Source organism: Streptomyces sp. BK239 (genome assembly GCF_004217285.1).
GTDB lineage: Bacteria > Actinomycetota > Actinomycetes > Streptomycetales > Streptomycetaceae > Streptomyces.
This window is the reverse complement of the sequence record NZ_SHKS01000003.1, coordinates 383459-496648: the sequence shown is the minus strand read 5'-3', so window position 1 is coordinate 496648 and position 113190 is coordinate 383459. Positions and strand designations below refer to the sequence as shown.

At 72.1% G+C, this 113190-nt stretch carries 98 protein-coding genes, 1 tRNA gene and 1 pseudogene (2 of these 100 only partly in view); 48 read left to right on the top strand and 52 right to left on the bottom strand.

From position 1 onward, the window contains the following. The 6 genes in view from EV567_RS12235 to EV567_RS12210 are tightly spaced (at most 55 nt apart) and all read left to right on the top strand, a layout consistent with a single transcriptional unit that may run on beyond the window. Positions 1–337, top strand: the 3' end of a protein-coding gene (locus EV567_RS12235; protein ID WP_130439103.1) for a DUF881 domain-containing protein. Its footprint begins 452 nt before the window's first position; 337 of the gene's 789 nt are visible here — the last part of the coding sequence; its start codon lies beyond the left edge, outside the window; its stop codon occupies positions 335–337. 55 nt (positions 338–392) lie between these two features. Continuing rightward, positions 393–1148, top strand: a complete 756-nt coding sequence (locus EV567_RS12230; RefSeq protein ID WP_130439101.1) for a class E sortase — start codon at positions 393–395, stop codon at positions 1146–1148. 16 nt (positions 1149–1164) lie between these two features. Then, the gene (locus EV567_RS12225; RefSeq protein WP_207228764.1) at positions 1165–1362 is read left to right on the top strand and encodes a hypothetical protein; all 198 of its coding nucleotides are present in this window, start codon (positions 1165–1167) and stop codon (positions 1360–1362) included. After that, on the top strand, positions 1359–1997 hold the full coding sequence (locus tag EV567_RS12220) for an aminodeoxychorismate/anthranilate synthase component II (RefSeq protein WP_130439097.1): 639 nt from the start codon (positions 1359–1361) through the stop codon (positions 1995–1997). Before EV567_RS12225 ends, EV567_RS12220 begins: the two co-directional genes overlap by 4 nt. Next, entirely contained in the window at positions 1916–3055 is a 1140-nt protein-coding gene (locus tag EV567_RS12215) for a class E sortase (protein WP_130439095.1), read from the top strand. The genes EV567_RS12220 and EV567_RS12215 overlap by 82 nt, the downstream gene beginning before the upstream one ends. 6 nt (positions 3056–3061) lie before the next feature. Further along, on the top strand, positions 3062–3823 hold the full coding sequence (locus tag EV567_RS12210; RefSeq protein ID WP_407071584.1) for a class E sortase: 762 nt from the start codon (positions 3062–3064) through the stop codon (positions 3821–3823). Between the two features lie 103 nt (positions 3824–3926). Here the strand turns inward: EV567_RS12210 and pknB are convergent, their stop codons facing one another. The 6 genes from pknB to EV567_RS12175 form a co-directional block, all read right to left on the bottom strand. After that, positions 3927–5930: a Stk1 family PASTA domain-containing Ser/Thr kinase gene (gene pknB, locus EV567_RS12205; RefSeq protein ID WP_130439093.1), complete on the bottom strand. Its 2004-nt coding sequence runs from the start codon at positions 5928–5930 to the stop codon at positions 3927–3929. Positions 5931–6099: 169 nt separating this feature from the next. Next, complete coding sequence (locus tag EV567_RS12195) at positions 6100–7572, bottom strand: penicillin-binding protein 2 (protein ID WP_130439091.1); 1473 nt, start codon at positions 7570–7572, stop codon at positions 6100–6102. Further along, positions 7569–9017, bottom strand: coding sequence for an FtsW/RodA/SpoVE family cell cycle protein (locus EV567_RS12190; RefSeq protein ID WP_130439089.1), 1449 nt, complete (start codon positions 9015–9017; stop codon positions 7569–7571). Before EV567_RS12190 ends, EV567_RS12195 begins: the two co-directional genes overlap by 4 nt. 27 nt (positions 9018–9044) lie before the next feature. Then, positions 9045–10562 (bottom strand): Stp1/IreP family PP2C-type Ser/Thr phosphatase, encoded by a 1518-nt coding sequence (locus EV567_RS12185; protein ID WP_165430360.1) that lies wholly within the window; start codon positions 10560–10562, stop codon positions 9045–9047. 140 nt (positions 10563–10702) lie between these two features. Continuing rightward, on the bottom strand, positions 10703–11221 hold the full coding sequence (locus EV567_RS12180) for an FHA domain-containing protein (protein ID WP_130439085.1): 519 nt from the start codon (positions 11219–11221) through the stop codon (positions 10703–10705). A 10-nt stretch (positions 11222–11231) separates the two neighbouring features. Then, complete coding sequence (locus EV567_RS12175; RefSeq protein WP_130439083.1) at positions 11232–12095, bottom strand: DUF3662 and FHA domain-containing protein; 864 nt, start codon at positions 12093–12095, stop codon at positions 11232–11234. A gap of 488 nt (positions 12096–12583) precedes the next feature. Here EV567_RS12175 and EV567_RS12170 point away from each other — a divergent pair. The 4 genes from EV567_RS12170 to EV567_RS12155 all read left to right on the top strand — a co-directional run bounded on the left by EV567_RS12170 (position 12584) and on the right by EV567_RS12155 (position 15680). Continuing rightward, positions 12584–12667: transfer RNA gene (locus tag EV567_RS12170), tRNA-Leu, on the top strand. A 196-nt stretch (positions 12668–12863) separates the two neighbouring features. Then, positions 12864–14342, top strand: coding sequence for a DUF2252 domain-containing protein (locus EV567_RS12165; RefSeq protein ID WP_130439081.1), 1479 nt, complete (start codon positions 12864–12866; stop codon positions 14340–14342). Between the two features lie 99 nt (positions 14343–14441). Further along, a complete protein-coding gene (locus EV567_RS12160; protein WP_407071583.1) occupies positions 14442–15272 on the top strand; it encodes a hypothetical protein in 831 nt (276 codons plus the stop codon). A gap of 78 nt (positions 15273–15350) precedes the next feature. Next, positions 15351–15680, top strand: coding sequence for a rhodanese-like domain-containing protein (locus EV567_RS12155; RefSeq protein ID WP_130439574.1), 330 nt, complete (start codon positions 15351–15353; stop codon positions 15678–15680). A 43-nt stretch (positions 15681–15723) separates the two neighbouring features. Here the strand turns inward: EV567_RS12155 and EV567_RS12150 are convergent, their stop codons facing one another. From EV567_RS12150 to paaA, 6 genes are all read right to left on the bottom strand, one after another. Continuing rightward, the gene (locus EV567_RS12150) at positions 15724–16860 is read right to left on the bottom strand and encodes an acyl-CoA dehydrogenase family protein (protein ID WP_130439077.1); all 1137 of its coding nucleotides are present in this window, start codon (positions 16858–16860) and stop codon (positions 15724–15726) included. Positions 16861–16965: 105 nt separating this feature from the next. Further along, the gene (locus tag EV567_RS12145) at positions 16966–18033 is read right to left on the bottom strand and encodes a 2Fe-2S iron-sulfur cluster-binding protein (protein WP_130439075.1); all 1068 of its coding nucleotides are present in this window, start codon (positions 18031–18033) and stop codon (positions 16966–16968) included. Then, positions 18033–18569 carry a 1,2-phenylacetyl-CoA epoxidase subunit PaaD gene (paaD, locus tag EV567_RS12140; RefSeq protein WP_130439073.1) on the bottom strand — a complete coding sequence of 179 codons (537 nt, stop codon included), beginning with the start codon at positions 18567–18569 and terminating at the stop codon, positions 18033–18035. The genes EV567_RS12145 and paaD overlap by 1 nt, the downstream gene beginning before the upstream one ends. Beyond that, complete coding sequence (gene paaC / locus EV567_RS12135) at positions 18563–19303, bottom strand: 1,2-phenylacetyl-CoA epoxidase subunit PaaC (RefSeq protein WP_130439071.1); 741 nt, start codon at positions 19301–19303, stop codon at positions 18563–18565. Before paaC ends, paaD begins: the two co-directional genes overlap by 7 nt. After that, entirely contained in the window at positions 19300–19587 is a 288-nt protein-coding gene (gene paaB, locus EV567_RS12130; RefSeq protein ID WP_130439069.1) for a 1,2-phenylacetyl-CoA epoxidase subunit PaaB, read from the bottom strand. Before paaB ends, paaC begins: the two co-directional genes overlap by 4 nt. Continuing rightward, positions 19584–20612 carry a 1,2-phenylacetyl-CoA epoxidase subunit PaaA gene (gene paaA, locus EV567_RS12125; RefSeq protein ID WP_130439067.1) on the bottom strand — a complete coding sequence of 343 codons (1029 nt, stop codon included), beginning with the start codon at positions 20610–20612 and terminating at the stop codon, positions 19584–19586. Before paaA ends, paaB begins: the two co-directional genes overlap by 4 nt. A gap of 387 nt (positions 20613–20999) precedes the next feature. Between paaA and EV567_RS12120 the strand changes: the two genes are divergently transcribed. Genes EV567_RS12120 through EV567_RS12110 form a run of 3 tightly spaced genes read left to right on the top strand, consistent with a single transcriptional unit; the run spans position 21000 to position 23955 of the window. Beyond that, a complete protein-coding gene (locus EV567_RS12120) occupies positions 21000–21977 on the top strand; it encodes a DUF5819 family protein (protein ID WP_130439572.1) in 978 nt (325 codons plus the stop codon). Next, positions 21974–23191 (top strand): HTTM domain-containing protein, encoded by a 1218-nt coding sequence (locus EV567_RS12115; protein WP_130439065.1) that lies wholly within the window; start codon positions 21974–21976, stop codon positions 23189–23191. Before EV567_RS12120 ends, EV567_RS12115 begins: the two co-directional genes overlap by 4 nt. Further along, positions 23188–23955, top strand: coding sequence for an RNA methyltransferase (locus EV567_RS12110; RefSeq protein WP_130439063.1), 768 nt, complete (start codon positions 23188–23190; stop codon positions 23953–23955). Before EV567_RS12115 ends, EV567_RS12110 begins: the two co-directional genes overlap by 4 nt. A 23-nt stretch (positions 23956–23978) precedes the next feature. On the opposite strand, the gene paaN is transcribed toward EV567_RS12110, so the two are convergent. Beyond that, complete coding sequence (gene paaN, locus EV567_RS12105; RefSeq protein WP_130439061.1) at positions 23979–25685, bottom strand: phenylacetic acid degradation protein PaaN; 1707 nt, start codon at positions 25683–25685, stop codon at positions 23979–23981. Positions 25686–25855: 170 nt separating this feature from the next. Between paaN and EV567_RS12100 the strand changes: the two genes are divergently transcribed. Then, on the top strand, positions 25856–27370 hold the full coding sequence (locus EV567_RS12100; protein ID WP_130439059.1) for a 3-hydroxyacyl-CoA dehydrogenase: 1515 nt from the start codon (positions 25856–25858) through the stop codon (positions 27368–27370). Continuing rightward, on the top strand, positions 27367–27972 hold the full coding sequence (locus EV567_RS12095; protein ID WP_130439057.1) for a TetR/AcrR family transcriptional regulator: 606 nt from the start codon (positions 27367–27369) through the stop codon (positions 27970–27972). The genes EV567_RS12100 and EV567_RS12095 overlap by 4 nt, the downstream gene beginning before the upstream one ends. A gap of 358 nt (positions 27973–28330) precedes the next feature. Here the strand turns inward: EV567_RS12095 and EV567_RS12090 are convergent, their stop codons facing one another. Beyond that, positions 28331–28897 (bottom strand): Lrp/AsnC family transcriptional regulator, encoded by a 567-nt coding sequence (locus EV567_RS12090; protein WP_207228747.1) that lies wholly within the window; start codon positions 28895–28897, stop codon positions 28331–28333. A 174-nt stretch (positions 28898–29071) separates the two neighbouring features. Here EV567_RS12090 and pdhA (EV567_RS12085) point away from each other — a divergent pair, with 174 nt between their 5' ends. Genes pdhA (EV567_RS12085) through EV567_RS12065 form a run of 5 tightly spaced genes read left to right on the top strand, consistent with a single transcriptional unit; the run spans position 29072 to position 35062 of the window. Next, complete coding sequence (gene pdhA / locus EV567_RS12085; protein ID WP_130439055.1) at positions 29072–30205, top strand: pyruvate dehydrogenase (acetyl-transferring) E1 component subunit alpha; 1134 nt, start codon at positions 29072–29074, stop codon at positions 30203–30205. Continuing rightward, positions 30205–31209 (top strand): alpha-ketoacid dehydrogenase subunit beta, encoded by a 1005-nt coding sequence (locus EV567_RS12080; RefSeq protein ID WP_130439053.1) that lies wholly within the window; start codon positions 30205–30207, stop codon positions 31207–31209. Before pdhA (EV567_RS12085) ends, EV567_RS12080 begins: the two co-directional genes overlap by 1 nt. After that, complete coding sequence (locus EV567_RS12075; RefSeq protein WP_130439051.1) at positions 31209–32576, top strand: dihydrolipoamide acetyltransferase family protein; 1368 nt, start codon at positions 31209–31211, stop codon at positions 32574–32576. Before EV567_RS12080 ends, EV567_RS12075 begins: the two co-directional genes overlap by 1 nt. 57 nt (positions 32577–32633) lie before the next feature. Next, on the top strand, positions 32634–33629 hold the full coding sequence (locus tag EV567_RS12070) for an NTP transferase domain-containing protein (protein WP_242620772.1): 996 nt from the start codon (positions 32634–32636) through the stop codon (positions 33627–33629). Then, positions 33626–35062 (top strand): molybdopterin molybdotransferase MoeA, encoded by a 1437-nt coding sequence (locus EV567_RS12065; protein WP_130439049.1) that lies wholly within the window; start codon positions 33626–33628, stop codon positions 35060–35062. Before EV567_RS12070 ends, EV567_RS12065 begins: the two co-directional genes overlap by 4 nt. A gap of 142 nt (positions 35063–35204) precedes the next feature. On the opposite strand, the gene EV567_RS12060 is transcribed toward EV567_RS12065, so the two are convergent. Further along, positions 35205–36203, bottom strand: a complete 999-nt coding sequence (locus EV567_RS12060) for a potassium channel family protein (RefSeq protein WP_130439566.1) — start codon at positions 36201–36203, stop codon at positions 35205–35207. 235 nt (positions 36204–36438) lie between these two features. Between EV567_RS12060 and EV567_RS12055 the strand changes: the two are divergent. Next, positions 36439–37098 (top strand): annotated as a pseudogene (locus tag EV567_RS12055) (potassium channel family protein); the annotation flags it as partial. 32 nt (positions 37099–37130) lie between these two features. Continuing rightward, positions 37131–38114, top strand: a complete 984-nt coding sequence (locus tag EV567_RS12050) for an NAD(P)H-quinone oxidoreductase (protein WP_130439045.1) — start codon at positions 37131–37133, stop codon at positions 38112–38114. A gap of 34 nt (positions 38115–38148) precedes the next feature. Here the strand turns inward: EV567_RS12050 and EV567_RS12045 are convergent, their stop codons facing one another. Next, a complete protein-coding gene (locus EV567_RS12045) occupies positions 38149–38649 on the bottom strand; it encodes a hypothetical protein (RefSeq protein ID WP_130439043.1) in 501 nt (166 codons plus the stop codon). Between the two features lie 175 nt (positions 38650–38824). Here EV567_RS12045 and EV567_RS12040 point away from each other — a divergent pair, with 175 nt between their 5' ends. Beyond that, a complete protein-coding gene (locus EV567_RS12040; protein ID WP_130439041.1) occupies positions 38825–39373 on the top strand; it encodes a bacterial proteasome activator family protein in 549 nt (182 codons plus the stop codon). 104 nt (positions 39374–39477) lie between these two features. On the opposite strand, the gene EV567_RS12035 is transcribed toward EV567_RS12040, so the two are convergent. After that, a complete protein-coding gene (locus EV567_RS12035; protein WP_130439039.1) occupies positions 39478–41130 on the bottom strand; it encodes a protein kinase domain-containing protein in 1653 nt (550 codons plus the stop codon). Positions 41131–41474: 344 nt separating this feature from the next. Between EV567_RS12035 and EV567_RS12030 the strand changes: the two genes are divergently transcribed. From EV567_RS12030 to EV567_RS12015, 4 genes are all read left to right on the top strand, one after another. Then, on the top strand, positions 41475–43076 hold the full coding sequence (locus tag EV567_RS12030; protein ID WP_130439037.1) for a protein kinase domain-containing protein: 1602 nt from the start codon (positions 41475–41477) through the stop codon (positions 43074–43076). 611 nt (positions 43077–43687) lie between these two features. Next, positions 43688–44959: a pyruvate dehydrogenase (acetyl-transferring) E1 component subunit alpha gene (gene pdhA / locus EV567_RS12025; RefSeq protein ID WP_130439035.1), complete on the top strand. Its 1272-nt coding sequence runs from the start codon at positions 43688–43690 to the stop codon at positions 44957–44959. 1 nt (position 44960) lies between these two features. Then, positions 44961–45938 carry an alpha-ketoacid dehydrogenase subunit beta gene (locus tag EV567_RS12020; RefSeq protein WP_130439033.1) on the top strand — a complete coding sequence of 326 codons (978 nt, stop codon included), beginning with the start codon at positions 44961–44963 and terminating at the stop codon, positions 45936–45938. Between the two features lie 10 nt (positions 45939–45948). After that, positions 45949–47376, top strand: a complete 1428-nt coding sequence (locus EV567_RS12015; protein ID WP_130439031.1) for a dihydrolipoamide acetyltransferase family protein — start codon at positions 45949–45951, stop codon at positions 47374–47376. 77 nt (positions 47377–47453) lie between these two features. Here EV567_RS12015 and EV567_RS12010 read toward each other — a convergent pair whose 3' ends face one another. The 3 genes from EV567_RS12010 to EV567_RS12000 form a co-directional block, all read right to left on the bottom strand. After that, positions 47454–48560: a Bro-N domain-containing protein gene (locus tag EV567_RS12010; protein WP_130439029.1), complete on the bottom strand. Its 1107-nt coding sequence runs from the start codon at positions 48558–48560 to the stop codon at positions 47454–47456. A 146-nt stretch (positions 48561–48706) separates the two neighbouring features. Continuing rightward, positions 48707–50065, bottom strand: coding sequence for a nitrate/nitrite transporter (locus EV567_RS12005; protein ID WP_242620771.1), 1359 nt, complete (start codon positions 50063–50065; stop codon positions 48707–48709). Next, positions 50062–50724, bottom strand: a complete 663-nt coding sequence (locus EV567_RS12000; protein WP_130439027.1) for a GntR family transcriptional regulator — start codon at positions 50722–50724, stop codon at positions 50062–50064. The genes EV567_RS12005 and EV567_RS12000 overlap by 4 nt, the downstream gene beginning before the upstream one ends. Positions 50725–50924: 200 nt before the next feature. Between EV567_RS12000 and EV567_RS11995 the strand changes: the two genes are divergently transcribed. Continuing rightward, positions 50925–51827, top strand: a complete 903-nt coding sequence (locus tag EV567_RS11995; protein WP_207228745.1) for a D-alanyl-D-alanine carboxypeptidase family protein — start codon at positions 50925–50927, stop codon at positions 51825–51827. A gap of 111 nt (positions 51828–51938) precedes the next feature. On the opposite strand, the gene EV567_RS11990 is transcribed toward EV567_RS11995, so the two are convergent. After that, positions 51939–52763 (bottom strand): maleylpyruvate isomerase family mycothiol-dependent enzyme, encoded by an 825-nt coding sequence (locus EV567_RS11990; RefSeq protein ID WP_130439025.1) that lies wholly within the window; start codon positions 52761–52763, stop codon positions 51939–51941. Positions 52764–52992: 229 nt separating this feature from the next. Here EV567_RS11990 and EV567_RS11985 point away from each other — a divergent pair, with 229 nt between their 5' ends. Further along, positions 52993–53790: a carbon-nitrogen family hydrolase gene (locus tag EV567_RS11985; RefSeq protein ID WP_130439023.1), complete on the top strand. Its 798-nt coding sequence runs from the start codon at positions 52993–52995 to the stop codon at positions 53788–53790. A 50-nt stretch (positions 53791–53840) separates the two neighbouring features. Here EV567_RS11985 and EV567_RS11980 read toward each other — a convergent pair whose 3' ends face one another. The 4 genes from EV567_RS11980 to EV567_RS11965 all read right to left on the bottom strand — a co-directional run bounded on the left by EV567_RS11980 (position 53841) and on the right by EV567_RS11965 (position 58052). After that, complete coding sequence (locus tag EV567_RS11980) at positions 53841–54335, bottom strand: LURP-one-related/scramblase family protein (protein WP_130439021.1); 495 nt, start codon at positions 54333–54335, stop codon at positions 53841–53843. Between the two features lie 94 nt (positions 54336–54429). Beyond that, positions 54430–54675 (bottom strand): DUF6458 family protein, encoded by a 246-nt coding sequence (locus EV567_RS11975; RefSeq protein ID WP_130439019.1) that lies wholly within the window; start codon positions 54673–54675, stop codon positions 54430–54432. A 114-nt stretch (positions 54676–54789) separates the two neighbouring features. Then, the gene (locus EV567_RS11970) at positions 54790–56082 is read right to left on the bottom strand and encodes a M18 family aminopeptidase (protein WP_130439017.1); all 1293 of its coding nucleotides are present in this window, start codon (positions 56080–56082) and stop codon (positions 54790–54792) included. 143 nt (positions 56083–56225) lie between these two features. Then, positions 56226–58052 carry an acyl-CoA dehydrogenase gene (locus EV567_RS11965; RefSeq protein ID WP_130439015.1) on the bottom strand — a complete coding sequence of 609 codons (1827 nt, stop codon included), beginning with the start codon at positions 58050–58052 and terminating at the stop codon, positions 56226–56228. A gap of 196 nt (positions 58053–58248) precedes the next feature. On the opposite strand from EV567_RS11965, the gene EV567_RS11960 reads away from it, so the two are divergent. After that, positions 58249–58722 carry an SseB family protein gene (locus EV567_RS11960; protein WP_130439013.1) on the top strand — a complete coding sequence of 158 codons (474 nt, stop codon included), beginning with the start codon at positions 58249–58251 and terminating at the stop codon, positions 58720–58722. 143 nt (positions 58723–58865) lie between these two features. Next, positions 58866–59837: a pirin family protein gene (locus EV567_RS11955; RefSeq protein ID WP_130439010.1), complete on the top strand. Its 972-nt coding sequence runs from the start codon at positions 58866–58868 to the stop codon at positions 59835–59837. Positions 59838–59927: 90 nt separating this feature from the next. Here the strand turns inward: EV567_RS11955 and EV567_RS11950 are convergent, their stop codons facing one another. Further along, entirely contained in the window at positions 59928–60881 is a 954-nt protein-coding gene (locus EV567_RS11950) for a Bro-N domain-containing protein (protein ID WP_130439008.1), read from the bottom strand. A gap of 174 nt (positions 60882–61055) precedes the next feature. Between EV567_RS11950 and EV567_RS11945 the strand changes: the two genes are divergently transcribed. Beyond that, positions 61056–62129 carry an AI-2E family transporter gene (locus tag EV567_RS11945; protein ID WP_130439006.1) on the top strand — a complete coding sequence of 358 codons (1074 nt, stop codon included), beginning with the start codon at positions 61056–61058 and terminating at the stop codon, positions 62127–62129. On the opposite strand, the gene EV567_RS11940 is transcribed toward EV567_RS11945, so the two are convergent. After that, positions 62072–64234 carry a SpoIIE family protein phosphatase gene (locus tag EV567_RS11940; RefSeq protein ID WP_130439004.1) on the bottom strand — a complete coding sequence of 721 codons (2163 nt, stop codon included), beginning with the start codon at positions 64232–64234 and terminating at the stop codon, positions 62072–62074. The two genes, EV567_RS11945 and EV567_RS11940, sit on opposite strands and share 58 nt — an antisense overlap. Positions 64235–64416: 182 nt before the next feature. On the opposite strand from EV567_RS11940, the gene aspS reads away from it, so the two are divergent. The 3 genes from aspS (at position 64417) to EV567_RS11925 (ending at position 68376) form a co-directional block, all read left to right on the top strand. Further along, on the top strand, positions 64417–66180 hold the full coding sequence (gene aspS, locus EV567_RS11935) for an aspartate--tRNA ligase (RefSeq protein WP_130439002.1): 1764 nt from the start codon (positions 64417–64419) through the stop codon (positions 66178–66180). A 205-nt stretch (positions 66181–66385) separates the two neighbouring features. Continuing rightward, entirely contained in the window at positions 66386–66763 is a 378-nt protein-coding gene (locus EV567_RS11930) for a hypothetical protein (RefSeq protein WP_130439000.1), read from the top strand. A 272-nt stretch (positions 66764–67035) separates the two neighbouring features. Further along, positions 67036–68376, top strand: a complete 1341-nt coding sequence (locus EV567_RS11925) for a polysaccharide lyase family 1 protein (protein WP_130438998.1) — start codon at positions 67036–67038, stop codon at positions 68374–68376. A gap of 78 nt (positions 68377–68454) precedes the next feature. Here EV567_RS11925 and metG (EV567_RS11920) read toward each other — a convergent pair whose 3' ends face one another. The 3 genes from metG (EV567_RS11920) to EV567_RS11910 all read right to left on the bottom strand — a co-directional run bounded on the left by metG (EV567_RS11920) (position 68455) and on the right by EV567_RS11910 (position 73707). Then, positions 68455–70050, bottom strand: a complete 1596-nt coding sequence (gene metG, locus EV567_RS11920; protein WP_130438996.1) for a methionine--tRNA ligase — start codon at positions 70048–70050, stop codon at positions 68455–68457. Continuing rightward, positions 70047–71777 (bottom strand): methionine--tRNA ligase, encoded by a 1731-nt coding sequence (gene metG / locus EV567_RS11915; protein ID WP_130438994.1) that lies wholly within the window; start codon positions 71775–71777, stop codon positions 70047–70049. The genes metG (EV567_RS11920) and metG (EV567_RS11915) overlap by 4 nt, the downstream gene beginning before the upstream one ends. A 151-nt stretch (positions 71778–71928) precedes the next feature. After that, entirely contained in the window at positions 71929–73707 is a 1779-nt protein-coding gene (locus EV567_RS11910; RefSeq protein ID WP_130438992.1) for a VWA domain-containing protein, read from the bottom strand. Between the two features lie 253 nt (positions 73708–73960). On the opposite strand from EV567_RS11910, the gene EV567_RS11905 reads away from it, so the two are divergent. Further along, a complete protein-coding gene (locus EV567_RS11905) occupies positions 73961–76048 on the top strand; it encodes a PhoX family phosphatase (RefSeq protein WP_130438990.1) in 2088 nt (695 codons plus the stop codon). A gap of 50 nt (positions 76049–76098) precedes the next feature. Here the strand turns inward: EV567_RS11905 and EV567_RS11900 are convergent, their stop codons facing one another. Both EV567_RS11900 and EV567_RS11895 read right to left on the bottom strand, forming a co-directional pair. Beyond that, positions 76099–77058, bottom strand: a complete 960-nt coding sequence (locus tag EV567_RS11900) for a hypothetical protein (protein WP_242620770.1) — start codon at positions 77056–77058, stop codon at positions 76099–76101. Positions 77059–77428: 370 nt separating this feature from the next. Further along, the gene (locus EV567_RS11895) at positions 77429–77890 is read right to left on the bottom strand and encodes a hypothetical protein (RefSeq protein WP_407071582.1); all 462 of its coding nucleotides are present in this window, start codon (positions 77888–77890) and stop codon (positions 77429–77431) included. A gap of 113 nt (positions 77891–78003) precedes the next feature. Between EV567_RS11895 and EV567_RS11890 the strand changes: the two genes are divergently transcribed. Together EV567_RS11890 and EV567_RS11885 are read left to right on the top strand one after the other, a co-directional pair. Next, positions 78004–79176: a PP2C family protein-serine/threonine phosphatase gene (locus tag EV567_RS11890; RefSeq protein ID WP_207228744.1), complete on the top strand. Its 1173-nt coding sequence runs from the start codon at positions 78004–78006 to the stop codon at positions 79174–79176. 150 nt (positions 79177–79326) lie between these two features. Further along, positions 79327–80586: a hypothetical protein gene (locus EV567_RS11885; protein WP_130438988.1), complete on the top strand. Its 1260-nt coding sequence runs from the start codon at positions 79327–79329 to the stop codon at positions 80584–80586. Positions 80587–80596: 10 nt separating this feature from the next. Here the strand turns inward: EV567_RS11885 and EV567_RS11880 are convergent, their stop codons facing one another. Further along, the gene (locus tag EV567_RS11880) at positions 80597–80785 is read right to left on the bottom strand and encodes a hypothetical protein (RefSeq protein WP_130438986.1); all 189 of its coding nucleotides are present in this window, start codon (positions 80783–80785) and stop codon (positions 80597–80599) included. Positions 80786–80964: 179 nt separating this feature from the next. On the opposite strand from EV567_RS11880, the gene EV567_RS11875 reads away from it, so the two are divergent. Further along, positions 80965–82308 carry a helix-turn-helix transcriptional regulator gene (locus EV567_RS11875; protein WP_130438984.1) on the top strand — a complete coding sequence of 448 codons (1344 nt, stop codon included), beginning with the start codon at positions 80965–80967 and terminating at the stop codon, positions 82306–82308. Between the two features lie 119 nt (positions 82309–82427). Continuing rightward, a complete protein-coding gene (locus tag EV567_RS11870) occupies positions 82428–83144 on the top strand; it encodes a GAF and ANTAR domain-containing protein (RefSeq protein WP_242620769.1) in 717 nt (238 codons plus the stop codon). 105 nt (positions 83145–83249) lie between these two features. Here EV567_RS11870 and EV567_RS11865 read toward each other — a convergent pair whose 3' ends face one another. Further along, on the bottom strand, positions 83250–84020 hold the full coding sequence (locus EV567_RS11865) for a hypothetical protein (protein WP_130438980.1): 771 nt from the start codon (positions 84018–84020) through the stop codon (positions 83250–83252). Between the two features lie 220 nt (positions 84021–84240). On the opposite strand from EV567_RS11865, the gene EV567_RS11860 reads away from it, so the two are divergent. Next, positions 84241–85203, top strand: coding sequence for a nucleoside hydrolase (locus tag EV567_RS11860; RefSeq protein WP_130438978.1), 963 nt, complete (start codon positions 84241–84243; stop codon positions 85201–85203). A gap of 170 nt (positions 85204–85373) precedes the next feature. Here EV567_RS11860 and EV567_RS11855 read toward each other — a convergent pair whose 3' ends face one another. Continuing rightward, positions 85374–86354, bottom strand: coding sequence for an LAETG motif-containing sortase-dependent surface protein (locus EV567_RS11855; protein ID WP_130438976.1), 981 nt, complete (start codon positions 86352–86354; stop codon positions 85374–85376). Between the two features lie 258 nt (positions 86355–86612). On the opposite strand from EV567_RS11855, the gene EV567_RS11850 reads away from it, so the two are divergent. After that, the gene (locus EV567_RS11850; protein WP_130438974.1) at positions 86613–88280 is read left to right on the top strand and encodes a glycoside hydrolase family 13 protein; all 1668 of its coding nucleotides are present in this window, start codon (positions 86613–86615) and stop codon (positions 88278–88280) included. Between the two features lie 13 nt (positions 88281–88293). Here the strand turns inward: EV567_RS11850 and EV567_RS11845 are convergent, their stop codons facing one another. From EV567_RS11845 to EV567_RS11835, 3 genes are all read right to left on the bottom strand, one after another. Next, positions 88294–89055: a DUF4142 domain-containing protein gene (locus EV567_RS11845; RefSeq protein WP_207228743.1), complete on the bottom strand. Its 762-nt coding sequence runs from the start codon at positions 89053–89055 to the stop codon at positions 88294–88296. Positions 89056–89232: 177 nt separating this feature from the next. Next, positions 89233–89574: a hypothetical protein gene (locus EV567_RS11840; RefSeq protein WP_130438970.1), complete on the bottom strand. Its 342-nt coding sequence runs from the start codon at positions 89572–89574 to the stop codon at positions 89233–89235. Continuing rightward, positions 89558–90115 (bottom strand): hypothetical protein, encoded by a 558-nt coding sequence (locus tag EV567_RS11835; RefSeq protein ID WP_242620768.1) that lies wholly within the window; start codon positions 90113–90115, stop codon positions 89558–89560. Before EV567_RS11835 ends, EV567_RS11840 begins: the two co-directional genes overlap by 17 nt. Positions 90116–90313: 198 nt before the next feature. Between EV567_RS11835 and EV567_RS11830 the strand changes: the two genes are divergently transcribed. Beyond that, positions 90314–90835, top strand: coding sequence for a hypothetical protein (locus EV567_RS11830; protein ID WP_130438968.1), 522 nt, complete (start codon positions 90314–90316; stop codon positions 90833–90835). 31 nt (positions 90836–90866) lie between these two features. Here EV567_RS11830 and EV567_RS11825 read toward each other — a convergent pair whose 3' ends face one another. The 4 genes from EV567_RS11825 to EV567_RS11810 form a co-directional block, all read right to left on the bottom strand. Then, entirely contained in the window at positions 90867–91055 is a 189-nt protein-coding gene (locus EV567_RS11825) for a hypothetical protein (RefSeq protein WP_130438966.1), read from the bottom strand. 116 nt (positions 91056–91171) lie between these two features. After that, positions 91172–91969 (bottom strand): M23 family metallopeptidase, encoded by a 798-nt coding sequence (locus EV567_RS11820; RefSeq protein ID WP_130438965.1) that lies wholly within the window; start codon positions 91967–91969, stop codon positions 91172–91174. Between the two features lie 133 nt (positions 91970–92102). Beyond that, a complete protein-coding gene (locus tag EV567_RS11815) occupies positions 92103–93083 on the bottom strand; it encodes a glycoside hydrolase family 26 protein (protein WP_242620767.1) in 981 nt (326 codons plus the stop codon). Positions 93084–93180: 97 nt separating this feature from the next. Beyond that, positions 93181–93687, bottom strand: a complete 507-nt coding sequence (locus tag EV567_RS11810) for a GNAT family N-acetyltransferase (protein WP_130438961.1) — start codon at positions 93685–93687, stop codon at positions 93181–93183. Between the two features lie 88 nt (positions 93688–93775). On the opposite strand from EV567_RS11810, the gene EV567_RS11805 reads away from it, so the two are divergent. From EV567_RS11805 to EV567_RS11785, 5 genes are all read left to right on the top strand, one after another. Beyond that, positions 93776–94627 (top strand): hypothetical protein, encoded by an 852-nt coding sequence (locus EV567_RS11805; RefSeq protein ID WP_130438959.1) that lies wholly within the window; start codon positions 93776–93778, stop codon positions 94625–94627. Positions 94628–94791: 164 nt separating this feature from the next. Next, the gene (locus EV567_RS11800) at positions 94792–96885 is read left to right on the top strand and encodes a TerD family protein (protein WP_207228756.1); all 2094 of its coding nucleotides are present in this window, start codon (positions 94792–94794) and stop codon (positions 96883–96885) included. Between the two features lie 85 nt (positions 96886–96970). Continuing rightward, complete coding sequence (locus EV567_RS11795) at positions 96971–97630, top strand: flavin reductase family protein (protein WP_130438955.1); 660 nt, start codon at positions 96971–96973, stop codon at positions 97628–97630. Between the two features lie 159 nt (positions 97631–97789). Then, entirely contained in the window at positions 97790–99499 is a 1710-nt protein-coding gene (locus EV567_RS11790; RefSeq protein ID WP_130438953.1) for a lysyl oxidase family protein, read from the top strand. A 257-nt stretch (positions 99500–99756) separates the two neighbouring features. Further along, complete coding sequence (locus tag EV567_RS11785; RefSeq protein WP_130438951.1) at positions 99757–101154, top strand: LCP family protein; 1398 nt, start codon at positions 99757–99759, stop codon at positions 101152–101154. A gap of 300 nt (positions 101155–101454) precedes the next feature. Here EV567_RS11785 and EV567_RS11780 read toward each other — a convergent pair whose 3' ends face one another. The 10 genes from EV567_RS11780 to EV567_RS11740 form a co-directional block, all read right to left on the bottom strand. Then, positions 101455–102909, bottom strand: a complete 1455-nt coding sequence (locus tag EV567_RS11780; protein WP_130438949.1) for an NADase-type glycan-binding domain-containing protein — start codon at positions 102907–102909, stop codon at positions 101455–101457. After that, positions 102906–103472, bottom strand: a complete 567-nt coding sequence (locus tag EV567_RS11775) for a phage tail protein (protein WP_130438947.1) — start codon at positions 103470–103472, stop codon at positions 102906–102908. The genes EV567_RS11780 and EV567_RS11775 overlap by 4 nt, the downstream gene beginning before the upstream one ends. Then, positions 103469–105427: a putative baseplate assembly protein gene (locus EV567_RS11770; RefSeq protein WP_130438945.1), complete on the bottom strand. Its 1959-nt coding sequence runs from the start codon at positions 105425–105427 to the stop codon at positions 103469–103471. The genes EV567_RS11775 and EV567_RS11770 overlap by 4 nt, the downstream gene beginning before the upstream one ends. After that, on the bottom strand, positions 105427–105870 hold the full coding sequence (locus EV567_RS11765) for a GPW/gp25 family protein (RefSeq protein WP_130438943.1): 444 nt from the start codon (positions 105868–105870) through the stop codon (positions 105427–105429). Before EV567_RS11765 ends, EV567_RS11770 begins: the two co-directional genes overlap by 1 nt. 43 nt (positions 105871–105913) lie before the next feature. Continuing rightward, the gene (locus EV567_RS11760) at positions 105914–107818 is read right to left on the bottom strand and encodes a VgrG-related protein (RefSeq protein WP_130438941.1); all 1905 of its coding nucleotides are present in this window, start codon (positions 107816–107818) and stop codon (positions 105914–105916) included. Beyond that, positions 107818–108543, bottom strand: a complete 726-nt coding sequence (locus EV567_RS11755) for a tail protein X (RefSeq protein WP_130438939.1) — start codon at positions 108541–108543, stop codon at positions 107818–107820. The genes EV567_RS11760 and EV567_RS11755 overlap by 1 nt, the downstream gene beginning before the upstream one ends. 17 nt (positions 108544–108560) lie before the next feature. Further along, positions 108561–108986, bottom strand: coding sequence for a phage tail protein (locus tag EV567_RS11750; RefSeq protein WP_130438937.1), 426 nt, complete (start codon positions 108984–108986; stop codon positions 108561–108563). Between the two features lie 48 nt (positions 108987–109034). Next, positions 109035–109628 carry an extensin gene (locus EV567_RS27825; RefSeq protein ID WP_165430359.1) on the bottom strand — a complete coding sequence of 198 codons (594 nt, stop codon included), beginning with the start codon at positions 109626–109628 and terminating at the stop codon, positions 109035–109037. Between the two features lie 3120 nt (positions 109629–112748). Beyond that, entirely contained in the window at positions 112749–112901 is a 153-nt protein-coding gene (locus EV567_RS27820; protein ID WP_165430358.1) for a DUF6760 family protein, read from the bottom strand. After that, positions 112898–113190, bottom strand: partial view of a hypothetical protein gene (locus EV567_RS11740; protein ID WP_130438935.1) — the 3' portion only. The gene runs 232 nt beyond the window's last position; 293 of the gene's 525 nt are visible here — the last part of the coding sequence; the start codon falls outside the window, past its right edge; the stop codon is at positions 112898–112900. Before EV567_RS11740 ends, EV567_RS27820 begins: the two co-directional genes overlap by 4 nt.

The window sequence follows — 113190 nt, the reverse complement described above, 5'->3', positions numbered from 1 at the left end:
CCAGCAGGACCTCCAGGCCGTGGTGAACGCCCTCTGGAAGGGCGGCGCCCAGGGCATCAAGGTCATGGACCAGCGGCTGATCTCCACCAGCGCGGTGCGCTGCGTGGGCAACACTCTGATCCTCCAGGGCCGCGTCTACTCCCCGCCGTACAAGATCCAGGCCGTCGGGGACCCCGACAAGCTCCAGCAGGCGCTCGCGGACTCCCCGACCATCCAGAACTACATGGTGTACGTCAACGTCTACGGCCTCGGCTGGAAAGTCACCGAGGACGGACCGGTGACTCTGCCCGGCTACTCGGGCACAGTGGACCTGCACTACGCGAAGCCAGTGGAGTAGCCGGAACGCCGCAGGGGCCGGGCCGGCCGGAGCAGCCGTCCTACGGGAGCCGCCGGTGCGCGTGATAGTCCGGACCGTCAGCGAACTGTGCGTCACCGTCGGCGCCGTGATCCTCCTCTTCGTCGTCTACGTGGTCTTCTGGACGGGCGTGAAGGCCGACCGGGTCATGGACGGGCAGATCGAGGAACTCCGGGACCAGTGGGCCCACCAGCAGCCGACGGCTCCGTCCGGCGCCGGCGCGGATCCGTCCGGCACGGACGCCGCCCCGGCAGTCACCGTGACTCCGCATGCCCCTGCGAACTCCCGTGCCACCGCTGCCCCCGCGCAGCCTGCCCACTACCGGGCCGGCAAGGCTTTCGCGATCATGTACATCCCGCGGCTTGGTTTCACGTGGAACAAGCCGGTGCTCGAAGGCACCACGACGAGCACCCTGAAGAAAGGGCTGGGCCACTACGCGGGCACCGCGGGGCTCGGGCAGCCGGGGAACTTCTCCGTCGCGGGCCACCGCCGCACCTACGGCGACCCCTTCAAGGACTTTCCCGAGCTCAGACGGGGGGACGCGGTCGTCCTGACCGACGGCGCGACGTGGTTCACGTACCGGATCGACCGGGGGCCCTACAAAACCGTTCCGACGGACGTCGAGGTGATCGACCCTGTGCCACGTAAGTCCGGGTATACGCGCCCCGGACGCTATCTGACGTTGACGACGTGCGACCCCGAGTGGGGGCACAGTCACCGGCTGATCGCCTGGGCGCACCTCGACTCCACACAGCCCGTGGAGGCAGGCGAACCCGAGGCTCTGCGCCGCTAGTCTGGTGAGGTACGGCGTGAGTCTGGTGCCGTGGTGCGACGGAAGGGACGGCATGTACGGCTGGATCTGGCGGCATCTGCCGGGAAACGCGTTGATCAGGGCGCTGATCTCGATCGTGCTGATTCTGGCCGTCGTCTACGTCCTCTTCCAGTACGTCTTTCCGTGGGCCGAACCGCTGCTTCCCTTCAACGATGTGACGGTGGACAACCAGTGAGCGCGCGCATCCTCGTCGTGGACAACTACGACAGCTTCGTCTTCAACCTGGTCCAGTACCTGTACCAGCTGGGCGCGCAGTGCGAGGTCCTGCGCAACGACGAGGTGTCGACGGCACACGCCCAGGACGGCTTCGACGGCGTCCTGCTCTCCCCGGGCCCCGGCGCCCCGGAACAGGCCGGCGTCTGCGTCGACATGGTGCGCCACTGTGCGACGACCGGCGTGCCCGTCTTCGGCGTCTGCCTGGGCATGCAGTCGATGCAGGTGGCGTACGGCGGGGTGGTGGACCGCGCGCCCGAGCTGCTGCACGGCAAGACCTCGCTGGTCGAGCACAACGGCAAGGGCGTCTTCGCGGGCCTGCCGACGCCGTTCACGGCGACCCGCTACCACTCCCTGGCGGCCGAGCCGGCGACCGTGCCGGCCGAGCTGGAGGTCACCGCCCGTACGCGGGACGGGATCGTCATGGGCCTGCGCCACCGTGAACTGCCCGTCGAGGGCGTCCAGTTCCACCCCGAGTCGGTGCTGACCGAGCACGGGCACCGGATGCTGGCCAACTGGCTGGTGGAGTGCGGGGACCAGGGCGCGGTGACGAGGTCGGCGGGGCTCGCCCCGGTGGTGGGCAGGGCCACGGCGTGACCGCGCTGCGCCCCGAGCGCGAGGAGCTGTACGGGAGCGGATCGCCGTACGTGCCTCCCCTGGACGATGAGACGGTGGCGCTGCGCATCCCGCGGCCGTCCGACCCCGGGTTCGGTGGCGACTTCTCGTCCGCGTCTGCGGGCCCGACGGCCGCTCCGCCCCCCGGAACCCCGGCGGGTGGCCGCGCGGCCCGCAGAAAGGCCGCCAAGGCCCGCCACGGCCGCCACGGCGGCGCTGCGGCACCGGTCGCAACGGCTGAACCGGCGGGGCGGGACGGAGAAGGCAAGGGAGCCCGGGACGGGGCCCGGCACGGCGCGCGTCAGGAGACCCGGCCGGAGCGGCCGCTGTCCCGGGTGGAGGCCCGCCGTCAGGCACGGGCGCGCAAGCCCGGCGCCGCCGTGCTCGCCAGCCGGGCCATCGGCGAGGTGTTCATCACCGGCGGCGTGCTCATGCTGCTGTTCGTCACCTACCAGCTGTGGTGGACGAACGTGCGCGCGCACGCACAGGCGGACCGGGCGGCGAGCAGCCTCCAGGACGAATGGGCGAACGGCAAGCGCAACCCGGGGGCCTTCTCGCCGGGACAGGGCTTCGCCATCCTGCACATCCCCAGGCTGGACGTCGTGGTGCCGATCGCCGAGGGCATCAGCAACAAGAAGGTGCTCGACAAGGGCATGGTCGGCCACTACGGCGAGGACGCCCTGAAGACGGCCATGCCGGACGCCAAGACCGGCAACTTCGGGCTCGCGGGCCACCGCAACACCCACGGCGAACCCTTCCGCTACATCAACAGGCTGCAGCCGGGCGACGCGATCGTCGTCGAGACGCAGAACGACTACTTCGTCTACAAGATGACGTCGTCGCTGCCGGTGACCCCGCCGAGCAACGTGAGCGTCCTCGAACCCGTCCCGCCGGACTCCGGATTCACCGGCCCGGGACGCTACATCACCCTCACGACATGCACGCCGGAGTTCACCAGCAAGTACCGGCTGATCGTCTGGGGCAAGATGGTCGAGGAACGGCCGCGCAGCAAGGGCAAGCCGGATGCGCTCATCCAGTAAGGGCAGATGAACGTGGCAGCGACCACCGAGGACACCGGGCACGAAGAGCACACCGGCGCGACCGCGTCACCGCGCGCGCCTCGGCGTCGTGGTCGTGGCCGGACCGCCCTGGCGGTCAGCGTCTTCGGCGAACTCCTCATCACGGCCGGGCTGGTGCTCGGCCTTTTCGTCGTCTACTCGCTGTGGTGGACGAACGTCCTCGCCGACCGCAAGGCGGACCGGCAGGGCGACAAGGTCCGCGACACCTGGGCCCGCCCGGACACCGGCCCGGGCGCCCTCGACACCGGTGAGGGCATCGGCTTCCTGCACGTGCCGGCCATGAACAACGGCGAGGTGCTGGTCGAGAAGGGCACCTCCTCGAAGATCCTCAACGACGGGGTGGCCGGCTACTACACCGACCCCGTCAAGGCCGCGCTCCCGATGACCGGCAAGAACGGCAACTTCTCCCTGGCCGCCCACCGCGACGGCCACGGCGCCAAGTTCCACAACATCGACAAGCTCGACGTGGGCGACCCGATCGTCTTCGAGACGCGGGACAACTGGTACGTCTACAAGGTGTACGGCGTGCTCCCCGAGACGTCGAAGTACAACGTCGAGGTCCTCGGCGCGGTCCCCGAGGAGTCGGGGAAGAAGAAGGCCGGCAAGTACATCACCCTGACGACCTGCACGCCGGTCTACACGAGCCGCTACCGGTACGTGGTGTGGGGCGAGCTGGAACGGGTCGAGAAGGTCGACGCGGACCGCACGCCGCCCGCGGAACTGCGCTGACCGGAGGAACTCCGTAGGAAGGCGCCGGGGACGTGACGCAGGGCCCTGCCGGAGGTGATCCGGCAGGGCCCTGCGTCATGTCGCGGCGGACGGCGGACGGCTGCTAGCCGTTGTTGCCGCCGAAGAAGGAGATCCCGCCGTTGTCCCCGTTGCCGTTGTCGCCGTTCCCACCGCCGCCGCCGCCGTTGCCGCCGATGGTGAACAGGTTGACCGCGGTGCCCTTGTTGACGGTGGTTCCCGCGCCGGGGTCGGTGCCGACGACGATCGCGTTGTCGTCGTTGGCCCCGTTGACGTTGCCGACGCTCAGCCCGAGGTCCTCCAGGGCCTTCCTGGCGTCCTTCACCTTCTGGTTCTGCAGGTTGGGCACCTGGACCTGGGTGCTCTTGCCGACCTGGATCTGGACCGTCGATCCCTTGGACAGCTTGGAGTTGGCCTGCGGGTCGGTCTGGATGACCTTGCCGACCTGGTTGGGGTCCTGGGTGTCGACCTCGACGCAGTTGCCGACCAGGTTGTTCTGCTGCATCTGCGACTTGGCGGCGTCACAGGACGCGCCGAGCACGTCGGGAACCGTCGCCTTGTCCTCCGCCTTGGCGATGGTGAGGGTGATCTTGGTGCCCTTCTCCACCTCGGTGCCGAGGTCCGGGTCCTGCCTGAGGACCTTGCCGGGCTCCTCCGTGGAGATCTCTTCCTTGGTCTTGACGTCGAACTGGTACTTGTCGTCTTCCAGCTCCGCCTTGGCCTCGTCCAGGGTCTTGCCGAGGACACTCGGCACGGCCACCTTCGGGGCGCCGGTGGAGACCACCACGTTCACCGTGTCGCCCTTGTTGACGTTCGCGCCGGCCGCGGGGTTCTGCTCGCAGACGCTGCCCTTGGGCTGGTTCTCGCAGGGTTTCTCGGTGGTCGTCAGCTTCAGCTCGACGTTCTTCGCCATCGTCTGGGACTGCGTCAGGGTCTGGCCGACGAAGTTCGGGGTCTTGAACGGCTGGTCCCCGGCGCCGTCGCCGTCGACCACCCACTTGCCGATCAGGACCGCGCCGACCAGCACCAGCGCCGCCGCGACGACCAGCAGGATCGTCGAGGCGTTGGACTTCTTCTGCTGCCGACGCCGGGCGGGACGGTCGTCGTAGCCGAAGCCGCCGTCGTCCGGGTTCATCGGGGGCAGCATCGAGGTGGCGCCGGCGTCCGCGGAGCGCATGGCCGTGGTGGCCTGGTCGTCCGGGTAGCCGCCGTAGCCGACCGAGCCCATCGCCGCCGTCGCCGCGACCGGCTGGCCGTCGAGGCAGGCCTCGATGTCGGCGCGCATCTCGTCGGCGGACTGGTAGCGGTAGTTCGGGTCCTTGACCAGGGCCTTCAGGACGATGGCGTCCATCTCGGCCGTGATCTCGGGATCGAAGACGCTGGGCGCCTGCGGCTCTTCGCGAACGTGCTGGTACGCCACGGCCACCGGGGAGTCGCCCACGAACGGCGGGCGGACCGTCAGCAGCTCGTAGAGCAGACAACCCGTCGAGTACAGGTCCGAGCGGGCGTCGACCTGCTCGCCCTTGGCCTGCTCAGGGGAGAGGTACTGGGCTGTGCCGATCACGGCCGCGGTCTGCGTCATCGTCATGCCGGAGTCGCCCATGGCGCGGGCGATGCCGAAGTCCATCACCTTGACCTGGCCGTTGCGCGTCAGCATGACGTTCGCCGGCTTGATGTCGCGGTGCACGATGCCGCTGCGGTGGGCGTACTCCAGGCCCTGGAGGATGCCGATGGTCATCTCCATGGCGCGCTCCGGCAGCAGCTTGCGGCCGGAGTGGAGCAGCTCACGGAGCGTGGAGCCGTCGACGTACTCCATGACGATGTACGGGATCGACACGTTGTCGATGTAGTCCTCGCCCGTGTCGTAGACCGCCACGATCGCGGGATGGTTGAGCGAGGCGGCCGACTGGGCCTCCCGGCGGAACCGGGCCTGGAAGGAAGGGTCGCGCGCGAGGTCGGCGCGCAGCGTCTTCACCGCCACGGTGCGGCCCAGGCGCGTGTCATGCGCGAGGTATACCTCGGCCATGCCACCACGGCCGAGCACGTGGCTCAGCTCGTACCGGCCGCCGAGGCGACGCGGCTCTTCCATAGCTACCTACCAGCCCTCTCCGTCGGTCCCGACCGGCACACGTGTGCGGTCGAAGGCTGCCGTCCGGGCATACCGTACCCGGACGGCGGTGCGTGACCTGGCCAAGCCCGTCACCCGATACAGGACCGGTATCGCAACGTGCACCGATGCGTAGGCGACGTGATCGGGGTCACTTCTTGCTGTCGATGACCGCCTTCATCACGTCCCTGGCGATCGGACCGGCCAGACCGCCGCCGCTGATGTCGTCACGGTTGGCGGAACCGTCCTCGACGACCACCGCCACCGCGACCGGCGCGCTGCCGTCGGGAAGCTTCGCATAGGAGATGAACCACGCGTACGGCTTCTCGCTGTTGTTGAGGCCGTGCTGGGCCGTGCCGGTCTTGCCGCCGACCTTCACCCCGGGGATCTTCGCCTTGCCGCCGGTGCCCTGCGGGTCGTTGACGACCGTCTCCATCATGTCGCGGAGCTTCTGCGCGGTCTCCGGGGACACGGCCTGGGAGAGCTGCTCGGGCTGGGTCGTCGTGAGGGTGTCCAGGTCCGGCGCCTTGAGCTGGTCGACCATGTACGGCTTCATCAGCTTGCCGTCGTTGGCGACCGCGGAGGCGACCATGGCCATCTGCAGCGGGGTGGCGCGGTTGGAGGCCTGGCCGATGCCGTCCAGGGCGTTCTGCGGCTGGTTGTCCTCGGGGTACACGCTCTGGGCGGCGCGGACCGGGGTGTCCAGCTCCTTGTTGTTGTAGCCGAACTTGGCCGCCTGCTCGATCATCTTCTCGTTGCCGACCTCGTGGGCCATCTTCGCGAAGACGGTGTTGCAGGACACCATGAGCGCGTAGCGCAGGTTGGCGTTCTCGCACTCGCCGTGCTCGTTGGTGAGCGGCGTGGACGTCTGCGGGAGCTTGTAGGGGTCCGGGGCGTCGGTCGGGTCGTCGATGCCCTTGACCACGCCGTTCTCCAGCGCTGCGGCCGCGGTGACCACCTTGAAGGTGGAGCCCGGCGGGTACGTCTCGCGCAGCGCCCGGTTGAGCGTCGGGTCGTCGGGGTTCTTCGACTTCTGGACCGCGGCCCAGGCCTCCGCGTCGGCCTTGGACGTCCCGGCGAACTTCGACGGGTCGTACGACGGCGTGGAGACCAGCGCGAGGATCTTGCCGGTGGACGGCTCGATCGCGGCGACGGCGCCCTTCTTGCTGCCCAGGCCCTCGAAGGCGGCCTTCTGCGCGGCGCCGCTGAGGGTGGTGACGATGCTGCCGCCCGCCTTCTCCTTGCCCGTGAGCATGTCGAGCGTGTTGCGGAAGAAGAGACGGTCGTCGGTGCCGGTCAGGAAGTCGTCCTCGAGCTTCTCCAGCTGGTTGGCGCCGAAAGCCTGCGAGGAGAACCCGGTCACCGGCGCCCACATGGGGCCGTTCGTCCAGGTGCGCTTGTACTTGTAGTCGCCGCTGGTGGTCTCGACCGAGCCGGTGATGGCCTTGCCGTCCACGATGATGTCGCCGCGCGGGGTGGCGTAGCGCTCGATGTTGACCCGGCGGTTCTCGGTGTCGTCGGCGAGGGAGTCGGCCTTGACGTACTGCAGGTAGTTGACGCGGATGAGCAGGGTCAGGACCAGCAGTCCGCAGAAAACCGCGATCCGGCGCAGGGGCTTGTTCATGACGGGCGGACCACCTGGGTCATCTCGGCGTCGGGGTTGGAGGTGGGGGCCGGGGCCGGTCGGCGCGCGGTGTCGCTGATCCTGATCAGGATGCCGATCAGCGCCCAGTTGGCGATGACGGAGGATCCGCCGTACGCCAGGAACGGCATCGTCATACCGGTGAGCGGGATGAGGCCCATGACACCGCCGGCGACGACGAACACCTGGAGGGCGAAGGCGCCGGAGAGGCCGATGGCGAGCAGCTTGCCGAACGGGTCGCGGGCGGCGAGGGCGGTGCGCACGCCGCGTTCCACGATCAGGCCGTACAGCAGCAGCAGCGCCATGACGCCGGCCAGGCCCAGCTCCTCGCCGAAGGTGGCGAGGATGAAGTCGGAGTTGGCGGCGAAGCGGATCAGCTCGGAGTGGCCCTGGCCCCAGCCGGTGCCGAGGGTGCCGCCGGAGCCGAACGCCCACAGCGCCTGCATGGCCTGCTCGGAGTGGACGACACCGTCCTGAACGGCGGCGCGGCTGAGCTCGTACTCGTGCATCGGGTCGAGCCAGGCCTGCACACGGGTCTGGATGTGCGACTCGAAGCTCGCCACGCCGACCGCGCCGACCGCGGACATCAGCAGACCGAAGACGATCCAGCTGGTCCGCTCGGTGGCGACGTACAGCATGATCACGAACATGCCGAAGAAGAGCAGCGAGGTGCCGAGGTCGGTCTCGAAGACCAGGATCAGGATGGAGATCGCCCAGACCACGATGATCGGGCCGAGGTCGCGGCCGCGCGGCAGGTACAGGCCGAGGAAGCGGCGGCTGGCCAGGGCGAGCGCGTCGCGTTTGACCATGAGGTAGCCGGCGAAGAACACCGCGAGGGCGATCTTCGCGAACTCACCGGGCTGGATGGTGAAGCTGCCGATCTGGATCCAGATCTTGGCGCCGTAGACGTTCAGGCCGAGGCCCGGGACCAGCGGGAGCAGCAGCAGGACCAGCGCGACGACCATGGAGATGTAGGTGTAGCGCTGGAGGACCCGGTGGTCCTTGAGGAAGATGATGACGGCGAGGAACAGGGCGATGCCGAGCGCCGTGTACATCAGCTGCCGTGGCGCGGCGCCACCGGCCTGCTTGATCTGCTGGAGCAGTTTCGACTGGTCCAGCCGCCAGATGGCGACCAGCCCGAGCCCGTTCAGCAGGGTCGCCAGGGGCAGCAGCAGCGGGTCGGCGTACGGGGCGAACCTGCGCACCACGAGGTGGGCGACTCCGGCCAGCAGGCCGAGGCCCAGGCCGTAGGCGAGCAGCCCGGACGGGACCTGCTCGTTGATCGCGAGTCCCACGTTGGCGTAGGCGAACACCGGGATGACGACGGCGAACACCAGCAGCGCGAGCTCGGTGTTGCGCCGGCTCGGGGTGCCGATGGAGCCGATCGTGGACGTGTGGTGCGTCGGCGAGTTGGTTGTACTGCTCATGGTGTGACGGGGCCTCTCACGGCTTGCCTACTGCTTACCGCACAGCGAGACGACCTTCTGCTCTTCCTCCGAGAGGCTGGGGCCGGGGCTGGGAGTGGCGGTCGCGGATGCGGACGGGGACGCGGACACCGAAGGGCTCGGTGTCGCCTTGGACGTGAGGGAGGAGGGAGTGGTTCCCTTGGCCTCGCCCGTCTTGGCGCTGCTACGGGCGGCGGGCGAGGCCGCCTGCTTCTTGCACGCGGCGGCCTGGACGGCCAGTTCGTCGATCTTCTTGCTGGCCGTGGACAGGTTGCCCTCGGCGATCGTGGCCTCGACCAGCTTGCGCTGGTACTCGGGGAGGTACTTGAGTTCGATCTCGGGGTGGTCCTTCTCGACCTTCGAGAGCGAGACCCACGCGAGGTCCTGGCTGATGCCCCGGTACAGAGCGACGTGCTCGCCCTTGGCGCCGACGTAGTACTGCGTCTGCGTCCAGCGCCAGCCGCCGTACAGCCCGCCGCCGATGACGGCGAGGGCGAGGCCGCCGTACAGGGATCTCTTCAGCCACCGGCGGCTCTTGCGGGGCTTGACGAAGTCGTCGTCGGTGTAGTCGCCGAAGCCGTCGGTGGGGATGAAGCCGGTGATGTCGTTGCCGGAGCCGGGCGGGCCGAACTCGCCGCCGCCCTGCCCCTGGCCGCGGCTGTGGCGGCCCTGACGGCCGAGGCCGGAGGCGCGGCCGGCCGGGGTCTGCATGATGCCGTTGTCGTGCAGCTGGTTCTGGTTCTCGGCGACCGCGCCGACCACGACCGGGGTGTCCGACAGATGTCCGGCCAAGGTGTCGCCGGTGTCCAGGTCGAGGACGTCGGCCACGATGACGGTGATGTTGTCGGGGCCGCCGCCGCGCAGCGCGAGCTGGATCAGCTCCTGCACGGTCTCCTGCGGTCCCTGGTAGCTGGCGAGGGTGTCCTCGAGCGTCTGGTGGGAGACGACGCCGGACAGGCCGTCGGAGCAGATCAGATAACGGTCGCCGGCCCGGACCTCGCGGATCGACAGGTCGGGCTCGACGTGCTCGCCGCTGCCCAGCGCGCGCATCAGCAGGGAGCGCTGCGGGTGGGTGGTGGCCTCTTCCTCGGTGATCCGGCCCTCGTCGACCAAGCGCTGCACCCAGGTGTGGTCCTGGGTGATCTGGGTCAGCAGACCGTCGCGCAGCAGGTACGCGCGCGAGTCGCCGACGTGCACCAGGCCGAGCCGCTGACCGGTCCACAGCAGGGCGGTCAGCGTCGTGCCCATGCCTTCGAGCTGGGGGTCCTCGTCGACCAGGGAGCGCAGCTGGTCGTTGGCGCGCTGGACGGCCGTGCCGAGCGAGGTGAGGACGTCGGAGCCCGGGACGTCGTCGTCGAGGGCGACGATGGTGGAGATGGCCTCGGAGGAGGCGACCTCGCCGGCGGCGGCGCCGCCCATGCCGTCGGCGATGGCGAGCAGGCGCGGACCGGCGTAACCGGAGTCCTCGTTGCCCTCCCGGATCATCCCCTTGTGCGATCCGGCGGCGAAGCGCAGTGACAGACTCATGCCCACCTCGCCCGTCGGCCCCGGGTACAGCCGGTCGTGTCGAGCCACACTGCCCACCCTCCGGTCGGGAGCTCGCCGGGGCCCGGGGTGCCGGCCGCCGCCGCGTGCTCGCTCCGCTCGCGCTCACTCATGATGTAGCACTACTTCCGCAGCTCGATGACGGTCTTGCCGATACGGATCGGCGCGCCCAGCGGGATCGGTGTGGGAGTCGTCAGCCGCGTCCGGTCGAGGTACGTGCCGTTGGTGGAGCCGAGGTCCTCGACGATCCACTGGCCGTCGCGGTCCGGGTAGATCCTGGCATGGCGGCTGGAGGCGTAGTCGTCGTCCAGCACGATGGTGCTGTCGTGGGCGCGCCCCAGCGTGATGGTCTGGCCCTGGAGCGCGACGGTCGTGCCGGTGAGGGTGCCCTCGGACACGACGAGCTTTGTCGGGGCGTTACGGCCCCGGCGGCCGCCGGAGGCGGGCTGCTGGCGCTGCTGCGGGGGCGCCTGGCGCTGGGCGGCCTGCTGCTGCGGGCGTGCGGCCTCCCGGCGCGAGCCGCGCTGGGTGACACGCGTACCGAACAGGTCGCTGCGGATGACCTGCACGGCCACGATCACGAACAGCCACAGTACGGCCAGGAAACCCAGCCGCATGACCGTGAGGGTCAGCTCTGACATTGCCCCCGCTTCACCCTTCGGCTTGCCGGTAAATGATGGTGGTGCTGCCCACGACGATCCGCGAGCCGTCGCGGAGCGTAGCGCGGGTGGTGTGCTGCCCGTCCACCACGATGCCGTTGGTGGATCCGAGATCCTGGATCGTCGAGGGCGTTCCGGTCCGGATCTCGCAGTGCCGGCGGGAGACGCCGGGGTCGTCGATCCGCACGTCGGCCTCGGTGCTGCGGCCCAGCACGAGCGTCGAGCCGGAGATCTGGTGGCGGGTGCCGTTGATCTCGATCCAGTGGCGGGTGCGCGAGCCGGGCGCCGGGGCGCCGGCCGGGCCGCCGCCGGACCGCTGGCCGCCCGCGGCGGGCGGGTAGCCGTAGCCGCCGGGACGGCCGCCGGGCGGCGGTGAGGACGGCATGGGGGGAGCGGCGGAAGCGCCTGCGGGCGGATAGCCGTAGCCGCCGGGGCGCTGCCGGCCGGCGGCGGGCGCGCTCTCGGGCGCCTGCTGGCTGCTGGAGGAGGCGAGCGTACGGCTGCGCACCCGGTACAGGCCGGTGTCGAGGTCGTCCGCCTTCTCCAGGTTGACCTTGATCGGCCCCATGAAGGTGTAGCGCTGCTGCTTGGCGTAGTCGCGCACCATGCCTGCGAGTTCGTCGCCGAGCTGACCGGAGTAGGGGCTGAGCCGCTCGAAGTCCGGCGTGCTCAGCTCCACGATGAAGTCGTTGGGTACGACGGTGCGGTCGCGGTTCCAGATCGTCGCGTTGTTGTCGCACTCCCGCTGGAGCGCTCCCGCGATCTCCACGGGCTGGACCTCGGACTTGAACACCTTGGCGAAGGTGCCGTTGACCAGACCCTCGAGGCGCTGCTCGAACTTCTTCAGGACTCCCATGGGGCACCTCCTCCGTCGCTGGTACTGCTGTCCCGCGCCCTGCTGCTTACCTGGTACTGCTTACTGATCGTATCCACGCGCCGGTGAATCGGCTGGTTCCCCCTGTCGGCCCCGCCGACAGGTGTCGACGGGGGCCTCGGCACCCGCCTCGGCGTCGGTGGCGCCTCGGCTTCCGCTTCGGCTCCTCGCCTCGGCTTCCGCGTCCGCTTTCGCGTCGGCTTCCGCCCAGGATCGTAGAGGCGGCTGAGGACCAGTGTCCCGCACCCGGCTGTGGACCTCGCCCTTCTCCTGGGGAGACGGTCGCCATAGGTACGAGGTTGATACGTGAACCGGTCGTCGCCGAGACGTAGGGAGGGTGCCGCGCGCTTTCCTGCGGTGTCCCCTGCCCGGGAACAAGGGATGTGAACGCACCCTTCCCACCGTGCTAATGTTCTGCATGTCGGAAGGCGGCGGGCCGAAAAGCCCACAAGCCCGAGGACACACCCAATGCGCGGGTGGCGGAATAGGCAGACGCGCTGGATTCAGGTTCCAGTGCCCGCAAGGGCGTGGGGGTTCAACTCCCCCCTCGCGCACAGCTGGAAGCCCCGCAGGTCTCGGACCTGCGGGGCTTTCGCATGTCCGGGACCGGCCGGAAGGCGTGAGGTATCTCACGGGTGAGCGTCGTCAGCGCGTTCGCGAAGTTGTCCACAGGGTCTGACGGGTTTCGGCCAGCGGCTGTACGGTCGGCACGAGTTGATGTTCGGTGCGGGTGCGGGGGAGGCGGTCGTGATGACCGAGGCCGGGGTCGGCGCTGCCGCGGGTGCGGCTGCGGGCGCGGGAGTTGTGGGCGGGGGCGGTGCGGGCGCGGCGGGTTCCGTCGGCGGTGGCCGGCTTCCCCGGGTGCGCGGGTTCGCGCAGTGGCCCTCTGCCGGGTCGCCCAAGGCCGAGGGCAAGGCACTTCGGGAGCGGGTGGCGCGCGCCGCGCACGCGGGACTGGACGCCGACTCCTCCCGGCCGAGCGCGGTGGAGGCGGTCGAGGAGTCCAGCCGGGGCCGTCTGCCCGAGCTGACGCCTATAAGGGTGGGCAGGATGGCGGCCACGCCCTTCGCGTTCCTGCGCGGCTCGGCCGGCCTCATGGCCCACGACCTCGCCCGTACCCCCATGACCGGCGTCCGCGCCCAGATCTGCGGTGACGCCCACGCGGCCAACTTCGGCCTGTACGGCGACGCCCGCGGCGATCTCGTCATCGACCTGAACGACTTCGACGAGACGGTTCAGGGCCCCTGGGAGTGGGACCTCAAGCGGCTCGCTGCCTCCCTGGTGCTCGCGGGCCGGGAGGCCGGCGCCGACGAGGACACCTGCCGCAAGGCCGCCCATGACGCCGCGGGCGCCTACCGCCGCACGATGCGTCTGCTGGCCAAGCTGCCCGCGCTGGACGCGTGGAACGCCATCGCCGACGAGGAGTTGGTCTCCCACGCCGACGCCCATGACCTGCTGGGCACCCTGGAGCGGGTGTCCGAGAAGGCGCGGGCCAACACCAGCGGGCGGTTCGCGGCGAAGTCGACCGAGCCGACCGCGGAAGGCGGGTACCGCTTCGTCGACGCCCCGCCGGTGCTGCGGCGCGTGCCGGACCGTGAGGCGGCCGCGGTGGCGGCCTCCCTGGAGGCGTATCTGACCACCGTGCCGGAGGACCGCCATCCGCTGCTGGCCCGGCACGCGGTGCACGACGTCGCCTTCCGCATCGTCGGCACGGGCAGCGTGGGCACGCGGTCCTACGTCGTGCTGCTGCTGGACCACCGCGGCGAGCCGCTGGTCCTCCAGGTGAAGGAGGCGCGGGCCTCCGCCCTGGTCCCGCATCTGCTGACCGCCGGCTTCGACGTGCCGGACGTCGACCACGAGGGGCGCCGGGTGGTCCTCGGCCAGAAGCGCATGCAGGTCGTCAGCGACGTTCTGCTGGGCTGGACGACGGTCGAGGGGCGGCCGTTCCAGGTGCGCCAGTTCCGCAACCGCAAGGGCAGCGTCGATCCCGCCGCCCTCTCGGCGGACCAGGTCGACGACTACGGCCGGATGACGGGCGCGCTCCTGGCCCGCGCCCACTCCCACAGCGCCGACCCGCGCCTGCTCGCCGGCTACTGCGGCAAGAACGAGGAACTCGACGAGGCCATCGCGACGTTCGCCGTCGCCTACGCCGACCGCACGGAAGCCGATCACGCGGACCTGGTGCGGGCGATCAGGGAGGGACGGATCGCGGCGGAGACCGGGGTGTGAGGCGGAGGGGAGCGGCCTTCGCCGGCGTGGAGGCGTCGGGGCGCCCGGGAGGCGTCGGGGTGTCCCGCAGGCGCCGGTGCGGGTGGGCCTGGGCTTTCCGTGGGGGGCTCCCGCTTGGCCTACGCTGGTCTGGTGACGACCCCCGAAGCTGAGCAGGCGCGGCCCGAGGAGCGGCTGGAGCAGGCCGTGCGGGCCGCTGAGCAGGCGTTGATCGAGTTCGAGATCGCGGTGGAGACCTTCCGCGTCGAGGTCGAGAACTTCTCGCGGCTCCACCACCAAAGACTCGGTCCCATGTACGCCAGGCTCGACGAGCTGGAGGCGCAGATAGCCGAGGCGAGGGCGGAACGCAGCGGCGATCCCGAGGACCGGCGCAAGGCGGCCGAGGCGAGGGCCCGGGTGCTGCCGATGCCCGGCGTCGAGGAGCTGTTCCACGGCTGGATGGACGGACAGGGGCTGTTCGACGAGGCCGCCGCGATGCTCACGGACCAGTCGGTGCGGCCCCCGGAGCGGGTGCGCCCCAGCGACGAGGCCCGCAAGCTCTACCGTGAGCTGGCCCGCAAGGCGCACCCCGACCTGGCGCAGGAGGACGCGGAGCGGGCGCGGCGCGAGGAGTTCATCACCCGCGTCAACGCCGCCTACGCCCGCGGTGACGAGAGCCTGCTGCGTGAGCTGGCCGCGGAGTGGGCGGCCGGGCCGGTGCCGCCGGAGCGGCGTCCGAGCCCGAGCGAGGAGCTGTACGCCCGCCTCGAATGGCTCGCGGAGCGCAAGGAGATGCTGGCGTTGGTCGCGCGCGAGCTGGAGGACAGCGCGATCGGCTCGATGCTGCGTCTGGCCCCGGAGGACCCCGACCGCCTGCTCGACGAGATCGCCGACCAGCTGCTGGCCGAGGTCGAGAAGAGGGAGGCCGAGCTGGCGGGGCTCGCCGGGTAGCGCCGTGCGGTGGAGCCAGGCGGGGCTGCTCGCCTGGCGGCGTCCGGTAGCGTCGGGGCCATGAGTTTCGGAGCTGGTGTGCCCACGGTCGAGGTCGGCGACGTCAAGGACGGCGACTTCCTGCTGGACGTCCGTGAGGACGACGAGTGGAAGGCGGGCCACGCCGAGGGGGCGCTGCACATCCCCATCAGCGAGTTCGTCGCCCGGTACGGCGAGCTGACCGAGGCGGCTCCCCAGGACGGGCGGGTCCATGTGATCTGCCGCTCCGGTGGCCGGTCGGCCCAGGTCACCATGTACCTCGTGCAGCAGGGCATCGACGCCGTGAACGTCGACGGCGGCATGCAGCACTGGGCCGCCGCCGGTCGCCCGGTCGTCACCGACGAGGACCAACCGGGCTTCGTCCTCTGACGGGAGCCGTTCTTCCCGTCGTCTTCACCGTCACCGGCGGTGTTCAGCCGAGGGGGTGGGCGGCCAGCAGGTCGCCCAGGGTCTCCTCGTGGGCCGCGGCCGGGCCGAGGGACAGCTCCAGGTGCTTGGCCCAGGCGTGGTAGCGGTGCAGCGGGTAGTCGACGTCCGCGCCGAAGCCGCCGTGCAGATGCTGCGCGGTCTGCACCACGCGCCGTACGCCCTCCGAGGCCCAGATCTTGGCCACGGCGATGTCGCCGGCGGCGGGCAGCGCTCCGGACGCGCCCGAGGTGAGCCGCCAGGCGGCCTGCCACAGGGTGACCTCCATCGCGCGCAGGTCGATGTAACGGTCGGCCGCCTGTACGGCGACCGCTTGGAACGTGGCGATCGGGTGCCCGAATTGCTCCCTTTTGGCCGCGTAGTCGCTCGTCATCGCCAGTACGCGTTCGCCCAGTCCGAGCGCCAGCGCGCAGGTCCCGGTGGTCAGCAGGGCGCGCAGTTCCTCCCAGGCGCCGTCGGCGGTGATGACGTGCCGGGCGGGGATCCGGGCGGAGTCGAGGCGCAGTTCCCCGAGCCGTTCGCCCGTGGTGGAGATCTGCTCGGCGAGCGCGCTGCCCTCCTGTCCGCGGGGGACCAGGGCGAGAACGCTGCGGTCGTCGCCGGTACGCGCGGGGACGAGCACGAAGTCGGCGTCGTAGGCCCACGCCACCGCCGTCTGCACTCCGTCCAGCACCCAGGCGTCCCCGTCCTGTCGTGCGGTGACGGCGAGTTCGGCCGCGTCATGGCCGGTGCGGCCGTGTGCGGCGACGGTCAGGACGACCTCGCCGCGGACGGCACCGGCGAGCAGCTCGGCCTGTGCCTCGGCGGTGCCGTGGGCCTGTACGGCCGCCGCGGCCGCGCTGCTCTCCAGGAGCGGCACCCGCGCCAGTGACTTCGCCGACTCGCGCAGCACCAGGCACAGGGCGACGGCGTCCAAGCCGGCCCCGCCGTACTCCTCGTCGAGCAGCAGGCCGAGCAGGTCCGTGCCGGCGAGCCTCTCCCAGAGCACGCGGTCGAAGTGATCGGCGACGGCTCCGCCCCTGGTGAGCGCGGGGCTGGTGACGCCGTCGGGCGCGACGTCGGCGAAGACTCCCCGCGCGGCCTCGGCCGCCGCCTGCTGCTCCTCGGTGAAGGTGAAGTCCACGGCCTGTCCTCCCGACGGGTCAGCTGATCTGACGGAGCGTCAAGATAGAACAGGTTCTAGAAGAAGGGAACGGGTCTCCCGCCGTCGGCCCGGCTTCACCCTCGCTCAGCGGTCGAAGTCGACCTCCACCGCCTCGGTCAGCGGATGCGACTGGCACGCCAGGACGTAGCCGGCCTCCGTCTCCTCCGGCTCCAGCGCGAAGTTGCGGTTCATACGGACCTCGCCCGACACCAGGAAGGCCCGGCAGGTGCCGCACACCCCGCCCTTGCAGGCGTAGGGGGCGTCGGGCCGGTTGCGCAGGACCGTCTCCAGCAGCGACTCCCCTTCCCGCACGGGCCAGCTGCCGCCGCGGCCGTCGAGGCGGGCGGTCACGGTGCTGTGCGCGGGAGCGCCCGCCGTCGCGCCGGGCGCCGCCGCCGTGACGTCGACGTGGAAGATCTCCTCGTGGATGCGGGAGCGGGGGACGCCGATCCCCCGCAGCGCCTGTTCCGCGCCCTGGACCAGTCCGAAGGGCCCGCACAGGAACCATCCGGCCACGTCCGCCACGGGCAGCAGTGACGGCAGCAGACGCGCCAGCCGCTCCCGGTCGAGCCGCCCGGACGGCAGCCCGGCCTGCTGCTCCTCCCGGGAGAGGACGGTGACCAGCTGCAACCGCTCCGGGTACCGGTCCTTCAGATCTGCGACCTCGTCCAGGAACATCGTGGAGGCGGCCGTCCGGTCGCTGCGGATCAGGCAGAACCGGGCGGCGGGCTCGCGCGCGAGCAGGGTGGAGACGATCGACAGCACCGGGGTGATGCCACTGCCGCCGACGACGGCCGCGTACAGGCCGGGCGCGGGGTCGAGGGTGAACCGGCCCGCCGGCGTCATCACCTCCAGTTCGTCGCCGACGGTGATCTCCTTGAGCGCGTACGTCGAGAAGGCGCCGCCGTCGACCAGTCGCACCCCCACCCGCAGGGTGTGCGGGCCGTCGCCGCCTGGGTCGGGCGCGGGGGAGCAGATCGAGTACGTCCGCCGGACCTCGGTCCCGTCGGCCCGGCGCCGCAGGGCGAGATGCTGGCCCGGCGCGTGCCGGTACTCCGCGCGCAGTTCGGCGGGGACCGCGAAGGTGAGGGCGACGGAGTCGTCGGTGAGCCGGTCCACCGCGGCCACGGGGAGCGGGTGGAAGCGGGCCATCACAACTCCTTGAAGTGGTCGAAGGGTTCACGGCAGGCGAGGCACCGGCGCAGCGCCTTGCAGGCGGTGGAGGAGAAGCGGCTGAGCAGTTCGGTGTCGGCGCAGCCGCAGTGCGGGCAGCGCACCGGGTCGTCGGCCGGGGCTGCCCCGCTGGTCGTCCGGGTCGGGCCGAGGGACAGTGCGACCGGCTCCGCCGTCGTCCGGGTGCGTGGGGGCGCGATGCCGAACTCCCTGAGTTTGCGGCGGCCTTCGGCGGAGATGTCGTCCGTGGACCAGGCGGGCGTGAGCACCGTGCGCACGGTGACCTCGCGCACGCCGTGCTCGCGCAGCACCCGCTCGATGTCCTCGGACATCGCCTCCACGGCCGGGCAGCCGGTGTAGGTCGGGGTCAACTCGACCTCTACGGCGTCCGCGTCGCGTACGTGCACCGCGCGCACCACACCGAGCTCCTGGAGGGTGAGGACGGGCAGTTCGGGGTCGGGCACCGATCCGGCGACGGCGAGGAGTTCCGCTTCCAGCGCCGTGAGCGTCACCATGACGCCCCCGGGTGGCTGCGGTGCAGGTGCTGCATCTCGGCGAGCATCCGCCCGAAGGACTCGGTGTGCACACCCTGGCGGCCCGCGCCGGCGCTCCACGCTCCGGTGCGCGCGCCCTCGGGCAGGGCGAGCCCCGCCCGGCGCAGAACGTCCCCGACCGATTCCAGCCAGGCCGCTTCCAGAGCCGTCCGGTCGGCGTCGACGCCGTCCACCGGCTGGAACAGCTCTCCGGTGAACCGCCATAGCGCCGCGCACGCCCGCCGCATCCGCTCATGGCTCAGCTCGGTGCCGTCACCGAGCCGCAGCGTCCACTGCTCGGCGTGGTCGCGGTGGTAGGCGACCTCCTTGACGGCCTTCGCGGCGAGCCCGGCGAACGGACCACCCGCGGTGGCCAGTTGGGCGTACAGCAGGTGCTGATAGGTGGAGAAGTACAGCTGGCGGGCGATGGTGTGGGCGAAGTCGCCGTTGGGCTGTTCCACCAACTGCAGGTTGCGGAAGGCGCGTTCCTCGCGCAGGTAGGCGAGGTCGTCCTCGTCGCCGGCCATCGACAGCAGGACGCGAGCCTGGCCCAGCAGGTCGAGCGCGATGTTGGCGAGGGCCACCTCCTCCTCCAGCACGGGCGCGTGGCCCATCCACTCTCCCAGGCGGTGGGAGAGCACCAGGGCGTCGTCGCCCAGGGCGAGGGCCGCCGGCGTGACCGAGCCCTGTGTCCGAGTCTTCCCGGTCGCGGTCACAGGTGCTTCACCCCTTCCGGGATCTCGTAGAACGTCGGGTGCCGGTACGGCTTGTCGGCGGCCGGCTCGAAGAACGGGTCCTTCTCGTCCGGTGAGGAGGCGGTGATCGCGGTGGACGGCACCACCCAGATGGAGACGCCCTCACCGCGCCGGGTGTACAGGTCGCGGGCGTTGCGCAGGGCGAACTCCGCGTCGGGCGCGTGCAGGCTGCCGGCGTGGGTGTGGGAGAGGCCGCGCCGGGAGCGCACGAAGACCTCCCAGAGGGGCCAGTCGGTGTTCGTCATGCCTGCTCCACTCCCGCTCCGCGGCCGGTGGCCCCGCCGCTGTGCCTGGCCGCGTGTGCCGCGGCCGCCTCCCGTACCCAGGCGCCCTCGTCGTGGGCCCGCTTTCGCTGGTCGATCCGCTGTTCGTTGCACGGGCCGTTGCCCTTGAGGACCTCCTTGAACTCCGTCCAGTCGATCGGGCCGAAGTCGTGGTGTCCCCGCTCCTCGTTCCACTTCAGGTCCGGGTCGGGGAGCGTGAGCCCCAGGGACTCCGCCTGCGGGACGCAGATGTCGACGAAGCGCTGGCGCAGTTCGTCGTTGGAGTGCCGCTTGATCTTCCAGGCCATCGACTGCGCGGAGTGCGCCGACTCGTCGTCGGGCGGGCCGAACATCATCAGCGAGGGCCACCACCAGCGGTCGACCGCGTCCTGCGCCATCGCGTGCTGCTCCGGCGTTCCGCGGCTGAGGGCGAGCAGCAGCTCGTAGCCCTGGCGCTGGTGGAAGGACTCCTCCTTGCAGATACGGACCATCGCGCGCGCGTACGGGCCGTAGGAGCAGCGGCACAGGGGCACCTGGTTGGTGATCGCGGCGCCGTCGACGAGCCAGCCGATCGCGCCCACGTCGGCCCAGGTCAGCGTGGGGTAGTTGAAGATCGAGGAGTACTTCTGGCGGCCGGTGTGCAGCTTGTCGAGCAGTTCGTCCCTGCCGACGCCCAAGGTCTCGGCCGCGCTGTACAGATACAGCCCGTGCCCCGCCTCGTCCTGGACCTTCGCCATCAGGATGGCCTTGCGGCGCAGTGAGGGCGCGCGCGTGATCCAGTTCGCCTCCGGCTGCATGCCGATGATCTCGGAATGGGCGTGCTGGGCGATCTGGCGGACCAGCGTGGCGCGGTAGGCGTCGGGCATCCAGTCGCGCGGCTCGATCCGCTCGTCCGCGGACACGGCGGCGTCGAAGACGCGCTGATAGGCGTCCTCGTCGACCGCGCCGTCCTGGGCGCCGTGCTGTGTGCGGGCCGGCTGGTGCGCGGCTGCGGCTGCTGTCGCCATGCGGTCCCCCTCGACCTTGGGCTCTGCCCGAGCCTCTCCCGACCGATCGTTCGGTCCGTGCGATTCCATGGTGGGACGGCCGTCGTAAGGTGTCAACCGCTGTGGAAAACTCGCCGGCCGGCCTGTGGACAACCGGCGAGGGCGCCGATGACGGCCGCTTGCGGCGCTCTCCGCCGTGCCGGCCGGGACAGGGGGAGGGCTGCGCGGCCCCCGAGGGCTGAGTACCGTTCGTGCGACGACTGTGCGACGGGCGTGCGAAGGCCGTCCAGATGTACACGGCCGGGACGCGGAACGCCCCGGCGGCGCGTACCGGCGGCCGGCCGGGGCACGGCAGGGCGGTCGGAAGACGGACGGATGAAGACGGACGGATCCGGGGAACGGGGCGGAATGGACGCGTACGACGGAGGCACCGACGCCCCGCGGGAGGCGGAGGCGTCCCGGGGGCCGGGCACCGGTCCGCCGCCCGGCGAGGGGCCGCGGGCGACGGGCTCCGTGCCCCGCCCGCGCGCCGAGGCCTCCGGCGGCGGCCCGGCCCCGGACAGCGAGCCCACGGACCGGACCGACTCCCCCGAGCCCGTGGCGGGCGGCCCGGGCGCGGACTCGCCCGTCCCCGCCCCCTCCACTGTTCCTGCGGACGCCGCCGCACAACCCGCCGCCCGTGCCGAACCTGACGGCGTCCCCGTCGGGCCCGGTCCTGCCGCGGCGGCCCCCGGTCCGCGCGCCGGCGTCGCGGCTCTGTCGACCGGCTACCGGATAGCCGCCGCCCTGGCGGTCGCCGTCGTGGCGGTCGCCGTCTGCGTCCACGTCGGCATGGTGTTCCTGCACGTCGCACCCGCCAACACGGTCACCAAGACGCACGGCGAGGCGGTCGACGACTGGGTCTACCCGGAGTTCGAGCAGAACTGGAAGCTGTTCGCCCCGAACCCGCTCCAGCAGAACATCGCCGTCCAGGTCCGCGCCGACATACGCACCGCGGGCGGTGAGAGGCGGACCACCGGCTGGTACGACCTGTCCGCCCAGGACGGCCGCGACATAGACGGCAACCTGCTGCCGAGTCACACCCAGCAGAACGAACTGCGCCGGGCCTGGGACTTCTACACCGGTTCGCATGACGCCGAGAACCGTTCGGTGAGCACGCGCAGCGCGCTGTCGGAGTCCTACCTGCGCCGCATCGTCGTCCTGCGCATGGACCGCGGCGGCGCGGCCGGAGAGGGCGGCGTCGTCGAGCGCGTCCAGGTCCGCTCCAGGACCACCGACGTGCGGGCGCCCGGCTGGAGTGACGAGAAGACGTCGTCGGGCGCGGCGTACCGTGTCCTGCCCTGGTGGCCGGTGACGGCCGCCGACACCGCGGGAGGCGCGCAGTGAACCGGTTCACCCAAGCGGCGTCCGCCGCCCTCGCGCGCGTGACCGGAGCGGCGCTCGGTCCCTACCAGAGCGCGGTGGTCCGGATCGGCTTCAGTCTCACCTGGCTGCTGTTCCTGCTGCGCGAGCTTCCCCACCGCGGGGAGCTCTACGGCCCCGACGGCCCCTGGAGCTGGCAGCTGGCCCGGCGGCTGATCGACGAGAACGGCGCGTTCACGGCGCTGATGTGGTCGGACGGACGGCTCTGGTTCGAGACCGTGTACGCGCTGGCGGTGCTGGCGAGCGTGCTGCTGCTGCTCGGCTGGCGCACCCGCACGGCCTCCGTGCTCTTCATGATCGGCGTGCTTTCGCTGCAGAACCGCAGCATCTTCATGGGCGACGGCGGCGACAACGTCCTGCACCTGATGTCGATCTACCTCGTGTTCACGCGCTGCGCCCAGGTGTGGTCCCTGGACGCCCGCCGGGCGCGGCGCACGGAGGCGGCACACGCGCGTGGGGAGCGGGTCACCGACCGGATCGGGCCCGCCCTGTGGGGCGTGCTCGGGTTCGCGCTGGTCGCCGTGACCGCGGCGGGCCGTCTCGACGGCGATCCGACCGTGCCGGTGATCCTCTGGGCGGTGTGGATCGCGCAGGGCTTGTGGTGGGCCGTGGGGCGTCTGGGGAAGACCTCCCAGCCCCGGATCCTGCTGGACGTCGTCGCCGACGTCCTGCACAACGGCGCCCTGTTCGTGATCATGGCGGAGGCCTGTCTGATCTACGCGACCGCCGGCTGGTACAAGATCCAGGGCTCGCGCTGGCAGGACGGCACCGCCGTCTACTACCCGCTGCACCTGGACTACTTCTCGCCCTGGCCGGCGCTCGCGGACCTGCTGTCCGCCAGCGGCACCATGGTGATGCTCGTGACCTACGGGACGGTCGTCGTACAGGTCGCCTTCCCGTTCACGCTGTTCAACCGGCGCGTGAAGAACGTGCTGCTCGCGGTGATGATGACCGAGCACGCGGTGATCGCCGTCGTCCTGGGGCTGCCGTTCTTCTCCCTTGCGATGATCGCGGCGGACGCGGTCTTCCTGTCGACGCCGTTCCTGCGCCGGCTCGGCGGCTGGGCGGCACGCGTGCGTGAGGCGATGACCTCGCGCGGCGGGGTCTCGGTGCCCGCTCAGCGGGGCCCGAGCACGGCCGAGGAGGCCGAAGAACGCCGCGTAGGCTTCACGGCATGACCGACCCCGATCCTCTCGGCGGCCTGCTCGGCCGGTGGCGGCGGCTCGCCGAAACCGGCGTGCTGCTCGACGGCTTCCACGCCCTCAAGCACGCCGTGCGCTTCGGGGCCGACGTCACGGCGGCGGTCGCCGTCGACCGTCGGGCGGCGCTCGCCCTGGCCGACGAACTCGCCCCCGACGTCCGGGGGACCCTGGACGCGCTCCTCACCGAGGTGCCCGAGGCGGCGTACGCCGCGCTGGTGCCGCGCCGGCATCCCACCGCCGTGGCCGCGCTGGCCGTACGTCCCGCGCGGGAGGCGAACCTGCGCGCGCTGGCCCGGGAGCCGCGCACCGCGCCCGTCGTGGTCCTCGACGAGCCGCGCAACCTGGGCAACGCGGGAGCGGTGATCCGGCTGGCCGCCGGCTTCGGGGCGACCGGGGTGGTCACCACCGGCACGCTCGACCCCTGGCATCCGACCGTCGTGCGCGGCGGCGCGGGGCTGCACTTCGCGACCGCCGTGGAACGGCTGAGCGTCGAGGAGCTGCCGCCCGGGCCGGTGTTCGCGCTGGACCCGGAGGGCGAGGACGTCCGGGGCGTCAAGCTCCCGGACGACGCCGTGCTCGCCTTCGGCTCGGAGCGCAGCGGGCTGTCCGGCGCGCTGCGCGCGCGTGCCGACCATCTCCTCGCGCTTCCCATGCGGCCCCAGGTCTCCAGCTACAACCTCGCGACCAGCGTGGCCATGACGCTGTATCACTGGAGCGCGGGGCCGCACGGCACCGCTTGAGGGAGGGCTCCCTCAGGGGCTGCTCAGGCCTCCCTGCGCACCTCGACGATCCGGAAGCGGTTGGCCACGAAGGCCCCGTCGCACAGTGCGGCGTTGGCCGCCGGGTTGCCGCCCGAGCCGTGGAAGTCGGAGAACGCGGCCGTCTGGTTGACGTAGACCCCGCCGGTGAGGTTCAGGGACAGCTGGGCTGCCTCCTCCAGGCAGACCTCCTGGATGCCCTGCTCGACCTCCTCGTCGGTGGTGTACGCGCCGACCGTCATCGCGCCCTTCTCGCGGACGGTGCGCCGCAGCAGGTCCAGGGCGTCAGCGGCGGAGTCGACGGCGACGGCGAAGGAGACCGGCCCGAAGCACTCGCTCAGGTAGGCGGGCTCGTCGTCCGCGCCCTCCCAGAACTTGCGCGCGCCGTCCAGCTTGACGATCACGGGGGTGCGCACGACAGCGTCGGGGAACTCCGGGTTGGCGACCTCGCGGGAGGCGAGCGCCACCTCACCCAGGCTCGCCGCGGCCTCCAGGCGGGCCTTGACGTCGGGGTTGACGATGGCGCCCAGCAGGGCGTTGGCCCGGGCGTCGTCGCCCAGGAGTCCGTCGACCGCGCGCGCGAGGTCGGCGACGACCTCGTCGAAGGTCTTGTGGCCCTGGTCGGTGCGGATGCCGTCCCGCGGGATCAGCAGGTTCTGCGGGGTGGTGCACATCTGGCCGCTGTACAGGGACAGCGAGAACGCCAGGTTGGCGAGCATGCCCTTGTAGTCGCCGGTCGACTCCACGAGGACGGTGTTGACGCCGGCCTTCTCCGTGTAGACCTCCGCCTGGCGGGCGTTGGCCTCGAGCCAGTCGCCGAAGGAGGTCGATCCGGTGTAGTCGATGATCCTGATCTCGGGCCGCGTGGCCAGCGTCTTCGCGATGCCCTCGCCGGGCCGCTCGGCGGCGAGCGCGACCAGGTCGGCGGCGAAGCCCGCCTCGGCGAGCACCTCGCGCGCGACGCCCACGGTCAGCGCCAGCGGCAGCACCGCGCGCGGGTGCGGCTTGACCAGGACCGCGTTGCCGGTGGCCAGGGAGGCGAACAGGCCCGGGTAGCCGTTCCACGTGGGGAAGGTGTTGCAGCCGATCATCAGCGCGATGCCGCGCGGGACCGGGGTGAACTGCTTGGTGAGGGCGAGCGGTTCCCGCTTGCCCTGGGGCTTCGTCCACTCCGCGGTGTCCGGCGTGCGGACCTGCTCCACGTACGCGTACGCCACGGCCTCCAGGCCGCGGTCCTGCGCGTGGGGGCCGCCCGCCTGGAACGCCATCATGAACGCCTGGCCGGAGGTGTGCATGACCGCGTGGGCGAACTCGTGGGTGCGGTCGCTGATCCGCTTGAGGATCTCCAGGCAGACCGCCGCGCGGATCTCCGCTCCCGCGTCCCGCCAGGCGCGCTGTCCGGCCTTCATGGCGGGCAGCAGCACGTCGATGTCCGCGTGCGGGTACGTCACGCCCAGCTCCACGCCGTACGGGGAGACCTCGCCGCCGACCCAGTCGTCCGTGCCGGGCTGGCCGAGGTCGAGGCGGGTGCCCAGGAGGGCGTCGAAGGCCGCCTTGCCGGCCGCCGCGTCCAGACTGCCGTTCTCCCCGTAGGCCTTGGGGTGCTCCGGGTGCGGCGACCAGTACGCGCGGGTGCGGATCGCTTCCAGGGCCTGGTCGAGGGTGGGCCGGTGCTTGGCGATCAGATCGTGTGCGGTGAGTTCGGCGGCCATGGGGGACCAACTCCTCGTCGTGAGAGCTCGTCGTCGAGCTCAGGACCTGGACGGAAACCCTGCGAAGCAGGGACAGGAACGGACGGTCAGAGTTAGAGTAACCGAACGATCGGTCGGGACAAGGGGGTCCGCCGCATCTGTGGACAACGCCGTGCGGGAGGATCGCGCACATGACAGCACTCGACCTCAGCAGCCCCGTGGCCGTCGTCGGCACGGGCACCATGGGTCAGGGCATCGCCCAGGTCGCGCTGGTCGCGGGCCATCCCGTACGGCTGTACGACGCCCTCCCCGGTCGGGCCCGGGAGGCCGCCGGCGCGATCTGCGCCCGGCTGGACCGGCTCGTCGAGAAGGACCGGCTCACCGCCGCCGACCGGGACGCCGCCCGCGCCCGCCTCACGCCCGTGGACGACCTGGCCCAGCTCGCTGACTGCGCCCTGGTCGTCGAGGCCGTCCTGGAGCGCCTGGACGTCAAGCAGGAGCTGTTCCGCGCGCTGGAGGACGTCGTCGGCGACGACTGCCTGCTCGCCACCAACACCTCGTCCCTGTCGGTGACGGCCGTCGGCGGCGCCCTGCGCAATCCGGGCCGCCTCGTGGGCCTGCACTTCTTCAACCCCGCGCCGCTGCTGCCGCTGGTCGAGGTCGTCTCCGGCTTCGCCACCGACGTCACGTCCGCCACACGCGCGTACGAGACGGCCCGCGCCTGGGGCAAGACACCCGTCGCCTGCGCCGACACCCCCGGCTTCATCGTCAACCGCATCGCGCGGCCCTACTACGCCGAGGCGTTCGCGGTCTACGAGGCGCAGGGCGCCGACCCGGCCACCATCGACGCCGTCCTGCGCGAGTCCGGCGGCTTCAAGATGGGCGCGTTCGAGCTGACCGACCTGATCGGCCAGGACGTCAACGAGTCCGTCACGCACTCCGTCTGGCAATCCTTCTTCCAGGACGCGCGGTTCACCCCCTCGCTCGCCCAGCGCCGGCTCGTCGAGTCAGGCCGCCTCGGCCGCAAGACCGGCCAGGGCTGGTACGACCACCGCGACGGCGCCGAGCGCCCCGAGCCGCACACCGCGGAGAAGCACCGGCCGCCCGCCTACGTCGTCGCCGAGGGGGATCTGGGGCCCGCCTCGGAGCTGCTGGGGATGATCCGCGAGGCGGGCATCCAGGTCCGCGAGGAGGAAGAGGACCACGGCACCCGGCTGGTCCTGCCCAGCGACGGCGCGCTGGCGCTCGCCGACGGGCAGACGTCCGTGGAGTTCCGCGACGTCGTCTACTTCGACCTGGCCCTGGACTACCGCAAGGCCACCCGGATCGCCCTGTCCGCGTCCCAGGACACCTCGCCGCAGGCCCTGTCCGAGGCGATCGGCCTGTTCCAGGCGCTCGGCAAGGACGTCAGCGTCATCGGCGACGTCCCCGGCATGATCGTCGCCCGCACGGTCGCGCGGATCGTCGACCTCGCGCACGACGCCGTCGCCAAGGGCGTGGCCACCGAGGAGGACATCGACACCGCGATGCGCCTCGGCGTGAACTACCCGCTCGGCCCCTTCGAGTGGAGCCGCAGGCTCGGCCGGGTCTGGGCGCACGACCTGCTGGAGGAGCTGCACCTGCGCGAGCCCTCCGGCCGCTACGCGCCGTCCCTCGCGCTGTACCGCCACGGACACGCCGCCGACACGCGGAGGGGAAGCTCATGACCACGGTCAAACGCGACACGTACACCCCGGAGACCCTGCTGTCGGTCGCCGTGCAGGTCTTCAACGAGCGCGGCTACGACGGCACCTCCATGGAGCACCTGTCCCGGGCGGCCGGCATCTCCAAGTCGTCGATCTACCACCACGTCGCCGGCAAGGAGGAGCTGCTGCGCCGCGCGGTGAGCCGGGCGCTGGACGGCCTGTTCTCGATCCTCGACGAGGAGCACGCGCGCGTGGGGCGCGCCGCCGGGCGCCTGGAGTACGTGGTGCGGCGCATGGTCGAGGTGCTCATAACCGAGCTGCCCTATGTGACGCTGCTGCTGCGTGTGCGCGGCAACACCGACACCGAGCGGTGGGCGCTGGAGCGGCGGCGGGACTTCGACCACCGGGTCGCCGAACTGCTGAAGGCGGCCGCCGCCGACGGTGACGTACGGGGCGATGTGGAGGTCCGGCTCGCGACGCGGCTGGTCTTCGGGATGATCAACTCGATCGTCGAGTGGTACCGCCCGGACGGCCGAGGCTCGGGCGAACGCGAGGTGGCGGAAGCGGTGGCCCGGCTGGTGTTCTCGGGACTGCGACAGGACCGGGACCGGAACGGGGTCTGACGGCGGGGCACGGAGCGGGGCGGGGGCTGACCGCGGGAAGCAGGCCGGAAGCGGAGGCTGACCGCGGGAAGCGGGCCGGACGAGGGGCTGATGGCCGGGAGTCGGCTCCGAGCGGGTTGGACCGCCGGGAGTCGGCTCGGAGCGGGGTCTGGCCGGGGCGGGCCGGAAGTGCGGTTGAGCGCGGGGCGCGGACCGGAAGCGAGGTCTGACCGCCGGGAGGCTCCCCGGAGCGGGGTCTGACCGCCGGAAGGTTGCCTGGGCGAAATTGACCGCCGGGAGTCGGCCCGGAGCGGGGCTCTACCGACGCGAGCCGATGCGGAGCGGGGCCCGGCGGGCGGGAGATGACGCGGGGTCGGCGTCACGCGTCCTGCCGGGGCGTGCCCTGGCCGCCTGGGGCGGGGCGGGTCTGCGGTTCCAGGTCCTCCTCCTCGAAGACCAGGAGCGTGCGCGTGCTGAGCACCTCGGGGATCGCCTGGAGCCGGGTGAGCACCACTTCGCGCAGCGCCCTGTTGTCCGGTGTGTGGACGAGGAGCAGCACGTCGAAGTCACCGCCCACCAGGGCGATGTGGGAGGCCCCGGGCAGCTGCCTGAGCTGCTCGCGCACCGTGCGCCAGGAGTTCTGGACGATCTTCAGCGTGATGTAGGCGGACGTGCCGTGCCCGGCGCGTTCGTGGTCCACGCGCGCGCCGAAACCACGGATGACGCCGTCCTCGACGAGCCGGTTGATGCGCGCGTAGGCGTTGGCGCGGGAGACGTGCACGCGCTCGGCGACCGACCGTACGGACGCGCGGCCGTCCGCCTGGAGCATCTGCAGGATGTCCTGGTCGATCGTGTCGAGGGGGCGGGGCGGCGGCAACGGGACGGAGCCGTCCGGTCGCGGCGGGACGGCGCTCTCCTGGCCGTCGGCCATTTGTTCAGGTGTCATGTCCCCCCGCCTCTTCGCCGTGGACGTACTGCGTTCATTGCAGGCTGTGGAGAACCGTTTGTCCACAGCCTGAGGGGGCCAGTAGCCAAAATGTGCCGACGACCGAACAATCGGTAGGTGAGGCGCCTCACAGCCGATGCGCCTGCGTAGCCACTCCTTTCAGGAGGTGCCGTCATGACGGTCATGGAGCAGCGGGGCGCGTACCGGCCTACCCCGCCGCCCGCCTGGCAGCCCCGCACCGACCCGGTGCCGCTGCTGCCCGACGCCGATCCCTACCGCGTTCTCGGCACGGAAGCGGCCGCGCGGACCGCCCCGGAGCTGCTGCTCCGCCTCTACGCGCAGCTCGTGCGGGGCCGCCGCTACAACGTGCAGGCCACCGCCCTCACCAAGCAGGGCCGTCTCGCCGTCTACCCCTCCAGCACCGGCCAGGAGGCCTGCGAGGTCGCCGCGGCGCTCGTGCTGGAGGAACGGGACTGGCTCTTCCCCAGCTACCGCGACACCCTCGCGGCCGTCGCCCGCGGCGTGGACCCCGTCGAGGCGCTGACCCTGCTGCGCGGCGACTGGCACACCGGCTACGACCCCCACGAGCATCGCGTGGCGCCGCTGTGCACCCCCCTCGCCACCCAGCTCCCGCACGCGGTGGGCCTCGCGCACGCCGCCCGCCTCAAGGGCGACGACGTGGTGGCCCTCGCCATGGTCGGCGACGGCGGCACCAGCGAGGGGGACTTCCACGAGGCGCTGAACTTCGCCGCCGTCTGGCAGGCGCCGGTCGTCTTCCTGGTCCAGAACAACGGTTTCGCGATCTCCGTGCCGCTCGCCAAGCAGACCGCCGCCCCCTCCCTGGCCCACAAAGCCGTCGGGTACGGCATGCCGGGCCGGCTGGTCGACGGCAACGACGCCGCCGCGGTCCACGAGGTGCTCGGCGAGGCCGTGCGCACCGCGCGCGCGGGCGGCGGCCCGACCCTCGTCGAGGCGGTGACCTACCGCATCGACGCCCACACCAACGCCGACGACGCGACCCGCTACCGCGGCGACGCCGAGGTCGAGACGTGGCGCGAACACGACCCGATCCTGCTGCTGGAACGCGAACTGACCGCGCGGGGGCTGCTCGACGAGGAGACCCGGCAGTCCGCGCGGGACGCCGCCGAGACCATGGCGGCCGACCTGCGTGCCCGCATGAACCAGGACGCGGCGCTGGACCCGATGGACCTGTTCGACCACGTGTACGCCGAGCCCACTCCCCAACTGCGCGAGCAGCGCGCCCTGCTGCGGGCCGAGCTGGAAGCGGAAGAGGAAGGGGCGCGCTGATGACCACCGTCGCCGTCAAACCCGCCACCATGGCGCAGGCCCTCACGCGCGCGTTGCGCGACGCGATGGCCGCCGACCCGACCGTGCACGTCCTCGGCGAGGACGTCGGCACCCTCGGCGGCGTCTTCCGGGTCACCGACGGACTCGCCGCGGAGTTCGGCGAGGACCGCTGCACGGACACCCCGCTCGCCGAGGCCGGCATCCTCGGCACCGCCGTCGGCATGGCCATGTACGGCCTGCGGCCGGTGGTGGAGATGCAGTTCGACGCCTTCGCCTACCCGGCGTTCGAGCAGCTCATCAGCCATGTCGCCCGGATGCGCAACCGCACCCGCGGCAGCATGCCCCTGCCGATCACCGTCCGCGTCCCCTACGGCGGAGGGATCGGCGGCGTCGAGCACCACAGCGACTCGTCCGAGGCGTACTACATGGCGACTCCGGGGCTCCATGTCGTCACGCCCGCCACCGTCGCCGACGCCTACGGCCTGCTGCGCGCCGCGATCGCCTCCGACGACCCGGTCGTCGTCCTCGAACCCAAGCGCCTGTACTGGTCCAAGGACACCTGGAACCCGGAGGACCCGCCCGGCGTCGAGCCCATCGGCCGCGCGGTGGTGCGGCGCACGGGCCGGAGCGCCACCCTCATCACCTACGGGCCCTCGGTGCCGGTCTGCCTCGAAGCCGCCGAGGCGGCACAGGCCGAAGGCTGGGACCTCGAAGTCGTCGACCTGCGCTCCCTCGTGCCGTTCGACGACGAGACGGTCTGCGCCTCGGTACGACGGACCGGTCGCGCGGTCGTCGTCCACGAGTCGGGCTCCTTCGCGGGCCCGGGCGGCGAGATCGCGGCCCGGGTCACCGAGCGCTGCTTCCACCACCTGGAGGCGCCGGTGCTGCGGGTGGCCGGGTTCGACATCCCCTACCCGCCGCCGATGCTGGAACGCCACCACCTGCCCGGCGTCGACCGAGTCCTGGACGCGGTGGCGCGTCTGCAGTGGGAGGCGGGGAACTGATGGCACAGGTGCTGGAGTTCAAGCTGCCCGACCTCGGCGAGGGGCTCACCGAGGCGGAGATCGTGCGCTGGCTGGTCCAGGTCGGCGACGTCGTCGCCGTCGACCAGCCGGTCGTCGAGGTCGAGACGGCCAAGGCGATGGTCGAGGTCCCCTGTCCCTACGGCGGTGTGGTCACCGCCCGCTTCGGCGAGGAGGGCGCCGAACTGCCCGTGGGCGCGCCGCTGATCACGGTGGCGGTCGGCGCGCCCTCGTCCGGCGACCAGACCGAGGGATCGGGCAACGTGCTGGTCGGGTACGGCACTTCGGAGGCGCCCGCGCGTCGGCGCAGGGTACGGCCGGCCCAGCCCGCGACCGCGGCCGCCGCTCGTCCCGCTGCTCCCTCCCAGCCTGCTGTTTCCTCCCAGCCGGTGACCTCCGGTCCCGCAGGCGGCTCCACGGTGACCGACGGACCGGTGGCGGTCATCTCGCCGCTCGTTCGCCGCCTCGCCCGCGAGAACGGCCTGGACCTGCGGAAGCTGACCGGTTCGGGGCCCGACGGCCTGATCCTGCGCGCCGATGTGGAGGGCGCACTGCGGACCGCGCAGGAACGCGGCACATCGCACGCGGCCCCCGCGCCCGCGCCGGCCCCCGCGTCCATGCCTGCCCCGGCTCCCACGCTCACCCCCGTGCCCGCCGGGGCCGGCACCCGCGTCCCGCTCAAGGGGATCCGCGGCGCCGTCGCCGACAAGCTCTCCCGCAGCCGGCGGGAGATCCCGGACGCGACCTGCTGGGTGGACGCCGACGCGACGGAGCTGATGCGGGCCCGGGCCGCCATGAACGCGGCCGGCGGTCCGAAGATCTCCCTCGTCGCGCTGCTGGCCCGCATCTGCACCGCCGCCCTGGCCCGGTTCCCGGAGCTGAACTCCACGGTCGACCAGGAGGCGCGCGAGATCGTCCGGTTCGACCACGTCCACCTCGGGTTCGCCGCGCAGACCGAACGGGGGCTCGTCGTCCCCGTGGTCCGCGACGCCCACGCCCGGGACGCCGAGGGGCTCACCGCGGAGTTCGCCCGCCTGACCGAGACGGCCCGCGCCGGGGGCCTCACCCCGGCCGAACTCACCGGTGGGACGTTCACGCTGAACAACTACGGCGTGTTCGGCGTCGACGGTTCCACACCGATCATCAACCATCCCGAGGCGGCCATGCTGGGCGTCGGCCGGATCATGCCCAAGCCATGGGTTCACGAGGGCGAGCTCGCGGTGCGCCAGGTCGTACAGCTGTCGCTGACCTTTGACCACCGGGTGTGCGACGGCGGCACGGCGGGCGGCTTCCTGCGCTATGTGGCGGACTGCGTGGAACAGCCGGCGGTGCTGCTGCGCACGCTCTGACCACGGGCGGGACATCCCGCGTTCCCCGTGATCGAGGACCCCGCGCATACTCGGAGGGTGACCTCGAACGAGCCGCCCGTGCATGACGCCGAGCCGCCCGTGCACGACGCCGTCGTGCTCGCCGGCGGTGGCGCCCGTCGGCTCGGCGGCGCGGACAAGCCCGGCGTGCGGGTGGGCGGCCGTGCGCTGCTCGACCGGGTCCTCGCCGCCTGCGCCGGCGCGCGCACGACCGTCGTCGTCGCCGATCCCCGGCCCACCGCCCGCACCGTGCGGTGGGCCCGCGAGGACCCGCCCGGCGCGGGCCCGGTCGCCGCGCTCGACGCCGGACTGCGCCACACCACCGCCGACCGCGTCGTCGTCCTCTCCGCCGACCTGCCCTTCCTCGGGCCGGACACCGTGCGGCGGTTGCTGGCCGCGCTCACGGCGAGCGCCGCCGACGGCGTGCTGCTCAGCGACGCCGACGGCCGCGACCAGCCGCTCGTCGCCGCGTACCGCACGGCCGCCCTCCGGCGTGAACTGACCGCGCTCGCCCAGAACGAGACCGCCGGCGACAGGCCGCCGTCCGGGGACACCGGCAAGGGCGGCGGCCTCACCGGCCTCCCCCTGCGCCGGCTGACCGCCGGGCTCGACCTCACCCGCGTCCCCGACCCCGTCGCGTCCTTCGACTGCGACACCTGGGACGACATCGCCACCGCCAGAGCACGCATCAGGGAGCATGGCCACGTGTTGGATGAATGGATCTCCGCAGTCAAGGACGAGCTGGGCATCGATCTCGACGTCGACACCGGCGCCCTGCTCGACCTCGCCCGGGACGCCGCCCACGGCGTGGCCCGGCCGGCGGCCCCGCTGACCACCTTCCTGGTCGGCTATGCCGCCGCCCGGGCCGGAGGCGGTCCGCAAGCCGTCGCCGAAGCCGCCCGTAAGGCCGCAGAACTGGCCGTGCGCTGGGCCGACGAGTCCACGGGCGCGCCCTCGGACGACTCACCGTCTTCCGGCGGCCGCCCCGACGTCGCCCCCGACGCCACGCCCGACACCCGCCCGGACGCCGGATGACCCCCCGCGGGACCCCGGGCGGCCAGGACACGGAGGACCTCGACGAGGACTACGTCGAGGAGGTGCTCGCCCTCGTGAACGAGACGACCGGACACGGTGACAGCCGCGACGCCCACGCACCCCGTGGCTCCCGGAAGCCCGAGGGTTCCCACCGGCCCCGGGACGACCAGGGCGCCCGAAACGCCTCTCACGGGCCCGACCCGTCCCCGGCACCACCCCACAAGGACCGTCACGGCGCCACCCCTTGGGCCCAGGCCCGCGCCATCGCCGCGCGTGCCGCCCGCCCGGTCGCCGCCCGCCGCACACCCGTCTCCGTCACGCTCGACGACGCTCTCGGCCTCGTCCTGGCCGCTCCGCTGACCGCCCTCACCGACCTGCCCTCCTTCGACAGCTCCGCCATGGACGGCTGGGCGGTCTCCGGACCGGGCCCCTGGGCCGTACGGGACGAGGGCGTCCTCGCCGGGCACGCCGAGCCCGCGGCCCTCGCCGACGGCGAGGCCGTCCGCATCGCCACCGGGGCCAGGGTCCCCGCGGGCGCCACGGCTGTACTGCGCAGCGAGCACGGCCGCACCGACGAGAAGGGGCGGCTGCACCCGACCCGGGAGGTCCAGCACGGTCAGGACATCCGTCCGCGCGGCCAGGAGTGCCGCAGCGGTGACCAGTTGCTGCCTGACGGGACCGTGGTGACCCCGGCCGTCCTCGGACTGGCCGCGGCCGCCGGTTACGACACGCTGGCCGCCGTCCCCCGGCCCCGTGTCGAGGTGCTCGTCCTGGGCGACGAGTTGCTCACCGAAGGCCGCCCGCACGACGGTCTGATCAGGGACGCGCTCGGACCGATGCTCCCGCCGTGGCTGCGTGCCCTGGGCGCCGAGGTCGTGGCCCTGCGCAGGATCGGCGACGACGAGGAGGCCCTGCACCAGGCCCTCACGACGTCCCCGGCCGACCTGATCGTCACCACCGGCGGCACGGCCGCGGGGCCCGTCGACCATGTCCACCCCGTCCTGCGCCGCATCGGCGCCGACCTCCTGGTCGACGGCGTCCAGGTGCGCCCCGGCCATCCGATGCTTCTGGCCCGCACCAAGCCCGACCAGCACCTGGTCGGCCTGCCCGGCAACCCCTTGGCGGCCGTCTCCGGCCTTCTCACGCTCGCCGAGCCCCTGCTGCGCATCCTTGCCGGACGCCCGGCGTCGGAGCCGTACACCCTGCCGCTGAGGGAGGCGGTGCACGGGCATCCGTACGACACCCGGATCGTCCCGGTGTTCCTGCGGGGCGACCATGCGGTGCCGCTGCACTACAACGGTCCGGCGATGTTGCGGGGCATCGCGGCGGCCGATGCCCTCGTCGTCGTACCGCAGGGCGGCGCGCGAGCCGGCCAGGAGGTCGAGCTTCTCGATCTGCCCTGGGCGACGGGCATCGCATCCTGCTTCAGCTGACGCAGGGTCGTTTCACGTGAAACATGTCGGACCGGGCATCCAGCACGCTTCGAGCCCTCAGGACGTCGGGAGGGGCTGTCCCGGCCGGCGCCAGCCTTGTTTCACGTGAAACCGTGGCACCCTGCCACCGCCCAGCCGCGCCTCAGGTCTGCTCGGTGACCACCGCCCGGCTGACCGTGATCACACGGTCTCCTTGGCGCAGTTCCGTGAGCCGTGGGTCGGCGTAGTCGAGGAGTTCCTTGCCGCGCAGAACGGCCACGATCAGGTTCTTGCAGTCGCGCGGATTCTTCCCCGCTTCGTGCTGGGTGACGGAGCGTTCGATGAGGTCAAGGCCGCTGCCGAGGGTCATCAGGTCTTCCAGGGTCCTGGCCACAGCGGGACTGACCATGGAGACCCCGAGCAGTCGGCCGGCGGAGCTGGAGCTGGTGACGACGGTGTCCGCGCCGCTCTGCTTGAGCAGCGGCACGTTCTCGTCCTCGCGGGCGGCGGTGACGATCGTGGCGCGCCGGTTCAGCTGCCGGGCGGTGAGGGTGACCAGCGCGGCGGTCTCGTCCCGCTGCGGGGCCACGATCACGCGGGCCGCATGGGGGACTTCGGCCTTGAGGAGGGTCTCCTGGCGGGTGGCGTCCCCGGTCACCGACACCAGCCCGTCGTCGCCGGCGGCGTGGGCGGCCTTGCGCTGGGCGTCCACCACGACGATGCGCTCTTTGGGGATGCCCTGTCCGACGAGCGTTTCCACGGCGTGCCGGCCCTTGGTGCCGTAGCCGACGACCACGACGTGGTCACGGGTGCGGGTGCGCCAGCGATGGACGCGGACCTGCTGCCGGGTCCGCTCGGTGAGCACTTCGAGCGTGGTGCCGACCAGGATGATCAGGAACAGCACGCGCAGCGGGGTGATGACGAGGATGTTGATGAGCCGGGCCGCGTCACCGACGGGCGTGATGTCGCCGTAGCCGGTGGTGGAGAGGGTCACGGTGGCGTAGTAGGCCGCGTCGAGGAAGTCGACCTGGCCGTCGGAGTTGTCGTTGTAGCCGTCGTGGTCGGCGTAGACGATCAACGTCGTGACGAACAGGACGAGCAGGGCCAGCGCGAGGCGGCGCAGCACCTGCTGGAGCGGGGGGAGGCCACTGTGCACCGGCATGGTGATGGAGCGGCCCGCCTCCGCGTCGTCGCGGGCCTCGAGGCGTGAGCGGCGATGCCACAGCGACTTGAAGAGGGAGAGCCGGCTCGTCGTGGCCGGCTGTCGTTCGTGGTCTCGCAACGCGTGCCCCCTGTGTGGTGGTTCGATCGGTGGGCACCATGGTTCCCGGCGGACCCACGCCCGTCACCCAGCAACACCCGTTCCCGCAGGCTCGCCCAGCATTCCGGAGGTCCCCTTGCGCGACCACACTGTCGTCGTCGGCTTCGGCACGAAGGGACGGTCCGCGATCCGGACCGCCTGCGCGGCGGGGCTGCGGAAGGAGCAGGTCGTGGTGATCGACCCCGGAGCGAGGGCGATCGCGGCGGCGACGGCCGAGGGCTACGAGGGCGTGGTCGGCGACGCGACCCGCAGCGATGTGCTGCGCAAGGCCGAGGTGCACCGGGCGGGGCGGATCATCATCGCCACCGATCGGGACGACACGGCGGTCCTTGTCGTGCTGACCGCCCGCCAGCTCAACCCCCGGGCGAAGATCGTGGCCGCGGCGCGCGAGGAGGAGAACGCCCCGCTGCTGAAGCAGTCCGGCGCCGACGAGGTCATCACGAGCGCCGGTGCCGCCGGACGTCTGATGGGGCTGTCCGTGCTCAGCCCGGCGGCCGGAGTGATCATGGACGATCTGATGCGGCAGGGCAGCGGCCTCGACATCGTGGAGCGCCCGGTCACCAAGGCCGAGTCGGGGCGCAGCCCTCGGGAGACGGACGATCTGGTGGTGAGCGTCGTCCGCGGCCATCGGATCCTGGCCTACGACGATCCGGCCGTGGGTGTTCTGGAGCTGACCGACCGTCTGGTGACGATCGTGCGGGTGCCCCCGGAGCGCCCGGCGTCGCCACGCCTCTGAGATCGCGTGAGCGGAGGAGTAGCGTCCCTCTCATGTATGCGATCACGATTCCCGAACCTGGTGGTCCCGAGGCGCTGGTGTGGGACGAGGTCCCCGATCCCGTGCCCGGCGAGGGCGAGGTCCTGGTCGAGGTGGCGGCCAGCGCCGTCAACCGCGCCGACATCCTGCAGCGGCAGGGCTTCTACAACCCGCCGCCCGGCGCGTCGCCCTACCCCGGCCTCGAGTGCTCCGGCCGTGTCGCCGCCCTGGGCCCGGGCGTCTCCGGCTGGGCCGTGGGCGACGAGGTGTGCGCCCTGCTCGCGGGCGGGGGCTACGCCGAGAAGGTGGTCGTCCCGGCGGGGCAGCTGCTGCCCGTGCCCGACGGGGTCGACCTGCGGACGGCCGCCGCGCTTCCCGAGGTGACCTGCACCGTCTGGTCGAACGTCTTCATGATCGCTCATCTGCGCCCGGGCGAGACGCTGCTCGTGCACGGCGGCTCCAGCGGCATCGGCACCATGGCCGTCCAGTTGGCCAAGGCCGTCGGAGCGAAGGCAGCCGTCACGGCGGGCACCCCGGAGAAGCTGGAGCGGTGCGCCGAACTGGGCGCGGACATCCTGATCAACTACCGAGAGCAGGACTTCGTCGAAGAGATCGAGAAGGCCACGGGCGGTGCGGGCGCCGACGTCATCCTCGACAACATGGGCGCGAAGTACCTGGAGCGCAATGTCCGCGCCCTCGCCGTCAACGGCCGCCTCGCGATCATCGGCATGCAGGGCGGCGCCAAGGGCGAGCTGAACATCGGCGCGCTGCTCACCAAGCGCGCCGCGATCAGCGCGACCTCGCTGCGGGCCCGTCCGCTGGAGGAGAAGGCGGCGATCGTCGCGGCCGTCCGCGAGAACGTGTGGCCGCTGCTGGCCGCAGGGGGCGTCCGCCCCGTGGTGGACCGCGCGCTCCCGATGAGCGAAGCGGCGGCCGCCCACCGGATCGTCGAGGAGAGCGGCCACGTCGGCAAGGTGCTGCTCACCGCCTCCCGCTAGGCAGAAGCCCCGCGGAGCGGGTGGCCCCCGTGTCTCAGCTGCGTCGCAGGCGCAGGCCGAAGAAGGCGAGACCGCAGCCGAGCCCGATGAGGAGCAGTCCGCTGCCGAGCGGCAGGATGCGCAGCATGCGCCCGACGGGCTGCTCCTGGGCACCGGCGGCCTGCGGCGAGGCCGACGGCACGAACCCCGCCTCTCGGGGCGGCTGCACAGCGCCGTCAGGCTCCTCGGTCCGGTCGCCCTCGCCGTCACCCTCCTCGTCCTGCGCGCCGTCCGGGTCGGCGTACCCGTCCTCGTCCCCCGGGCCGGTCCCCAGGCTCCGACCGGGCCGCACGCGGCCTTCCCCGGCCCGGCTGCCGGCCCGGTCGGGCGCGCTGGGAGACGCCGAGGGCGAGCCGGTCGCCGTCACGGAGACGTACGACGAGCCGCTGCCGTGCGAGGATCCCGTCGCGTGCGCCGCGCAGCCGCCGTACAGCGACCCGCCGGCCGCGAGCAGCGCGGCCCCCGCTGTGCACAACCCCCGTCGCCATGGAGTCACGACCGTGACCCCCTCCCGGTGTTCAAGCCGCCAGAAAAGTAGCCACAACACTCACATATCCACACACAAGACGCATGGCGGACTGCTCCGAACGGAGACGGAACGAAAACGGTGGATCAGCCGTCTCCGGGGGCACCACGGTGATGAGGTGTGCCGGTGCGAGAGAATGGACCGCATGGAGATGCCGAGGAACGATAGGTCGTCGGAGAACGCCCAGAGGATCCTGGTCGTGGGTCAGGACGGGATGGCGCTCGGCGGCGCCGACACGGACGACGACTCCCGTGAGATCCCGGTGACGGAGCAGGTCGAGCAGCCGGCGAAGGTCATGCGGATCGGCAGCATGATCAAGCAGCTTCTCGAGGAGGTGCGCGTGGCGCCTCTGGACGAGGCCAGCCGCGCCCGGCTGAAGGAGATCCACGCGAGCTCGGTGAAGGAGCTGGAGGACGGCCTGGCGCCGGAACTCGTGGAGGAACTGGAGCGGCTCTCCCTGCCGTTCAACGAGGACGCCACCCCGAGCGACGCGGAACTGCGGATCGCACAGGCTCAGTTGGTGGGCTGGCTGGAGGGCCTCTTCCACGGCATCCAGACCACGCTGTTCGCCCAGCAGATGGCCGCGCGGGCGCAGTTGGAGCAGATGCGCCGCGCGCTGCCGCCGGGCCTGAGCGGCAACGAGGGCGGCGACGACCCGCGCACGGGCGGCCGCTCGGGCGGTCCGTACCTGTAGGACCGTATCGGTATCCGCAGAACAGGCAGCAGGACACACACGGACACAGCAGGGCCCGGCGCACCGGCGCCGGGCCCTCGTCGTGTCGACACGCGCGGTCCGCGTCAGGCGGGCGGGTTCCCCGAGGAGACGCTCAGCTCGATCTCGGGCATGTTCTTCGGGTCGACGTCCGTGCCCGCGGAGGGGAACTGGTCCATGACCGCGCCCTCGCCGTAGGTGTTCTCGTCGACCGTCTTGATCTTGATCTTCCAGCCGGCGGCCTGGAAGCACTCCTTGACCGACTTGACGTACTTGAACTGGAAGTCCGGCACCCTGATCTTGTCGGGGTCGTTGTAGGACTCCTGCGGTTCGGAGCACTCGGACGGGTCGATCGTCTTGGAGGTGTCGGGACCGCGGTGGTCGGCCGCCTTCGTCGGTGAGGCCGTGACGCTGGAGCCGCCCGTACCCTCTTTGCCGGTCGGGCGGTCGTCGCTGTCGCCGTTCGTCGCCAGGCTGCCGATCAGGGAGCCCGCGACCACCAGGGCGACGATCGTCGAGCCGATGACCACGCCCTTGCCGCCCTTGCGGCCGCCGCCCGCTCCCACGGCCGTCGGGTGCTGCGGGGCGATGTTGTACGCGGGCGGGGTGTGCGGCCCCTGCTGGTGGGCGCCGTAGGGCGGGGCGGGCGTCTGGTAGCCGCCCTGCTGCGGGTAGCCGTAGGACGGCGGGGGCGTCGAGGGCGTGCCGTACGGGTTGGGCGTCGGGGTCGGCTGGTACGGCGTCTGGACGTTCCCCACGGGCGGCGGCAGGGTCTGGCCGACCGGAGGGAACACCGCGGAGCCGACGCCCGAGCCGCTCTGGGCGGGCGTGCCCGCGACGATGCTGGGCGGGGCGGCCTGGAAGGAGGCCGCGACGCGCAGGCACTCGTCGCGCATGGCGACGGCGGTGGGGAAGCGGTCGTTGGGGTTCTTCTTCAGCGCGCGGGCGACGAGCGCGTCGACGGCGGGCGGCAGCGCCCGGTTGATGGAGGAGGGGGCCACCGGCTCCTCCTGCACATGCGCGTAGGCGATCGCCAGCGGTGAGTCCGCGTCGAACGGAAGCCGCCCGGTGACCAGTTGGAAGAGCATGATGCCGACGGAGTACAGGTCGGAGCGGGCGTCCACGCCACGGCCGAGGGCCTGCTCGGGCGAGAGGTACTGCGGGGTGCCGACGACCATGCCGGTCTGCGTCATGGAGGTGACGCCGGACTGCATGGCGCGCGCGATGCCGAAGTCCATCACCTTGACGACGCCGCGCTTGGTCATCATCACGTTGCCGGGCTTGATGTCGCGGTGGACCAGCCCCATCTCGTGGCTGATCTCCAGGGCGGCCAGCACGTCCGCGGTGACCTTCAGCGCCTTGTCGGCGGGCATCGCGCCCTGCCGCCGCACGTCCTCGTCGAGCACGGAGCCGAGCGGGCGGCCCTCGACGTACTCCATGACGATGTAAGGCGTGGTCAGGCCGTCGAGGTCGTCCTCGCCGGTGTCGAAGACGGAGACGATGTTGGTGTGCGTGAGCTTGGCCACTGCCTGGGCCTCGCGGCGGAAGCGCTCACGGAAGGCCTGTTCGCGACCGAGTTCGGTGTGGAGTGTCTTGATCGCGACCTGGCGGTCGAGCACGGAGTCGTAGGCGAGGTGCACAGAGGCCATACCGCCCTCGCCGAGCAAGTCGCGCAGCTGATAGCGGCCGCCGGCGAGCGCCCGCCCCGCATACCGGCCCTGTGCGCCGTCCTGGCTCATCTTCTGCGTCCCCCGTAAGGCCCCCGGGCGCCCTGCTCGCCGTGGCTCACTGTTGATCGAAAGTGCTATTCCCGGCCAAGTCTGCCCGAGGGCACTGACACGTCAAGCTCGGTGCCCGTTCCGTGACCGTACGCGAAAGAAGCGTCGCGCAAGCGTTACAGCGGGCGTACGCCCGGTACACACAATTTGCACGTGGGTACGGAAAGCAGGTTTGATGACCGGTCCGTCTCCGGTCGACGGCGGGGCTCATCCCGGACCGGCGGCTTGCGCTGAGGCTGTAGCGTGGCCGACGGAGACCGTAACAACACCGCGCGCACCGCGGGCAGAAACGACGGCGAGGACTGATGGCACAGCAGCAGCGCGCCCAGGGCCCGTCCGACCCCGAGGCGACTGGCGGCGGTATGTCAGATGCGCCGGAGTTGTGGGGCAACGGCGGACTTGTCGGGGACGGCCGGTACCGGCTGACCGGCAGACTCGGCCGGGGCGGCATGGCGGAAGTGTTCGCAGCCGAGGACGTGCGCCTCGGGCGCACCGTCGCCGTGAAGCTGCTGCGCGCCGACCTCGCCGAGGACCCGGTGTCCAAGGCGCGCTTCACGCGCGAGGCCCAGTCGGTGGCCGGATTGAACCACCACGCGATCGTCGCCGTGTACGACTCCGGCGAGGATGTGGTGGGCGGCCAGAGCGTGCCGTACATCGTGATGGAGCTGGTCGAGGGCCGGACCATCCGCGACCTGCTGCTCAACGCCGAAGCCCCGGGCCCCGAGCAGGCCCTGATCATCGTCTCCGGCGTCCTGGAGGCGCTGGCGTACTCGCACCAGCACGGCATCGTGCACCGCGACATCAAGCCGGCCAACGTCATCATCACGCACAACGGCGCGGTGAAGGTGATGGACTTCGGCATCGCCCGCGCCCTGCACGGCGCGTCCACGACGATGACGCAGACCGGCATGGTCATGGGCACGCCGCAGTACCTCTCCCCGGAGCAGGCGCTCGGCAAGGCCGTCGACCACCGCTCCGACCTGTACGCCACCGGCTGCCTGCTGTACGAACTGCTCGCGCTGCGCCCGCCGTTCACCGGCGAGACGCCGCTCTCGGTGGTCTACCAGCATGTGCAGGACATCCCGGTGCCGCCGTCGCGGAGTTCGGACGGCGCCTGCCCGCCGGAGCTCGACGGCCTCGTCATGCGGTCCCTCGCCAAGGAGCCCGACGACCGTTTCCAGACCGCGGAGGAGATGCGCGGCACGGTCCAGTACGCCCTGCAGATGCTGTACGACCAGGGCGGCCACACCGGCACCTGGAACACCGGCCCGGTCGACGCCGCGGCCGGCGCGGGCGCCGCGGCGGCCTTCGCGAGCACCACGGTGATGGCGCCCGGCGGCGGGGGCCCCAGCACCTCGCAGATCCCCCAGCCGATCCTGCCCCAGGGGTACGGCAACGGCGACGAAGGCGGCTTCGAGGGACACGGCAACAGGGGCAGCGGCCGCGGCAAGCTGTGGATCCTCGCCGTCCTCGCGGTGATCGCGATCGCCGGCGGCGTGGCCCTGGCGCTGAACAACACCGGCACCAAGGGCGGCGGCGACAAGCCCCCGCAGTCGCCGCCCGCCTCGCAGTCAGCCCCTCAGCAGTCGCCCAGCGCGTCGCAGAGCGAGGAACAGAGCGAGGCGCCGAGCACCGATCCCACGGAGAACGACAACGGTTCTGACGGAGGGTCCTACTGGACGCCGTCGCGGCAGCCGTCGTTCACGCCGTCCGAGCCCGAGACCAGTGACCCGTCGCCGGAGCCGTCGAAGACGGTGACGAGCGACCCGGCGAGCCCGGAGCCGTCGAACCCGCCGACCACCGACCCCGGCACCGCCGACGGCGGGACCGGCGACGCCAGCGGCGGTGCGGACGGCGGGGCCACCGAAGGCGCGGTGGGCGCCACCACCCTCGGCGCCGGCGGCTGACCGGGCCCGGCTCGCCACCTCACTCCTCGTCCCTCACGCGCGTGTGAGGCCCTGAACCGCCAGGGCCTCACACGCGCGTGGCGGTTCCGGCCCCGAAGGGTTCTGAGCTGCGCCTTGTCGCAGAGCGTCACCGAGTGTCCCGAGCGGTCCCCGGCGGTCGGGTTCACGATCACAGGGGCCGCCGACCCGCGCGCAGGGGGGCGCGCGTCTGCTCCGTGCGCCCGCGCGCGTCGCCGCGTCCGTGCGCGCGCCCGGCCGAAAAGCTGAATTCCTCCTTGTCGCGTCCCGGGCGGGACTCGCACGCGAACTCTTCCCGCAGCCAGGGTGCGCGGGATAACGTGCCGTTGCTCCGGCCTCCTGCGAGGCTGTGACCAGGGTCCTTCCCGACTTTGCCGATTTTACTTGGATATCCAAGCAAAAACGCAGGTCAGGTGGGGTTTCACAGAAATGTGTCGCACTGGGTAACGTGAGGCTTGCAGGGCGCTCGCCGGGGCAACCTGTCACGCCTGTTCCGGCCGAGTGGCACCCACCCCGTGCCCGGGTGCCGGAATGCAGGTGAGCCGCACTGGCCACCCGGCAACCCCGGGGGCCGGACCGACGGAGGAGCACACGTGACCGTGGAGAGCACTGCCGCGCGCAAGCCGCGACGCAGCGCCGGAAGCAAGGCCGGCGCCACCGGCACCGAGGCGGCGGGCGCCCCCCGCGCCGCGGCGGCCAAGGCCACCGGCACCAAGCGCACCACCCGTACCACCCGCACCACCGCCGACCGGGGCGCCGAGCCGGAGCTCGTGCAGTTGCTGACGCCGGAGGGCAAGCGCGTCAAGAACGCCGAGTACGACCAGTACGTCGCCGGCATCACCCCCGAGCGCCTCCGCGGTCTCTACCGCGACATGGTCCTCACCCGCCGCTTCGACGCCGAGGCCACCTCCCTGCAGCGCCAGGGCGAGCTGGGCCTGTGGGCCTCGCTGCTCGGCCAGGAGGCCGCCCAGATCGGCTCCGGCCGGGCCCTGCGCGACGACGACTACGTCTTCCCGACCTACCGCGAGCACGGCGTCGCCTGGTGCCGCGGCGTCGACCCGACCAACCTGCTCGGCATGTTCCGCGGTGTGAACAACGGCGGCTGGGACCCCAACGGCAACAACTTCCACCTCTACACGATCGTCATCGGCTCCCAGACGCTGCACGCGACGGGCTACGCGATGGGCGTGGCCAAGGACGGCGCGGACAGCGCGGTCATCGCCTACTTCGGCGACGGCGCCTCCAGCCAGGGAGACGTCGCCGAATCGTTCACCTTCTCCGCGGTCTACAACGCCCCCGTCGTGTTCTTCTGCCAGAACAACCAGTGGGCGATCTCCGAGCCGACCGAGAAGCAGACCCGCGTCCCGCTCTACCAGCGCGCCCAGGGCTTCGGCTTCCCGGGCGTCCGCGTCGACGGCAACGACGTCCTGGCCTGCCTCGCGGTCACCGAGTGGGCCCTGGAGCGGGCCCGCCGCGGCGAGGGCCCCACGCTCATCGAGGCGTACACGTACCGCATGGGCGCCCACACCACCTCCGACGACCCCACCCGCTACCGCCACGACGACGAGCGGGCCGCCTGGGAGGCGAAGGACCCGATCCTGCGTCTGCGCCGGCACCTCGAGGCCTCGAACCACACGGACGAGGGATTCTTCGCGGAACTCGAGGCCGAGAGCGAGGCGTTGGGCAGGCGAGTGCGCGAAGCGGTCCGCGCCATGCCGGACCCGGACCACTTCGCCATCTTCGAGAACGTCTACGCGGACGGGCACGCGCTCGTCGACGAGGAGAGGGCCCAGTTCGCCGCCTACCAGGCGTCGTTCGCGACTGAGTCCGACAACGGCTTCGCCGCGGGCGAGGGGGGAAACTGACATGGCGGAGAAGATGGCCCTGGCCAAGGCGATCAACGAGTCGCTGCGCAAGGCCCTCGAAGCGGACCCCAAGGTCCTGGTGATGGGAGAGGACGTCGGCAAGCTCGGCGGCGTCTTCCGGGTGACGGACGGACTGCAGAAGGACTTCGGGGAGTCCCGTGTCATCGACACCCCCCTCGCCGAGTCCGGCATCGTCGGCACCGCCATCGGCCTGGCCCTGCGCGGCTACCGCCCGGTGGTGGAGATCCAGTTCGACGGCTTCGTCTTCCCGGCCTACGACCAGATCGTCACCCAGCTGGCCAAGATGCACGCCCGCTCCCTGGGCAAGGTCAAGCTGCCGGTCGTCGTCCGCATCCCCTACGGCGGCGGCATCGGCGCGGTCGAGCACCACTCCGAGTCCCCCGAAGCGCTCTTCGCGCATGTCTCGGGACTGAAGATCGTCTCCCCGTCGAACGCCGGCGACGCCTACTGGATGATGCAGCAGGCCATCCAGAGCGACGACCCGGTGATCTTCTTCGAGCCCAAGCGGCGCTACTGGGACAAGGGCGAGGTCGACCCCGAGGCCATCCCCGGCCCGCTGCACAAAGCGCGCGTGGTGCGCGAGGGCTCCGACCTGACGCTGGTCGCCTACGGGCCGATGGTCAAGCTCTGCCAGGAGGTCGCCGACGCGGCCGCCGAGGAGGGCAGGAGCCTGGAGGTCCTGGACCTGCGCTCGGTCTCCCCGCTGGACTTCGACGCCGTCCAGGCCTCCGTGGAGAAGACCCGTCGTCTGGTCGTCGTCCACGAGGCGCCGGTGTTCTTCGGCTCGGGCGCGGAGATCGCCGCCCGGATCACCGAACGCTGCTTCTACCACCTGGAGGCCCCGGTGCTCCGGGTCGGCGGCTACCACGCCCCGTACCCGCCGGCGCGCCTGGAGGAGGAGTACCTGCCGGGTCTGGACCGGGTGCTCGACGCCGTCGACCGTGCCCTGGCGTACTGAGGAGAGGGTCGTGACGACGATGACGGAAGCGTCCGTACGCGAGTTCAAGATGCCCGACGTGGGCGAGGGACTCACCGAGGCCGAGATCCTCAAGTGGTACGTCCAGCCCGGGGACACGGTGACGGACGGTCAGGTGGTGTGCGAGGTCGAGACGGCCAAGGCCGCCGTCGAACTGCCCATCCCCTACGACGGCGTGGTCCGCGAGCTGCACTTCCCCGAGGGCACCACGGTCGACGTGGGCATGTCGATCATCGCGGTGGACGTGTCCGGCGGCGCCGCGCCCGCGCAGGCCCCGGCGCCGACCGAGGCCCCTGCCCGGGCCGAGGCTCCGGCCCAGGTCCCGGAGAAGCCGGCCGAGGCCAAGCCGGAAGGCGGCTCCGGCCGTCAGCCGGTGCTCGTCGGATACGGCGTGGCCGCGTCCTCCACCAAGCGCCGCCCGCGCAAGTCCCCGGCAGCCGCCGCCGTGCAGGCGGAGCTGAACGGCCACGGCAGCACGCCCGCGGCCGTGAAGGAACGCCCGCTGGCGAAGCCGCCGGTGCGCAAGCTGGCCAAGGACCTCGGAGTGGACCTCACGACGGTGGTCCCGTCCGGCCCGGACGGCATCATCACCCGCGAGGACGTCCACGCGGCGGCGGCCCCCGCCCAGGCGGCCCCTCCGCAGCCGGCGCCCGTCCCCGAGCAGGTCACCGCGGCGCCGCCCGCCCCCCAGGCCGTGGCAGCGGCGTCGTACGACACCACGCGTGAGACCCGCGTCCCGGTCAAGGGCGTCCGCAAGGCCACCGCGCAGGCCATGGTGGGCTCGGCGTTCACCGCGCCGCACGTCACGGAGTTCGTGACGGTCGACGTGACGCGCACGATGAAGCTCGTCGAGGAGCTCAAGCAGGACAAGGACATGCAGGGCCTGCGGGTCAACCCGCTCCTGCTGATCGCCAAGGCCCTGCTGGTCGCCATCAAGCGCAACCCGGAGGTCAACGCGTCCTGGGACGAGACGGCGCAGGAGATCGTGGTCAAGCACTACGTCAACCTGGGCATCGCCGCGGCCACCCCGCGCGGGCTGATCGTCCCGAACGTCAAGGACGCGCACGCCAAGACGCTCCCGCAACTGGCCGAGTCCCTGGGCGAACTGGTCGCGACGGCGAGGGAGGGCAAGACGTCCCCCGCCGCCATGCAGGGCGGCACGGTGACCATCACCAACGTCGGCGTCTTCGGCGTCGACACCGGCACGCCGATCCTCAACCCCGGCGAGTCCGCGATCCTCGCGGTCGGCGCGATCAAGCTCCAGCCGTGGGTGCACAAGGGCAAGGTGAAGCCCCGCCAGGTCACCACGCTCGCGCTGAGTTTCGACCACCGTCTGGTGGACGGCGAGCTGGGCTCCAAGGTGCTCGCCGACGTGGCGGCCGTCCTGGAGCAGCCGAAGAGGCTGATCACCTGGGCCTGACGGCTTGAGAGCGGTAGGTTGAGACACGAAGGGACGGCCGCAACTTCTGATTGCGGCCGCCCCTTCTCTCATTCCGTTCAGGGACGCTTGAGCACGTACACCGGCTCCCCGTCCGTGCTGCCGCCCATGGGGTGGATGCAGGCGTGCTTGCGCAGCAGACGCAGGCATTCGTTGACCCGCTGGACCGGCAGCCCGGTGCGGGCCGCGATCGACGCGAGCGGCTGACGCAGCTCACCGTGCTCCACCAGAACCGGCGCGATCACCACCGCGACCGCCCACACGTCCGAGGTCACGGACAGCCGCTGCCGCCAGTCGGCCAGTACGGCCTCGGTGGTCGGGTGCGCGGAAAGCGCGGCGATCGGCGCCGGACGGTCCAGCGACAGCACGTCGAGCCGGTTGGCGATGCGTTCCATGGCCTGCGCGATGACCTGCTGCGCGACGAGCCCGGCTCGCTGCAGATCCAGCATCTCCCGTTGGACGGCGAGAGTTTCCCGCTGGACGACGAGGGTCTCCCGGTGCATGCCGAGGGTCTCCCGCTGCACTTCCAGGGTTTCCCGCTGGACGGCGAGGGTCTCCCGCTGCATGTCCAGCGCTTCGCGCTGCGTGGCGAGCAACTCCTTCTGCACCGCGAGCGATTCGCGCTGCGTCGCCGCCAGGTCCTCGTCCATCTGGAGGTTGTGCGCCTCCAGCCGGACGATGGCCTCCGCGACCTGCTCCGGCATCGCGTACGCGATCGGCGCGCCCGGGCCGAGAGGCTGCACCTCGGCCTCCTGCAGCGTGTAGGAACCCTCTCGCTGCACGGTCTCGATCACCTCGGCGACCCACTGCTTGAAGGGGGCGCAGGCGGGCTTGGTGCAGGCGTTGACGAGCAGCACGAGACCTTGCAGAGACAACACATTCAGGTCTCGGCGCCACTCTCTACCTGCGGGAATGCTGAGACCGTAACCTCCAGTTAGGGTCTCGAGAATCTCTCGCTGGCCTTCCGGGACATGGTCGGCGAGAGCCTTCTGCGTGTTGGTGTGCCCCAGTCGCTTGCAGACGTCCACCGCCGGGAACCAGTGCGTCCCGTCGGGCATGGTCAGCCTCCGGACGCGCGCTCCGGTGGCCGCGTAGACGAAGTCGCTGACATCGATCGCGTCGTGCTGCGCCCGGGGCCCGGGCTGGTGCTTGCTGGGTTCGATCATGTGAACCACCTCCGACGCGGACCGTAGGGTGGAGCAAATCGAATATGCCAGCACAAGTCGGGATGTTCACGATTGCGAGGGAAGTTCGCCGGTTCCGCTGCGCGAGACGGTGAGCGTCTGCAGCCGGCGCGGTCCCGCAACTTCGTCTACACGGGGACGTGCACCGAGGACACCCGGCTCGCGACCAGGCGTTCCCGTTCCCGGCGGGCCGCGCGTGAGCGCAGTCGCAGGATCTGGCTGACGCCCAGCGCCTGGAGGACGAAGACGGAGGAGAAGGCCACGGTGTAGTCGTCGCCGGTCGCGTCCAGCAGCACGCCGACCGCGAACAGCGTCGTCATGGAGGCCACGAAGCCGCCCATGTTGGTGATGCCGGACGCCGTGCCCTGCCGCTCGGGCGGGTTGGCCGGCCGGGCGAAGTCGAAGCCGATCATTGACGCGGGTCCGCACGCCCCCAGCACCGCGCACAGCGCGACCAGCAGCCACATCGGGGCGTGCGCGCCGGGCCATGCCAGCGTCACGGCCCACAGCAGCGAGGTCGTCCCGACGGTGCCGAGCGCCAGCGGCAGCCGGGCCCCGTGGTGCCGGGCGACGACCTGTCCGTACACGAGCCCGACGGCCATGTTGGACAGCACGACGAGGGTGAGCAGTTCACCGGCCGCGGCCCGGCTGAGCCCCTGTGCCTCGACCAGGAACGGCAGCCCCCACAGCAGCAGGAACACCATCGCCGGGAACTGGGTGGTGAAGTGGACCCACAGTCCCAGCCGCGTGCCGGGCTCCCGCCAGGACGCGGCGATCTGCCGTCGCACGTACGCGGCCCCCTGGTGCGGGAAGGGCTCGGGCTCGTGCCCCTCGGGGTGGTCCTTCAGGAACAGCACCAGCAGCACGAGGACGACGACCCCGGCGAGCGCGCTGCCTGCGAACGCGGCCGTCCAGCCGACGTCGTGCAGCAGCCGTGCGAGCACCAGCGTGGAGACGAGGTTGCCGGCCATGCCCGCCAGTCCCGCGAACTGGGCGACCAGCGGTCCGCGCCGGGCCGGGAACCAGCGGGTGCCCAGCCGCAGCACGCTGATGAACGTCATCGCGTCGCCGCAGCCGAGCAGCGCCCGCGAGGCGAGCGCCATGCCGTACGAGGGTGAGAACGCGAACCCGAGCTGTCCCGCCGTGAACAGCACGACGCCGATGCCGAGCACCTTCTTGGTGCCGAGCCGGTCCACGAGCAGCCCGACCGGTATCTGCATCCCCGCGTACACCAGCAGCTGGAGGATGGAGAAGGTGGACAGGGCGGAGGCGTTCACGCCGAAGCGGTCGGCGGCGTCCAGGCCCGCGACCCCCAGCGAGGTGCGGAAGATGACGGCGACGAAGTAGACGCAGACGCCGATCCCCCACACGGCGACGGCGCGACGGCCGCCCGGCGGGTCACCTGGGAGGGTGAAGTCGCTCCCCCGACCGCACGGCTTCCCCGGCCCGTCGGAGTGCTCGCGGTCCCCGGGCTCTTCGGCCCTCATCGCAGCTCCCCACGGGCCAGGTGCGAGAACCAGCCCACGTGCCGGTGCACGAGCCGGACGGCGTCCTCGGCGTCGCCGGCGCGCAACGCCCGCAGGATCTCCTCGTGCTCGACGAGGGTCTTGGCGACCCGGTCGGGGTGGGAGTGCAGGACGGCGACGCCCATCCGAAGCTGCCGGTCGCGGAGTTGGTCGTAGAGGCGGGAGAGGATCTCGTTGCCGCCGCTGCGGACTATCTCGGCGTGGAAGCAGCGGTCGGTGACCGCGGCGCCGGCCAGATCACCGGCGGCGGCCTGCGCCTTCTGCAGTTCGAGCAACTCCTCGAGGCGGGCGAGGAGTCCGGCGGGGGCGGGGACGGCCTTGCGGGCCGCGTGCTCCTCGACCAGCATCCGGGTCTCGACGACGTCCGCGATCTCCTGGGCGGACACCGGGAGCACCAGGGCTCCCTTTTTTGGGTAAAGCTTGATCAGACCCTCCGCCTCCAGCCGCAGCAGCGCCTCACGCACAGGTGTGCGCGAAACGCCGACGGCGTCGGCGAGTTCTCCCTCGGTGAGAAGGGTGCCTCCCTCGTAGCGGCGGTCCAGCACACCCTGTTTGACGTGGGCGTAGACGCGCTCCGCGGCGGGCGGCTGCCTGACGGGGACGGGTGGGGCGGACGGCATGCGGACAGGATAGATACAACGCGTACGCATGGGCAGGAGCAGTCCATCATGCGGACCCGGGGGGCGTGACGGGGAAATCGGTTGCAGCGAAGGCGCAACCATCTGTGCTACTTACGTGTCACACACATGCGGCCCCTTTTCTTTCTCCCCTTCAACCCGGCCGCACCGCAGGGGCATTCGACGTAATCGGGGTATTTCAGTTGATAACCGCCACCAAGGGCATCAGGACCCGCCGAGCCGGAGCCGTCGCCGTCACGACCGGCGCGATGCTCGCCTCCGGTGCCCTCTTCGCGGCGCCCGCGCAAGCCGTTGCGACGCCCACGATCGCCGCCAAGACCGGCTACGTGATGAACAACGCCAACGGCGCCGACCTGTACAACAAGGGTATGAACACCCGGATGTCCACGGGGTCGACGACGAAGATCATGACCGCGAAGGTCGTGCTCGCGCAGTCGAACCTCAACCTGGACGCCAAGGTCACCATCCAGATGGCCTACAGCGACTACATCGTGTCGAAGGGCGCCTCGTCCGCCCGGCTGATCGTCGGCGACAAGGTCACCGTCCGTCAGCTGCTGTACGGGCTGATGCTGCCGTCCGGTTGTGACGCCGCGTACGCGCTCGCCGACAAGTTCGGCACCGGCACGACCCGCGCCGCCCGCGTGAAGTCGTTCATCGGCAAGATGAACGCCCAGGCCAAGGCGCTCGGCATGACGAACACGAAGTTCGACTCGTTCGACGGCATCGGCAACGGCGCCAACTACTCGACGGCCAAGGACCTGACGAAGCTCGCGAGCAACGCGCTCAAGAGCCCGACGTTCCGCACGATCGTCGGCACCAAGTCGTACACGGCGAAGACCACCACCAAGACGGGCTCCACGCGCACCATGGCGCCCTGGGTCAACACCAACACGCTGCTGAGCAGCTACAGCGGCGCCATCGGCGTGAAGACGGGCTCCGGCCCGGAGGCGAAGTACTGCCTCGTCTTCGCCGCGACCCGCAAGGGCAAGACGGTCGTGGGCACCGTGCTGGCCTCCACGAACGCGACCGTGCGCGCCCAGGACGCGACGAAGCTGCTCAACTACGGCTTCGCGCGCCTCGGCTGACGCTCCGGCGTCCATGCACGCAGCGGGCCCGTCGTGAATCTTCACGGCGGGCCCGTCCCGTTGTGCGACAGCGACCGGTGGGGTCCGGTCCTGTTCATCGGTGGCAGGGTGTCACTTCGTCACGGCGAAGTTCCGCAGGATCGCGTCCGTCAGCTCCGGTTCGCCCTCCGCCTTCACCCGGTCGGCGACCGCCTGCGGGGTCACCCGGCCGCAGGCCAGGCGGACGTACGTCTCCCAGTCGAGGGAGAAGGCGGCGGCCGGTCCGAGCGCGGGGACCGTCTCCAGGGTGCCGCGGCCCTGGATGTCGACGCGGATCGTGCGCAGGAACTCCACCGGACCGTGCACGTCGAAGACGACCGCGGAACTGCGCGGCGCGTCGGCCCGGTCGGCGACGACGGCAGGCAGCTCGCCCAGCAGCACGTCCCGCGCGACGTGCGCGCCGGGGGAGTCCAGGTTGCCGGGACGGCCGAGCGCGGCGCGCAGGTCCTGCTCGTGCACCCACACGTTGAACGCGTGGTCGCGCATGGACCGCTCCAGGGTCAGCTCGGTGCCGAGGGGGCCGCGCACGGTGGCGTCGGGGGCACGCGACTCGTTGCGCAGCTGGCGGTTGCGGCGGATGATCGTGTACTCCAGCTCGGACGTCATCTCCGGCGCGGTGTGGTGCCGGCGGACGTCGACCTGGACCTCGAAGTAGCGCTGGAGGTCGGTGGCCACGTGGAAGAGGTCGCGGGGCAGGGAGTGGATCGGCCGCGGGTCGCCGTACATCTCGCAGTCCAGGCCGATGACGTGCGAGACGATGTCGCGCACCGACCAGCCCGGGCACGGCGTCCGGCGGTTCCAGTCCGCCTCCGCCAGGGGCTGCACCAGCTCGGATATCGCTTCGATGGAGTGGGTCCAGGCGTCGGCGTAGGGCTGGAGGGTGGGAGGCAGACTCACGGAACGGGACCCCTCGGCGGTCGGTACACGGGCGGGCTGGTGGTGGCGGCGTTGCCAGCGGGAGGTGGCGGTCGGCTGCTGTCGGCGTCGTCTGGGGGCTCCTCGGTTCTCGGCTGGGCTCGAACCGGGGGAGACCCCCAAGTTACGCTGCTGGGAGTCACCCCGGCAGTGCTTTCGTGTGACGATCGTAGGCCCGTGTGGACGACTCGAATGCCAGGACGGTGGTAGTGTGCGCGCCTCTCTGATCCAGATCGCCGTGGAAGAGGGCGAATCGGTGCAAGCCCGGCGGGTTCGGGCCGCCGCCCTCGTACGGGAGCAGGCCGGCGCGGACCTGGTGGTGCTGCCGGAACTGTGGACGACCGGCGCGTTCGCCTACGACGCGTTCGCCGCCGAGGCCGAGCCGCTTCACGGGCCGACGTTCGAGACGATGGCCAAGGCCGCGAGCGACGCGGGCGTGTGGCTGCACGCGGGCTCGGTCCCCGAGCGGGACACCGCCGACGGCGCCCTCTACAACACCTCTCTCGTCTTCTCCCCCTCCGGCGACCTGGCCGCCTCCTACCGCAAGATCCACCGCTTCGGCTTCGACAAGGGCGAGGCGGTGCTGATGGGCGCGGGCCAAGACCTGGTGACGGTCCGTCTGCCGCGGACGACCCTGGGCCTCGCCACCTGCTACGACCTCCGCTTCCCCGAACTCTTCCGCGGTCTCGTCGACGCGGGCGCCGAGACCCTGGTGGTGTCGGCGGGCTGGCCGGAGCGCCGCCGGTCGCACTGGACGCTGCTGGCCCGGGCGCGGGCGGTCGAGAACCAGACGTTCGTGCTCGCGTGTGGAACGGCCGGGACGCACGCACAAGTTCCGCAGGCGGGTCACTCGATCGTGGTGGACCCGTGGGGCGAGGTGCTGGCCGAGGCCGGTCAGGGCGAGGAGGTCCTCACGGTCGACTTCGACCCGGCGAAGACCGCGACGACGCGCGAGCAGTTCCCGGCCCTGAAGGACAGGGTGCTCGGCCTGGAGCGCCCGCGCCGCTGAGCACGGTGTCGCAGCGCCGCCCGCCGGGATCGTCCGGCGGGCGCAGCGGCTCAGTCCTCCCGCTCCTTCTCCGCCAGGTGGATCACGCACACCGCGACCGCGATGAGCAGTGCCGGGTCCGCGTCCTCCCGGACGACGTCCACGCCGTACGTGTCGCGCACGTGGAGCCGGCGCCGGGAGATGACGGCGAGGAGTTCCCCGTCGTACTCGACGGCGAACTCCCGGTCGAGGATCTTCCCGCTGACGTCCAGTTCGGTGCTTCCGTCCGCCAGGGACACGCGGTAGTGGTTGCGCAGCAGCGACAGCCGTTTGCGTCGGATGGTGGCGAGCGGTTCGCCGTCCCGTTCGATCACCATGGTGTCGCGCAGCGCGAACATCTTCTGGCGGATGTCGATCAGCACCCGCCCCTGGGTGTCCTTCAGCTCGAAGGTGTCCCGCACCCGGAGCGCCTTGCCGTCGACGAGGTAGACCTGGTTGCCGCGGTCGTCCTCGATCCAGTAGTCGTCACCGAAGCCGAGGATCCGGTCGCGTACGAGGAATCTCATGACGGTACGGCTTCCCCGGCGGCCGCCGGGGGACGCAGCCACTAGCCCGACGGGCCGAGCGTCCGACCCCGGCCGGGCGGCGTCGCCGCGGTGGTCACACGCCGTATCCGTCGCTGTATCCGTCGCGGCGCCGGTCCGTCTCGACCACGGTGGTCGAGGCCGGGGGCACCATCACGCGGCGGCGCCGGGCGATGCTGCTGAAGGTCGTCACGCCGATCAGGCCGACGATCATCAAGATGATGCCGACCAGGTCGAGATTGACCCCTTGCATGTCCCAGTCGGTCGCGAACGTGAGGATGGCTCCCACGGCGATGAGGATGATGCACCCGCCGAGGCCCATGAGTGTCGCCTCCCTGTCCGGTGTACCGGTCGTTCCGGTCCCTGACTCCGGATACCCCGGGAGGCAACTTGCATGCGGGGGCTCACCCTTGGTCCCGGGCGGGCCGAGGGGCGATCAGCCCTCCAGGAACGCCGTCAGCGCGTTGGCCAGCAGGTACGGGTCGTCGGCGCCGCTCAACTCCCGTGCGCTGTGCATGGACAGGATGGCCACGCCGATGTCGACGGTGCGGATGCCGTGCCGGGCGGCGGTGATCGGGCCGATCGTGGTGCCGCACGGCATGGAGTTGTTGGAGACGAACGACTGGAACGGCACACCGGCCTTCTCGCAGGCGGCGGCGAACACGGCCCGGCCCCAACCGTCCGTGGCGTAGCGGTTGTTGACGTTGACCTTGAGGATCGGGCCGCCGTTCACGCGCGGGTGGTGCGTCGGGTCGTGCCGCTCCGCGTAGTTGGGGTGGACCGCGTGCCCGGTGTCGGAGGAGAGGCAGACGGTGCCGGCGAAGGCCCGCGCCCGGTCCTCGTACGACCCGCCGCGCGCGAACACCGAGCGCTCCAGCACGCCCCCGAGCAGCGGGCCGTCCGCGCCGGTGTCGGACTGGGAGCCGTTCTCCTCGTGGTCGAAGGCGGCGAGCACCGGGATGAACGGCAGGCCGGCGCCGCCGGTCGCGACGGCGGCCAGGGCGGCCGTTCCGGCGTGCACGGACAGCAGGTTGTCCATGCGGGGCCCGGCGACGAGCTCCTCGTCGCGGCCGAGGTAGGCGGGCGGTTCCACGGAGTGGGTCATCAGGTCCCAGCCGGTGACCTCGCCCTCGGGCAGCCCCGACTCCTCCTCCAGGAAGGAGATCAGGTCGCCCTCGCGGACGTCGCCGAGGCCCCAGACCGGCTGGAGGTGGCGCTGCTTGTCGAGCTTGAGGCCGTCGTTGACGGCACGGTCCAGATGGATGGCGAGCTGGGGCACCCGCAGCAGCGGCCGGCTCACGTCGACGAGCCGGGTGGAGCCGTCGCGCAGGGTCAGCCGGCCGGACAGGCCCAGGTCGCGGTCGAGCCAGGAGTTGAGCAGCGGCCCGCCGTAGATCTCCACGGCCACCTGGCGCCAGCCGTGCGCGCCGGCGTCGGGCAGCGGCTTGACGCGCAGGTTGGGGGAGTCGGTGTGCGCGCCGATGATCCGGAACGGGGTGTGCGGGGCGGCGCCCTCGGGGACGTACCAGGCCACGATAGCGCCCCCGCGCAGCACGTACTTGCCGCCGCTGCCCCCCTCCCAGGCGTCCGTCTCGGCGACCTGCCGGAAACCGGCCTTCTCCAGCCGTTCCGCGGCGTTCGCCACGGCGTGGTACGGCGACGGGCTGGCCGTCAGGAAGGACATCAGGTCGTCGGTGTGGCCGCGGTCGAAGCGGGAGGGTGCGCTCATGGGGTTCACCTTAACGACGGACGAGGGCCCGCTCCCGGCGATGGGAGCAGGCCCTCGTGAGGACGGTGTGTGAGTCGGCGCAAGCGTGCCGAACCGGACGCGGCGAGCCCCGCCCGCCGCGTCCTCACAGGTTCCGGCAGGTCCTAGAAGGCCGCCTCGTCCAGCTCCATCAGGTCGAGCTCGACGCCGGCGGCGACCTTGCGGGCCAGGGTCACGCCCGGCAGGACGTTCGCCGCGAAGAACTTCGCCGCCGCGATCTTGCCGGTGTAGAAGGCCACGTCCTTGGTGGAGGCCGTCTCCAGCTTCTCGGCGGCGACGGCCGCGCCCTTGAGGAGCAGGTAGCCGACGACGACGTCGCCGGACGCCATCAGCAGGCGGGTGGTGTTGAGGCCGACCTTGTAGATGTTCTTGACGTCCTGCTCGGTGGCCGCGAGGTCGGTGAGCATCAGGCCGACGATGGCCTCCAGCTCGACGGCCGCCTTCGCCAGGTGCTCGCGGGCCGCGGAGAGGTCCTCGCCGCCGGTGCCGAGCGCCAGGAACTTCTTGATGTCCTCGGCGAGGGAGTTCAGCGCCGCGCCCTGGTTGCGGACGATCTTCCGGAAGAAGAAGTCCTGGCCCTGGATCGCCGTCGTGCCCTCGTACAGGGTGTCGATCTTGGCGTCCCGGATGTACTGCTCGATCGGGTACTCCTGCAGGAAGCCGGAGCCGCCGAAGGTCTGCAGCGACTGGGCGAGCTGCTCGTAACCCTTCTCGGAGCCGTAGCCCTTGACGATCGGCAGGAGCAGGTCGTTCAGCGCCTCCAGCGCGGAGAAGTCCTCGCCGGCGGCCTCCTTGACCTGGATCTCGTCCTGGATGGACGCCGTGTAGAGCACCAGCGCGCGCATTCCCTCCGCGTACGCCTTCTGCGTCATCAGCGAGCGGCGCACGTCGGGGTGGTGGGTGATGGTGACCTTGGGCGCGGTCTTGTCCATGAAGTTCGCCAGGTCGGGACCCTGGACGCGCTCCTTGGCGTACTCCAGCGCGTTCAGGTAGCCCGTCGACAGCGTGGAGATCGCCTTCGTGCCGACCATCATGCGGGCGAACTCGATGATGCGGAACATCTGGCGGATGCCGTCGTGCTTGTCGCCGATCAGCCAGCCCTTGGCGGGGTGGCGGTCGCCGAAGGTCATCTCGCAGGTGTTGGACGCCTTCAGACCCATCTTGTGCTCGACGTTCGTCGCGTAGACGCCGTTGCGCTCGCCCAGCTCGCCGGTCTCGAAGTCGAAGAGGTACTTCGGCACGAGGAAGAGGGACAGGCCCTTGGTGCCGGGGCCGTGGCCCTCGGGGCGGGCGAGGACGTAGTGGAGGATGTTCTCCTCCATGTCGTGCTCACCGGAGGTGATGAAGCGCTTCACGCCCTCGATGTGCCAGGAGCCGTCCTCCTGCTGGACCGCCTTGGTGCGGCCGGCGCCGACGTCGGATCCGGCGTCGGGCTCGGTGAGGACCATCGTGGAGCCCCACTGCTTCTCCACGGCGACCTTGGCGATGTGCTTCTGGACCTCGTTGCCCTCCTCGAAGAGGATGCCGGCGAACGCGGGGCCCGAGGAGTACATCCAGACGGCCGGGTTGGCGCCCAGGATCAGCTCGGCGAAGGCCCAGATCAGGGAGCGGGGGGAGGTGGTGCCGCCGATCTCCTCGGGCAGGCCCAGGCGCCAGTACTCCGAGTCCATGAACGCCTTGTAGCTCTTCTTGAAGGACGCCGGGACGGGCGCGGTGTTCGTCTCCGGGTCGAAGACCGGCGGGTTGCGGTCGGCGTCGGCGAAGGACTCGGCCAGCTCGTTCTCGGAGAGGCGGGTCAGCTCCTCCAGGATGCTCTTGGCGGTCTCGGTGTCCATCTCCCCGAACGGACCGGTGCCGTACAGCTTGTCGCGTCCGAGTACTTCGAAGAGGTTGAACTCGATGTCGCGGAGATTCGACTTGTAGTGCCCCATGGCGACGGCTCCCGTGATCCGTTGAAGAGATCGGCGAGGCACTGTGGTTCCTCGCGCTAGTTCGCTTACCAACAAGTAGCTACCGATGATGCTACCCGTCGGTAATAAGTCGCAACCCCGTCGGGGAAGGTGTGACGCGTCAGACCGGAACGCCGTCCCGGCCCGCCCTGCGGCGGCGCTCGGTACGCTTGCGCTCATGTATGGATACGGCCAGCCCATGGACGGGGGCGGCGCGCAGCAGCAGTACGCCCCGCCGCAGCAGCCCATGGCCGGCGGCTACGGGCAGCAGCCGCCCCTGTACCCCGAGCCGTCCCCGCCCTCGCTCGCGGACGCGGTACGCGCCTTCACCACCGGTCAGATGGTCGCCGAGGACTTCCAGCAGGTCTTCGCGACCTCGAAGGTCTACTGCCCGCGCGGCGACAACCCGGGCTTCCTCGCCCTGCACAACACCCAGCAGCCGGTGATCCCGATGTTCACCACGCTGAAGGAGCTGCGCCGTTACGCGGGCAAGGAGTCCAAGTACTTCGTGATCTCCGGTTCCGAGGTGCTCGACCTGCTGCCCACCGGCTACGGCTTCGTCCTCGACATGGAGGGTGAGCACCGGATGGTCTTCGACGCGAAGGCGGTCGAGCAGATGGTGGACTTCGCGATGCGCCGGATGTACGGGTAGTCGATCTCCTCGTCCTGTGACGTTTCTCGTCTTGTGACGGTGGGAGCCCGGAGGGAATGTCCTCCGGGCTCTCGTCGTTCTGGGTGGCAGAAAGTTCAACGCTCAACTAAAGTGGTCCGCACGTCGCCCAAGGAGGTACCGACATGCCCGCCGTGACCGTCGAGAACCCGCTGACGCTGCCCCGCGTGGCCGCCCCGGCGGACGCCGTCGCCCGTCCCGTGCTCGCCGTCACCACCGCGCCCAGCGGATACGAGGGCGAGGGCTTCCCGGTGCGCCGGGCCTTCGCGGGGATCAACTACCGTCACCTCGACCCGTTCATCATGATGGATCAGATGGGCGAGGTTGAGTATCAGCCTGGGGAGCCGAAAGGGACCCCGTGGCACCCGCACCGCGGCTTTGAGACGGTCACCTACATCATCGACGGGGTTTTCGACCACCAGGACTCCAACGGCGGCGGCGGCACCATCACCAACGGCGACACCCAGTGGATGACGGCCGGGGCCGGCCTGCTCCACATCGAGGCGCCGCCGGAGTCGCTGGTCATGTCCGGCGGTCTGTTCCACGGTCTCCAGCTCTGGGTGAACCTGCCGGCCAAGGACAAGATGATGGCGCCGCGTTACCAGGACATCCGCGGCGGCAGCGTCCAGTTGCTCACCTCGCCCGACGGCGGTGCGCTCCTGCGGGTCATCGCGGGCGAGCTGGACGGCCACGCGGGCCCCGGGATCACGCACACGCCGATCTCCATGGTCCACGCGACGCTTGCGCCGGGCGCGGAGATCACCCTGCCGTGGCGGGAGGACTTCAACGGCCTCGCGTACGTCCTGGCCGGCAAGGGTTCGGTGGGCGCGGAGCGCCGGCCCGTCCACCTGGGCCAGACCGCCGTCTTCGGCGCCGGCTCCTCGCTGACCGTCCGCGCGGACGAACGGCAGGACTCCCACACGCCGGACCTGGAGGTCGTCCTCCTCGGCGGCCGGCCGATCCGCGAGCCGATGGCCCACTACGGCCCGTTCGTCATGAACACCCGTGACGAACTCCAGCAGGCGTTCGAGGATTTCCAGAAGGGACGGCTCGGAACGATCCCGGCGGTGCACGGAATGACGGAGAAGGGCCTGTAGGCCTGCGGGAACCGGTACGGTACGAAACGGGCCCGAAGCCGCAAAGTGTTCTTGCGGCTTCGGGCCCGCTCGCTGCCCCCGGGGGGCCGGTTACGGCAGGACGTACACCGGTGCCCCGTCTTCGCATCCGGCCTGCCGCACGCACCCGCGCTTCAGCAGCATCCGCAGGCAGTCGTGGACACGGTCCTGCGACAGCCCCGTCCGGTTGACGATGTCCTCCACCCGGTAGCGGGCCTCACCGCGGACGAGGGCCGGCGCCAGGTAGGCGGCCACGGCGTGGACGTCGTCCGTGACGACGAGGTTCTTGGCCCTCCAGGCGGCGAGCAGTTCCTGCGCCGTCACCTTCGGCTCCGCGGCCGACCGGGGACCGTCGGCGGGATTCCTGAGGGCGTCGGCGATGTCACGCAGGCTGTGGCTGATCTCCTGGAGGAAACCGTTGTTCGCCCTCAGGAGACCGTTCTGCTCCTCCAGAAGGCCCTGTCGCTGGGCCTGGAACGCCAGCATCATCTCGTCCGCCCGGATGTTCCGCTCCTCCAGCCGGACGATGGCGTCGGCGACCTGGACCGGCATGACGTAGGCGGTGCCGCCGGTGGCGGCGGGTTGCACGGCAGCAGGCTCCAGGGTGTAGGAACCGTCGCGCTGGATCGTCGCGACGACCTCCGAGACCCAGGTCTTGAAGGGGCCGCACTCCGGCTTCGTGCAACCGTTGACGAGAGCGACGAGACCTTTCAGGTTCACCATCTTCATCGACTTCTGCAGCTTGTGAGCTGCAAGTTTGCGTGAGGTGTCTACTCCATAGACGCCTTGTGCAATCTCATCCAGCCGCCTGGTGCAATCCGCTGCAACGTGCCAACCGAGCGCTTGCCGTGTGTTTGCGTACCCGAGATCCGTGGCGACGTCAGCCGCCACGAACCAGTGCTCCCCCTCCGGCGTGGTCAGCCTCCGTACCCGCGCTCCCGTGGCCGCGAACACGAAGTCGTTGATGTCGATCGCGTCCTGTCGTGCCGTCGGCTCGTCCGACGGCGTGTCGTTGTGCTCGTACATCGAGCATCACCTCCAGCCACGGAAGCTAGGCAGGCGCATATGCGCCCCGCATGGCCCGAAAGGAAGTTCACCCGTTAGGGCAACGAGGTATCGATTCTGCGGTTGGTGACGCCCCGTCACCCGGCTGGGGTGCCTCCGGGAGACAGGGGGCGGGGACCGTGGTGCGCTGAGGGGGTGCGTCTGCTGCCCGAAGCCGTTCGTCGTCTCGCTGCCTGGTGTGCCGTCGTCCTGCTCGTGTCGGGCGTCGGGTACGTCGGGATCCGGCTGTGCGCGGAGCTGCGCACCGCCGTCGTGCCGGTGCTGCTCGCGCTGCTGGGGAGCGCGCTGCTCGGGCCCTTCCACCGGCGGATGGTGAAGGCGCGGGTGAACCGGTCGGTGGCCGCCGCCGTCACGTGCGTGGCCGTGGTGGCGGTGGTCGGCGGGGCCGTCTACATCGTCGTCGCCGCGCTCATCGAGAGCGGGGACGAGATCGTCGCCTCGCTGAAGGAGGCGGCACGAGGGCTGACACAGCACTTCGGGGCTGCGGGCACCTCGCTCGACGACGTCGCCTCCAACGCCCGGGAGCTGCTCCGCAAGTTCGGCGGGACCGCGGCCTCCGGGGTGATCAGCGGGGTGAGCGTGGTGGGCGAGAGCATCGCCATGGCGGTGCTGGCGCTCCTGCTCGTCTTCTTCTTCCTGCGCGACTCCGACCGCGCCGTCGACGGGCTGCGGGCCGTCGCCCCGCGCGGCACCGCGGACACCGTCGAGGCGATGGCAAGGCGGGCCTTCCGCGCCGTCGAGGGGTTCATGCGGGGGACGACCTTGATCGCCTTCATCGACGCCGTCTGCATCACCGTCGGACTGCTCGTCCTGGGCGTACCCGGCGCGGCGGGGCTGGGCGCGCTGGTCTTCGTCGGCGCCTACATCCCCTATCTGGGCGCTTTCCTCTCCGGCGGGGTCGCCGTGCTGGTGGCGCTCGCCGACCGGGGGTTCGTCATCGCGCTGTGGGCGCTCGGGGTGGTGCTCGCCGTGCAGGTGCTGGAGGGGCATGTGCTCCAGCCGATGATCCAGAGCCGGACCGTGCAGATGCACCCGGCGGTGGTCATGCTGACGATCACCGCGGGCGCCTCCGTCGCCGGGATCCTCGGCATGCTGCTCGCCGTGCCGCTGACGGCCGCCGCGTTCGGGGTGATGTACGAACTGCGGGAGCGCTACACCGCTCCCCCGGAGGCCGGAGCGCCGGGAACCCCGTCAGCGGAGGGCTCGTAGAGCTCGAACCAGATGCTCTTGCCCTGGCCGCGCGGTGACACCCCCCACGCGTTCGCGAGCAGTTCGATGAGGATCAGGCCGCGGCCCGAGGACGCCAGCTCGCCGGGGCTGCGTTTGTGGGGCAGGTCGTCGCTGGTGTCGGTGACCTCGATGCGGATACGGCGTCCGCCGGGCGGACCGGTGACCTCGGCGACGAGCAGCGCGTCGGCGTCCGTGTGCACGAGCACGTTGGTCAACGTCTCGGACACCAGCAGGACCGCCGAGTCGACCTGGTCGGCGCAGGGCCAGTCGTGCAGCAGCTCGCGTAGTTGCTGCCTGGCCTCGGCGACCCGCTCGGGCTCGGCCTGGGCGACGGTCAGCATGGTCCGCCGCCCGGACGGCCGCGCGGGCGAGGCGTGCCGGGAGAGGAGGAGGACGGCGATGTCGTCCTCGCGGCGGTCGGCCAGCGGGCCGGTGGTGTGGTGCGACGAGGGGCCGTGCACGGCCTGGACCAGCGCGTCGGCCAGTTCCTCCAGGTCGCCCTCGTGCGCCTCCAGTGTCTTGCGGACCCGGCCCCAGCCGGTGTCGAGGTCGTGTCCGCCGGTCTCCAGCAGACCGTCGGTGCACAGCATCAGCGCCTCGCCGGGCTCCAGGGCGATCCGGGTGGTGGGGTAGTCGGAGTCGGGGTCGATGCCCAGCGGGAGCCCGCCGGCCGTGGCCCGGACCAGGACGGTGCCGTCGGTCATCCGGACCGCCGGGTCGAGATGGCCGGCCCGGGCGGTCTCCAGGATCCCGGTCACCGGGTCGACCTCCACATAGAGGCAGGTCGCGAAGCGGGGATCGGCGGGTGCGTCGGCGTCGCCGGTGTGGGTGAGACCGTGGAAGAAGCGGGAGGCGCGGGAGAGGACGGCGTCGGGGCGGTGGCCCTCGGATGCGTAGGCCCGCAGCGCTATGCGCAGCTGTCCCATCAGGCCGGCGGCGCGTACGTCATGACCCTGGACGTCGCCGATGACCAGGGCGAAACGGCCGCCCTCGGACGGCGTGCGGGAGGCGCCTCCCGGCAGCGGGATCACGTCGTACCAGTCGCCGCCGACCTGGAGGCCGCCGCCGGTCGGGATGTAGCGGGCGGCGAGGGTCATGCCCGGGATCTCCGGGCCGAGCGTGGGCAGCATGGAGCGCTGCAGCCCGTCGGTCAGCTCGCGCTGGGTCTCGGCGGCGCCGGCCCTGGTCAGGGCTTGGGCGAGCATCCGGGCCACGGTCGTGAGCACGGACCGCTCGTCGGGAGTGAACGCCACCGGGTAGGTGAACGCCGCCATCCAGGCGCCCATCGTGCGGCCGGCCACCGTCAGCGGCAGGAACGCCCAGGACTGGCGGCCGAAGTGGGAGGCCAGCGGCCAGGTCAGCGGATAGCGCTCCTTGTACTGACCGGGCGAGGACAGATACACGGCCCGGCCGGTGCGGACCACCTCCGCCGCCGGATAGTCGGTCTGGAGCGACATCTGGGTGAACGGGTCCTCTTCGCGCTCCTTCTGCCCGTGGTGCCCTATCACCGTCAGCCGGTCGCCCTCGACGCCGAAGACGGCCAGTCCGTCCGGTGAGAAGCCGGGCATCGACAGCGCCGCCGCGACCCGCAGCACCTCTTCCGTGGAGCGTGCCTCGGCGAGCGCACGGCCGGCGTCCAGCAGGAACGCCTCCCGGGAGCGCCGCCAGTCGCCGGTGACGGCGGTGCGTCCGGCGGGGGTGCCGGGCCGGGGCTCGGTGACCTCCTGGAGGGTGCCGATCAGTTCGTAAGCCTGCAGCTCCGGGTCGAACGACGGCTTGGAACGGCTGCGGGCCACCCGGACGACCCGCCCCTGATCGTCCATGATCCGGATGCGCACCTCGGCGAGAGTTCCCTCGGCGACGGCGAGCTGGACCACGCCGGTGATCTCGTTCCAGTCGACGGGGTGCATCCGGGCCCGGGCCTGGGCCTCCGTGAGGACGGCCTCCTCGGCGGGCAGGCCGAGCAGCCTGGCCGCCTCGGCGTCGACGGTGACCAGCCCGGTGGCCGTGCTCCAGTGCCACAGGCCGGTCGCGAGGGAGGCGAGGACCTCTCCCACGGCGGGCAGAGGCTCGCCAGTGCGCATTGACCTACTTTAAGAACAGGCGATCGAAGCGTGCCACTGTTCACCGACCGATCACCCCGCGGGGAATGGAGGGGAGCCGACCGTGGGCCGCCCGGTACGCTGGGGGTTGTTTCACGTGAAACACGTGACCGCGGCACAGATCGCGACACAGCCCCCGATCCGCGAAGACTGGATGAACGACGATGCATCGGTACAGGTCCCACACCTGCGGCGAGCTCCGCGCCTCTGACGTCGGCACCGACGTCCGGCTGAGTGGCTGGCTGCACAATCGGCGCGACCTGGGCGGCATCCTCTTCATCGATCTCCGCGATCACTACGGCATCACTCAGCTGGTGGCCCGTCCCGGGACGCCCGCCTACGACGCCCTCGACCGGCTGACCAAGGAGTCGACCGTCCGCGTCGACGGCAAGGTCGTCTCCCGTGGCGCGGAGAACGTCAACCCCGACCTGCCCACCGGTGAGGTCGAGGTCGAGGTCGGCGAGGTGGAGCTGCTCGGCGCCGCCCAGCCGCTCCCCTTCACGATCAATGCCGAGGACGGCGTCAACGAGGAGCGGCGCCTGGAGTACCGCTTCCTGGACCTGCGCCGCGAGCGCATGCACCGCAACATCATGCTGCGCACGGCGGTCGTCTCCGCCATCCGCCACAAGATGGTGGCCCTCGGCTTCAACGAGATGGCGACCCCGATCCTCACCGCGACCTCCCCCGAGGGCGCGCGTGACTTCGTGGTCCCCTCCCGGCTGCACCCGGGCCGGTTCTACGCCCTTCCGCAGGCCCCGCAGCAGTTCAAGCAGCTGCTGATGATCTCCGGCTTCGACCGCTACTTCCAGATCGCGCCCTGCTTCCGTGACGAGGACGCCCGCGCGGACCGCTCGCCGGGCGAGTTCTACCAGCTCGACGTCGAGATGAGCTTCGTCGAGCAGGAGGACGTCTTCCAGCCGATCGAGAAGCTGATGACCGAGCTGTTCACGGAGTTCGGCAACGGCCGTGAGGTCACCTCCCCCTTCCCGCGGATCCCGTTCCGTGAGGCGATGCTGAAGTACGGCTCCGACAAGCCGGACCTGCGCGCCCAGCTGGAGCTGGTGGACATCACCGATGTCTTCGAGGGCTCGGAGTTCAAGGCCTTCGCAGGCAAGCACGTGCGCGCGCTGGCCGTGCCCGCGGTGCAGGACCAGCCCCGCAAGTTCTTCGACCAGCTCGGCGACTACGCCGTCTCGCAGGGTGCGAAGGGCCTGGCGTGGGTGCGGGTCGCCGAGGACGGTTCGCTGTCCGGCCCGATCGCGAAGTTCCTCACCGAGGAGAACGTCGCCGAGCTGACCAAGCGCCTGTCGCTGGCCGCCGGGCACGCCGTGTTCTTCGGTGCGGGCGAGTTCGACGAGGTCTCCAAGATCATGGGCGCGGTGCGCGTCGAGGCCGCGAAGCGCTCCGGCCACTTCGAGGAGAACGTCTTCCGCTTCTGCTGGATCGTCGACTTCCCGATGTTCGAGAAGGACGAGGAGACCGGCCGGATCGACTTCTCGCACAACCCCTTCTCCATGCCCCAGGGTGGCATGGACGCCCTGGAGAACCAGGACCCGCTGGACGTCCTGGCCTGGCAGTACGACATCGTCTGCAACGGCGTCGAGCTGTCCTCCGGCGCGATCCGGAACCACGAGCCGGACATCATGCTCAAGGCGTTCGGCATCGCCGGCTATGACGAGGAGACCGTCGAGCGCGAGTTCGCCGGCATGCTGCGCGCGCTCCGCTTCGGCGCCCCGCCGCACGGTGGCATCGCCCCCGGCGTCGACCGCATCGTGATGCTGCTGGCCGACGAGCCCAACATCCGCGAGACGATCGCCTTCCCGCTCAACGGCAACGCCCAGGACCTGATGATGGGCGCGCCGACGGAGCTGGAGGAGGCGCGGCTGCGTGAGCTGCACCTGAGCGTGCGCAAGCCGCAGCCGAAGTAAGGCGCAGCCGGCGAGCGCGAGGCGCTGACCTGGAAAGGGACCTGGAACCGACGTCGGTTCCAGGTCCCTTTCGCATGGGTGGGCAAAGGTCGCCTTCCTCTCACCGGGGGCGCACAGGAATCACGGAGGACGCCCACAGCGGCCTGCCGTTCCATGGAGGGCGGGGCCGGCGCGGGCCGGCGGGGCAGGGAGGGAAGCCACAGCCATGGGGTTCACGATCACGCTCTCGGTGCTGCTGATCGCGGGAGCGGTCGCCGGGATCGTCGTCCGGCGACGCGGCCGTCGGGTCCTTCGCCCGTCCGGCCTGGACGCCGAGGCGGAGGCGAACCACTGGCTCGTCCGGCTCGGCGGGGGCATGACCCCACCCGACCCGCGGACCTGGGAGGACGCGGACGAGGGGGCGGCGGGGGCGCTGACCAGCGCGGCGGAATGCCACCGGCGGGCCCGGGCGCTGCTGGCGAGCGCGCGTACGGCGGCTCAGTACGAGGAGGTCACACAAACGGCCAGGGAAGGGCTGGAACATCTGCGCCGGGCACGCGCCGATCTGGCCCTGGCGTCGGCCACCGCGCCCGTGGACCGCTGACCCATGAGACGGCGCGGCACCGAGACGGCACAGATCCATGGAACGGCACAGCCCGTCCCCACGTTTCTGACAGGTCGGCCTTCTAGGTGGTGGAGGTGACGGTGGACGTCCCCCGTGTCACCGGGTTCCACAGGGTGACGGACGTGCCGGACGACTCCGCCGGCAGGGCCACCAGGTCTGCGCCGCGCAAAAAAATCCGACGGGGCGGCAACTTCTGTCGATGTGGTGGCCACTGAGAGGGCGTAACCGCTTCCTCTCGTAAGGATTCACCCGTGGCAGCTCCCTCCCACCGACGGTCTCTTCGCAAGCGTCGTGTTCTCGCCGTGTCCGCCGCCTTCGTGGCCGCCGCGGCCGGGGCCGGGGTGCTCGTGGCGAACGCCAACGCCGGGACCGTGGACCTGTACCACCAGACGCTCGCCGCCAAGGACGGCTGGGCGTCCTCGGGGACGGGGACGACCGGCGGCAGCAAGGCCGACGCCGCGCACACCTTCACCGTGTCCACCCGCGCCGAGCTGGTGAAGGCGCTCGGTTCGGCGTCCGACACCACGCCCCGGATCATCAAGGTCAAGGGCACGATCGACGCCAACACCGACGACTCGGGCAAGAAGCTGACGTGCGCCGACTACGCGTCCGGCACCGGCTACTCGCTCTCCGCCTACCTGAAGGCCTTCGACCCCGCCACCTACGGCCGCTCCAAGCTGCCCTCCGGCGCCCAGGAGACGGCCCGCGTCGCGGCGCAGACCAAGCAGGCCAAGAACGTCGTCCTCAAGGTGCCCGCCAACACCACGATCGTGGGCGTGCCCGGCACCGGCGCCGGTCTCACCGGGGCCATGCTCCAGATCCAGGGCGTGGACAACGTCATCGTCCGCAACCTCACCTTCGCCGCGACCGAGGACTGCTTCCCCCAGTGGGACCCGACCGACGGCGACGACGGCAACTGGAACAGCAACTACGACGCCGTCACCCTGCGCGGCGCGACCCATGTGTGGGCGGACCACAACACGTTCACCGACGCCCCGCACTTCGACACCGCGAACCCGAAGTACTTCGGCCGCGAGTACCAGATCCACGACGGGGCACTCGACATCACCAAGAGCTCCGACCTGGTGACCGTCTCCCGCAACCAGTTCACCAGCCACGACAAGACCATGCTGATCGGCAGCAGCGACAGCGAGCCCGCCGGCAAGCTGCGCGTCTCCCTCCACCACAACGTGTGGAAGGGCATCGTCCAGCGCGCCCCGCTCGCCCGGGTCGGCCAGGTGCACATCTACAACAACCTGTACGACGTCACGCCTCTCAACGGCTACGCGGTGCAGTACAGCATCAACTCACGCGCCAAGGCCCAGGTCGTCTCGGAGAACAACTACTGGAAGGTCCCGTCGAGCGTGAAGGTCGCCAAGCTGCTCAGCGGCGACGGCACCGGCGCGGTCAAGGACTCCGGAAACCTCGTCAACGGCACGGCGACCGACCTCGTCGCCGCCTACAACGCCGCCTCCTCCAAGGACCTGAAGACGACGGTCAACTGGACCCCGACCCTGACGGCCGGACTCACCCCCGCGACGAATCTGCCGACCGAACTGGCGACCACGACGGGCGCGGGCGTCCTTTCCTGACGGCCCTCCGACTCCCGGGGAAGCGGTGACGGAGGGAACACCCGCTTCCCCGGGCCTGCCCGCGGCGCCCGGCTCGCGTCAGGCGGTGGGCTTCTCCTCCAGGCGGGGGAAGAGGATCTCCCCCTTGGTGATCGTCGTGCCGGCGGGGAGACGACCCCACGCGCCCGCCTCCTGGACGCGCTGGTCGGTGAGCGGGCCCAAGGGGGGCTCGGCGCCCAGGAAGTCCCAGAGCTTGCGGGAGGTGTCCGGCATGACCGGATGGAGCAGCACGGCGATCGCGCGGAGCGACTCCGCGGCCGTGTAGAGGACTGTGGCGAGGCGGGCTCTGCCGGCCGGCGTCCCGTCCTTCGCGACCTTCCACGGCTGCTGCTGCGTGAGGTAGCCGTTGACCTGCTTGACGAAGTCGAAGACCGCCAGGATGCCACCCTGGAAGTCGAGTTCGTCGCCGATGCGGCGGTCGGCCTCGGTGACCGTGCGGGCGAGGGCGGCGTGCAGCGCCTCCTCGGCCGGGCCGTCGGCCGTGGCCTCGGGCAGCACGCCGTCGAAGTACTTGCCGACCATGGCCGCGACCCGGGAGGCGAGGTTGCCGTAGTCGTTGGCCAGTTCACTGGTGTAGCGGGCGGAGAAGTCCTCCCAGGAGAAGGAGCCGTCCTGGCCGAAGGCGATCGCCCGCAGGAAGTACCAGCGGTAGGCGTCCACGCCGAAGTGCGAGGTGAGGTCCTGCGGTTTGATGCCGGTCAGGTTGGACTTCGACATCTTCTCGCCGCCGACCATCAGCCAGCCGTTCGCCACGATCCTGCCGGGCAGCGGGAGGCCCTGCGCCATCAGCATCGCCGGCCAGATCACCGCGTGGAAGCGGAGGATGTCCTTTCCGACCAGGTGGACGTCGGCCGGGAAGGTCGACTCGAACTTGTCCCGGTTCTCGTTGTAGCCGGCCGCGGTCGCGTAGTTCAGCAGCGCGTCCACCCACACGTAGATCACGTGCTCGGGGTCCCAGGGCACCGGGACGCCCCAGTCGAACGTCGAGCGGGAGATCGAGAGGTCCTGGAGCCCCCGCCGGACGAAGTTCACGACCTCGTTGCGCGCGGACTCCGGCTGGATGAAGCCGGGGTTCGCCTCGTAGTGGGCGAGGAGCCGCTCGCCGTACTCGCTCAGCCTGAAGAAGTAGTTCTCCTCGCTGAGGACCTCCACGGGCCTGCGGTGGATCGGGCAGAGCTTTTGCCCCGCGAACTCGCCTTCCCCGTCGAGGAGTTCGCCGGGGAGCTTGTACTCCTCGCAGCCGACGCAGTACGGCCCCTCGTAGCCGCCCTTGTAGATCTCGCCCCGGTCGTACAGGTCCTGCACGAACTCCTGGACGCGGTCGGTGTGCCGCTTCTGCGTGGTGCGGATGAAATCGTCGTGGGCGATCTCCAGGTGCTCCCACAGGGGGCGCCAGGACTCCTCGACGAGCCGGTCCGCCCACTGCTGCGGGCTGACGCCGTTGGCCTCGGCGGTGCGCAGGATCTTCTGGCCGTGCTCGTCCGTGCCGGTCAGGAACCAGACCCGCTCGCCGCGCTGGCGGTGCCAGCGGGCGAGCACGTCACCGGCGACGGTGGTGTAGGCGTGGCCGAGGTGCGGGGCGTCGTTGACGTAGTAGATCGGGGTGGTGACGTAGTACGACCCGGACGCCGTCATGCCTCCTGGCCTCCGAAGCGCTCCTTGTACTCCTCCAGGTCGTCGTCCGTGAGCTTGGCGAAGAGGACCGGCGGGACCGTGAAGGGCGTGCCGGCGGGGACGGAGGCGAGAGCGCGGGCCTCGTCCGCCGTGACCCAGGTGGCGGTGTCGTCCGGCAGGGAGAAGGCCTGGCGCATGGCCGCCGACGTCGCCGGGATGAAGGGCTCGGAGACGACCGCGTAGAGGTGGATCAGGTTCATCGCCGTGCGCAGGGTGAGGGCAGCGCCGTCCTTGTCGGTCTTGATCTCCAGCCAGGGGGCCTTCTCCTCCAGGTAGGAGTTGCCCGCGGACCACAGCGCGCGCAGGGCGGCGGCCGCCTTGCGGAACTGCAGCGCCTCCATCTGCGACTCGTACTCGGCGAGGAGTTCGGCGATCTGCCCGCCGAGCTTCGTCTCGGCCTCGCCGGGCTCGCTGCCCGCCGGGACGTCGTCGCCGAAGCGCTTCCTGGAGAAGGACAGCACGCGGTTGACGAAGTTGCCGAGGGTGTCGGCCAGGTCCTTGTTGACCGTGGCCGTGAAGTGCTCCCAGGTGAAGGATGAGTCGTCCGACTCCGGGGCGTTGGCGATCAGGAAGTAGCGCCAGTAGTCGGTGGGGAGGATCTCCAGGGCCTGGTCGGTGAAGACGCCGCGCTTCTGGGAGGTGGAGAACTTCCCGCCGTAGTACGTCAGCCAGTTGAAGGCCTTGACGTAGTCGACCTTCTTCCACGGCTCGCGCACGCCCAGCTCGGTGGCGGGGAACATCACCGTGTGGAAGGGGACGTTGTCCTTCGCCATGAACTCGGTGTAGCGGACGGGGTTCTCGCCGGCGTCCGCCTCGTACCACCAGGACTTCCAGTCCCGCGTCTCGCCGTCGGGGGCCTGGTCCGCCCACTCCTTCGTCGCGCCGATGTACTCGATCGGGGCGTCGAACCAGACGTAGAAGACCTTGCCCTCGGCCGCGAGCTCCGGCCAGGTGTCGGCCGGGACCGGAACGCCCCAGTCCAGGTCACGGGTGATCGCGCGGTCGTGCAGGCCCTCGTTCAGCCACTTGCGGGCGATGGAGGAGGCCAGCTGCGGCCAGTCGTCCTCGTGGCGGGCGACCCACTCCTCGACCTCGTGCTGGAGCTTGGACTGCAGCAGGAACAGGTGCTTGGTCTCGCGGACCTCCAGGTCCGTGGAGCCGCTGATCGCCGAGCGCGGGTCGACCAGGTCGGTGGGGTCGAGCACCCGGGTGCAGTTCTCGCACTGGTCGCCTCGGGCCTTGTCGTAGCCGCAGTGGGGGCAGGTGCCCTCGACGTAGCGGTCCGGGAGGAAACGGCCGTCGGCCGGGCTGTACACCTGGCGGATCGCCCGCTCCTCGATGAAGCCGTTCTCCTGGAGGCGGCGGGCGAAGTGCTGGGTGATCTCGACGTTCTGCGGGGAGGAACTCCGGCCGAAGTAGTCGAACGCGAGTGCGAAACCGTCGTAGACGGCCTTCTGGGCGTCGTGCGCCTGGGCGCAGAACTCCTCGACCGGCAGGCCCTGCTCCTTCGCGGCGAGCTCGGCGGGGGTGCCGTGCTCGTCGGTCGCGCAGATGTAGAGGACGTCGTGGCCGCGCTGGCGGAGGTACCGGGAGTACACGTCCGCCGGGAGCATGGACCCCACCATGTTGCCCAGGTGCTTGATCCCGTTGATGTACGGAAGGGCGCTGGTGATGAGGTGTCGAGCCATCTCGGGCTGCTCCCAGGTTGCTATGTACGGAACCTTGAAATCGTAGCCGACAGGGGTGTGCCGCCCGCTTCTCGTTTTACGGGGTGAGAAGAGGGCGGCACGGGGGTCGGTGACACGGGCGGCCGGCGGCCGGGTGGGCGCGCCGTCGGGGCTACGGGCGCCAGGTGGCCAGTACGCCTTCGTAGAGCTCGGCGTCCGTGAGCTCCAGGGGGGTCGGGCCGGCGTGGAAGAACGACGTGTTGCCGGTCTTCAGTTTGCGCAGGTAGTCGAAGGCCTTGTTGTCGTGCTCGCCGAAGGCGACGAACGAGAAGAAGAGGGAGGGGTGGTTCTTCGCGGCGTCCGTGAGGGACTGGGTGGCGGGGGTCTTCGCGTCGGGGGCCCCGTCGGTCTGGAAGACGACGAGGGCGGGGGTCTTCGAGGCCTTGGCCTTCGGTGTCTTCGAGGCCTTCTTGTGACGCGCCACGTGGTGTTCCACGACGGCTTCGACGGCGGCGTGATAGCTGGTACGGCCCATGCGGCCCAGCCCCGCGTGCAGGTCGTCGACCTTGTCCTCGGGGTCGGTGAGGGTGAGGTCGGCGGTGCCGTCGAGCTCGGTGGAGAAGAAGACGACGTGGACGTTCTTGTCCTCGGCGAGGTGGGCGGCGAGGGCGAGGGTCTGGTTGGCCAGGGCCTTGACCGAGCCGTCCTTGTAGTACGGGCGCATGGACGCGGAGCGGTCGAGGACGAGGTAGATGTCCGCTCGGGCCTCGGAGAGGTTGAGTTTCTCGAGGGTGGAGGCGGCTGCGGTGTGGGCGGTGGTGAGGTGGGGTGGGGTTGCGGGGCTGTCCTGGGCGCCGGTTTCTGGGCCGGCCTCGGGTGCGGTTGCGGCCTCGGCTTCGCCTTCGGCCGGGGTGTTCCCACCCGCACCGCCCGTGCGGGTTTCGTCGTCGGCTGCGGGTGGCCCCTGTGGGGCGTCCTCGCCGTCGGCGTCCGCAGGTCCGCTCTGCGCGGCGGGCTCCGCCGGTTCGGCCGTGGCGTCGGGCTGCTGAGTTGCCGGCTCCGCCGCAGGCTCGGGCTGCTGAGCTGCGGGTTCGGTCGGCTCCGCCGCGGGCTCGGGCTCCGGGGTCGCCTCCGCGACCGGCTCCGGCTGGGCCTCGGTGGCGGTCTCGGCCTCTTCCGTCACCTCTTCGGCCTCGCGGGTCGCCGTCGCCTCTGCTTCGGCTGCCGGCGTGAGCTCATCGGTCGAGGGCGTTGCCTCGGCCTCGGGGGTTGCCGTGGCCTCTTCGGGTGCGGGCTCCGCCTTCGGCTCCGTCACCGGGGCCTCCACCGACAGCTCAGGCTCGGGCTCGGGTGCCGTCGGCTCGGGGTCGGCGACAGCCTCCTGCTCGGCCGTTGTCGGCTCCGGCTCGGCCACGGTCGACTTGGGGTCGGCCACGGTCGGCTCGGGGTCGGCGACAGCCTCCCGCTCGAGCGCAGCCGACTCCCGCTCCGCCGCCGTCGGCTCGGGTTCGTCCACCGTCGGCCCGGGGTCGGCGACAGCCTCCCGCTCGGGCGACGTCGGCCCCGGCTCGGCCACGGTCGACTTGGGCTCGGCCACGGTCGGCTCGGGCTCGACGGCAGGCTCCCGCTCGGGTGCCGTCGGCTCGGCGGCCGGCTCCGGCTCGGGGGCGGTGGTGGCCTCGGCCTCGGGGGCCGGGGGCTTCGTCGGCGTCGTGGTGTCGGGCTGCTTCGGGGCCGTCACGTTGTCGAAGGCTGCCGTGACGAGGTCGTGTTCGTCGCCGGGTTCCGGGCGGGGCTCCGGGATGCGGGCCGCGGGCTGCTCGGGGGCGGCGGCAGGTGTGGGGGCTGACGGGGTTTCCTGGGTGGGAATCCGTTCCGCAGTCTCTGCCTCGGCGGTGCGCTCCTTGCGTGACCGGCCGAACGCGTTCCGCAGGAGAGAGAGAATGCCCATGTGCGCAACCCTTCGCTGAGTTGAAGCCCGTCAATCCCTGGCCAGGACGGACACGTAAGGTTAGCGGCCCCCGGTGGTGATCTTGGGTAGGGGTGAGCGGGCGGGGGGCGGGCGTGTCAATACCGTCTTCGCTCCGGCTCAACACCCGTGCGGATGCCGGGGATTCACCCGTCGTTCACCCAGCGTCAGCGCCCCCGCACAAAGACGCCCCTAGCGTCACGCTCACACCACGGGCACGCAAGGGGAGAGTAAAGTGCGCAAACCGCTGCCGCTGATCGGATCGCCGTCCCATTCGCATCCGGGCGGACGTTCCGCCATGACCTGCCGGTTCCGGTGTGGTGACGCCTGCTTCCAGGAGGTGCCCAACACCAGCGCCAACGAGTACGTCGGCGACGTCATCGCGGGGGCCCTGAGCCGCCGGTCGATGATGCGTGCCGCCGCCGTCGTCACCGTCGCGGGCGCCGCCGGTGCGGCCGGCGTCACCGGGGCCCGGCCGGCCGCCGCCGCGACGCGGGAGGCCGCGGCCCGGGGGACGTACGGGAAGGGGGGCGCGACGGGGAAGGCCGCCCGGGGGCTGCGCTACTCCGCCGTCGCGCCCAACACCGTCGACGCCGTCGTCGTCCCCGACGGGTACCGGCAGAACGTCGTCATCCGCTGGGGCGAGCCCATTCTGCGCGGCGCTCCCGCCTTCGACCCGGAGAAGCAGACGGCGAAGGCCCAGGCCGGGCAGTTCGGGTACAACTGCGACTTCCTCTCCCTGCTGCCGCTGCCCGGCGAGCGCGGACGGCAACTGCTCGTCGCCAACCACGAGTACACCGACGAGATCCTGATGTTCCGCGGTTACGACGCCGCGAACCCGACCCGGGAGCAGGCCGAGATCGCCTGGGCCGCGCACGGGCTCTCCGCCGTCGTCGTGGAGGAGGACCGGCGCACCGGGCGGCTGACCGCCGTGCCGCGGCATCCGCTCAACCGGCGCGTCACCGCGACCACCGAGTTCCGGATCACCGGCCCCGCCGCCGGGTCCCCGCTGCTGCGGACCTCCGCCGACCCGACGGGCCGCAAGGTCCTCGGCACGCTCAACAACTGCTCCGGCGGCACCACGCCCTGGGGCACGACGCTCCACGGCGAGGAGAACTTCAACCAGTACTTCGCCAACAGCGGCCGCGCCACCGACAAGCGGTACGGCATCGGCACCGGGGCCAGCGAGCGCAAGTGGGAACGGTTCGACAAGCGGTTCGACGTCGCCCAGGAGCCGAACGAGGTGCACCGGTTCGGCTACGTCGTCGAGTTCGACCCGTACGACCCGGACTCCACGCCCCGCAAGCACACCGCGCTCGGCCGCTTCAAGCACGAGGCCGCGACGGTCCGGCTCACCGACGACGGGCGGCCCGTCGTGTACTCCGGGGACGACGAACGGTTCGACTACTTCTACAAGTTCGTCAGCAGCAAGCGGATGCGCAAGGGCGGCTCGCGTGCCGCGCGCGAGCACAACCTGTCGCTGCTCGACGAGGGGACGCTGTACGTCGCGAAGCTCACCGGGGACTCGCCCGCGGTCGAGATCGACGGCACCGGGAAGCTGCCGGGCGACGGGGAGTTCGACGGCAGCGGGGAGTGGATCCCGCTGGCCACCGCGAGCGCGCGGGGCGCCGTCTCGCACGTCGAAGGGATGACGGCGGAGGAGGTCTTCGTCTTCACACGGCTCGCCGGCGACAAGGTCGGCGCGACGAAGATGGACCGGCCCGAGGACATCGAGCCGAACCCGGTGACCGGAAAGGTGTACGTCGCGCTGACGAACAACGGCAACCGCGGCGTCGGCGCCAACGCCAAGGCGGACGAGGCCAATCCGCGCAACGCCAACAAGCACGGGCACGTGCTGGAGCTGACCGAGCGCGGGAACCGGGCGGAGTCCACCCGGTTCGCTTGGTCGCTGTTCCTCGTCGCCGGTGATCCGGAGGACCCGGCCACCTACTTCGCCGGGTTCCCGAAGGACGCCGTCAGCCCGATCTCCTGCCCCGACAACGTGGCCTTCGATCCGTACGGCAACCTGTGGATCTCCACGGACGGCTCGCAACTCGGTTCGCACGACGGGCTGTTCGGCGTGGCCACCCGGGGCCCGCGGCGGGGTGAGCTGAAGCAGTTCCTCACGGTGCCGAACGGGGCGGAGACGTGCGGGCCGATCATCCAGGAGCGGCGGGTGGTCGTGGCCGTCCAGCACCCGGGGGAGCTGGACGGGGCGTCCGTGGAGAACCCGAAGAGCGTCTGGCCCGACGGTCCCGGGAAGATCGTGCGGCCGGCGGTGGTGGCCGTCTGGCGGGGCGACGGGGAGGACGTCGGCGTCTGACCGCCCGGGCGGGCACGGTTCCACGGCTCCGAGCCCACCCCTGCTCACGGCTACACCTCGATCCGCGGCCGCTTCCCCGGGCGCGCCGAGTGCGCCGGGGTCCCGCCGGGACCCCGGCGGGCGAGGCGTGCTCGGTGGGTCAGCCAGGTGGCCGCCGCGGTGGTCAGGCCCAGCGCCACGAGCAGCCAGGACGCGGTGCGCAGGGTGGTGGTGAGGGCGTCGTAGACGGCGGCGGCCGCGGGGCGGTGGGTCTGGTCGGGGAGGTCGGCGAGGGTGAGCCGGCGGCCGAGGGACACCGCGAGGCCGAGGAGGGCGCCGCCGAGGGCCGTGCCCAGGGCGGTCGCCGTGAGCGCGCGGCGGCGGCAGGCGGCCAGGGCGATGCCGGCGGCGGCGAGGAGGACCGCCGTCAGCGGCAGCCAGAAGGCGGCGACGTCGAGCACGTGGTAGCCCTTCCGGAGCGTGACCAGGTCATGGGCGGGGAGCAGTGCGACCCGGGTGTGCGTGACGGGGATGCGATCGGCGAACGGGGCGTGGTCGGCGGCCAGTTGGCGTTTTATGCCGTCGACCACGGGGGCCAGGTCGACGCTGACGTCGTCGGCGCGGTCGTCGTGCAGGGCCGTCATGACGGCCCGGTGCGCGGCCTCGTTGCCGGTGTCCCACGCGGTGTGGAAGGCGCGGGTGTGGGTGAAGGAGCGCACCGCGTCGTGGACGAAGGGCTTCACCTCGGCGTGCAGGGGGTGGCGGCCGAGGGCGGCCTCGCGCAGGATGCCGTCGCCGACCGTCTCGGCGACCGCGTCCCGGACCGCAGGATCGGAGGCGAGCGGAGCCATGGCGGCCACGTAGCGGCCGGTGTCGGTGAGGCCGTACGCGGCCCAGGCGGCCAGCGCGCCGCAGGGCAGCAGGAGGCAGGACACGGCGATCAGGGCGGCCGAGACGGCGTTCCTGAGGCGTCGGGAGGCGGCGGCGGTGGTCACGCCGCGCGTCGTGGTGCCGGTGACGGTCGTGGCCACGGTTCCACCCCCTTGTCCGGAGTGCCGGGGTACCGGTGTGTCTCCAGGCAAGGGCGCTGGTGCGGCGGGCGCGAGCGGGGCGCGGCCGCTCGGGTGGCGGCCCGCAGGCCGGGGGGCGCTCCGCGCGGGGCGGCCTCGGGTGGAGCGTTCACCCGAACGGGTGTCTCATGGTTCTGGGGAGTCCGAGAGCCTCGTCGGGCGGTGGGAGCGATCCCGTCCGCCCGGTGAGTGGAGGGATGAGGGAAACGCGTGGGCCCCGGCGGTGACCGCCGGGGCCCGCGTGCGTCGTCGGCTCCCGAGCACCGCCGGGCCCGTGCGCGTCGTCGGCTCCCGAGCACCGCCGCCGTGTCCGTGTCGGCCGGTGCTGGGCTCAGCCGATGCGGTGTCCTTCCGCGTCCTCGTGCGTGTAGTAGCGGTAGAAGAGCACCACGAAGAAGCCGGCCCCGGTCGCGAGCGAGATGCCCACGGAGTAGAGGACGCTCGTGCCGGACTGGTTGACCAGGAAGCCCATCGCGCAGCCCGCGAACGCCGCCCACAGCAGGGCGTGCAGCTCGCGCCGCCGGTGCCGGGCGAGGGCGCGCACGCCGGCGTACAGCGCGATGAACACGAGGGCGGTCACGAAGCCGAACAGGACGTTCCAGCCGGTGATCGGCCCGCCGCTGCGCTGGTTGGCGGCGGCCCAGTAGCCGTAGACCAGCCCGAGGGCGACGGGCACCGCCCAGCTGGCGATCAAATGGGTGCGCGCGTCGAAGACGTCGGGCAGGGCGCCGCCGCCGGCGCCGGGCCCGATGGGCGTGCGGGGCATGCCCGACGCGGATACCGCATGAGCCATGAGAGCACTCCTCTCTCTCCTCGCCCCCGCCTTCCAGGGCACACCTGGGTGGGGTGCGGTGGCAAGTCGGCTGCCCGGATGCGGCCGGGCGCGGCGCGTGTTTCGCTGAAGCGGTGAGCGACCGTGGGCGTCCGAGGCTGCCCTACCGCTCCCCGCGAGCCCGGCGCCTGCACGTCGAGCGTCATCGGCTGCTGCGGATCCGGGGCCGCAGCGTGACCTGGCTCGTGCCGCTGCTGACCCTCGTCGTCATCGCCTTCGTCGACTACAACACCAGCGGCGAGTTCAGGATCGTCTCGTGGTGCGTGTTCGTCGCCGCGATCGCCGCGGCGCTGTGCGGGGTGTGGACGACGGCGCTGTTCGCGGTGCTCGCGCTGTTCACCTACGTCGCCGCGGACGCCGCCTGGCCGGTCCAGTACCGGGCGGGTCCGGCGGACTTCGTCCTCGTCCTCGCCGGCGGCGTCCTCTCCGTCCTCGCCGCCGCGGTCCGGGTGCGCGGCGAGCAGCGCATGCTGCACATGCAGCACATCGCCGCGACCACCCGCCGTACGGTGCTGCGGCCGCTGCCGCCCGGCTGGGGCGCCCTCGACCACGCCGAGGAGTATCTCGCCGCGGACGCCGACGCCCGTATGGGCGGCGACTTCTACGACATCCAGCCCGGCCCGAACGGCACCCGCGTCCTCCTCGGCGACGTGCAGGGCAAGGGACTCGGCGCGGTGGAGGCGGCCGCCGCGCTGCTGGGGACCTTCCGCGAGTCCGCGTACCACGAGCCGGAGCTCGCGACCGTGGCCGGCCGGCTGGAGACCCGGATGCGGCGGCACCGCGGCCACACCGTGGCCCTCGGCCGCGACGACGGCGACCGTTTCGCCACCGCCGTGCTGCTGGGGTTCCCCGAGGGGGAGGCGGGGGCCGTGGAGGTCGTCGACTTCGGGCACGAGCCGCCGCTCGCGGTCGGGCCCGGCGGCGTACGCCTGCTGCCGTTGGCCGAGGGGCTCCCGCTCGGTCTCGCCGAGCTCACCGACGGCGCTCCGCCGCCCGTGCTGCGGACCGCGCTCGCGCCCGGGGAGACGCTGCTGCTGGTCACCGACGGGGTCACCGAGGCCCGGGACCGGGAGGGCGCGTTCTACCCGCTCGTCGAGGACGTCGCCGCCGCGTTCGCCCGGGATCCGCGCACCGCCGATCCCGCCCGCCTGGTCGCCTTCGTCCGCGACCGCACGCTGAGGCACTGCGGGGGACGTCTCGCCGACGACACGACGATCTTCGCGGTGCGGAGGGAAGGGAGGGCTTGACGGGCGAAGGCGCGGCGGGGGCGGCGAACGCTCCTCGGACGAACGCTCCCTGGACGAACGCTCCGTATGGGGACGTTTGACGGGCTGAGGCCCTCCTCCGTCGGCGCAGCGGTTACCGTGCTGACGTACGTGATCGACAGGGGAGGGACCATGCCCGGAACCGTGCTGCTGCTCGCGGCCTCGCCGGCGGGCAAGGGGTGCCTGGTGGACGCGGCCTCGGTGCTCCCCGTGCTCGCGGCGGTGCCGCCGGCCGTGCTGGCCGGCACCGAGACCGCGAACGTCGTCGAGCTCGCCGATCCGCTGGAGCCGCAGGCCGTCCTCACCCGGCTGCGGGCCGCTGCGGCCTCGCCGGGGCCGTTGACCCTGTTCGTCACCGGACAGCTCCAGCTCGACCGGCGTCAGCGGCTGCCCCATCTCGCGCTGGCCCGGACCACGCCGGCGACCGTGCGGTACACCGGGTTCCCCTGGCACTGGTTCCGTGAGGAGCTGCGGCTGCGGGCGGCGGGGACGACGACTCTCGTCCTCGATCTGCACGCCGACGCGGAGAGCTGGGTGTGGCTGCGGGCGAACGCGCTGGACTGCGGGCCGACGGTGGCCGTGCACGGGCGGGTCGCGCCGCCGCCAGGACGGCGGCGGGTCGCTGTGCCGACGTACATGAAGGCCGTGGCCACGGTGCTGCGCAGCGGCGGCCGGCCTCCGCTGGAGCAGCTGCACCACATGGCGGCGGCGCGGATCGCGGGCGAGGGGGAAGTGGGGGACCTGGTCCTCTCGGGCACGGGGACCGGTCTTCCGGGCGGCGGGAGCATGGGCGCGGGCATGGGTGTGCGCACGGGTGCGGGCGCAGGAACGGGTGCGGGCGCGGCCCCCCGTACGGCGCCGGGAGCCGCCCCCGCCGCCCTCGCCGTCCCGGCCCCCTCCGGCCCGCTCCCCCCGCTCCCCGCCCACTTCCCCGGGGCCCCCGTCCCGCCGGCCCCGGTGGACACCGATCCCCACCTCGCCATCGCCGCCGCCGTCCAGGCCGGGCGGCACGCCGACGCCGACGCTCTCGCCGCCCGCTGGGAGCGGTCCGCCGCCGTCGAGCACGGGGCGGGGTCGGAGGAGACGCTGCACTGGGCCGAGGTGCGGGCCGACCTGGCGATGTTCGCGGGGGACGCGGCGCGCAGCTGCCGTGCGTGGATGGCGGTGGCCGGCGCCCGGCTGACCGCGGGACAGCCCGCCGACGCCCCCGCGGTGGAGGCGGCCGTGGACCGGGCGCACCACCAGTGGGGACGCATCGACGAGACGGACAGCGCCCGCGAACTGGGCCCGGCTCTCGCGGAGTTGCGCGCCCGGGTCCCCGGCCGTCGGGAAGGCGCCCTGGACCACGTCCACCGTCAACTGCGCCGGCTGCAGCTCCAGACGCAGAGTTGAGTCCGCGGCCTCAGCGGACGCCGGTCCGCGCCGCCGAGGAGGCCGTGTCGGGATCGACGTGGGTGGTGTGCTGGGTGCGGGAGGGTTCCGCCCCTCGGGTCGGGCCCGCGTTCGCGGCCAGGACCAGGGCGGTCACGGCGATGAGAGCGGCGGCGAGTCCCCTGGTGAGACGCCCGGGGGTGTCGGTGCGTTCGAGCACGGCTACCTCGCAGGAGCGGCAGGAGCAACAGAGCGCGGGAGCGACAGGGCGGCTTTGCGTGACAGGAGTGCGAACCGCGGCTGTCGCGAGTTAAGCATCGTCCGTACGGATGCTTAACCCGCCGTTTAACCTAGGCGCTGGGGGAGCCGAACGGCAAGGGGCAGCAGGGGAGTTGGGCGATGGCGGACCGCGATGATCCCAGCGTCATCGGCAGAAGAGTGCAGCAGCTCCGCATGGAACGCGGTCTGACGCAGAGGCAGTTGGCGGAGCCGGCGTACACGCCCGCCTACGTCTCCACCCTGGAGTCCGGCCGGGTGCGGCCCTCGGACGACGCGCTCAGGCATCTCGCCGACCGGCTCGGCGTCGAGTTCGACGAGCTGGCCACCGGGCGTTCGGTCCGGCTGGTCACCGGACTGCGGCTGCGCCTCACGGACGCACAGCGCACCCTCGCCACGGGCGCCACGGAAGCGGCGGCCGAGGCGTTCGAGTCGGTGCTCGCCGAGGCCGAGGAGCACGCCCTGACGGCCGAAGTGGCCGCCGCCCTCCTCGGCCTCGGCGAATGCGGGCTGGTCACCGGCGAACTGGAGGTCGGGCGGGAGTACTTCGAGCGCGCCGAGCGGTCCCTCGCCGACGCGCCGCTGCCCGCCCGGGTCCCCGCCCTCCGCGGCCGTGCCGTCTCCCACTACCTGGCCGGTGAACTCCGCTACGCCGTCTACCTGCTGGAGTCCACCCTCGACGAGCTCAACCGCGGCGGACTGCACGACCCGGACGCGCTGCTCGTCCTCTACGCCAGCGTCATCGGCCCTTACATGGACATGGGCGCCCAGGCCCGCGCCGCCCAGGCCGCCGAACTCGCCCTCGCGCTCGCCCCGCAGGCCGGCGATCCGGAACTGGTCGCGCGGATGCACCGGTCCGTCGCCCGCACGCTCCTCGCCGAGGGGCGCGTCGCCGAGGCCGACGCCTCCCTCGCCAAGGCGGCCGAGCTGTACCGGCAGTTGCAGATCCGCACCGAGCTCGCCAACTGCCACTGGATGCGCGGTTACGTGTGCGCGCAGAACGGCGAACTGGAGCGCGCCGAGAGCGAGATGCGGCTCGCCCTGGACATGCTCTCCGCCAAGCGGGCCGCCCTCTACTCCAGCCAGGTGGCCGTCGAGCTGGCCGACGTGCTGCACCGGCGCGGCAAGTCCGAGGAGGCCGCCGCGCTGCTGCACCGGGTGCTCAGCGACTTCACCGCCGAGCGCGGGGCCCTGCACTCGGCGGCGGCGCACCGGCTGCTCGGCATCATCGCGGAGGACGCCCGCGACACCGACACCGCCGAGGAGCACTACGTACGCGCCCTCAGCCTGCTGGAGCGGGCCGGCGCGGCCGGCGACCTCGCCGACCTGTGCAGGCTGCTCGGCGATCTGCTGCGCCGTACGGGGCGGGTCGAGGCCGCGCTCGACGCCTACCGCACCGGCCTGGGCCACCGCACGGCCCCGGGCACGACGACGCTGGGCCCGGCCCCGGCGCAGCCGCCGCTGTAGCGCGGCCGCGCGGACCCCGTGCGAGAAGCCTTGCCGTCGCCGGTTTCCGGCGGGGCGGCGGGGTTACCCGGCCCGACGACGAAGAGGCGTGGGGGAGCCCGTGCGCGGAGGTGGTCGCCGTGCGCGATCGGGAACGGGAGCCGGCCGCCGAGGTGCTCGCCCGGGCGGTGCGGGGCGTCGAACCCGGTGACGTGCCGGACCGGCTGTGCGCCGCCGCGGTGCGGCTGCTGCCGGTGAGCGGGGCGAGCGTGTCGCTGTGCGGGGACGGGATGCCCGTGCCGTTGAGCGCGAGCGGCGCGCGGGCCGCGTACCTCATGGAGATGCAGGCCACGCTGGGCGACGGGCCGTGTCTGCGGGCGGCGGAGACCGGCGCGCCCGTCTTCGCCCGCGATCTCACGGCCGGCCGGGACGCCTCACGCTGGCCGGTGTTCGCCCAGCAGGCCGCGGCGGCGGGCGTGGTCGCGGTGTACGCGCTGCCGTTGGGCGACCGTTCGGTGTGCGTGGGCACCCTCGACCTCTACCGTGACGTGCCCGGCGATCTGGCCGCCGACGAGGTGCGCACGGCCCGTCTGGTGGCGGACGCGCTGACGGTGGCGCTGACGGCGCTGCCGCGCGGGGAGGAGGCGGGCCGGCGCGGCGACGGGCTGTGGCTGAGTCCGCTGGCCACCGACCACGACGAGGTGTACCAGGCGGTGGGCATGGTCATGGCCCAGCGGAAGGTGGCCTCCGCCGAGGCGCTCGCCCTGCTGCGCGCCCACGCGTTCGCGGCGGGCCGCACGGTGCTGGACGTGGCGCACGAGGTGGTCGCCAGAGAGACCCGCTTCGACACGGACTGACGCCGGGCGCGCCACCGGAGACCGGGCGGACCGACGCCGTGCACACCCCCCCCCGCAGACCCGGCGGACCGACGCCCGCCCGCCGGCGACGGTCGGCGTCCGCCGTCACACCTGCACCCGGCCCTGCTTCCTGACCTCCGTCAGCCGCTGCACACCGAGCTGCACCGCGGCCTGGGTGGCCTCGTTCGGTACGTCGCCCATGCTGCCGTTGGTGAGGACGAAGGTGTCCTCGCCGGCGCGGACGGCGGCGACGTCGAGGGAGAGCGTGATCGGGTCGCCGTCGGTCTCCCAGTTCGTGAGCGTCACCCGCAGCCCCTGACGGGCGTCGCCGACCTCCGGCAGCGCCAGGTCGGTGACCACCACGTCCAGCACGGTGCCGTCCGGGGCCCGGGCGGTGAACCGGGCGCATCGGCCCGGCAGGGTCCGCATCCAGTCCAGGGCGCGGTCGGCGTCCCGGGGCCGCCGGTCGGTGAGCTGGTAGCGCAGCTGGGCCCCGGTGTCGGCGTCGTCGAGCGCGACGACCGCGCGGGCCGGCCCGCCGAGCAGTTCGTCGGCGTACAGGCCGTCCAGCAGCTTCTGGCACTCGGCGGTGGGCGTGATCGCCTTGAGCATGCCGTCCCGCCAGGTCGCGGCGCCCCGGGTGGGGATCCAGGGGGCCCCGAGGTCGGTGTCGGTGATGAGCGCGGCCTGCGCCTGCGCGTCGGTGAGGACCGACGACGCGGCCGGCGCGGACGGTTTCGCCGACGACTGCCCCACCGTCGGCTGTGGCGGTCGCGCGGTGGGCGGATGCTCCAGCCCGAGCGTGGCGCAGGCGGCCGCGCCGAGCAGGAGCCCGGTGCCGGACAGGGCACTGGCGAGGAGGGCACGGCGGTTCATCGGAGGGTTCCTCCCGCATCGGCCGAAAGGGGGCGGACACAAGGCACTGCCATCCCCACGCCACCACCTGGCCCACCCCCCGACGACCGGGACGATCCGTCCGGGCTACGCGACTGCTGCACCCGGGTGGCCGCACGCGCGCGGGGAGGTGCGTAAGGTCGCTGTCGGAGAGCCGTCGTCAGGAAGCTCCCAGAGAGTTCCCAGGAAGAGGGGGTCCACCGTGACCGGTCAGCCCGTCCCGGTGATCATCGACTGCGACACCGGCGTCGACGACGCCCTGGCCCTGCTGTTCGCCGTCCGGCACCCCGGGCTCGATGTGCGGGCGGTGACCTGTGTGGCCGGGAACACCGATGTGGACGGCGTCGTCCGCAACACGCTGACGGTGCTGGAGCAGGCCGGCGCCGGTGACATCCCCGTCGCGCGCGGGGCGGAGCGGCCGCTGATCGAGCCGGTGCGCACGGCCCGGCACGTGCACGGGGCGGACGGGATGGGCGACCTCGGCCTGCCCGCGCCGACCCGGGCGCCGGTCGACGTGGACGCGGTGACGCTGCTGCGGCGCGAGATCCTCGCCTCGCCGCGCCCGGTCACCCTCGTCCCGACCGCGCCGCTCACCAACATCGCCCTGCTGCTGCGCACGCATCCCGAGGTGGTCCGCAACATCGAGCGGATCGTGTTCATGGGCGGGGCGGTGGCGACCGGGAACGCCACCCCGGTGGCGGAGTTCAACGTCTGGCACGACCCGGAGGCGGCGGCGATCCTGCTGACGGCCGGGGTGCCGATCACGATGTACGGGCTCGACGTGTTCCAGCGGGTGCTCGTCCCGGCGGCGGACGTGCAGAGGCTGCGCGCCAGTTCCGAGCCGCGGCTGCGACTGGCCGGTGAGCTCCTCGCCCACCGGGATCCGGCTTCCTCGGGCGACCCGACGCCGACGGGCGGTCTGGGCGACGCGGGCGCGGTGTGCGCGGTCGTCGACCCGGCGGGCCTGACCACCGAACTGCTCCCGGTGGAGGTGTCGTTGGCCCCGGGACCGACGCGCGGTCAGACGGTCGTCGACCGCCGCCCGGTACCGGGCGAGTCGGAGATCCACGAGGGCGGACGCGAACAGACCCTGGTGGACGTGGCGTTGGGAGTGGACGCGGACCGGTACGTCAGCCTGTGGCTGACGACGGTGGAGAAGCCGTGACCGACCCGGACCGGGGGTCAGGGGCCCGGTGACGACCGACGCCGGCCGGTTTCCCACGGCCCGGCCGGCGTCGAGTTCAGGTACGGACCCGGGGGCGCACCCGCTCAGCGGGACACGCCCTCAAGCCCCTTCAGGCCTCGTTGAGGCCCTTGCGAGTGACCGGCGTCGCCTCAGCGCGTGGCCTTGCGGCGTCGCGTGGCGACGACGATCGCGGCGCCGGCCGCGAGCAGCGCCGCCGATCCGCCGACGAGAACGCCGGTGTTGCCGTTCGCGCCGGTCTCCGCCAGGTCGCCGCCTCCGCCGTTGGGCGTGGGCGCGGGAGCCGGGGTCGACTCCGAGGCGCTGGGCGCCGGGGCGGACGGGGACGGGGACTCGGTGTTCGTCGAGGGGGTGTCCGTCGGAGGCTGAGAGGTGCTCTGCGACGGCGTGCCGGCCGGCGGCTGCGAGGCCGGCGCCGACGGCGAGGAGGGGACGCCGGGCGAGCTGGCCGGCGGGCTCGCGGGCGGGCTCGACGGCGGCTGCTCGGTGGGCGTGCAGTCCTTCGTGCCGCCGTTCCAGGCGGCGATCAGCTTGTCCTTGATGACCGGCCGGTCCGGGCCCTTGGGCAGCTCCCCGTGCTCGAAGCCGTCCTTCGCGTCGAGCTTGCCGTCGAACTTCACCGCGCCCCGGTAGAGGTCGACCTGCGCGTAGCAGCCCGCGTCGGGCACCGCGATGTCGAGGGTGTCGGTCTGGCCCGCCTTGACCGTCACGGTGTCGAAGTCGACGAAGACCTGGAGACCGGAGGTGGCGAAGGTGGCGCCGTGGGCGAGGTAGGAGGCCAGGGAGGCGGTGCAGGAGGAGGCGTCGCCGGCGGTGCGGACCGAGACGTGGACCTTGCCGTCGCCGCCGGGCTTGAGGTTCTGGTCGTCGACGCGGACGGAGTCGAAGAACTGCTTGCCGTCGAGCGAGAACTGGCAGCGGTCGGTTCCCGTCTCGGTGCCCGCGCCGGTGCCCGGCTGGTACTGGCCGCCGGACTTCCAGCCGTCGCCGCCGGGGGCGCCCGTGCCGGCGAAGGCGCCGGTGGCGGCGGCGACGGACGCGGCGCACAGGGCGATCGAAGCGGCGCCCGCCCCCAGCAGGCGGGCAGCGGAAACACGTCTCGCTATGGACATGCGAATCCCATCTCGGCGAGGGCCCGTCACGGCATGGCGGAGCAGCCCGGGGTGACGGGTCGGAACAGAAGGAACACCGGGCTCATTGGTCACACGCGCCACAGTGTGCGCACATCGTGGGTCGATCGGTGGACGGCTGTCAACCTGGGCCAATGGAGGGGGTGTTCAAGATTCCCTCACGAGTTCCCCAGGTTCGGAACGGTGCGGTCCGGAAAGCGCGGTGTTCACCTTCCCGGCAAACTGGACAGGCTTCGGTACGTGACCGACCACGCGAACAGCGCCGTGCCCGACCTGTCCTCCCGCAATCCCGACTGGTGGCGTCAGGCCGTCGTCTACCAGGTGTACCCGCGCAGCTTCGCCGACGCCGACGGCGACGGACTCGGCGACCTGCGGGGCGTCGCCGAACGGCTGCCTCACCTCGCCGCGCTCGGCGTCGACGCGCTCTGGCTCAGCCCCTTCTACCCGTCCCCGCTGGCCGACGGCGGCTACGACGTCATCGACCACCGGGACGTCGACCCGCGGCTGGGCGGCCTGGACGACTTCGACGCGATGACCGCCGAGGCCCACCGCCTCGGCCTGAAGGTGATCGTCGACCTGGTCCCCAACCACACCTCCCACCTGCACGTCTGGTTCCAGGAGGCGCTGGCCGCCGGCCCCGGATCGCCCGCCCGCGACCGCTACGTCTTCCGCGACGGGCGCGGCGCGCACGGCGAACGCCCGCCGTCCGACTGGCAGTCCGTCTTCGGCGGCAGCGCCTGGCAGCGGGTCCCGGACGGCCAGTGGTACCTGCACCTCTTCGCCCGCGAGCAGCCCGACCTGAACTGGGACCACGAGGAGGTTCGCGAGGACTTCCGCACCACCCTGCGCTTCTGGTCGGACCGCGGCGTCGACGGCTTCCGCGTGGACGTGGCGCACGCGCTCGTCAAGGACCTGAGCGAGCCGCTGCGCGACCTCGGACCGGACGGCGGGCCCGGCGAGGCGGCCCTCGCCGCGATGGCGCCGGGCGCCCACCCCTTCTACGACCGCGACGAGGTCCACGCCGTCTACCGCGACTGGCGCCGCGTCCTCGACGCCTACTCCCCGCCCCGCACGGCGGTCGCCGAGGCCTGGGTGCCGGGTGCCCGCCGCGCCCTGTACGCCCGCCCCGACGAACTGAACCAGGCCTTCAACTTCGAGTATCTTCAGGCAACTTGGGACGCGGACGCCCTGCGTGAGGTGATCACGTCGTCCATGGCCGGCGCGCGGGCCGTCGGCGCCTCGGCGACCTGGGTGCTCTCCAACCACGACGTGATCCGCCACACCTGCCGGCTGATGCTCCCCGCGGACGCCGACGACAACGCCTGGCTGCTGTCCGGGGGACGGGCCCCGCGCGTCGACGAGGACGCCGGCCTGCGCCGCGCCCGCGCGGCCACCCTGCTGATGCTGGCGCTGCCCGGCTCGTCGTACGTGTACCAGGGCGAGGAACTCGGGCTGCCGGAGGTCGCCGACCTGCCCGTGGAGGTCCTCCAGGACCCGCTGTGGGAACAGTCGGGGCGGGTGCGCAAGGGGCGCGACGGCTGCCGCGTGCCGCTGCCGTGGACGACGACGGGACCCTCGTACGGCTTCGGCGCGGGCGGGGCGTGGCTGCCGCAGCCGGAGTCCTTCGCCCGGTACGCGGTCGAGGCGCAGGACGGCGTGGAGGGCTCCACGCTGGAGCTCTACCGAACGGCCCTGCGCCTGCGCCGCAAACTGCTCCAGGGCGAGGAGCTGACCTGGGAGCCGGGCCACCCGCCCGGTGTGCTGGCCTTCGCCCGCACCGACGGATGGCGGTGCGTCGTCAACCTGTCCCCGGAGCCCGTGCCGCTGCCGCCCGGCGAGGTGCTGCTGAGCAGCGCGCCGCTCGACGACGGCGCGCTCGGCCCGGACACGACGGTCTGGCTGGCCTAGGCCCTTGAGACGCCTACTGCTGGGGCGCGGTGGGCGCGGGGGCCGGGGCCGCTCCGCCCCCGACGACGGCCGCGGCGTCGATGTCCACCGGCGTGGACGTGGCGGTGGCCGGCGGGGTGAGGACGACCATCGGCTGTCCGGGGGCCGGCGGCGGCGGTGTGGTGTCCGACTTGGGCAGCTTCGGCGGCGTCGTCTGGTTGAACAGCGTCTGGTCGAAGTCGACCATGCCGGTCTTCTCCATCACCGTCATGTGGTCGAGAACGGTGTCGTTGGCCTGGTCGGCCAGCGCGCGAACGATGGTGTTCTTGGTGGTGGACCGGATCTTCGCGATGGTGTTGAAGATGGAACCGTGCGTCATGCGCAGGATGTTGGCGAACTCGATGTCGAACTGCTTGCCCTGGGCGGCCTGGAGGGTGCTGACGAAGCCCATCTGCTGAGGGCTGGCCACGTTGGGCAGAGTGATGTTCAGCATCGGCGCGACCTTGCGGCAAGTGGTGTCCAGGGCCGCGTGACCGTCGATCAGGTGCTCGCTGGCGGTCTTCACCGCCGGGCTCTGACCCTTCTGCAGGCCGATGAAGCCCACCGGGTACTCCCACAGGCCCGCCGCGCGCACGGCCACCACGAAGTTGCGGTCGCTCTCGGTCAGAGGACCCCACTGGGTGTTGGCGATGACCCGGTCGCCGGAGGTGGAGACGGTGTCCAGCCCCAGCATCGACGGATAAGCCAGCGCGGCCAGGGTCAAGCTCAGGGCACCGCCCACAAAGGCAGTTCCCATCACGTTCCGAGAAAAACGCACCGTTCCTCCTGCCCCGTAGGGGATGCCGCCTGGCTCGTGCCCGGCGGGGTCGACGCACAGGAGTACGCACGCGAGGGCACGAAGATTCATCCGGGCCCGCAAAAAAATTTGCCCGGAGGTTCGCAGCGGCAGGGACGCGGTGCCGTGCGGCGCAGGTCAGACCGGTGAACGGTCGCTGCGCCCGGCGTCGGTCGTGACTCGCCCGCCGGGGAGGCTCACGGCGGACGGGAAGCCGGGGCCGAGGGCGTCCGCGCAGCCCACGGCCACGCGGCGCGCCCCGGGCAGATCGGTGGGCCGGCCGCCGAGCGCGAGCGGACGGGCGGCGCCCGCCCACCGGATGCACGAGGCCGGCAGGTGTGGCTCGTCCACGATGTCGGGGGCCGCGGGGACGACGGCGGTGGGGTCGATGAACGTCATCGCGACCGCGAAGAGCGTCGCCGCGAGTGCCGTCTTCTGCCGGGGCGCCTCGGCGGTACGGCGCTCAGTAGCGGACGGCACGGCCCAACTGGGCCTTCACTTCGCCGGACAGGCCGTGGCTGCTGCGTGCGGTGGCGGTGCCCGTGCCGCCGGAGGCTACGTCGGGGACGGTGACGAGGACGGTGTCGAGCGTGGTGCCGTCGGTGTTGGTGAAGTTGACCTGGACGGCGAAGGACCTCTTCGCGTCGTCCGGGTTGGTGACGGTGACCTCGGCCTTCGCACGGCCGTCGGGGTCCGTGCTCGCCGGCCCGAGCTTCACGTCCTTCTTGGCGTCCTGGCCGCCCTTGATGCCGTCCAGCTTGTGGCCGATCTCCGCGGTGGCCGAGGCGATGGCCCCGGTGGCCTGCGCCGCGAGGGAGGACGCGGCGGCGGTCGCCCGGTTCTCCAGCGACTCGGCGGCGGAGGCGGCCTTGCTGGTCACGGCGGAGGGGCTCTCCCCGTCGGAGCAGCCGGCGAGGACGAGGGAGGCGGCGAGGGTGAACACCGCGACCAGGACGGGGAGGAGCGGGCGGGCGGGGCGGGCGCGGGTCGGCGTCGCCGTGGGGGTGCGGTGGGCTGCCATGTCGCCTCCGGCGTGGGTGGGGTCCTTGGCGTCCAGTGAAGATCCGGCCCGGTGCGTCGGCGGGATGCGACATGCCGTCTCCCGCCGCCTCACCCGTTCGGAGCAGCCCCCGTGGTGGCGGCGCCGACCGCGACGGATGGTCGTGGAGGTAAGCCCCCCGAGACAGTCCCCCGAGACAGAGAAGAGGCGGGTACGGCCATGACCGACGCGTCGCGCTCCCAAACGCCCCAGGGCTCCCCGGTCTGGGACCCCTCCCACCAGGGCACCGGCCGCCCGTCCGGTTCGCCCGGCCGCTCCTCCCACCCCGCCGCGGAGAGCGGCTGGGCCACCGGCGGGGCCGTCTTCGCCGGGGTGCTGATGATCGTCAACGGCATCCTCGCCGTCTTCCAGGGCATCGCCGCGATCGCCGAGGACGATGTGTACGCGCGCGTCGGCGACTACGTGTACGAGATCAGCCTCACCGGCTGGGGCTGGCTCCTGCTGATCCTCGGCGTGATCGCCGCCGCCGCCGGCTGGGGCATCCTCAAGGGCGCGGAGTGGGCCCGCTTCACCGGCATCGTGCTGGCGTCGCTGAGCCTGGTCCTGCAGTTCCTGTTCCTGCCGTACGCGCCGGTCTGGTCGATCATCCTGATCGCGATCGACGTCTTCGTGATCTGGGCGCTCGCCGTGTACCGCCCGACACACGCCCAGCACGCGCGGACCGGCACGCCGCCGATGTGACCGGCCGGCCCCGGGGCGGCGCCCGGACCGCTCAGCGCCTGGCCTTCTTGTACCGGCGCATGAGAGCGACGACGCGGTCCCGGTCCGCCGGTCCGTTCAGCTCGGCCAGCAGGTCGTCGGGGCACAACTCGTAGAAGTCGCCCCAGAAGCGGCGTCCCCGGCTGTCCCAGATGCGGTAGCCGCCGGGGACGCCCCGGGCGACGTAACGCCGTCTGCTCACTTCTCGTACCTCCCCCGCTTCCGCGCGCCTCGCGCCGGGCGCACCAGTGTGCCGGGAGGCGGCGCACCGCCGCGAGCGGATTACGCGAGGCCGGTCGGTCCGGGACGAGGGGCTGCTCAGTCCGTCACCTTCACGGCCTTGCGCCGCAGCCAGGGCAGGGGCGACACCGACGAGCCCATGTACGGCGTGACGCGGACCTCGAAGTGGAGATGGGGGCCGGTGACGTTGCCGGTCGCCCCGGACAGGCCCAGGCGCTGGCCCGCCACGACGCGCCGGCCGGGGCGGACGTCGATGCGGGACAGATGGGCGTACTGGGTGAAGTAGCCGTCGGGGTGGTGGACGATGACCTGCCGGCCGAAGCCGTCGCCGCAGGTCGTGACGTGTACGGTGCCGGGTCCGACGGCGAGCACGGGGCTGCCGGTGGGCACGGCGAAGTCCTGTCCGGTGTGCCGGTGGGCCCAGTGCGCGCCGCGGTCGGCGTAGCCGGCGGAGAGCCAGTAGTCGCGGGTCGGCGCGGTCCAGGCGAGGGGGCGCCGGGGCGGGCGGCTGCGGTCGCGGTCACGGGCGGAGCAGCCCCCGGCGTGTCCGCCGGGGTCGACGGCGACCGGATCGCCGGACGCCTTCGCCGCCGTCCACAGCCGGCCCCACAGCGCGGCGCGGAGCGCCTTGCGGCGGCGTTCGGCGGCCTTGATCCGCGTGGGTGCGGCGTCGGCGGCGCGCAGCCGGTCGACGTGCCGGCGGGCCTCCTCATGGGCCCGCACGGAACGGGCGGTCGCCTTGCGGAACGTGTCGCCGCCCCCGGCGCCGGCGGGCGCCACGGCCAGCACGACCAGGAGTACGGCCGCCAGAACGGCGCCCCCGCTCACGGTGCCGAGGCGCGTCAGCGGCGGATACGCGGGGTGTTCTCGTCGCATAGTGCGATCATCCGACCGCACCCTCCCCGTTCCCCCGGCGACGCACCGCCCGCTCCCCCGAACGGCCGTGTGCCGGCGGCCCGCCGGGCCTGCCGTGCGGCCCGGAACGCCCGCTCGGGCAGCGCGAGGGCCCTCAGTCCCCGAGCTCCCCCGTCACCTCCCGGTACACCTGCGACGAACGCGGGTTGGCGCGGCAGCGCCAGACCCCGTGGGGGCAGTAGTCGCTGATGGTCTGGTACAGGGGGCGGTGGCGGGCGAACCAGTCGAGCATGCCGTGCATGTAGGCGGGGTTGTCGCCGTTGCGCCACAGACCCCACTCGGGGTACGAGACCGGCTTGCCGTGCTCCGCGGCGAACCGCACGTGCGCGGCCAGGCCGTACGGCTCGGTGACCTGCTCCTCGAAGGGCATTCCCCGGGGCTGGTCGTAGGCGTCCATGCCGATGACGTCGACATACCCGTCGCCGGGGTAGCACTCGGTCCACGGGACGGCGTCGAGCCCCCGGTTGGGCGTGAAGTCGAACCGGAACCGCTGCCCCGGCACCGAGCGCATCGCGGTCACGATCCGCGCCCAGTACCGCTTCCAGGCCACCGGGTCGGGGCCGCAGCGGTGGGCGTAGGTGATGCCGTTCATCTCCCAGCCGACGACCAGCACGGTGTCGGGCACCCCGAGCGCGACCAGTCGGCTGGCGAGCGCGCGGAAGTGGACGTCGTACTCGCCCCGGGCGCCCCGGCGCAGCTCCGCCCGCACGGTGGCGTCGTCGAGACCGCCCTCGGTGCGCTCCAGCATCGGCACGTTGAGCACGAACATCCGGTCGGCGCGGGCCTTGCGCCACTGCGCCCAGTGCGTGAGATACCCGGGCGCCCCCTCGATGTTGCTCCACCGGTCCCCGGGCAGGTACGCCCGCCCGACCCGGGGCGTGGCCGCGCCCACCCAGCCGTCGAGCCCGGCGATCCGGCGCACGCCCTCCGAGTCGTACCCGACATAGGCCCCGAAGGCGGGCGCGTCGCCGGGCGGACGGGCGTCGTGGTCCTCCCCGAGGGGGGCGCAGGCAGCCCCGGAGACGAGGACGAGGGCGGCGACGACGGCGAGGAGCGCGCGAAGGGGGTGGGACACCGGGCTCATGATGCCGAGGAAAGTGCACCCGTACGGGTGAATCACCGGGATTGCCCGGATCGGAGGCGCCGGGTCGGACGCCAGTTCGGGCGTCTGTTCACGCGGACACGTGTTCACCTGGGCGTTCATCGTATCGGGCGTCTGTTCGTCCGCACACGGGTACGCCCGTCGCCTCCCGCACCAGGAACACGTCCACCGCGTCCTCGCTCTCGAACACGAACCCCTGCCGCTCGTAGAGTCGCCGGGCCGGGCTGCCCTGGAGGACGTTCAGACGGACGCGGGCGCCGGCGCGGTCGGCCGCGGTGAGGATCCGGGCGAGGACGGCTGAGCCGATGCCGCGGCCCTGGGCGGCCGGGGCCAGATAGAAGTGCTCCAGCCAGTGCCCGTCGGCCGCGGGACGCAGGGCGACGCTGCCGGCGAGCACTCCGGCGACCTCGATGACGTACGTGTGCGCGGGGTCGAACCCGTCGCGCAGCCGCTGCCGCACGCGCTTCCCGTCATAGCGCCCGAGCCGTTCGAGATCGGCGCGAAGCGCGACGGCCCGTATCTCCGCCACGGCGTCGACATCGGCGAACAGGGCCGCTCGCAACGCCCAGTCCACCACACCCCCGACGGCAACCTCCGCCGGTCCGGCGACTACCCCAAGACGTACCTGTCCGTGAATCTCGTTCCCCACACGAGGAGTTCACTCCATGCGCAGACAACTGGCCAGGCTTTTCACCGTACTGGCGGCGCTGGCCGCCCTCCTCCACGCGACCGGCACGGCGGCCCCACGCGCCGAGGCCGTCCCGCAGTGGAACCCGCCGTCGAACCTCGTCCAGCCCCTGAACGAGGTCTGGAACCACGTCTCGACCACCTATCCCGACCTCTACGGCTTCCGCAACTACGGCTGGGACCAGGTCATGGCCAACCGCGGCAGCATCAACTACTGCGTCCGCTGGGAGTCCGACGCCCCGGTCAGCGCGGCCCTGCGCGACCGGATCCACGCGGCGGTGAAGAAGCAGTTCGGCAAGTGGATGGCGGCCCAGGTGGAGAACGGCCGGGGCTACGACGACTGGCCCTACGCCGACGTCCCGGTCAACATCGTCGGCTGGGCGGTCAAGAACCGCGCCACCCTCCAGTGGAGCGACAACTCCGTCGACGTGTACACCGGCGTCCTCGACGGCGCCGGCGCCCCGCAGTGCGCCCCCGACTGCGGCCGCTTCTTCCACCAGGACGGCGACTACTCCAGGTGCCCCGGCGGCACCGCCCGCCACTACGACCAGTCCCTCTGGCTCACCAAGGGCTTCCAGGGCGGCGCCGGCGGCGACTGGGGCCAGCGCGTCGGCCAGGAGTACTTCACCTCCGCCCTCGCCCAGGAGGACATCCACATCTACCTTCACGAGGTGGGCCACACCTTCGGCCTGGACGACTTCTACGACTGGACCCCGACCGGCCAGTGCTGCTTCGTCATGAACGCCGGCTCCGCCACCCGGATCACCGACTTCGACAAGTGGATGCTCCGGGACTTCTGGCGCCACCTGAAGCCCCGCTACGGTCTCTGAGACCCCGGCAGGCGTCGAGCCGCCCTCACCGACGCCTGCCGCCCTCACGGCTTTTCCCGCAGATCACCCTGAAGCCGACCCCTCGTCGTATTAAAGTCTCTGCCTTACGTGACGTGTGTCGCGCGTCACATCGGCGGGGGCTGTGAGGGGGGCTTGTGCACGAAATGGTCAAAGGCGCCAACGTCGGACTGACGGCGCTGAGCGAGAACGTCGACGCGGTGATCGTGAGCCTGGGGTGGGCCAGTTCGACGGGTGAGGGGGACGCGGACGTCTCCGTGCTCCTGCTCGACGGGGACGGAAAGGTCCGCAGCGACGCCGACTTCTACTTCTACAACCATCCGGTCGCCCCGGACGGAAGCGTGCAGCTCCTGGGCAAGGCGCCGGCGGGGGAGGGCAGCGAGGACCGGATCGGGTTCGACCTCACCGCGATCCCGGCCGAGGTGGAGCGCATCGTCGTCGCCGCCAGCCGGTACGGGGGCGCGCGTTTCGGGGAGTTGGAGGATCTGCGGGTCACACTGGCCGACGGTTCCGGGGAGGACCTGCTGCGGTTCGCGATCGACGACGCCGGATCGGTGAGCGCGTTCATCTTCGGCGAGCTGTACCGACGCGGCGACGAGTGGAAGTTCCGGGCGGTCGGGCAGGGGTACGACACCGGCCTGGCCGGTCTGGCGACGGACTTCGGCGTCGACATCGATGACGACGCCGCCGACGGGCCGGCCGAGGACTGCATCGCTGACGAGGCCCTCGGAGATGCTGCCGCCGTCGAGCAGGTGCCGGCCGTCGAGGTGGACGGCCTCCCGGGGACCGAATCGGCTCCCGCTCCGGCTGCCGACGAAGCCGTGCCGCAAGCTGTCGCTCTTCCGGCCGTTCCCACTCCGCGAGGAGCCGGCGACGACGCGCAGCCCACGAGGGCCGCATCCCGCCCCCGGACGGCGAAGAAGAAGGTCACCCTGCCGAGGGCGGCGAAGAGGTCACTGGCCGACAACGACTCCTGGACGCAGGCCCGGCTCTTCCCGGTCTCCGCGCTCAAGAGCGACCGTGAGCGCGAGACCCGGGCCACCTCGGTGCTGCTGGCGGTGATGGCGCAGGTGCCGGAGTTCGGCCGCAGGCTGACCGCCGGCTTCGGCGCCCCGGCGGGTCGCATGGAGACGTTCACCGAGGTGTCGCTGCCGCACGGCGACACCCCGCGCCGCCCGGACGGCGTGATCCGCGTCGACCGCGCCGGCAAGCTGTGGACCGCGCTCGTGGAGACCAAGACCAACGGCAACGCGCTCAAGTCCGACCAGGTGCAGGCGTACATGGACATCGCCGCACGGCGCGGCTACGAAGCCGTGATCACGCTCTCCAACGACGTGGCGCTCGAAGGCAGCCCCCTGGTGGACGTGAAGGTCGACGGACGCCGCAAGCACAAGGTGGCGCTGCGGCACCTGTCCTGGGCCGAGGTGGCCCATCAGGCGCAGATGCTGATCCGGCACGAGGGCGTCGGCAACAGCGCCCACGCCTGGCTGCTTCAGGAACTCCTGCTCTACCTCCAGCACGACAACTCGGGGTGCCACGGCTTCCAGAACATGGGCGCTGCCTGGGTTCCCGTGCGCAAGGGCATCGACGACGAGACCCTCTGCCAGGGCGACCCGCGCGCCCTGGAAGTCGTGGAGAGCTGGGAGCGGTTGATCCGTCAGGTCTGCCTGGGGCTCGGCGGCGACCTCGGTCAGAAGGTGCTGCCGGTGCAACGGGCCCGGCGCGGAGCCGACCCCGCGCAACGACGGGCACGTATGGCCGACGAACTGTGCGTCGAGGGGAAGCTTCAGGCAGAGCTGCGCATCGACGGGGCGCCCGGTGTCCTTACGGTCGGCGCCGACCTGCGGACCGCCAGGCTGCGTACGTCCGTGGAGATCCCGGCGCCCGGTCAGGGGTACCCGCTGAGCTGGGCCAAGCGGCTCGTCCGCCGGCTCGCGGACGCCCCTGCGGACCTGCACGTGGAGACTCTCGTCGAAGGGGAGACGGGTGGCGGGCCGCGCGGCACGCTGGAGCGGCTTCGGCCGGAGCCCGCGGACATGCTGCCGAAGAACGGCGCGAGGATCACCGGTTTCCGGCTCACCCTCGTCAAGGGCATGGGCAGCGGTCGGGGCAGCGCCGAGTCCGGTTTCATCCGCAGTGTCGACGACGCCGTGCAGCGTTTTCACCGGACGGTCGTCGTCCACTTGGAACGCCCCGCCCCTCCCAAGGCCGCGCCCGTGGGAGGCGCCGCGTCGGGCTGAGGGACGAACGGGGGGTCCACGTCCGCCCCGGCGGCACGCTCACAGTTCGGGCGGGGCCGAAGTGTTCGGTGTCTAGCGTTCCGGCATGACTTCTTCAGTTGGGTCGGGCGTCGTGGGTGGGCGGCATGTGGCCCTTGCTCCGGCGATTCTCTACTTCGGTACTCCCGTCGCTCTGCTGGCGACCGTGAACGAGGACGGGTCGCCCAATCTCGCGCCCGTCTCGTCGGTCTGGGCGTTGGGGTGGAGCGTGGTGCTCGGGGTCGGGCGCGGGAGTCGCACCGTCGAGAACCTGGCCGCCAGGCCGGAGGTGGTGATCAACCTGCCGGGCCCCGAACTGTGGCGACAGGTCGAGGCGTTGGCTCCGCTCACCGGGGCGGAGCCCGTGCCCGAGGAGAAGCGGGGGGTCTACCGGCACGAGCCGGACAAGTTCGCCGCCGCCGGGCTCACCCCGCAGCCCGCCGAGGTCGTGCGGCCGCCCAGGGTCGGCGAGTGCCCCCTCCAACTGGAGGCGCGTGTGACGCGGATGACGCCGGGCGGCGGTGGCGAGTTCCGGATCGTGGAGTGCGAGGTGGTGCGGGTGCACGTCCGCGACGATCTCGTGGTGCCGGGGACCCAGCACGTGGATCCGTCGGCGTGGAGCCCATTGATCTACAACTTCCGCCACTATCACGGGCTTTCGCCGGAAGTGGGGTTCGGGTTCCGGTCGCAGACGCCGACGCGGGAAGGGGCGGCCTCCGGCGGGTGAATCTCGCGGTGGCAGGCAACCGGTGGAACCGGTTCGCCTCTCTCACAGGGTGCTCGCGGAGTCGGCAGGGGTGCTTGGGGAGCGCCCGTCGTACAGGTCGGGTCCGAGGGCCGGCCAGTCCGATGCCATCGACCATGGCACTCGCAGACGAGGAACCCGATGACCAGTCAGAAACACCGCAGGGAGCTGCAGAGAACGGCGTTCGCCGCCGGGGCCGTGCTCGCCGTCGTCGCCGTCGCCGGGGCCGCGCCCGGCGCCGGCGCGGCGCCGAAGGCCACGCCCGGCACGCCGCAGCTCAAGCTGATCGCCGCGTCGAAGTCCGTCACCCTCGAACGGTGGGAGTGGGACGGCCAGGCCGGCGTCGACCTGGACCTGGGCACCTACGTGTCCGTCGACAACGCGCCGCTCGAGTTCAAGGTGACCCGCAAGTCCTACAAGGACCCCGTCGTCGCCCAGCAGATCCTGCGCGACGGGAAGAAGGTGACGACGAAGACGCTGCCCGCCGGGCTCGTCCGCGACTTCCAGGGGCTGCCCGGCTTCCTGGAGGTGTCCATCAAGAACGCCGCCGGCGCCCAGGTCCTCACCGCCAAGGGTGACTTCTGCCCCAACAACGCCTCCGGGCGGATCCGGCCCGACGCGCCGGCCACCTCGCACTATCCGCAGAGCTGCCCCGCGAACCCCTTCACCCTGGGCTCGGTGTGGGGCGTGGAGAAGGGCTGGGCGGCCAACACCAGCACCGGTGACCGCGACAAGCCGACCGACCTGGCGGTGGGCGAGTACACGGCCAAGGTGTCGGTGGCGAAGAAGTACCGCGACTACTTCGGCATGGCCGACGCGCCGCAGACCGTGAAGCTCACGGTCCGCGAGTCCCCGGACGACGGTGAGGGCGGCGTGGGGCTGCGGTCCAACCTCGCCCACGGCTCGCACGGCGCGAAGGCGGCCCACGGGGCGCACGGCGCGCAGGGCGCCGCAGAGGCCCCCGGCGGCGGTCACCACTACGGTTCGCGCGGCGCGGACGAGCCCACCGCGCCCGCCCTCCCGCACGCCCTGGAGGCCCGCGGCCTCGCCCACCACCTGGGCGACGGCAAGGGCCACACCGACGGCTCCCGCATCGCGCCCGCGCTGAAGGCCAACGCCCAGCGGCCCACCGGCCGCGCGACCGTCCCCGCGAACGTGCCCAAGCCCGACCTGCGCTCCCTGCCGGCCTGGGGCTTCCAGATCACCGACGGCGAGGACGGCGACGTACCCGGCAAGGACTACCTTGCCTTCAGCGCCAACGTCTGGAACGCGGGCCCCGCCCCCCTCGTCGTGGACGGCTTCCGCAGCCCCGGCAAGGACCTGATGGACGCCTACCAGTACTTCTACGACGCAAGCGGCAAGCAGGTCGGCTACACCCCCACCGGCACCATGGAGTGGGACCCGCGTGTCGGCCACGAGCACTGGCACTTCACCGACTTCGCCAGCTACCGACTGCTCAGCGCCGACAAGACCAAGCAGGTGCGTAGCGGCAAGGAGGCGTTCTGCCTGGCCAACACCGACGCCGTCGACTACACGGTGAAGAACGCCGACTGGCACCCGCACAACACCGACCTGTCCACCGCGTGCGGCGAGCAGAACTCGATCTCCGTGCGTGAGGTCCTCGACGTCGGCTCCGGCGACACCTACACGCAGTACCGGCCGGGCCAGTCCTTCGACATCACCGGACTGCCGAACGGCACGTACTACGTGGAGGTCCTCGCCAACCCGGCCAAGCGCCTGAAGGAGACCGACCTCAGCAACAACACCTCCCTGCGCAAGGTCGTCCTCGGCGGCAAGCCGGGCGCCCGCACGGTGTCCGTCCCGCCGTACGACCTCGTCAACGCGCCCTGACCACGCGCCGGTGACGGCCTGACCCGCACCTGCCGGTTCTCACCACCGGTCCGGTGCGGGTCACGGTCAGTCATTTGACTTACGTAAAAGGTCACTTGGGGCAACCCTGCCGCACTCTGGCGAGTCTGGTGAGACGTCTGTGCTTTCGGGACGTATTCCTGCCTGCGGGTGGAGTTCCGTCGAACGGCGGTGACCAGCGCCGAGGATCCGAGCACGGTGTACGGGGTGACACAACGGCCGAGCGGAGGGCAGCGCCGATGAGCGGGACACGAGGGCGTCGGCGTACGGCCGGCCGGGCCGACGGCCGGGGGCAGACCAGGCTGACCCGGCGGGGACGCGTGCTGGCGTGGACCGGCGGCGTGCTCACGGTGATGCTCCTCGGGGTCGGCGGCGCCGGCGCCTGGATCTACCAGGACCTCAACGGCAACATCCACTCCGCCGACATCGACGACAAGCTGGGCGGCGAGCGCCCGGACAACCTCAGCCCGGGCTCGAAGAACATCCTGGTCGTCGGCTCCGACACCCGTGAGGGCGCCAACTCCAAGTACGGCGGCCCCGATCTGACCACGATGCAGTCGGACACCCTGATGGTGCTGCACATCCCCGCGAACCGGGAGTGGGCCACGGTGCTGTCCTTCCCCCGTGACTCCTGGGTGCAGATACCGTCCTGCGACCGGGGGAACGGCAGCATGTCCAAGCCGCACAAGGCCAAGATCAACGAGGCGTTCGCGATCGGCGGCAGCAGCGGCGAGGTGGGCGGTGCCGCCGCGTGCAGCATCAAGACCGTCGAGGCGCACACCGGGCTGCGCATCGACAACTTCATGTCCATCGACTTCTCCGGCTTCAAGGGCATGGTCGACGCGCTCGACGGCATCGAGGTCTGCCCGAAGCAGAACATCGTCTCCGACAAGGCGAGACTGAGGCTCAAGGCCGGCTGCCAGACCGTCGACGGCGAGACCGCCCTCGGTTACGTCCGGGTCCGCTACGGCGTCGGCGACGGCTCCGACATCGGGCGCATCGGACGCCAGCAGGAGTTCATGAACGCGCTGGTGAAGAAGGCGAAGTCCAAGCTCACCAGCCCTGATTCGCTGTACGGCTTCCTCCAGGCCGGCACCAAGTCGCTCACCACGGACCCGGAGATGGACGGCATCAAGCCGATCTACGCCCTTGCCAACGAGCTCAAGGGCATCCCCACCGAGCGGCTGTCCTTCCTCACCGTGCCCAACTACCCGCGTGAGGCGGACTTCCCGAGGGACATCGCCAACGTCGTCTGGCAGTACCCGCAGGCCACCGACGTCTTCACCGCGCTGGCCAAGGACAAGGAGATGCCCAAGGCGCAGTTGCAGGCCTCCGTCAAGAACCTGATCTACGCCTCGCAGGTGCGGGTCCAGGTGCTCAACGGCACCGGGGTGTCGGGCCGGGCGGGGCAGGTCGCGGACAAGCTGCGCGCGGCCGGCTACAACGTCGTCGGCACCGGCAACGCGGGCAGGACGGTGGCCAAGTCGGCGCTCACCTTCCCGACGGGCCTGGAGAAGCAGGCCGCTGTCCTCGCCTCGCGCTTCCCCGGGACGCCGTCGACGGTGTCCGCGGACGCGGCGGCGGGCGCGGTCACGCTCGTCGTCGGGCCGGACCTGAAGCTGGAGAAGCTCGAATGACGGTGGTTCGACAAGCGGCGGAGATCGTGTACTATTGATCTTGAGCCGGTCAGCACGACAGTGAAGAACCGGTTCTGCGTTGGTGGTCCAAGGAAAGACGCCCCACTTCCTGTGGGGAGATGCAGGTGCAAGGCCTGCCCGGCGCTCTCACTGCGAGGCCCGTCCCGTGTCACACGGGACGGGCCTCGTGTCGTTGTACGGTCCGACGGCCACGCGGTCCCGGCGGCCCCCGGTGTCGCCACCGGCGAGGGCGGCCCCCGGCCCGGGAGACCGCCCTCGGCCCTGCGAACTCCCGCCCGATCAGCCGGCGTTCGCCGTCGACGGGCCGAAGAACTCGACCTCCGCGATGGCCACCTGCTTGCTCGCGGACGCCGCGTACGCCGACTCGATCGTCAGGCGCACCTTGGTGACCTCGCCGACGCGGAACGCGCGCCGCTGGCCGCCCGCGCCCTGGTCCAGCACGAGGTCCCGGGTCGTCGTCGTGCCGTCCTTCTTCGTGATCGTCGCCTTCACCCGGTGGGGCAGCGCCGACTCCTGGAGCTGGTCGCCGCGCGTCGAGACGCCCGGGGTGATGATCAGGTCCAGCAGACGGGTCGGTTCGGCGAAGCGGGCCTCGATCCACTCGCCCTGGCCCGACTGGGAGACGCCGGGGCCCCACCAGCTGTTGTTGAGCCGGTCGAAGGCCAGCTCGGGCTTGTGCCCGGGGTAGGAGCGGGAGGCGGTGATCTGGTCCGGGGCGACGGGGGCGCGCTTGGCGAAGTGGTCGCGGGTCGCGTCGATCCAGCCCGGTGTGCTGAACCCGACCCACACCAGGAGGCTGAGCACGGCGGCGGCGACCACCCAGGTCACGACCCGGTCGAAGGTGCGCCGCAGCCGGGGGCGGTCGCCCGCCCACGGCGTCCGGCCGTTGCGGAAGCCCGGCAGCCGGCGCCACCACGGGCGTCGCGCCGGCGCGTCGTCCACCAGGGTCATCGGCATCGCGCAGCGCACGCAGTAGTGCCGGTCGGGGTTGTTGGGGGTGGCGCACCAGGGGCAGGGCACGCCGTTCACCTCGCCCTGCTGCGGTCCCGGGGCCCGCACCTGGGGCCGGTCCACGACCGGCCGTCCCGGCAGCACCGGCGCGACGGCGGGCTGCGGCACGGGCTGGGGCTCCGGTTCGGCGACGGGGACGAGGAGGGAGCGGGCGCGGGCGGTCATGGTGTCGTCGGGAGCGGGAGCGGGGGAGGGAATCGCGGGGGCGGGCGTGGGGGCTGCGGCCGGTGCGGGTGCCGGTGCCGCCGTGGGCTGCGAGGTCGCCGGGGCCGGCTGTGCCGTGGGGGGTGCGGAGGGCGTCTCCTCCGAGGTGGGCTGCTCCGGCGGGAGAGCGGGGAGCGGGGTCTCCGCCGTGTCCTCGTCGTCCGAGGGGGCGTGGGCGTCCGCCGCGTCCGAGGGTTCCGCCGGGGCGGGCGCGGTCGGGGCGCCGGCTTCCGCGACGTCCGGAGCAGCGACGCCGGCGGGCGCACCGGCCGCCGTACCGGACGCCGTGCCCGCCGCCGTCGCGGCGGGCGTCCCGGTGGACGTCGTCACCGCGGCCGCCGCCGCGCCCGCGCTCGGGGTGTCCCCCTCGGCGCCCGCGCTCGCGCCCGCCGGTGTCGCGGCCGGCGTCCTGCCGGCCGCGGAGCGGTCCGTCCAGCTCAGTACGGCTCCGCAGGCGTCGCAGAAGGACTGGCCCGGCTCCGCCCGGGTGCCGCAGTCGGCGCAGTTGTGGGTGGTCATCTCTCCGGGGTCCTTTCGGCGGCGGTCGCGGCGGTCACCTCGACCGTGTACGGCATGTGGGCGGGGCGGGCGGCGGCCACGAGGGCGTCCAGCCGGTGTTCGTCGGCCGGGCCCGGGTCGGGCAGGCGGAGCGAGACGTGCAGGTGGGGGCGGGGCTCGCCGGGGACCGGGCCGAGCGGGCGGGCGCTCCACGCGGCGGCCCCGCTCTCGGAGATCTCCGGCTCGACGCCGAACGCGAGCCGCACCGCCTCCGCGAGACCGCGCCGGGTGCCGCGCACCCGGTGCAGATACGCGGCGGCGGCGACGGCGGCCCGCAGCCGGGCTTCCGGTTCGCTGCCGTCGGTCTCCGCGCCGACCCAGCCGGCCAGCCAGCGGGTGAAGTCGGCCGGGGCGAGCGCCGGGTCGAAGTAGGCGGGCAGGCAGTCCAGGACGTTGAGGATCGGCGCCATCACCTCGTCGAGCCCGCCGACGAACCGCTGTGCGAGGTCGTCGTCGGCGAACACGGCGGGCAGCATGGCGCCGATCGGCGCGGACGAGCCGAGGCCGTCGACGGAGCCCCTCACGCGCCGTCCCCGATCACGCGGACACGATGGTCGTAGGAGAAGACCAGGGAGGGCGCGGACAGGTCGATGCGGTCGGTGGCCTCGCCGCGTTTGCCGGTGAGAGGGTCGGCCGGGTGCAGGGTGACCTGGTCGACGAGTTCGACGCCGGGGACGCGCTGGAGGACGGCGAAGACCTCGCCGGACTGCACGGGCCGGCCGAAGGGCCAGCCCCGGCCGTCCGCGCCGCCGGTCAGCGGGTCGAGATGGCGGTAGAGGGCGTCGTGGGCCTGCCGGCGCACCCGGTCGGTGTCCACGCCGCGGAAGGCGTGCACGGTGGCGACCACGGTGACACCCTGGTAGAACGGCGGGCCGACCGCCAACCGGGTCCCGATCAGGCGGCGTTCGTCCAGGTGGCGGGTGATCCGGTCCAACAGCGCGTCACCGGGAACGAGTTGCTCGAAGCGGAGCCGTCCGCCGGGATCGGGGACGGCCTGCGGCACCACCAACACCCTTACCGCGTAGGCGCCGTGTTCGTCGGGCTTGCCTTCGAGGCAGGTGATGCGGGCGGTCTCGGGGGCGGCGCGGCGGGCCAGCTCCTCGTAGTCGCGCAGGGTGACGGCCCGTTCCTGGGCGCGCAGGGTGATGGGCGCGCGGACCTTCGCCTCCGTCACCGTCTCCCCGTCGACCCCGCCGCGCGCGGCCTCCCGGTTGACGACCTCGGAGACGTACGGCACGGAGGTGCGCAGCACCTGGACCGCGCCCCGGGCCACGTTGCCGGCGCGGCCGCCGCCGGTGCGGTATCGGCGCGCGCGGATCACCGCGCCCTTGGGGGCGACGGCGCCGTACTGGCGCAGGGTTCCGTCGGCTTCGCGGACGGAGGGGCCGAAGGCGATCTCGCCGGTCGCGGCGTCCAGGGTGATGTGCCGGTCGTCGGGGCGGGAGGCGGCGAAGTGCGGGACGACCGACCAGTCGGTCCAGCCGTCGTGTTCGGCGGTCTGCAGCAGCAGCGGCGGGTCGTCGCCGACGACGGGCGCGTGTTCGAGGCACAGCCGCTGCCCGGGCAGGCCGGTGGACTCGCCGAGGGCCTCGTCGTACACGGTCTCGGCGTGGACGGCGGGCGCGGTGCCGCCGACGGTGAAGGCCTCGGCGGAGCGCACGGTGGGGGACGTGGTGTAGAAGGGCTGGCCGGCCAGCGGTTCGGTGACGCGGCAGCGCAGCCAGCCGGCCTCCTGACCGCCGGAGCGGGACAGGACGTGCCCGCCGGGGACGTGCAGGACGACCTCGCCGGGGCGGTTGAGGCCGCCGGTGCCGTCGCGGTCGACCTCGCAGGCCTGCCAGCCGTCCTCGGTCCACGCCTCCCAGACCAGCGGGGGCTGGCGCGGGTCGACGCCGACGCCGTCCACGCGGCTGTCGAGTTCGAGGGCGACGGCGCAGTGCGGGACGGCCGCGGTCAGCCCGAACAGCATGCAGTCGCCGGGCCGGGGGGCCTCGGCGAAGCACATCACGTCCTTGCCCTCGGCGAGGTCGGCGGTCCGGTCCGACACCGGCTCGCCCTGCCGCTGCACGACGAGGTGCCGCAACGAGGAGGGCACGACGGCCAGTTCGCGTTCGGTGGCGAAGACGACGGCCTCCTCGCTCTCGGTGCGCACGGTCGCCGTCTCCGTGCCGACCGGCAGCAGCACCGTCTCCTCCTGCGGTGCGGACAGCCAGAACGTGACGTCGGTGCGGGCCGCCGAGGGCGGGAACAGGTGGATGCCGACCAGGTCGAGGAAGGCGAGGTGGTTCTTCTCCGGGACCCGGTTGAGCCGGTACACGATCTGGTCGGCCATGTGGGCGACCGTCTCGACGAGGGTCACGCCCGGGTCGGAGACGTTGTGGTCGGTCCACTCCGGTGCGCGCTGCTGGATGTAGCGCTTGGCGTCGTCGACGAACTGCTGGAAGCGGCGGTCGTCCAGGTTGGGGGAGGGCAGGGCCATCAGCGGTCGCTTTCGGAAGCCGTACCGGAGGAGCTCGGGGAGTCCGGCTCGTCGTGGGACGGGATGACGTAGAAGGGGAAGACGAGGCTGCGCGGGTTGTTCGTGCCGCGGATCGAGTAGCGGACGTCGATGAACAGCACGCCCTGCTCGGCGCCGGCGGTGACCTCGACGTCGTGGACCTCGATGCGGGGCTCCCAGCGGTCCAGGCTGGCGTACACCTCGTGCTGGATGCGGCCCGCGGTCGCCTCGTTGACGGGGGCGAACACCAGGTCGTGGATGGCGCAGCCGAACTCCGGGCGCATGGGCCGTTCGCCCGGCGCGGTCGCGAGGACCAGCCGGATCGCCTCCTCGATCTCCCGCTCCCCGCTGACGAGGGCGATGCCTCCGGTGGGGCCGATGCGGAGCGGGAACGCCCAGCCGGATCCGACGAATTGCTCGGCCATCAGTGGGCCACCTGCCTTTTCCTTCTCCTCGGGCGCTGCTTCGTCACGGCAGCGGGTACGGCTTGCTGTTGACCAGCACGGCACCCTGGAGCATGAGGGTGACGGCCCGGATGCCCACGTTCGCGACGGAGTTGACCTGGAGGGTGCCGCCCGAGCTGATCAGGGTGGCGCCGACGGCCTTGAGGTTGAGGGCGCCCATCGCGTCCACCGTGACCGCCCCGCCGAGCGACTTGAGGTTGACCAGGCCGCGGCCCTGCATGGTGAGGGTGCCGCCGCTCTTGACGGTCAGGTTGCGGCGCGCGCTGAGGGTGAGGTCCGTGCCCGCCTCGACCGTCACCGACTTGCCGCCGGTGATGCTGACGGCGCCCTTGCTGTCCACGGTGATCTCGGTTCTCGTCCGGTCCAGGTTGATGACGAGTTTGTCGTCGCCGCTGGTCAGCCGTACGCCCTGCTTGCCGCCGGTGCGCTGGCTGAGCAGGTCGACCCGGTTGCCGTCCCGGTCGGAGAGGGTGTGCCGGGCGGCGCGGTTGCGGGCCCCGTCGTGCAGCGGCACGTCGCGGACGGGCGTCGGCTTGTCGCGGCCGTTGTAGAGGCCGCCGATGACGTACGGGTGGTCCAGCGCGCCCCGGTCGAAGGCGACGAGCACCTCGTCGTCGACGTCCAGCGGGAAGATCGAGCCGCCGTCCTTGCCGCCCCACTGCGCGACCCGCGTCCAGTCGCTGACGTAGGCGTCGTCCAGCCAGGGGAAGCGGAGCTTGACCCGGCCCTGCTTCAGCGGATCCTGGACGTCGGTGACCAGGGCGTTGGCGATGCCGGGCAGTTGGAGGCCGTTGGCCGTGCCGCCGCCGCCCGAGGACAGCCCGTACAGCGAGCGCCACTGCCGGCCGCTGACGGTGACCCAGGCCTCGTAGTGCTTGCCGTCGCCGAAGACGTGCCGCACGGAGGTCGCCGTGTACTTGCCCTCGAAGGGCGCGCCGACGTCGGCGAGCGTGACGGGCAGCCCGGGCCGCAGTTTGGGGGTGCCGCGCGCGATGACCTCCAGTTCGGCGAACGAGCCGGTGACCTCGTCGGCGAGGGCCTCCGCCGCGAACTTCACCTCCGACTGCCGGTCGTACGGCGTCTGCGCGTCGACCAGTTTGGCCGGCTTGAACTTCACGGCGGCCTCGGCGGGTGTCGTGCCGATGCTGATGCCCGGGTTGGAGGTGGCCGGCACGGTCGCGGTGAGCGTCTTCTTCGTCGTCACGTCCCAGCCGCGCGCCTCGACGGTGCCGACCTGTTCGGCGGCGGTGACGGCGGCGCGCAGCCGGAGGATGTCGGTGCCCGCCTCCATCACGAAGGGGCTCTTCTCACCGGGGGTGGACACGGGCGGCGCCCCGGAGGCGGGGTCGGGCCGGACGAACTGGAACTTGCCCTTGGCGTCGACGGACATGACCATCTCGTTCTCGTCGGCGAGACGGGCGAGGAAGTCCCAGTCGGTGACGTTGGCCTGGCTGATGAACTCGTACACCGTCTTCGTCGACTGGATCCGCCCGATCGGGACGCCGTCCTGCGCGGCGAGTCTGCGGGCGATGTCGGAGGCGCTCTGGTTGCGGTAGGCGGCGATCCGGCGCTGGCGCATCAGCCGGTGGCCGTGGTCGTAGCCGCGGACGACGGTGAAGGAGCCGGTGCCGTCGTAGTCGGCCTCCAGCCCGGACACCTCGCCGGTCAGCAGCGGGTCGGAGGCGCCCTGGCCGTCGGCGACGGGGGCGATGACGACCGGCGTCCCGAACCGCACGCCGAGCTTGCGCAGGACCTGCCGGTGTGGGTCGCGGAACGTCAGCCGGAAGGCGGCCGGCACGCCGAGGCCCTGGTCGACCCAGCCTTCCACGAGGAGCGGCGCGAAGTCGGCGGGCAGGGGCCGGCCGCCCAGGGTGACCTGGACGACGCTGGAGTAGGCGGACTGCACCATCAGTGACGCACCTCCTCCGCCGCGGGCAGCACCAGTTCGACACCGTTGGGCAGCCGGGCCGGGTCGTCGATGTCGTTCGCCTCGGCGATGGCCCGCCAGGCCGCCGTGTCGCCGTACTCCCGCCAGGCCAGCGACTGGAGCGAGTCACCGGCGACGACGCGGTGCACGCGGCGCGCGGTGAGCGCGCCCGAGGTCGGGTTCTGCCCCTTGGTCTTGCTGGGGATCTCGTGCAGCCGCACCTGGCAGGTGGCGCGGATGGGGACGCCGGTGGTGCCGAAGAGGGAGTAGCCGACGTCGACGCTGCTGACGTAGGCGGTGAAGCGGGCCGTGGAGAAGGAACCCCACTGGAAGACCACCCAGGGCGGCGAAGGCTGCTTGGCGGCGATGCTCTTCGCGGTGACCTCGCAGCATTCGAGCAGCGACTCGACCTTCTTCAGCACGGTGTTGCCGCCCGGCTGGTCGGAGGAGTCCAGGAAGATCTCCAGCGTCATCTCGCGCGGCTCGGGCCCCATGAACTCCGGTACGGAGCCGTCGCGGACGGCGGCCGTCGGCGTCACCTTCCACTGGGCGCGGCGGCCGAGCTGCAGCTGCGCCGGGTTGAAGTCGAACGCGAACGACTTGATCATGCCGCCCGGTGTGGTGCTGGACCCCACGGGCGGTTCGTGGATCGCGAGCGTGGCGCGCACCAGGCTCTTGCCGGCGCCGCCCTTGCTTCCCTTGGCCATGTGGTGCGTCCCTCCGCCTAGTCCGTGAACCCGTGGTGGGTGATCTCCAGGACCTCCGTGGCGACGCCCGGGCTGTCGGGGTCCAGGGACGGCCCCTGCCATCTGACGGGCAGCACGTCGATCAGCCCCCAGCGGGCCACCTCCGAGCCGTCGGCGCGCAGCGCGGCGATCTGGGCGGTGGGGCGGGTCACCCCGGTGGTGACCGACGAGATCCACTTGGCGACCTTGGTGGTGTCCGGGGTGAGGGGGCGGGTCAGCCGGATCGTGGAGAACGTGACGCGGGAGGGGAGCTGCCAGACGAAGCCGTTGTTCCCGCCTTCCTGCCGGTGCTCGATCTCCACCTGGGAGGACAGGCCCTCGCACCCGTTGAAGTATCCGAGGCTCTCGCCGTCGATGGTCAGGGTGAAGAAGATGGTGGAGCCCGGGTCGAGATCGCGGGACATCGGGGGTGGGCCTTTCTGGGGTGCGGTGGGCTTCGGGGGCGGCGGGCCTCAGGTGCGGGGGTCGCGGAGACGGCCGATGCGCTCGCGGTCCAGGCGGAGTTCGGTGCGCAGGAGACGGGTGATGCGGCCGGTCAGCCTGTGGGTGAGTTCGTCGAGCTGGAAGTCGGTGAGGGCGCGGGGGTCGAAGGGGGTGGGGGTTTGCTTGGGGGGTGTGGTCGTGGGGGTGGAGGCGGTGGGGGCCGGCTTCGAGGAGTTTTTGGCTTGCGGGGCAGGGGCAGGGGCCGGGGTCGCGGTCGGGTTGGGGGTGGGGAGCGGTGGGGTGATGGCCGCCGGGCTGGGGTTGTGGGGGGCCGGGACGCGTTGGATGGCCGCGAGGGCCGGCGGGATGGGGGCGGGGGGCTCAGCCGGTTTCGCCGGTTGCGTCGGTTGCGTCGGCGGTGCGGGCTGCCGGGGCGCTTGGGTGGTGGTGCGGGGCTGGACGACGGGCAGGGCGGCGGCGTGGTGGGCGGTCCGGCGCAGGGGTACGGCGACGGGGGCGGGGCGGCGCTGGACGGGGGTGGGCGGTGTCGGGCGGACGGTGGGGGGTTGTGGGGTGAAGGGGGGTGTGTGAGGCGGGAGTTGAGGGGCGCTGGTGCGCTGCACGGCGCGTTCGGGGGATGCCGGCGTGGGGTGCTGAGCGGTGGGCTGGGTGGGTGCCGTGGGGGCCTGCGGAGTGAAAGGGGTTGCCGGGGAGGGGAGTTGAGGGGTGCTGGCGCGTTCGGGGGACGCCGGCGTGGGCTGCGGGGGCGTCGTGCGCTGTACGGCGGGGACGGCGCGCTGTATGGCGGGAGCGGTGTGGTGTACGGCGGGTGCTGCGACCGGCGTTGCGTCCGCCGGGCGGCCGGGGAGCGGGGCGCCGAGGGCCGGACGGGCTTGTCCGCTTGCGGGAGTGGGGCGCCCGGTCTGCGGGGCCGCCGTGGTCCGGGCCGGGGGGACGGCGGGGGCCGGCTGTACGGGGAGCGGTGACTGCGGGCTCACGGGAGCGGACGGGCGCGAGGGCGACGCGGCGGCGGCCGGCGCCTGGCCGCTGACGGGAACGGCCGCGCTGCCGCGCGCGGGGGCGCCCAGGCCGGGTCGACGGGGAGCGCTCCGCTGGACGGCCGAAGTCATTGCAGCACCAGGTGAGTTGGCCCCTCGGGCGGCCGGTGTCACGGCGGAGCCGGGAGCGGGGCCGACGCGCCGGACGTTCGCTGCGCGGGCCGCGGGAGCGGACGCCGGGGGCGTGTTCGCCGTGGTGCCAGGGGCGGTCGACGGCGTGGGCGTGCCGGTCGGGCTCACCGCGGCTCGGGCCGCCGGAGGCGGCGAGGTGCGCTCGCCGAAAGTACCGGGCGCGGCCTGGTTCGTCGGTGCCGATGCGGCAGACGGGGCGTGGGCCACCGGGTTCACTGTGCGTTCGCTCGCGGGACCTGGGGCCCGCTGGACGGCAGGGCTAGGTGCGGACGGGCGGTGCCCTGACGAGTTCGTCGCGGGCCTGCTCGGCGGGACCGCCGTGCGTTCACCGGCGGGAGCGGGCGCAGATCCCGTCGTCGGTCCCGGGGTGCGCTGGACGGTGGGGCTCTTGGCGGTCCGAACCGCCGGTGCGGGCGGGCGGGGGCCCGCCGGGCCGGCGGCAGGCCCGACCGTCGGGTTGGACGTGTCGCGGGTCGCCGGGTCCGCTGGGCGACCGCTCGCCGAAGCGGATGCGGACTCCGCCGGCAGCGCGGTGACGGGTCTGCCGACGGGGCTTTGCGCGGTCTGAACCGTGGGTGCGGCCGTGTGCTGACCTGCTGAACCCGAACTGGGCACACCTGTCCGGCCCGTCGGGGTGGGCGCGGGCCGACTCGTCGGAGGTGTGGGGTGGTTGTGGGCGGGGCCGGCTGCGATCGGCGATGTGGCCGGTCCCGGGGCGGAGGCGCTCGCTGGGCCCACTGTGGGCGTGCCCGTAGGGGCGGGTGCGAGTCGGCTCGTCTGAGGTACGGGGCGCTTGCCGGCGGGGTCGGCTGCGGTTTGAACCGTCGGTGTCGAGGCGGCACTGCGCGTAGGTCCTGAGGCCGGGTGCGATGCCGCTGGGGCCGCCGGTCCAGGGATCGGGGCGCCTGCTGTGTCTGCGGCGGAGACGGCTGCGGTCTGAACCGTCGGTCCCGAGGTGCGCTTGCCCGCCGTCGGTGATGCGGCTGGGGCCGCCGGTGCCGGGGTTCCCGCCGGGCCGGCGGTGGACGTACCCACACGCCTCGGCGTGGCATCGCCCGCCGGAGGTGTGGGGCGCTTGCCGGCCGGGTCGGCTGCTGTTCGGACCGCCGGTGTCGAGGCGGCACTGCGCGTCGCGCCTGAGGCCGGGTGCGATGCGGCCGGGGGCGTCGGTCCGGGGGCGGGATCGCCCGCCGGGCCTGCGGTGGGCATGCCCGACTGCCTCGGTGCGGCATCGCCCGTCGGAGGTGTGGGGCGCTTGCCGGCGGGGACGGCGGCCGTCTGAACCGTCGGTACGGAGTTGCGCTTGGCCGCCGTCGGCGATGCGGCTGAGGCTGCCGGTGCCGGCGTCGGGGTGCTCGCCGGGCCTGCGGTGGGTGTCCCCACCTGCCTCGGCGCTGCACCGCCCGCTCGACTCACGGCAGTGGGCGTCGGGTTCGACGCGGGGGCCACGGGGCCGGTCGTACGCGCAGCCGCCGGACGGGTCGTCCCCTCACCCCCCGCACGCGGGGCGGCCCCGCCGGCCGGACCCGACGGCCGTTCGCCGACCGGAGTGGGACCGGAACCGTCCGACGGGCCCGGCACCGCGCCCGTCGGCGTCGACGTGCGTCCGGCGTGCGAGCTCGGAGCGGGCCGTCCCGTCGACGCCCGCTGCACGACCGCACCCTCCTCGCCGGACTCCGGCGACGGCGCAGCCGTAGCGCCGCCCAGCGCCCGCTGGACGGTGGGCGCGTCGGCGCGCGCCCCCGGTGTCGGTGCGGCCGTCACGGAGTGGGCCGGGGCGGGCTCCTGGGCGGTGGCCGGGGTTGCGCCCTCAGTGGGCGCGCCCGAGCCGCCCCTGGGGGTGCCCGTGGCCCGCACGGGCAGCGCGCGCCGTTGCACCGGCGAGGCGGCCGACCTGGTCAGCGGCGCGGAGGCCGGCGGTGTCGACGGCGGTCGGGCGGACAGCGTGCGCCGCTGTGCCGGAGCAGCCGCAGCCGGCGGAGCAGGGAGCACGTGGACGCCCCGCGCCGCGACGACGGGGCCGGGGGCCACGGTCGGCGCCTGCGCGGCGGGCGCCGGGACCGGGGCGGGTGTGACGGGAGCGGGGACCGACGCGGAAGGCGCGGCCATCGGCGGTTCGGCGGACGCGGCCGGGTGCGAGGGCCCGGACGGCAGCGTGGTCATCCGCTCGCCCCGGCCGCCGTCCAGGACGGAAGGTGACCGCGTGCCGGTGAAGGAGGGGTTCTGCCAGGTGGCCAGCCGACCGCCGAACCCGGCGTCGGCGACCCCCGCCGTGGGACGGGCCGCGGCCCGCTGGAGAGGGGGCAACGCCGTCCACCCGGCGAAACGGGGGCGCACCGCACCGCCGTCCGGGCCGGTCGCCCCGCCGGCGGCGGAACCGCCCGGGATGTCACCGACCGACGGCCCGGCCGAACTCCCCGCAGCCCCGGAACCCCCGACGTCAGGACCGCTCACGCCGGATCCACTCACGCCGCCACCGCCACCGCCCGGCCCCGACCGCTTCCGGCCGGAGTCGGCGCTCCCGCGGAACCTCTCCAGGAAGCCCATCAGTCCTCAGCTCCCCGTCCCTGCCACGAGGGCCGCGATGCGGTCCGTGTAGCGGCGGCGGTCGTGGTGTTCGAGGTCCAGGATCTCGTCCTGGCTCCAGTGGAAGTGGAAGGCGACGTACGCGATCTCCTCGTGCAGCCGGTCGGTCGCGTACGTCACGATTCCCCCAGGCGGCTCCCGCCGAGTTCCACCTCGAAGGGCTCCGCGCAGTGCGGGCACTCCACGGTCGCGCGGGTGTGGCCCTCCGCGTTGATCTGACGGTAGAAGTCCTGGAGGAACGCCAGGTCGGAGGCGAACATGTTCTCCACGACGCCGTCGTGGACGAGCGGCAGCGTGCCGAGTCGGGTGATGACCCGGCCGAGCAGGACGACCGACAGGTACGCCGGGTTCTCCTGGACGCGGATGTCGCGCAGCGGGACGAGTTCGTCCCGGGCCGTGGACAGGCGCA

What these genes read in the sequence shown, in the direction of transcription:
- EV567_RS12210 (WP_407071584.1), top strand. Translation starts at nt 3,062, where the DNA reads ATGAACGTGGCAGCGACCACCGAGGACACCGGGCACGAAGAGCACACC.
- pknB (WP_130439093.1), bottom strand. Translation starts at nt 5,930, where the DNA reads ATGGAAGAGCCGCGTCGCCTCGGCGGCCGGTACGAGCTGAGCCACGTG.
- EV567_RS12195 (WP_130439091.1), bottom strand. Translation starts at nt 7,572, where the DNA reads ATGAACAAGCCCCTGCGCCGGATCGCGGTTTTCTGCGGACTGCTGGTC.
- EV567_RS12190 (WP_130439089.1), bottom strand. Translation starts at nt 9,017, where the DNA reads ATGAGCAGTACAACCAACTCGCCGACGCACCACACGTCCACGATCGGC.
- EV567_RS12185 (WP_165430360.1), bottom strand. Translation starts at nt 10,562, where the DNA reads ATGAGTCTGTCACTGCGCTTCGCCGCCGGATCGCACAAGGGGATGATC.
- EV567_RS12180 (WP_130439085.1), bottom strand. Translation starts at nt 11,221, where the DNA reads ATGTCAGAGCTGACCCTCACGGTCATGCGGCTGGGTTTCCTGGCCGTA.
- EV567_RS12175 (WP_130439083.1), bottom strand. Translation starts at nt 12,095, where the DNA reads ATGGGAGTCCTGAAGAAGTTCGAGCAGCGCCTCGAGGGTCTGGTCAAC.
- EV567_RS12165 (WP_130439081.1), top strand. Translation starts at nt 12,864, where the DNA reads ATGACCGAGGCCGGGGTCGGCGCTGCCGCGGGTGCGGCTGCGGGCGCG.
- EV567_RS12145 (WP_130439075.1), bottom strand. Translation starts at nt 18,033, where the DNA reads ATGGCCCGCTTCCACCCGCTCCCCGTGGCCGCGGTGGACCGGCTCACC.
- paaD (WP_130439073.1), bottom strand. Translation starts at nt 18,569, where the DNA reads ATGGTGACGCTCACGGCGCTGGAAGCGGAACTCCTCGCCGTCGCCGGA.
- paaB (WP_130439069.1), bottom strand. Translation starts at nt 19,587, where the DNA reads ATGACGAACACCGACTGGCCCCTCTGGGAGGTCTTCGTGCGCTCCCGG.
- paaA (WP_130439067.1), bottom strand. Translation starts at nt 20,612, where the DNA reads ATGGCGACAGCAGCCGCAGCCGCGCACCAGCCGGCCCGCACACAGCAC.
- EV567_RS12120 (WP_130439572.1), top strand. Translation starts at nt 21,000, where the DNA reads ATGGACGCGTACGACGGAGGCACCGACGCCCCGCGGGAGGCGGAGGCG.
- EV567_RS12110 (WP_130439063.1), top strand. Translation starts at nt 23,188, where the DNA reads ATGACCGACCCCGATCCTCTCGGCGGCCTGCTCGGCCGGTGGCGGCGG.
- paaN (WP_130439061.1), bottom strand. Translation starts at nt 25,685, where the DNA reads ATGGCCGCCGAACTCACCGCACACGATCTGATCGCCAAGCACCGGCCC.
- EV567_RS12100 (WP_130439059.1), top strand. Translation starts at nt 25,856, where the DNA reads ATGACAGCACTCGACCTCAGCAGCCCCGTGGCCGTCGTCGGCACGGGC.
- EV567_RS12095 (WP_130439057.1), top strand. Translation starts at nt 27,367, where the DNA reads ATGACCACGGTCAAACGCGACACGTACACCCCGGAGACCCTGCTGTCG.
- EV567_RS12090 (WP_207228747.1), bottom strand. Translation starts at nt 28,897, where the DNA reads ATGACACCTGAACAAATGGCCGACGGCCAGGAGAGCGCCGTCCCGCCG.
- pdhA (WP_130439055.1), top strand. Translation starts at nt 29,072, where the DNA reads ATGACGGTCATGGAGCAGCGGGGCGCGTACCGGCCTACCCCGCCGCCC.
- EV567_RS12080 (WP_130439053.1), top strand. Translation starts at nt 30,205, where the DNA reads ATGACCACCGTCGCCGTCAAACCCGCCACCATGGCGCAGGCCCTCACG.
- EV567_RS12075 (WP_130439051.1), top strand. Translation starts at nt 31,209, where the DNA reads ATGGCACAGGTGCTGGAGTTCAAGCTGCCCGACCTCGGCGAGGGGCTC.
- EV567_RS12065 (WP_130439049.1), top strand. Translation starts at nt 33,626, where the DNA reads ATGACCCCCCGCGGGACCCCGGGCGGCCAGGACACGGAGGACCTCGAC.
- EV567_RS12060 (WP_130439566.1), bottom strand. Translation starts at nt 36,203, where the DNA reads ATGCCGGTGCACAGTGGCCTCCCCCCGCTCCAGCAGGTGCTGCGCCGC.
- EV567_RS12050 (WP_130439045.1), top strand. Translation starts at nt 37,131, where the DNA reads ATGTATGCGATCACGATTCCCGAACCTGGTGGTCCCGAGGCGCTGGTG.
- EV567_RS12040 (WP_130439041.1), top strand. Translation starts at nt 38,825, where the DNA reads ATGGAGATGCCGAGGAACGATAGGTCGTCGGAGAACGCCCAGAGGATC.
- EV567_RS12035 (WP_130439039.1), bottom strand. Translation starts at nt 41,130, where the DNA reads ATGAGCCAGGACGGCGCACAGGGCCGGTATGCGGGGCGGGCGCTCGCC.
- EV567_RS12030 (WP_130439037.1), top strand. Translation starts at nt 41,475, where the DNA reads ATGGCACAGCAGCAGCGCGCCCAGGGCCCGTCCGACCCCGAGGCGACT.
- EV567_RS12020 (WP_130439033.1), top strand. Translation starts at nt 44,961, where the DNA reads ATGGCGGAGAAGATGGCCCTGGCCAAGGCGATCAACGAGTCGCTGCGC.
- EV567_RS12010 (WP_130439029.1), bottom strand. Translation starts at nt 48,560, where the DNA reads ATGATCGAACCCAGCAAGCACCAGCCCGGGCCCCGGGCGCAGCACGAC.
- EV567_RS12005 (WP_242620771.1), bottom strand. Translation starts at nt 50,065, where the DNA reads ATGAGGGCCGAAGAGCCCGGGGACCGCGAGCACTCCGACGGGCCGGGG.
- EV567_RS12000 (WP_130439027.1), bottom strand. Translation starts at nt 50,724, where the DNA reads ATGCCGTCCGCCCCACCCGTCCCCGTCAGGCAGCCGCCCGCCGCGGAG.
- EV567_RS11980 (WP_130439021.1), bottom strand. Translation starts at nt 54,335, where the DNA reads ATGAGATTCCTCGTACGCGACCGGATCCTCGGCTTCGGTGACGACTAC.
- EV567_RS11975 (WP_130439019.1), bottom strand. Translation starts at nt 54,675, where the DNA reads ATGGGCCTCGGCGGGTGCATCATCCTCATCGCCGTGGGAGCCATCCTC.
- EV567_RS11970 (WP_130439017.1), bottom strand. Translation starts at nt 56,082, where the DNA reads ATGAGCGCACCCTCCCGCTTCGACCGCGGCCACACCGACGACCTGATG.
- EV567_RS11965 (WP_130439015.1), bottom strand. Translation starts at nt 58,052, where the DNA reads ATGGGGCACTACAAGTCGAATCTCCGCGACATCGAGTTCAACCTCTTC.
- EV567_RS11960 (WP_130439013.1), top strand. Translation starts at nt 58,249, where the DNA reads ATGTATGGATACGGCCAGCCCATGGACGGGGGCGGCGCGCAGCAGCAG.
- EV567_RS11955 (WP_130439010.1), top strand. Translation starts at nt 58,866, where the DNA reads ATGCCCGCCGTGACCGTCGAGAACCCGCTGACGCTGCCCCGCGTGGCC.
- EV567_RS11950 (WP_130439008.1), bottom strand. Translation starts at nt 60,881, where the DNA reads ATGTACGAGCACAACGACACGCCGTCGGACGAGCCGACGGCACGACAG.
- EV567_RS11940 (WP_130439004.1), bottom strand. Translation starts at nt 64,234, where the DNA reads ATGCGCACTGGCGAGCCTCTGCCCGCCGTGGGAGAGGTCCTCGCCTCC.
- aspS (WP_130439002.1), top strand. Translation starts at nt 64,417, where the DNA reads ATGCATCGGTACAGGTCCCACACCTGCGGCGAGCTCCGCGCCTCTGAC.
- EV567_RS11930 (WP_130439000.1), top strand. Translation starts at nt 66,386, where the DNA reads ATGGGGTTCACGATCACGCTCTCGGTGCTGCTGATCGCGGGAGCGGTC.
- metG (WP_130438996.1), bottom strand. Translation starts at nt 70,050, where the DNA reads ATGACGGCGTCCGGGTCGTACTACGTCACCACCCCGATCTACTACGTC.
- metG (WP_130438994.1), bottom strand. Translation starts at nt 71,777, where the DNA reads ATGGCTCGACACCTCATCACCAGCGCCCTTCCGTACATCAACGGGATC.
- EV567_RS11910 (WP_130438992.1), bottom strand. Translation starts at nt 73,707, where the DNA reads ATGGGCATTCTCTCTCTCCTGCGGAACGCGTTCGGCCGGTCACGCAAG.
- EV567_RS11895 (WP_407071582.1), bottom strand. Translation starts at nt 77,890, where the DNA reads ATGGCTCATGCGGTATCCGCGTCGGGCATGCCCCGCACGCCCATCGGG.
- EV567_RS11885 (WP_130438988.1), top strand. Translation starts at nt 79,327, where the DNA reads ATGCCCGGAACCGTGCTGCTGCTCGCGGCCTCGCCGGCGGGCAAGGGG.
- EV567_RS11875 (WP_130438984.1), top strand. Translation starts at nt 80,965, where the DNA reads ATGGCGGACCGCGATGATCCCAGCGTCATCGGCAGAAGAGTGCAGCAG.
- EV567_RS11865 (WP_130438980.1), bottom strand. Translation starts at nt 84,020, where the DNA reads ATGAACCGCCGTGCCCTCCTCGCCAGTGCCCTGTCCGGCACCGGGCTC.
- EV567_RS11855 (WP_130438976.1), bottom strand. Translation starts at nt 86,354, where the DNA reads ATGTCCATAGCGAGACGTGTTTCCGCTGCCCGCCTGCTGGGGGCGGGC.
- EV567_RS11845 (WP_207228743.1), bottom strand. Translation starts at nt 89,055, where the DNA reads ATGGGAACTGCCTTTGTGGGCGGTGCCCTGAGCTTGACCCTGGCCGCG.
- EV567_RS11835 (WP_242620768.1), bottom strand. Translation starts at nt 90,115, where the DNA reads ATGGCAGCCCACCGCACCCCCACGGCGACGCCGACCCGCGCCCGCCCC.
- EV567_RS11830 (WP_130438968.1), top strand. Translation starts at nt 90,314, where the DNA reads ATGACCGACGCGTCGCGCTCCCAAACGCCCCAGGGCTCCCCGGTCTGG.
- EV567_RS11820 (WP_130438965.1), bottom strand. Translation starts at nt 91,969, where the DNA reads ATGCGACGAGAACACCCCGCGTATCCGCCGCTGACGCGCCTCGGCACC.
- EV567_RS11805 (WP_130438959.1), top strand. Translation starts at nt 93,776, where the DNA reads ATGCGCAGACAACTGGCCAGGCTTTTCACCGTACTGGCGGCGCTGGCC.
- EV567_RS11800 (WP_207228756.1), top strand. Translation starts at nt 94,792, where the DNA reads ATGGTCAAAGGCGCCAACGTCGGACTGACGGCGCTGAGCGAGAACGTC.
- EV567_RS11795 (WP_130438955.1), top strand. Translation starts at nt 96,971, where the DNA reads ATGACTTCTTCAGTTGGGTCGGGCGTCGTGGGTGGGCGGCATGTGGCC.
- EV567_RS11790 (WP_130438953.1), top strand. Translation starts at nt 97,790, where the DNA reads ATGACCAGTCAGAAACACCGCAGGGAGCTGCAGAGAACGGCGTTCGCC.
- EV567_RS11785 (WP_130438951.1), top strand. Translation starts at nt 99,757, where the DNA reads ATGAGCGGGACACGAGGGCGTCGGCGTACGGCCGGCCGGGCCGACGGC.
- EV567_RS11780 (WP_130438949.1), bottom strand. Translation starts at nt 102,909, where the DNA reads ATGACCACCCACAACTGCGCCGACTGCGGCACCCGGGCGGAGCCGGGC.
- EV567_RS11770 (WP_130438945.1), bottom strand. Translation starts at nt 105,427, where the DNA reads ATGGCCCTGCCCTCCCCCAACCTGGACGACCGCCGCTTCCAGCAGTTC.
- EV567_RS11765 (WP_130438943.1), bottom strand. Translation starts at nt 105,870, where the DNA reads ATGGCCGAGCAATTCGTCGGATCCGGCTGGGCGTTCCCGCTCCGCATC.
- EV567_RS11760 (WP_130438941.1), bottom strand. Translation starts at nt 107,818, where the DNA reads ATGGTGCAGTCCGCCTACTCCAGCGTCGTCCAGGTCACCCTGGGCGGC.
- EV567_RS11755 (WP_130438939.1), bottom strand. Translation starts at nt 108,543, where the DNA reads ATGGCCAAGGGAAGCAAGGGCGGCGCCGGCAAGAGCCTGGTGCGCGCC.
- EV567_RS11750 (WP_130438937.1), bottom strand. Translation starts at nt 108,986, where the DNA reads ATGTCCCGCGATCTCGACCCGGGCTCCACCATCTTCTTCACCCTGACC.